This window comes from Comamonas thiooxydans, from assembly GCF_000964545.1.
Taxonomy (GTDB): domain Bacteria; phylum Pseudomonadota; class Gammaproteobacteria; order Burkholderiales; family Burkholderiaceae_C; genus Comamonas; species Comamonas thiooxydans.
Window position 1 is genome coordinate 1 of the sequence record NZ_BBVD01000009.1, and the last position, 111,660, is coordinate 111,660.

Below are 111,660 nucleotides of genomic sequence, written 5' to 3' on the forward strand. Positions count from 1 at the left end.
TGAAGAGTTTGTGCTGCTATTGGCCGACATCACGCTGGAAGAGGCAGAACTCATAGCACAGCGAATCCAGCGTGACCTCGGGTCAAGAAATACCGTTCTTCCAACTGGCCCCAAATTGACCATGAGCTTTGGAATTTCATTGATCACCAGGTCCCACCAGTTTGAACAAGCCATGAAGGAAGCCGATCGGCTCCTTTACCAGGCCAAGAATGCGGGGCGTGATCGGGTTCATGTATCGGGAGTTTCCTATCCAGACATAGCTGTAGAAAATCATCAACAGTGGAACAGGCCTGTCGCTTAGAAAGCCCGGGCATCTGATTCAATTCCCTTTTCAGTAAACGACAGAGCAGGTGACATCCTCGCCTGCCCACGAAAGGTCATCCCACTCGTTCTTGAATCTCGCGTTCAGCGGCTTCTAGAGCGCCGATTCGCGTCGGGCGGGTACCTTCGCTATTGTGAAAACCGGGAGACTCCCACCACCAACCACTCTCAACCCTCCCTGTATCGATCAAAAAAATCTCCCCGTTCAACTCGAAAACGTGAGATTCCACCTCTGTCATTTGTAGTTCCATGACCTCTCCCGATTGCGAAGCTACATAGTACTCAACCCACTCTAGCCAGCCGCCGCGGGCTTTCCGCATTACGAAGAAAGCGTACTAACAAGGAAGAAGCGTAAGCTTTCAGCCAAGTCACGGAGGAGCGAACATGACGAGCAATGCTTCAGTAACCGTACAAACATACCGCTACGAACTGTTGCCAGAAAACCTTCGCGCTGATTGGAAGATCATCGTTGACAGAGTTCGCGCAGCCTATGACAGGAAGCCGGATTCGGCGATACAGCTGGAGAACGCTCGCCAGCATGGGTTCGGCTTTGTGCGCGCACTCGCGGCGGCTGGACTTGTGACCGTGGCCGCCAAGGCAGACCTGATGGAGCTATTGATATACCCCAGATCGTCCTGCTAACTACACAGCCCCAGCCCGATGGCGCGGGCTTTAAGACCAACAGCAGCCTTACTCTGGATTTGGAGACGCAAGACACTGATCTAACCAATCGGCTGGTAGCTCCTTCATCAGCAAGATGTATTCCGCAGCGAGCTGCTCAGCGTGCAACTCCGTCTCGGCTTCCCCGACTTGAAAGTAGTGAGTCTCTCCACCCTGAGAACAGACCCCTACCCTGGCCGCATACATCGAATCGATTCCTGTCAGCGAAGCCGATGAAAACACCTGTAGACCCTGAATTGTCCGCTCCATAACCACTCCTCCCCAAAAAGAGGTACATCCTACTGTGATTGCCCCAGCCACCGAAGTAAGTCCACGCGATCGCTGGCAAACCTTTCCGACCATCAAGCCCGCCGCCGCGGGCTTTTCTCATTCTGGGAGCCATCGAAACAATGACCAACACCAACAACCTGCTGCCCTGCCCCTTCTGCGGTGCCGAGCCGAAATATGAAGTCTGGAGCGACCGCAACTATCACAAAGCCGAGTGTGTGGATTGCGCCTTTGAATTCGACTACTGCCAAACCTATGAAGAACTTGAAGCATCGTGGAACAAGCGCGTTGCGCCCGCGCCCTGCCTGCAGCAGATTGAGGAGCCTGCCCCTGTGCAGGCAGACGCGCGGGATGCGGTTTGGTTGCAGCCCGCAGACATGGCCGCCCTGGAGCGCTTTGCAGAAACCACTGATGACGACCAGAGCTATGACATTGGCAAAGACTCTGTGCAGCGCTTGTCCAGCTTTGGATGCCTAAAAAACTGCGGCTTCGGTCGCTACGAAATCACATCTTTCGGCAGCTACCTTCTGAATGACTGGGAGCGGGCGCGCATATTGCCCTTCACAACTCAAGCCGACCGCGATGCCGCACACCGCGCCGCTATCGCGGCAGTAAAGGGGGAGTGATGTCCAAAGCACACGACGATTTCAGCGCGGCATTCGACCGCTTTCTTGATGAAGTCGGGATTGCCGACGCCATGTCGGTTGCAACCGGCATGTTTGTCTCCTTGGTGGTTGGATACCTCAAGCACAAGGGCGAAGATACCAGCAAGCCCATCACCATCGACGGCGGCGATCAGCGCGATGTGACGATTCACCCGCCGAAATCGACACAGCGCGCCGCCCAGGTAGCGCAAGGGGGCCAGTGATGGGCGAGACGTGCCTATTTATTAGCCTCGGTGTAACTGTCCTGGCCGCGGCTTACTGCATAGGACGAGTTGACGGCTACTGGAAGCGCGCAGAAGAAGAACGGTGCGCCCCGGCGAATCAGTCCGAAGGTTGAGCAAGGGCAATGCCCTCGCCTGACTTATCCACGTTCTCCAGCTTATTCCTGTGCTCACACCCCGGGCACAGGAAGTAGCAGCCGTCTGCATCCACTTCTGGATCAACGGCACTGAACATCACAAGCAAGCCGCATTTTTTGCATTTCCACATACGAACTCCATCCAATGGTCTTCGTGACCAGAATAGCGCCAAGTAGTGCTTGTATGACTTGCACTTATCACAGAAGCTTTGGATCATCTCAGCGCGCCGAGTCTGAGCGGATGAGTTGCGAACACTTCTAATACTTTTGAGGGTACTAAATATGAGAAAGCTAGCGACTTTAGTTATAGGGATAGCTGTTTCCTCCTTTGCCTATGCAGCCAAAGAATGTCCAATTTCATGGACCGGAGAAATTGGCTATGGAGCAGGAGTCCGCCTCGGCGTTGACACAATCATTTTCACGCCTTTGAGAGACAAGATTCTCACGACACAAGAACTAGAGACCTTTTACAAGTACGTCAATCAAGGACTGATTGATGCAAAAAGCACCGGGTACTTTGCATCTGGTCAATACTTCACGAAAACTGACGACGGAAGAATAAAAGGTGAACTCTATGCGAGTGGGCGCCCCGCCGCAGAAGGTAATGCCAATACAAGCCTGAGCGGTTCTCAGCCTCCTCAAGGAATTAGCATTAACTCGACCACCGACCGCGACCAGTGGGTCATTCAGTTGGCACAAGGTCGTCTCGCAGCTTACGAATGCCACCGCAATCAAGGTTGGCCAAGCGCAACCGACTATGTCGCCCCAAGTAAAGCGAGTGCAGCGAAAGACAGCTCTGGTCAATCGGCCGAGCGCAGCCGCAACGAAGCCAAGAGGCTCGATGACAAACAGGAAGCGAACTTCTCAGCCATCCTTGAACAAGGTGAAGAAGTTATGAAGTCCGAAGCCAATCGCAGCAATGGTCCAAGAAATCAGGTGTTCTTGCCTCAGAAATCCCAATGCCTGCGAGTGATAGATGTTGCCCAGGATAAAACGGTTAAGAGCATGTACTGGTATGCAATCCAGAACACCTGCAAGGAGCCCCTGCAGGCGTACTGGTGCGCTGGAGAAAAATCGGACTGCAAACAGCCGAAACAAGCTGCCGTGATCAAGCCAGGTGGAAAAGAGCGCAGTTGGATGGATAGTTCAACCGGAAAACAGGGTGTGCAGTTTTACGGCACAGCCTGTAGTGCGAAGTTCAAAGGCCGTCAGGTTTACTACGACAAGCAGCGCGCTGAATGCTGGGCTTTGGATTCAGACTAAGCACCGGGCTAGATCAACTGAATCAATGTACGCAACCCCGCCACAGAGCGGGGTTCTTCATTTCTGGAGGGCCAGATGGCCGAAAACACCAAGATCGAGTGGACAGACCACACGTTTAACCCCTGGGAAGGCTGCCAGAAGGTAGGCCCGGGTTGCGACCACTGCTACGCCGAAACCCGCAATGCCCGCTTTGCTGGTGGCCAGGCAGTGAACTGGGGGCCTGGTGCGCCGCGCCGCCTGACCAGCGCCGGCAACTGGAAAAAGCCTCTGGCCTGGAATGCCAACCATGAAGCCTTCTTTGCAGAGCACGGCCGCCGTCAGCGCGTGTTCTGCGCGTCTCTGGCCGATGTGTTCGACAACGCGGTAAACACGAGCTGGCGCATTGCCCTGTTCGGCCTGATTCTGAAAACGCCGCACCTTGACTGGCTGCTGCTGACCAAGCGCATAGGCAACGTGAATCCCATGCTTGACGAGATGGCCCACGGCAATGACCCAGACCTGAGCCTGCTGGACATGATGCCGTTGCCCAATGTCTGGATCGGGGCCACGGTGGTGAATCAGGAAGAGGCAGACCGCGACATTCCCAAGCTGCTGGCCGTGCCTGCCAAGGTGCGCTTCCTAAGCATGGAGCCACTGCTGGGGCCGGTGAACTTGGAGCAAGCGTGTGATTTGGCTGAGGCACAAGTCTGCAAAGGGACATGGCGGGACATGGCCGACCCCATCAAATGCGCAGCAGCACTACGCCGTGGAAGTGTGGCCTTGCTGGACTGGGTGATCGTCGGTGGCGAGTCCGGGCCCGGCTCGCGCCCCATGCACCCCGACTGGGCGCGCTCCCTGCGCGATCAGTGCCAGGACGCCGGCACGGACATTCTTTTCAAGCAGTGGGGCGACTGGATGCCCGGCGAAAAGGAAGGCGACACCGTGAAGCTGACTTTCCCAGCAGCAGGACCACACGGCCCAGCGAACCCCGAGTTCTACGACTGGCCAGACGGTACGTGCGCGGCCCGCGTCGGTAAGAAGGCCGCTGGCCGCCTGCTCGATGGCCGCACCTGGGACGAGTTCCCACATACCTGACAACCAGCCCCGCCAATGAGCGGGGTTCTTTTTTGGACAACTCAAATGAAGATCGTTGAATACATCCTCATTGCTTGCATCATTCTGCTTGTCGTCCTCGCAGTCTTGAAATGGACGGAAAACAATGAATTTGATGATTCCTGTACGGCTCGCGGCGGCGTTTCCGTGAGGGGTATTCGGGGATTGCAGTGCATCAGCCGCGATTCCCTCAAGCCATGACTGCCAGCACGGTAGGCCTGCCAGAAGACAAGACCTACATAGCCCACCACTTCAACTGCCCTACCTGCTGCGCTGCCGGTCTATCCGGTGGCAAGCAGGCGCGCTGCGCCGATGGCCAGCACCTATGGGACCTGTACCTGCAGGCATTCCAAGCGCTAACCGCTACTTCGCATCCTCTGAGAAAACACAAAGCCCCGAGAGGGGCTTAACTTTTGATAGCACTATGACCAAAGCCACAAACAATTTCACCTGCTCCGTCACAGAAGCGGCCGAGATTCTTCAGGTGCATAGTTCCACCGTTGAAAAGCTCATTGCCGGCGGTGAGCTGCCGGCCGGCCGCATTGGTCGCGCCTACGTGATGCGAACCAGTGATGTGCACAGATATGCAGAAAAAGTCATCCTTGACCAGACCGCCGAGCGGCTTACCAAAGGTCATCGGCCAAGGTCGATCCGCGCAAGTTTGCGTATCGCATGAGCATTCGGTGGCTCTTGTGGCCGGTAATTTTCATGATCTGCGTCTCGCTGAGTTTGGTGCGCTCAAACAAGCGACTCGTCGCCTCGTGGCGCAGATCATGGAACAGCAACCCCTTCGCGCCAGCGAGCTCAAAAATATCCACGAACAGCCGCGACAAGAAATCAGTCGTGTCATTCAGCACTTTCGGTGACTCTTCCCCCTGCAGGAAGGGGAACACCAAATCAGCAGGGTCGGCATCACTTGGCTGGAACGCGCGCAGTTCCGCCAGTGCCACAGACGACAACGGAACTTGCCGTTTGTCCCCGTTTTTGGTCTTGTCCAGGAAAACTGTCTTTTGGGGCAGATCCACCTGGCTCCAGCGCAGCGTATACATTTCGCGCATCCGCATCGCAGTCTCCACAGCCAGCACTGTGATGCACCTCAACGCCACTTTGTCCCGCCGCCCCTCGAGCACCAGGGGCCGCTGAGTGCGGGGCAGCACACCCGTGGCGATCACTTCCAAGATTTTTTCCCACTCGCCGGGCTCAAGGCGCCGGTCCCGTTCGTTGTCTTTTCGTTGCACTCCCGCCACGGCCGCATCAGCCTTGGTGTATTGAGCGTAGCCGCTTGGCAGCGAACGAAGCGCATGGTCAGGCATCGTGAGGAAGCCTTTGCGCATGCCCCAGTCCGTGGCGCGAGCGAGTGCGCCGACCTTCGCGTGAATCGTAGTGGGCGCTACCTTATCAATGCGCTTCATCTTAGCGATCCATTGATCCACCCAAGCAGCATTGATTTCAGTCAAGCGCACCGTGCCGAGGACCGGCAGGATGGTTTTCAGCGACGCTATATCTTTGGGCGAGGGATGGGCCTCGCGCTCGTAATCGCCAACGAGATCAGCGATGGTCAAAACCTGTTCGGTCTTTTGATGCTCAAGAGGAACGATGCCGCGCGCCAGCAACGCCTCCAACTTGACCGCATATGCATCGCCTTCCGCCTCTGTGGAAAACGTGAGATACAGCGGCTTGTCCAGGACACCCTTCCTTTTGAAGACGTACTGCCACGATCCATTTGCGAACTGTTTCTTGCCTGCCATCTAGCCTCCCAAAAAGGAGCGCCATACTAATCCCTGCAGAGTTGGTAGACAACGATTTTCAGTTGGTAGAGGCGGCTTGTGGCGGCTATTCGGGTTGGTAGAGAGGACAAAGAAAAAGGGCTTAGATCGCTCTAAGCCCTTGATTTCTTTAGTTTTTTAGTGGTGGGTCCTGACGGTCTCGAACCGCCGACCTACTCCGTGTAAAGGAGCCGCTCTACCAACTGAGCTAAGGACCCACTAAAACTGGGTGTCAGTTCAGAGCATCTTTCAATGCTTTGCCCGGACGGAATTTAGGCACCTTGGCCGCTTTGATCTTGATGGAATCGCCGGTGCGAGGATTACGACCGGTGCGAGCTGCACGCTTGCCAACAGCAAATGTGCCAAAACCAACAAGCGATACTGTACCACCTTTTTTCAGTGTTTTCTTCACTGCGTCGATCGTAGAGTCCAGTGCACGCGCAGCTGCGGCCTTGGAAATATCGGCGTTGTTAGCGATGTGCTCAATCAGTTCGGTTTTATTCACAAGATGCCTCTCGAGAAATAAGTGAATGGAATGTCTCTGCAAACGCAGACCTTGCGTAGCAAGAAACCAGTCGCGATAAAGACGGAAGCCAGCCTATCAGTTTCTGCGTATGGGCAAGCCCATTTCTCCCTGAAGCCGCTGACATTTTTGACGCCAACTCGCGCTGCGCATTCCAGCGACAGAACCAGATTCTATGCGGTTTTTGAGCGGGTTCGGCCATCCACAGCGGCTTTTTTCAAGCTTCTTCCGTGTCGGCTTCACCGATTGACAACAATTGACAAAATCTGCAGTCCGATCAAGTCATGCAAGGCACCGCCGCAAAGTCTTTTTGCCGCTCCGAAAACAGCCCGCCAGATAGCAAAAAGCGCTTGATGAACAAGCGCTTTCAGAGAGGTCCATTTCGGATTTCAGAGCCTGGCACGAATTTCGGGCAATGCCTTTTGCAGGTAGTAGACCATGGACCAGACGGTCAGCACCGCTGCAATCCAGATCAGCCACTGCCCCCAGACGCCGGTATCGATCACTCCGAACGCCACTCCGTCATAGAGCAGAAAGGGAATGGCCACCATCTGGGCCATGGTCTTGGCCTTGCCGATCATGTGCACGGCCACGCTCTTGCTGGCACCGATCTGAGCCATCCATTCACGCAGCGCCGAGATTGCGATCTCGCGTCCGATGATGATCAGCGCCACGAACACATCGGCGCGTTGCAGATGAACCAGTACCAGCAGCGATGCACAGACCAGAAATTTGTCGGCAACGGGATCTAGAAAAGCACCGAATGCCGATGTCTGATTGAGCTTGCGCGCAAGATAACCATCGAACCAGTCGGTGGCGGCAAACACGATGAACATCACGGTGGCGATGAGATTGCGGGTCGCCTGATCCAGCGGCGCGTAAAACACCCCCACGATGAGCGGAATCGCCACGATCCGCGTAAGGGTCAGCACAGTAGGGATGGTGAAGAACATGGGTGTCATTGTGTCACGAGCACGCAGCGCCAGCGCGGATTCGCGCTCGCGCAGCCTGCATCAATGCAGTGCCTTGTAGATTTCTTCGGCCAGCGTTGCGGAAATGCCCTCCACGGTCATCAGATCGTCCACGCTGGCATCGGCCACGCCGCGCACGCCGCCAAAACGCTGCAGCAATCGCGCCCGCTTCTTGGGCCCCACGCCGGCAATGTCTTCCAGAGAGCTGCTGCCTGTGCGCACCTTGGCGCGGGCCGCGCGCATGCCGGTGATGGCGAAGCGGTGCGCCTCGTCGCGAATCTGCGCCACCAGCATCAGCGCCGCCGAGTCATGGCCCAGGTAGACCTTGTCGCGCCCATCGGCAAACACCAGCTCTTCCAGGCCGACCTTGCGGCCCTCGCCTTTTTCCACGCCCACGATGCGCGACAGATCAAGGCCCAGTTCCGTGAACACCTCGCGCGCCATGCTGACCTGGCCCTTGCCGCCGTCGACCAGCACCAGATCCGGCAGATGCGGCTGCTTGCCGGTCAGCTCGGCGCCGCCCGCCTCGCGCTGCGCCTCGGCCACGGGCTTGTAGCGACGCGTGAGCACCTGGCGCATGGCCGCATAGTCGTCGCCGCCGGTGATGCCTTCGATATTGAAACGGCGGTAATCGCTGCTCTGCATCTTGTGGTGATGGAACACCACGCAGGACGCCTTGGTGCTTTCACCGCTGGTGTGCGAGATATCGAAGCATTCGATGGTCAGCTCGTCGAGATTCTCGACCGGCAGATCCAGCGCCTCGGCCAGGGCACGCGTGCGCGCCTGTTGCGAGCCTTCCTCAGCCAGCAGACGGGCCAGCTGGATGTCGGCATTTTTCTGTGCCATCTCCAGCCAGATGCGGCGCTGCTCGCGCGGCTGCTGGACCACGGTGATGCGCACGCCGGTCTGCTCGGTCAGCAGTTCCACCAGCCGCTTCTCCACGGGATGGCTGACGATGAGCGTGGGCGGCACGGCCACGCCAACATAGTGCTGGGCGATGAAGGCCTCCAGCACCAGCTCCTCCACGGGCCGCGCCTCGGCCGCGGCGTCCACCTCCTCCTCGCTGGAGTAGACCGATGCGGCATCGCCCAGATTCGCCGGGAAGTAAGGCCTGTCGCCCAGGTGGCGGCCGCCGCGCACCATGGCCAGGTTGACGCAGGCGCGGCCGCCCTGCACGCGCACGGCCAGGATGTCCACATCCTTGTCGTCCGTGGTTTCGATCGCCTGTTGGTGCAGCACGCGCGACAGGGCCGTGAGCTGGTTGCGCACCTCGGCCGCCTGCTCAAACTCCAGCTTGTCGGAGTGCGCCATCATGCGCGCTTCAAGCTGCTGCAGCAGCTCGCTGGTTTCGCCGCGCAGCATGGCCTCGGCATTGCGCACATCCAGCGCATAGGCCTCGGGCGATATCAGATCCACGCAGGGGCCGGTGCAGCGCTTGATCTGATAGAGCAGACAGGGACGGCTGCGGTTGGCAAACACCGTGTCCTCGCAGGTGCGCAGCCTAAAGACTTTCTGCAGCAGCTGAATGCTTTCCTTGACCGCCCAGGCACTGGGATAGGGGCCGAAGTAGCGGTGCTTCTTGTCCACTGCACCCCGGTAGTAGGCGATGCGCGGGAACTCCTGAAACGCCGGTTCGCCCTCCTTGCCATCACGATGCGCCACACCGGTGATCTTGAGATAGGGATAGCTTTTGTCGTCCCTGAACAGGATGTTGTACTTGGGGTACAGCGTCTTGATGAGGTTGTTTTCTAGCAGCAGCGCCTCGGCTTCTGAGCGCACCACCGTGGTCTCCAGACGCGCGATCTTGCTGACCATATGGCCTATGCGTGTGCCGCCATGGTCCTTCTGGAAATAGCTGGAAACGCGGCGCTTGAGGTTGATGGCCTTGCCCACATAGAGCAGGACACCGGCAGCATCGAAATAGCGATAGACGCCCGGCAATGGCGGCAGCGCGGCCACCTGGGCCAGCAGTTCGGCGGAATGCGTGGAAGACATGGGCGCTATTGTCCGCGCATGTGGACGAATCCGGCAGCAAGCGGTGCAAACACCGGGCAGTCTGTAGCACCTCAATAAAAGGAGCTGCTAGCGCCTGATCAGATTGAATTTCAGATAGTTTTCAACCTGAAATCTTTATCAATCGAGCGATAGCAGCTCCTTTTTTTAGAGCCAAGGATGCAAGGAAACCCCTGCGGCTTGCAGCTTACTCGGCTTCGATCTTGGACGACTTCACCACCTGCGCCCAGTTGCCGTATTCGGTCTTGACCATGGCCGCCAGTTGCTGCGGGCTCATATAGTCCGCCGTGGCGCCCTGCTCTTCGGCCTTTTTCCTGAAGGCAGGATCCTCCACCACCTTCTTGATATCGGCAGCCAGCTTGTCGATCACGGGCTGCGGCGTGGCCTTGGGCGCAAACACGGCAAACCAGGAGGTAGCGTTCACGCCCGGATAGCCGGCTTCAGCCGTGGTGGGCACATTGGGCAGACTGGGCAGGCGCAGCTTGCCCGTTACGGCCAGCACGCGCAGCTTGCCGCTTTGCACATGGGGCATGAAGGGAGGCGCGGTGCCGAAGGTCAGGTCCACCTGGCCGCCCAGCAAGTCCTGCAACGCCGGACCCGTGCCCTTGTAGGGGACGTGCACCATCTTCACGCCAGCCTGCTGCTCCAGCATGGCGCCCGTCACATGCTGCAGCGAGCCGTTGCCCGACGAGGCATAGTTGAGCTTGCCGGGATTGGCCTTGGTGTAGTTCACCAGTTCGGCCAGAGTCTTCACCGGCAGCTCGGAGCGCACCACGATGATCTGCGGTGCCGACAGCACATTGGCCACGGGGGCAAAGTCGCCCTGCTCCCAGCTCTTGGCCTTGGTCAGGTGGGGCGAGATGACGTGGTAGCCCGAGTACTGCATCAGCAGCGTGTAGCCGTCGGCATCCGCACGCTTGACCAGATTGGCGGCAATGGCGCCGTTGCCGCCGCCCTTGTTGTCCACCACCACCGATTGCCCCATCACCGGCGCCAGCGCCTGTGCGGCCATGCGGCCGGCCAGATCTGTGGTGCCGCCTGCGGCTGCGGGCACGATCATCAGCACGGTTTTGCTGGGATAGCTGCCCTGGGCCATGGCCGGGGCGCTGGCCAGACCGGCGGCGGCAGTAGCCGCAGCCAGCATGAAATAAAGGCGTTGACGTTGAACAGTCATGTTTGTCTCCTTGTTGGAATGTTGAACTGCGCCAGCTCCTTCCCCCGAAAGAGCCGCTGCAGCGGGGGCAAAAACCGTCTCAGGCCCTGGCCTGGGCGCGTTCCTTAATCTCGGCAAAATCCGCGGGCGGCCGGTGCAGATCCCAGCGCGCACCGGCCTTGACGATCTGACTGGGCGTCTCGTGCCCTATCAGTGCGGGCAGGCTGCGCGCGGCCGCGACGATGCGATCCAGGTCCGTGCCCGTGTCATAGCCCATGAGCTGCAGCGCATGCACGATCTCTTCGGTGCAGGCATTGCCCGAGGCGCCCGGCGCATAGGGACAGCCGCCCAGACCGCCAATCGAGGCGTCAAAGCGATCCGCTCCCGCAGCGATGGAGGCCAGCACATTGGCCAGCGCCATGCCGCGCGTGTTGTGGAAATGCAGGGTCAGGCCCAGCTGCGGCCAGCGCGCCTTGAAGGCCAGGACCATGGAATGCACCTGGCTGGGATAGGCCATGCCCGTGGTGTCGCACAGCGTGATGCCCTGCACGCCCAGATCGGTAAAGCGCTGCACCCAGGCCAGCACTTCGGCCTCGGCCACATCGCCCTCCATGGGGCAGCCAAAGCAGCAGGAAAGCGACACGTTGACGGGCGTTGCCGCCTGCTGCGCCGTGGCGATCACCTGCCTGAGCGCCTCGAAGGACTGGCTGCGCTGCATGCGCAGATTGCAGAGGTTGTGCGTCTCGCTGACCGACATCACCAGATTGAGCTCGTCAGTCTGCGCATCGATGGCGCGCTCCGCGCCGCGCACATTGGGCACCAGCGCCGTGTAGACCGTGCCCGGTCGGCGCGCAATCTCGCGCATCACGATCTCGCCGTCGCGCAGGGCCGGGATGGCCTTGGGCGAGACAAAGGCCGTGACTTCGATCTTGGACAGGCCCGCCTCGGACAGCGCATTGACCAGCGCGATCTTGTCCTCGGTGGGCACGAAGGCCTGCTCCATCTGCAGACCGTCGCGCGTGCCGACTTCGTTCATATGGATGCGGCGACCCGCACCAATCCACACCGTAGCATTCAGGTCGGCGGCCATCATTGGACAATCCCCTTGGCGCGCAGCTGCGCGATCTGCTCGGCGCTCAGGCCGATCTCGGCCAGCACGGCATCGGTGTCGTCGCCCACATGGGGGGCGCTGCTGCGCACTGTTCCCGGCGTCAACGAAAGCTTGGGCACCACGCCGGGCACCTGCAGCTCGAAACCATCGCGGGTGCGCTGGGTCAGAATCATCTCGCGCGCCTGGTAATGCGGATCCTCGGCAATATCCTTGGCCGTGTAGACCTTGCCGGCCGGCACGCGTGCCGCGCCCAGCTCGTCCATCACCGTCTGCACGCTGCGCGCCTGCGTCCAGGCGCCAATCGCGGCATCAATCTCGGCCACGCGCTGGACGCGGCCCGCGTTGTCGGCCAGATCGGGCGCATCGGCCAGATCCTGACGGCCGATGGCCGTCATGAGTCGCTTGAAGATGGAGTCGCCATTGCCCGCCACCAGCACCCAGCCATCCTGGCAGGGGTAGGCATTCGAGGGTGCAATGCCCGGCAGCGCGCTGCCGGCGGCCTCGCGCACGGCGCCAAAGGCACTGTACTCGGGGATCAGGCTCTCCATGATGTTGAACACGGCCTCATGCAGGGCCACATCGATCACCTGGCCGGGACCGCCGTTCACCTTGCGGTGATACAGAGCCATCATCACGCCGATCACGCCGTGCAGGGCCGCCAGCGTATCGCCGATCGACACGCCCACGCGTACCGGCACCCGGCCCGGCTCGGCCGTCAGATGGCGCAGCCCGCCCATGGCTTCGCCGATCACGCCAAAGCCCGGCAGATCGCGATAGGGGCCGGTCTGGCCGTAGCCAGAGATGCGCAGGATCACCAGGCCTGGGTTGATGGCGTGCAGCTCCTCGGGCGACATGCCCCAGCCCTCCAGCGTGCCGGGACGGAAGTTCTCGACCAGCACGTCGGCTTCGGCAATCAGCTGGCGCGCCACGGACTGCGCCTCCTGCTGGCGCAGATCGAGCGCGACCGAGCGCTTGTTGCGCGACTGCACCTGCCACCAGACGGAGGTGCCTTCCTTGATCAGGCGCCAGTTGCGCAGAGGATCGCCAGCACCGGGCGCTTCGATCTTGATGACATCGGCACCAAACTCGCCCAGGGTCTTGCCACAGAAGGGGCCGGCAATCAGCTGGCCCATTTCCACCACTTTCACACCTTCCAGCGCGCGCGGCGTGGCAGTCTGTGTGGCAGGGTCTTGGATATTCATCGTCGTCATCCGTTTGTCTCTCGATGGTTGTCTTGCTGTGCCGCTTTGCGTTGACCAACACCAGGCAAAACGGCTTTTCAATCATCTTGCCCTTGAAGATCAGTCCTGCAAAACGCTGAAATGCGAAGCTGCCATCGCATTTGGGCATAGCCAGGCGGGATAATGCAGTCCTCATGAAACTGGACCCGATCACCCTGCGCCTGTTTGTGGCCGTGATGGAGGAGAACGCCATCGCGCGTGCCGCGGCACGCGAGCACATAGCCCCCTCGGCCGCCAGCCGCCGCCTGGCCGAGCTGGAGGGCCAGTTGCAGCTTGAACTGTTCACACGCAGCAACCGTGGCAGCCAGCCCACGGCCGCCGCCTACGCCCTGCTGAACATGGCGCGCGGCGTGCTCAACGAGCTGGACGGCATCGCCACGCAGATGAAGGGCTATGCCCAGGGCGGCGAGCAAGGCCTGCGCGGCCATGTGAGGGTAATGGCGAATATTTCTAGCATCACCCAGTTTCTGCCGGCCCAGCTGCAAAGCTTTCTGAGCCGGCACCCGCTGGTGGACGTGCGGCTGCAGGAGCGCGTGAGCACCGATATCGCGCGCGCCGTGGCAGACAACGAAGCCGATATCGGCCTGCTCAACAACGGCAGCTACGGCAGCAAGATTAGCCTGCGCCCCTATCGCCGGGACCGGCTGGCCGTGGTCATGCCTCGATCGCATCCGCTGGCCGGCGAGCACAGACTGCGCCTGGAACAAGTCCTCGAGCATGATCTGATCGGCATGCATGCCGACAGCGCACTCAACCATCTCATCACCCGCTCTGCCGCCGATCAGGGCCTGCAGCCGCGCCTGCGCATGAAAGTCACCGGCTATGACGCCCTGTGCCTGATGGTGGCCGCCGGCCTGGGCGTGGGCATTCTTCCCGAGGGCAGCGCCCATATCTACATGGGCGCCCTGCCCTTGCGCTGCATCCGCCTGGACGAAGTCTGGGCGGAGCGCCAGCTCATGCTCTGCGTACGCTCCCAGGACGCACTCTCGCCCGTCGCGCAACTGCTGGTCGAGCACCTGTGCCAGAGCGCCTCAACCGATAAAAACTGAACCCATGCCTGATTTCTCACCAATGCCTCTGCCCGCCCCCGGGACGCCCAATCCGTCGCTGTGCTGGGACATCTTCTGCCAGGTCATAGACAACTTTGGCGACGTGGGCGTGTGCTGGCGCACGGCCGCAGAACTCGCCGCACGCGGCCAACAGGTACGCCTGTGGATGGACGATGCCAGTGCCCTGCAATGGATGGCACCTCAGCCCTGGCCGCCGGGCTTGAGCGTGCATGCCTGGCCTGTGCAAGCTGCTGACATCCCTGCGCCAATCGGCGATGTGGTCATCGAGGCATTCGGCTGCGAGATTCCCGCAGCATTTCTGAGCGCCATTGCAGACAAGGCGTCGAAGAGCAAGCCTCCAGTCTGGATCAACCTCGAATATCTCTCGGCCGAAGACTATGTGGAGCGCTGCCATCGCCTGCCCTCACGCATCATGAGCGGCCCTGCTGCCGGGCTGACACGCTGGTTCTTCTACCCCGGCTTCACGGCTGCCACCGGCTCGCTGGTGCGCGAGCAGAACCTGGCACAGCGCCAGCAGACCTTCATGGCGCAGCGCGAATCATGGCGCCGCGCAGCAGGCATTCAGCATGACGAATGCGCCGTCTCGCTGTTTTGCTACGAGCCTGCCGCCCTGCCCCGGTTGCTCGCGCAGCTCTCGGACAAGCAGGCGCTCAATGCCAGGCTGCTGGTAACCCCGGGACGCGCAACGGCTGCCGTGCAGGCGCTGCCCGAAGCGCAGCAGATGCAGCCGGTCTATCTGCAAGCCCGCCCTCAGGCCCGGTTCGACGAAATGCTCTGGGGCTGCGACCTGAACCTGGTGCGTGGCGAGGATTCCCTGGTACGTGCGCTCTGGGCGGGCCAGCCCATGGTCTGGCAGATCTACCCTCAGCATGACAACGCCCACCACGACAAGCTGAATGCCTTTCTCGACTGGCTCCAGGCCCCGGACAGCCTCAGGCGCTTTCACCACACCTGGAACGGCATGACCGCACCGCAAACATTGCCTTTGCTGACGCGCGAAATGCTCAATGAATGGGCCTGCTGCATCAGGGCTGCGCGCAGCAGATTGACGGAACAAACCGAGCTGATTGCGCAGCTTCAAGCTTTTGTCGCCGAAAAAAGCTAAAATCCACGTTTTGCCTCTCTGAGGGCAGTCGCAGCCGGTATGCCGAGCGATCTTGCTTTCGGGGTCGCGCCCCGCCGCGGTACATGCGGCAGGCCCCGCCGCCGCACCTTTGATGCGTTGCTTTCTCCAGCGACCATTGCGAACAGCTTGCCTGCCGTGTAGAGCGGCTCCAACCTTTCAAACGCAAGCAAGCCATGAAAATCGCTCAAGAAATCCGCGCAGGCAATGTGATCATGTTCGGCAAGGACCCCATGATCGTTCTGAAGACCGAATACGCTCGTGGCGGCCGTGGCGCTGCTACCGTGCGCATGAAGCTCAAGAGCCTGATCGGCAACTTCGGCACGGAAAACGTGTTCAAGGCCGACGACAAGATCGACAACGTGATCCTGGACAAGAAGGATTGCACCTACTCCTACTTCGCCGACCCCATGTACGTGTGGATGGACGAAGAATTCAACCAGTACGAAGTCGAAGCCGAAAACATGGCTGACGCACTGAACTACCTGGAAGACGGCATGACTGCCGAAGTGGTGTTCTACGACGGCAAGGCCATCTCCGTCGAGCTGCCCACCACCATCGTGCGCGAAATCACCTGGACCGAACCCGCCGTCAAGGGCGATACCTCCGGCAAGGTTCTGAAGCCCGCCAAGATCGCTACCGGCTTCGAAGTGGCCGTGCCCCTGTTCGTGTCTCAAGAAGACAAGATCGAAATCGACACCCGCACCGGCGAATACCGCAAGCGCGTGTAATGTGGCGGCAGCTGCCGCAGCTGCTCCCCGGCAAAAGGCTTCCTCAGGAAGCCTTTTTTTATTTCCGCCTCCAACAACGGGATTACGCCAGCCGCCTTCGTCTGCCGCGACACTCAAAACCGCTTCAGTCTGTGCAAGACTAAGGGCAGTCCATCCACTCCCACTGCCAATGACGCACTCCCTGCCCTGGCTGCAGCCCGAACAAGAATTCCCCCCCATTGATCAGACCTGGGGGGAGAGGGATCCCATTCCAGGGCTGCTCGCTGCCGGCAACACCCTGGATGCCGCCCGCCTTCGCACGGCTTACAGCCAGGGAATTTTCCCTTGGTTCAGCGAGGGCCAGCCCGTGCTCTGGTGGTCCCCCAATCCACGCATGGCTCTGCATCCCGACGAGTTTCGTCTGCACCGCAGCCTGCGCAAAAGATTGCAGAAATTTCGCAATGATCCGCGCTGCGAAATTCGCATCGACAGCGCTTTTGCCACGGTGATGCAGCATTGCGCACAGACCCCGCGCGACGGCCAGAACGGCACCTGGATTGTGCAAAGCATTGTCGATGCCTATACCGAGCTGCATCAGCAGGGCGCTGCACACAGCGTGGAAACCTGGATCGACGGCCAGCTGGTTGGAGGCCTCTACTGCGTGGCGCTGGGCAGAGCGGTTTTTGGCGAATCCATGTTCGCACTGCAGACCGATGCCTCCAAGATTGCACTGTCGGCGCTGGTGGCCCTGTGCAGGGCTCATCAGGTGCCGCAGATCGACTGCCAGCAGGCCACCGCACATCTATCTTTCATGGGCGCTCGAGAAGTCACAAGAGCGCAGTTCGCCCGGACCGTTCAAGCCCAGGCCCAGCTGCCCGATATGCAGTGGCAATTCAGGCCCATATACTGGGAACAGTTGCTGAGCCATACTGAGGCTTGACGCACCGCATCTGCAGCTGAGTCCGATCATGACGCACCCGAACGACCTCCCGCTACATGCCCTGCAGTTTTATGCCACGGCAGCCTATCCCTGCAGCTATCTGCCGGGCCGGCTGGCACGTTCTCAGGTCGCCACACCCAGTCACCTGATTCAGAACACCACCTATTCGGAACTGGTCACGCTGGGCTTCAGGCGCAGCGGCATGTTCACCTATCGCCCCTATTGCGATGGCTGCAAGGCCTGCGTTCCTCTGCGAATTCTGGCCCAGGAGTTTCGCCCCAGCCGCAGCCAGCGGCGCGCTGCAAAACAGCATGGGCAACTTGTCGCCTCCATTCAGCGCCTGCACTACTCCGACGAACACTACCAGCTCTACCTACGCTACCAGCAGCACCGCCATAGCGGCGGCGGCATGGACAACGACAGCGTGGACCAGTACACGCAGTTTCTGCTGCAAAGCCGGGTCAACTCCCGATTGGTCGAGTTCCGCGAGCCGGGCGCAGACGGTCAGCCCGGCACACTCAAAATGCTCTCCATTCTGGACGTACTGGAGGACGGGCTGTCGGCGGTCTACACCTTCTACGATCCGGAGGACCACGCCAGCTATGGAACCTTCAATGTGCTGTGGCAAATTCAGCAGGCCAAAGCCATGAACCTGCCTTATGTCTATCTTGGCTACTGGATCTCCGAGAGCCAGAAGATGCGCTACAAGGCCAGCTTTTTGCCACATGAGATCCGCCAGGGCGAGCTATGGCAGCGCGTAGACAGGCAAAGCATTGTGCGCTCGCAAATTGAAGAGTGACGCTGCAAAAAACAGCACATGGATATATGAGCGGATGACATGGCTGCACGGCTGCAGCACCGCTAGAATGCCCTCATCCCGCAAAGTATCTCCAACGCATGAAAAAAGACGACCTATCGGCCTCCGCAAAGCCCAGCGTCCAGGTTCTGGAACGCATGTTCACGTTGATCGACGTGCTGGCATCGCGTGAGGAAGCGGTTTCTTTGAAGGAGATCAGCGAACGCACGGGCCTGCATCCATCGACCACGCACCGCATACTCAATGACCTTGCACTGGGCCGCTTTGTGGATCGCCCCGAATCGGGCAGCTACCGCCTGGGCATGCGCTTTCTGGAACTGGGCAACCTGGTCAAGGCCCGGCTGAACGTACGTGAAGTGGCGCTGACCCCCATGCGTCAGCTTTACAAGCAGATTCAGCAACCCATCAGCCTGTCCGTGCGCCAGGGCGACGAGATTGTCTATGTGGAACGCGCCTACAGCGAGCGCTCTGGCATGCAGGTGGTACGCGCCATTGGCGGCCACGCGCCTTTGCATTTGACCTCCAACGGCAAGCTGTTTCTGGCAGCTGACGATTCCCAGCAGGTGCGCGCCTATGCCATGCGCACCGGCCTGCCCGGCAAGACCCATTTCAGCATCACCCAGCTGGGTGACCTCGAACATGAGCTGGCCAAGGTACGTCAATACGGCATTGCCCGCGACAACGAAGAGCTGGAATTAGGCGTGCGTTGCATGGCAGCCGGCATTTACGACGACCAGAGCAAGCTGATTGCGGGCCTGTCCATCTCTGCCCCAGCAGACCGCCTTGACGAGAGCTGGGCCCCCAGATTGCAGGCCACGGTGCAGGAAATTTCCGTGGCGCTGGGTTTCAGCGGCACACGCCCGGCCTCGGCTCAGGCCGCCCCCAACCCCTATAGCCGCAGCCAGCACAGTTGAATACAGGGGCGCCTCTCGCAATCTGCAAAGGAGCTGGAATTCCATTTCAGGTGTAGACCCAATAAAAAAGCGCTACCTGGGTAGCGCTTTTTGACTGGACCTGTACCTGCTTAGCCCCTGATACGGCTTGCAATCGTATTGCTGGCGGTGGGCCCCTTGCTTTCCATCCAGTGGCGCACGCGCTCGGCATCTGCCAGGCGGCTGAACTTGCCTGCGGAATCCAGGAACACCATGATCAGCTTGCGCCCGGCCACATGGGCCTGCATCACAAGGCAGCGTCCGGCTTCGGAGATATAGCCGGTCTTTTGCAGGCCAATATCCCAGTTGTCGCTCTTGACCAGACGGTTGGTGTTGTTGAACTGCAGCGTGCGGCGACCGACGGCCACTTCATAGCCGGGCGATGTGGAGTACTCGCGCATCAGCGGATCGGCATGCGCCACCGCCACCAGGCGCGCCAGATCGCGTGCGCTGGACTGGTTGCTGCTGGACAGGCCGGTGGGCTCCACATAGCGCGTGTCCTTCATGCCCAGTTGCAGCGCCTTGGAGTTCATCAGTTGCACAAACTGCGCCAGACCGCCGGGATAAGTGCGTCCCAGGGCATGGGCAGCACGGTTCTCGCTGGACATCAGCGCCAGATGCATCATCTCGGCACGCGTCAAGGTGGTACCGACACGCAGGCGGGAGCTGCTGTGCTTTTCGGTGTCCACATCGTCCTGCGTGATGGTGATCATCTCATCCATGGGCAGGCGGGCCTGAGAGATCAGCAGACCGGTCATCAGCTTGGTCAGCGAGGCAATCGGCAGCACTGCCTGATCGTTCTTGCTCAGCAGCACCTCATGTGTGTCCTGGTCGATCACATAAGCCACGCTGCTTTGCAGATCCAGGGGATCCGAGACGGAGTGAAGACCCGCCATCTGCCCATAGGACAGGCGTGCGGGCTCGACTGCCGTTGCAGCAGCTGCTGCCGCAACCGTAGCGCCAGCGGCTCCTGCCCTGGCCAGACGCTTCTTGCCGCCGGTCTTCTCGTCTCTTTCGGCCTTGGCTGCCAGAGAAGTCTTGCCGCCCTTCTTGCTTGCAAGTTTGGCGTCTGCCTTTTCCGGCTTGCCTTTGGCGACCTTTGCGCTTTTGGGCTGCGCTGCGGCACGAACCTTGCCAGCCGGCTCCTTGGCCGCTTTCTTAGCCGAAGCCGCAGCAGCCACGGGCTTTTTGGAGTCTTTTTTGGGCGTCGCCGCATGCGCTGCCGGAGCAGCCAGAGCGCAGCTCAACAGAGCCAAAGACACCACCTGGGTGAGTTTTGCAAGGCGAAATGGACGCAGCAGCTGCATGCGATACTCCAGACAACAAGGTGTAAGGATTTAATTCAATCAAAAAAGTTGTGCAGTGACAAGCACTTGCACAACCTTCTCGATAATCTGAGTGAAATTATAAATCCAGCAGTCAACCTTGTGCTGCAACAACTTCCTGATTGCTATGCAATTTGTTCAAAGCGCTCAGATATGCCTTGGCCGATGCGACCACAATATCGGGGTCAGCACCCACTCCGTTGACGATGCGACCACTGCGCTGCAGGCGCACCGTCACCTCGCCCTGACTCTCGGTTGAGCCGCTGATGGCATTGACGGAATACAGCACCATTTCGGCACCGCTCTTGACTTCGGACTCGATGGCCTTGAACGAGGCATCGACCGGACCATTGCCCTCGGAGCTGGCCTTGATTTCCCGACCTGCATTGCTGAAGACCACGCTGGCATGTGGGCGCTCACCCGTTTCGCTCTGCTGGGCCAGCGAAATGAACTGAAACTGATTGTCCTGGTGCTCCGCGCCTTCGGCATTCACCAGCGCCAGAATGTCCTCGTCAAAGATTTCGCTCTTGCGATCCGCGAGCTCCTTGAAGCGCGTGAAGGCCTGGTTGATGGCAGCTTCGCTGTCCAGCTCCACCCCCAGCTCCTGCAGGCGCTGCTTGAAGGCGTTGCGACCGCTGAGCTTGCCCAGCACGATCTTGTTGGCCGCCCAGCCCACATCCTCAGCACGCATGATTTCGTAGGTATCACGCGCCTTGAGCACGCCATCCTGATGAATGCCGGAGGCATGGGCAAAGGCATTGGCTCCCACCACCGCCTTGTTGGGCTGCACCACAAAGCCCGTGGTCTGGCTGACCAGGCGGCTGGCGGCCACGATATGCTGGGTATCGATATTCACGTCGAGACCAAAGTAGTCCTTGCGCGTCTTGATGGCCATGACTACTTCTTCAAGTGAGCAGTTACCCGCACGCTCACCCAACCCGTTGATGGTGCATTCGATCTGGCGTGCGCCGCCAATCTTCACGCCCGCCAGCGAATTGGCAACCGCCATGCCCAGGTCGTTGTGGCAATGCACGGACCAGACGGCCTTGTCGCTGTTGGGCACGCGCTCGCGCAAGTTGCGAATGAACTCGCCATAAAGCTCGGGAATCGCGTAGCCCACGGTGTCGGGCACGTTGATGGTGGTTGCACCCTCCTTGATGACGGCCTCGATCACGCGCGCCAGAAAATCGGGTTCGCTGCGATAGCCGTCCTCCGCGCTGAACTCGATGTCTTCGATGAGATTGCGCCCGAAGCGCACCGCCTGCTTGGCCTGCTCCAGCACCTGCTCGGGTGTCATGCGCAGCTTTTTCTCCATGTGCAGCGGACTGGTGGCGATGAAGGTGTGAATGCGAGCGCGGTTGGCCCCCTTCAAGGACTCGGCCGCACGCGCGATGTCTCGGTCGTTGGCGCGGGAGAGCGAGCAGACTGTGGAGTCCTTGATGGCACGCGCAATGGTCTGGATGGACTCGAAGTCGCCATTGGATGCCGCGGCAAACCCTGCCTCGATCACATCGACCTTGAGGCGCTCCAGCTGGCGTGCAATGCGCAGCTTTTCATCGCGCGTCATGGATGCGCCGGGCGACTGCTCGCCGTCACGCAAGGTGGTGTCAAAAATAATGAGCTGATCGGACATGGTGGGGACTCTCTATGTAATGGCGCCGGTAGACGCCTGTTTTGACTGGAGGATTGCCGACAAAAAAGCCGGTGCGCTTTTGGCGACACCGGCTTTGAACCTTTTATGCGGCTACCGCCTCTTCGGCGACAGCAGGGACGCGCTGCACTCCCGAGATGATGGCGCGCAACGAGGCAGAAACGATATTGGCATCGACCCCGACGCCATAGCAGACCTGAGCGTCATCCACGCGCAGCTCCACATAGGCAATCGCCTTGGCATTCGCTCCCTCGCCAATCGCATGCTCGGCATAGTTGAGCACGCGCACATTGCGGCCGACGTTAGCCGACAGCGCCTGCACGAAGGCATCAATGGGGCCCGTACCTTCGCCTTCCAAAAAATACTTTTCTCCGGCGATCTCGATGTGGGAAGTCATATTGACAACGCCATCTGCCTCGCTCAGGCGATATTGGGGTGCCTTGACAGTGTTGACCCCATATTCGCGCTGGAACAGCTCCCACAGATCCGCAGCCGACAATTCCTTGCCGCTGGCATCCATCTCGCGCTGCACGACCTGGCTGAACTCGATCTGCAGGCGGCGAGGCAGCTGAAGCCCATATTCGCTCTCGAGCAGATAGGCAATACCACCCTTGCCCGACTGGCTGTTCACGCGAATCACTGCCTCATAGCTGCGCCCCAGGTCCTTGGGATCGATGGGCAGATAAGGCATATCCCAGATATCGCCTTCCTTGTGGGCGGCGAAAGCCTTCTTAATGGCGTCCTGGTGGGAGCCGGAGAAGGAGGTGTAGACCAAGTCACCCACGTAAGGGTGACGAGGATGCACGGGCAACTGGTTGCAATGCTCAACCGTTGCACGGATATCGTCGATGTCGGAGAAATCCAGGCCGGGGTTCACGCCCTGGATATACATATTGAGCGCCACATTCACCACGTCCAGATTGCCGGTGCGCTCGCCGTTGCCGAACAGGCAACCTTCCAGGCGGTCCGCGCCGGCCATCAGGGACAGCTCGGCAGCCGCCGTTCCCGTGCCGCGGTCGTTATGCGGATGGACCGAGATCACCACGCTGTCACGGCGCTTGATGTTGCGATGCGTCCACTCCACCATGTCGGCAAAGATATTAGGCGTTGAGTGCTCCACGGTGGTGGGCAGGTTGATGATGCACTTGTTCTCGGGCGTGGGCTGCCAGACGTCGGTGACGGCGTCTATCACGCGCTTGGAGAACTCCAGCTCGGTGTCCGAATACATTTCGGGCGAGTACTGGAAGGTCCATTTGGTGTTGGGGTGCTGGGCCGCGATGTCCTTGAACATCTGGGCATTGGTCACAGCCAATTCCACAATCTCGTCTTCAGTCATGTTCAGCACCACGCGGCGCATCACGGGAGCCGTGGCGTTGTAGAGATGGACGATGGCGCGGGGCACACCTTCGAGCGCTTCGAAGGTGCGGCGAATCAGGTGCTCACGCGCCTGGGTCAGCACCTGCACGGTCACGTCGTCGGGAATGCGGTTTTCCTCGATGAGCTTGCGCATGAAGTCGAACTCGATCTGCGAGGCCGAAGGAAAGCCGACTTCGATTTCCTTGAAACCGATCTTCACCAGTTGCTCGAACATGCGCACCTTGCGCTCGATGTCCATGGGCTCGATCAGGGCCTGGTTGCCGTCACGCAGATCCACGCTGCACCAGACCGGGGGCTTGGTGATGACCGCGTCGGGCCAGGTGCGATCGGTCAGACGCACGGGGGCGAAAGCGCGGTATTTGGTGGAAGGGTTTTGCAACATGGTGAGTCTCTTTAGTCGAAATTAGAGGAAATTGAACCCAGCTCCAGCGACGCCCAAAAGCAAAAACGGCCCGTCGCTGATGCTACGGGCCGCCAAGTAGGGTGTGTTTGTACGCGCGCGCTACTTTCTCTGCCCGTTGGACATTAGTAGTAGAGCTAGCGACAGGTTTTGCATGCGAGTCACTTTAACACAAGAAAAGTTGGCAGGGCCAGGATTTTTTGAGGCCGCGCTTCAATCGTCGTGCAGACCACGCTCATCGGGCTCGTCCTTGGAGGTCGCCACAATGCTGACCTGCTCACCCTTGGCACGGCGCCAGACATAGATCACATAGCCCGAAACCGAGTAGCCGACAAACACCAGGAAGAGCATGGTTGCAGGCTCGATGCTGACCACGGCCATCAGCAGGGCCACCACCACCAGCGAGACGAACGGCATGCTCTTGGCGCCGCCGATGTCCTTGAAGCTGTAATAGGGAATATTGGTGACCATGGTCAGACCTGCGAACAGCGTGATGGCGAACATGATCCAGGAGAGATCGGCCCTGTCCGTGGGATAGCCGCCAAACCAGGAAATCACATCGCCGAAGATGGGTACATCACGATGGGAAACCATCAGCGCACTGGTCAGCCAGATAAAGCCCGCCACCAGGGCCGCAGCCGCAGGCGAAGGCATGCCCTGGAAATAGCGCTTGTCCACCACGGCCGTATTCACGTTGAAGCGCGCCAGGCGCAATGCGGCGCAGGCGCAATACACAAAGGCGGCAATCCAGCCCCAGCGCCCCAGGGGACGCAAGGCCCATTCATAAGCAATCAGCGCTGGCGCGGCACCGAAGGACACCATGTCGGAGAGCGAGTCCATCTGCTCACCGAACGCGCTTTGCGTGTGCGTCATGCGCGCCACGCGACCGTCAAGACTGTCGAGCACCATGGCGCAGAAAACGCCCACGGCCGCCAGCTCGAACTTGTTGTTCATGGCCATGACGATGGCGTAGAAACCGCCAAACAGCGCTGCCAGCGTGAACAGATTGGGCAGCACATAAATGCCTTTGCGCGGCTTGCGCGGCATTCCACTCAGATCGGCAGAATCATTGCTGTTTTGCATCAAACAGACCTCCAGTGCTTGCATGTCAACTGCATGCAGCTATTAAAACGATAGTATTTCAAGCATGGCCATCATGGCCATGTCCCTGCCACCAGTGTACCCGCCACACAGATCGCATCCGGAATGAAAAAAGGCCACCTCAAAGGTGGCCTCTTGCCCAAGCGCAGTCATCCGGCTCGCGCCGAATGACCTGCCTGCATTAGTTGCGGGTCTGGTCGACCAGCTTGTTCTTGGAGATCCAGGGCATCATGGAGCGCAGCTGGCCGCCCACTTGCTCGATGGCATGGTCGGCGTTCTGGCGACGACGGGCAGTCATCGAAGGATAGTTCAGACGGCCTTCGCTGATGAACATCTTGGCGTATTCACCGCTCTGGATGCGCTTGAGGGCGTTGCGCATGGCCTTGCGGGATTCTTCGTTGATGACTTCGGGGCCGGTCACGTACTCGCCATACTCCGCGTTGTTGGAGATGGAGTAGTTCATGTTGGCGATGCCGCCTTCATACATCAGGTCAACGATCAGCTTCAACTCGTGCAGGCACTCGAAGTAAGCCATTTCGGGAGCGTAGCCAGCTTCGGTCAGCGTCTCGAAGCCCATCTTCACCAGTTCCACGGCACCGCCGCACAGCACGGCCTGCTCGCCGAACAGGTCGGTCTCGGTTTCTTCCTTGAAGTTGGTTTCGATGATGCCGCCCTTGCCGCCGCCGTTGGCGGAAGCATAGGACAGGGCCACGTCACGGGCCTTGCCGGACTTGTCCTGGTAGATGGCGATCAGGGAAGGCACGCCGCCGCCCTTCAGGTATTCGGAGCGCACGGTGTGGCCGGGGCCCTTGGGAGCGACCATGATCACGTCCAGATCGGCGCGGGGCACGACCTGGTTGTAGTGCACGTTGAAGCCGTGAGCGAAAGCCAGGGTAGCGCCGGACTTGATGTTGGGCTCGACGTTGTTCTTGTACACCTCGGGGATGTTCTCGTCGGGCAGCAGGATCATGACCACGTCGGCAGCCTTCACCGCGTCGTTCACTTCCATCACCGTCAGGCCGGCCTTGCCGACCTTGTCCCAGGAAGAGCCGCCCTTGCGCAGACCGACCACAACCTTAACGCCGCTGTCGTTCAGGTTTTGAGCATGTGCGTGGCCTTGGCTGCCGTAGCCGATGATGGCAACAGTCTTGCCCTTGATCAGGCTCAGGTCACAGTCCTTGTCGTAGAAAACTTTCATGATGGCTCCAGGTCTCTTATCTTGAGGGGGTTAAAAAGGTTTGTTCAGATTCAAAAGTGGTGCAACGCAGCCATTAGACACGCAGAATGCGCTCGCCACGACCAATACCCGAGGCGCCTGTGCGAACGGTCTCAAGGATGGCAGTGCGATCAATGGCTTGCAGGAAGGCGTCGTTCTTGGACTGGTCGCCGGTCAGCTCCACGGTGTAGCTCTTCTCGGTCACGTCGATGATGCGGCCGCGGAAGATGTCCGCCATGCGCTTCATTTCCTCGCGTTCCTTGCCCACGGCACGCACCTTGACCATCATCAGCTCGCGCTCGGTGTAGGCACCTTCGGTCAGGTCCACCACTTTAACCACTTCAATCAGTCGGTTCAGGTGCTTTGTGATTTGCTCAATCACATCGTCCGAGCCCGTGGTCAGGATGGTCATGCGCGACAGCGAGGGGTCCTCGGTCGGTGCGACAGTCAGGGATTCGATGTTGTAGCCACGGGCGGAAAACAGGCCCACGACGCGCGACAGTGCTCCAGGCTCGTTCTCGAGCAGCACGGCAATAATGTGTTTCATTGGGAGATTCCTCTTTTCGCCGCCCTCCCCTGACACCGGTAAGTGCCAGGCTCGGCGGACAATAGATTCGTCAAAAAATGCTATTTAAAATATAGCTGCTTGCGCTTGATATGTAAGTGCTTGAGGCCGATTTTTTCAAAACCGGCTACCCGGCATCACAGATCGTCGGCGCCCAGCAGCATTTCCGTGATGCCACGGCCGGCTTGCACCATGGGGAACACGTTCTCAGTCGGATCGGTGCGGAAGTCCAGGAAGACCGTCTTGCTTTCCTCGCGCACGATACGGCGCGCCTCGCGCAGCGCAGCCTCGACATCGGCAGGCTTCTCGATCAGCAGGCCACGGTGGCCGAAGGCTTCCGCCAGCTTCACGAAGTCGGGCAGCGAATCCATATAGCTGCTTGAGTAGCGACCCGAGTATTCAATTTCCTGCCACTGGCGCACCATGCCCAGGAAGCGGTTGTTCAGCGCACAGATGACCACCGGGGTGTTGTACTGCTTGCAGGTGGCCAGCTCCTGGATATTCATCTGGATCGAGCCTTCGCCCGTGATGCAGAAGACTTCGGAGTCGGGCTTGGCCAGCTTGATGCCCATGGCGTAAGGCAGGCCCACGCCCATGGTGCCCAGACCGCCGGAGTTGATCCAGCGACGGGGTTCATCGAAGCGGTAATACTGCGCCGCCCACATCTGGTGCTGGCCCACATCGGAGGTGATGTAGGCATCGGCATCCTTGGTCATGTTCCACAGTGTGTCGACAACGTACTGGGGCTTGATGACTTCGGTGTTGGACTTGTCGTAGCTCAGGCAGTCGCGGCTGCGCCAGCCTTCGATGGTGCTCCACCATTGGCCCAAAGCCGCCTCATCGGGGCGCTGTGCCGACTCGCGCAGCATGCCAATCAGCTCGTTGAGCACGTCCTTGACATCGCCCACGATGGGCACATCCACCTTCACGCGCTTGGAGATGGAGGAAGGATCGATGTCGATATGGATGATCTTGCGCTCCACCGACATGAAATGCTTGGGATTGCCGATCACGCGATCGTCAAAGCGCGCACCCACGGCCAGCAGCACATCGCAGTTCTGCATGGCATTGTTGGCTTCGATGGTGCCGTGCATGCCCAGCATGCCCAGGAACTTCCGGTCGCTGGCCGGGTAGGCGCCCAGGCCCATCAGCGTATTCGTGACCGGGTAGCCCAGCATGTCCACCAGCTGACGCAGCTCGTTGCAGGCATTGCCCAGCAGCACGCCGCCGCCGGTGTAGATATAAGGGCGCTTGGCCGTCAGCAGCAGTTGCAAGGCCTTGCGGATCTGGCCTGCATGTCCCTTTTTGACGGGGTTGTACGAGCGCATTTCCACTTTTTCAGGATAGCCCGTGTACAGCGCCTTCTTGAAGGACACGTCCTTGGGAATATCCACCACCACGGGGCCGGGACGGCCGGTGCGGGCGATGTGGAAAGCCTTTTTCATGGTCTCGGCCAGCTCGCGCACATCCTTGACCAGGAAGTTGTGCTTGACGATGGGGCGCGTGATGCCCACTGTGTCGCACTCTTGAAATGCGTCGGTACCGATGTAATTGGTCGATGTCTGGCCGGCAATCACCACCATGGGGATGGAGTCGGTATAGGCGGTGGCAATGCCCGTCACCGCATTGGTCAGACCGGGGCCGGAAGTCACCAACGCCACGCCCACCTCACCGGTGGCACGCGCAAAACCGTCGGCTGCATGCACGGCCGCCTGCTCGTGGCGCACCAGCACATGCTGAATGCTGTCCTGCTTGTAGAGCGCGTCGTAAATATAGAGAACTGCCCCGCCAGGGTAACCCCACAGGTGCTTGACACCTTCAGCCTGAAGAGACTTGATGAGGATTTCGGAGCCCATCAATTCCTGGGCGCCCTTGGGGGACGATGCGGCGGCTGCAGAGGCCAGCTCGGCTTTGGAGATTTCCATGATCAACCTTTGTGAATTTCTCTAACGAAAAACCTTCGGTGCCCTTAGCCTGAAGCCCTTGTGAGGCCGGTTTAGGACTTAAGACCACATGCCATGGACGTTTGTGTATACGCCGGACCGTGATCCGTTTGCTTCTTTAAGTTGAAGATCATTATCGCACTGCAACAAGACCTTCAAATGCAGTACACAAAAAAACATCATCGGATGCGATAATCTGCCGCTTTCGTCACTACCTAACTCCCGCTTTCTCCAGGGTTACTCTCTCTTGGCCACAGAACAAGAACTGTCTGCATTCCTCAAAGACGTTGAAAAGCGCGCCTTCAAACGCAGCGTTTTCCATGTCCGCGACGAGGAGGCCGCCCTGGATATCGTGCAGGACAGCATGCTCAAACTGGCCCAGCACTATGGGGACAAACCGGTCAATGAACTGCCCATGCTGTTCCAGCGCATTCTGTCGAACAGCACTCTTGACTGGTTTCGCCGCCAGAAGACACAGAAAGCCGTTTTCACTCACTTCAGCGACCTGGAGTCTTCCGTAGACGGGGACAGCGACTTCGATTGGCTGGAAACCTATGCCACCAACGGCGACGCATCCGCCGCCAGCAACGCCGAGAGCCTGACCGAACGCAAGCAGACGCTGCAAAGCATAGAAAAAGAGATACAGGAGCTGCCTGCGCGTCAACGCGAGGCCTTTCTCATGCGTTACTGGGAAGAGATGGATGTCGCAGAGACTGCTGCCGCCATGGGTTGCTCTGAAGGCAGCGTCAAAACCCATTGCTTCCGCGCCATTCAAACATTGAGCAAGGCACTCAAGGCCAAAGGAATCGAGTTATGAAATCCGCGCCCACCCTCCGGCAAGAACAGACCGCCGACCGCATCGCCCGTCAAATCACTGCCCGCCTGAGCGAGGGCGAAGCCTTGCTCCCTTACGAAATTACCGAACGCCTGCGCGCCTCCCGCGAGCAAGCCGTGTCCATACGTCGCCGCGAAGCGTCTGTACTGCGCGTTCAGACCAGTACTGCAGCATCTGCCCAGGGCAGTACCCTGACACTGGGCAACCCCGACGAGGGTAACGGCTGGTGGCGCCCCCTGGTCTCGGCCATCCCCGTTTTTGCACTCATTGCGGGCCTGGTAATCTACAACTCCGACACCGAACAAAGTATGCTAAGCGAAGTCACCGAGGTCGATACAGCCTTGCTGACCGATGATCTGCCCCCTGCTGCCTACTCTGACCCTGGCTTCATCCAGTACATCAAGACCTCGGCAGCCACCCCATCAGAACACTAAACAGCCTGCCACCTCTGCCTTGATGCCCACTGAGAAGCGCTCCCTCCTGAAACCCGACAACACCGCCGCCATCATGGCGGCGCTGTTGTTGGTGGCCTTGAGCTGGACAGGATGGAATGTCGTACAGCAAGTCAGGCTGGCACCCAGCTCCGTCCCCCCCGCCACGGTAGCTGCATCCAGATCCATGCATGCAGACCCGTCCACGCGCCAGAGAGCCTCGGCGCAGGCCTCAGGTCCACGCTGGGGCGAACTCAGCAGCCACCAGCGCGAGATTCTGCAGCCGCTGCAAGAGCGCTGGGCCATGATCGGCTCGGTGCAGAAGCGCCGCTGGATTGCCCTGGCGGATGGTTTTGACAAACTCAGCGAGCGCGAACAGCAAAAGCTTCATGACCGCATGGAAGCCTGGTCCGGCCTGAGTGCTGCCCAGCGCAATCAGGCCCGGCTGAATTTCGCCATTACCAACAAGCTCGCGACTGACAAGCAGGCCCAGTGGGAGGCCTACCAGGCTCTGAGCGATGAAGAAAAGCGACTGCTGGCGGCCCGCGCCACTCCCAAGGTGGTAAGCGCCGCACCGGCCATCAAGCCCGTGCCTTCCAAGAAGCTGGCGCGCATTCCTGCTGCCACGGCCTCCCCCAATACGGTGCCCAATCTGCCCAAGATTCCACCCGCAACCATTCATCACCCACCACCGCCCGTGCCCGCAACACCTGCCATGGTGGAGACGCACCCCATCCGTACGCCCTCGGTGATTGTGGAGACGGCTCCCGTGGACATTCCTCGCGCCACACCCATCACGCTGCCGCCGCTGGATGCGCCAGGTCAAGACGCGCACCAATGACAGTGTCGGTGCGGCAACCGAGCGCCAAGCCGGCTGAGCTGAGCCCTACAATGCCTTCATGCAGCAAGACACCCGGCCGGCAGCCCCATCGACTCCTGACTTCATAGCACCAAGCCTGCGTCGCCGCATGGCTTGCTGGCTTTATGAAGGCATGCTTTTGTTTGGCGTGGTGTTCATCGCCGGCTATTTGTTCGGAACGTTGTCTCAGACGCGCAATGCACTCGACAATCGGCATCTGCTGCAGGCCTTCATGCTGGTGGTGCTGGGGATCTACTTTGTCTGGTTCTGGAGCAAGGGCCAGACGCTGGCCATGAAGACCTGGCATATCCGCGTGGTCGATACCCAAGGTCGCCCCCTGACGCAAACCCGCGCCCTGCTGCGTTACGCAGCCAGCTGGATGTGGTGGCTGCCACCGCTGGCCCTACTCTACCCGCTGGGCCTGCCGCCACTGGAGGTTCTGGTGCTGCTCATGGGCTGGATTCTGATCTGGGCGCTGCTGAGCCGCTTTCACCCCAGAAAGCAGTTCTGGCACGACGCCTGGGCCGGCACCCAGCTGGTGCATCAGGCCCCCACTCCCAAACGCATCCGCTGACCCCCCCTCCATGAGTACCTCCTCACCCGACCCCGTCAACCCGCAAAAAAGCCGTACCGGACTGTCCCGGGTGCTGCATGCCGGCGGCTACTCACTGGCTGGCCTCAAGGCCGGCTGGCATGAAAAAGCATTCCAGCAAGAAGCAATCTGTGCTGCCGTCATGATTCCTCTGGCGCTCTGGCTGGGCCAGAGCTGGGAGCAGACAGCGCTGTTGGCCGGCACCGTCATCCTGGTGCTCATTGTGGAATTGCTCAATACCGGCCTAGAGGCAGCCATAGACCGTATTGGGCCCGAATGGCACGAGCTGTCCAAGAAAGCCAAGGACATGGGCAGCGCTGCTGTATTTCTGGCCCTGTGCCTTTGCGGAGCCGTCTGGGCTGCCGCTCTTTATCACCGTTTCATCGTATGACTCAACCCGCTTTTTCCATTTGCGTGTACTGCGGCTCACGCCCCGGCACCAACCCTCAATTCACCGAAGTCGCCAAGGCCGTGGGCCAATGGATAGGCTCGCGCGGCGGCCAGCTGGTCTATGGCGGTGGACGCAGCGGCCTGATGGGCGTGGTGGCCGAAGCCACGCAACAAGCTGGCGGCCGTGTCGTCGGCATCATCCCTCAGGCACTGGTCGACAAGGAGCTGGCCAACCAGGCCTGCGACGAACTGCACATCGTCAAGAACATGCACGAACGCAAGGCCATGATGGCCGAGCGCAGCGATGCCTTCGTGGCCCTGCCCGGCGGCATCGGTACTTTTGAAGAGCTGTTCGAAGTCTGGACCTGGCGCCAGCTGGGCTACCACGACAAGCCCGTCGGCATTCTCAATGTGGATGGCTATTACGACGCCATGCTGCAGTTTCTTCAGTCCTGTGTGGGCAACGGCTTCATGGGCGAGTGGCAGATGGGCCTGGTCGAAAGCAGCAGCGACACCTCGGCCCTGCTGCAAAATCTCGTCCAGAATGCCGGCAGCCAGCTGGATACACCGCCTCTGCGCTCGGTAATCTGAGCCCTGAAAAACACTGCAGGGCGTCATCCGTCGGCCCGTAGCGCTGCCGACAGTGCGCACACCCGGCCCCAGACCATGAAAAAAGCCAGACTCAAGGTCTGGCTTTTTTCATGGGGCGCATGACTGGGGCGCGACATGGCGACTTAGACAGCAGTGTCGTCCAGCTCACCCGTACGGATGCGCACCACGCGCTCCACGGGGGTGATGAAGATCTTGCCGTCACCAATCTTGCCGGTGCGCGCGACGTTGACGACGGCATCCACGCAGCGGTCCACGTCTTCATCTCGCACCACGACTTCGATCTTCACCTTGGGCAGAAAATCCACCACATACTCCGCGCCACGATAGAGCTCGGTATGGCCTTTCTGGCGGCCAAAACCCTTGACTTCGGTCACGGTCAGACCATTCACCCCACACTCGGCCAGGGCCTCGCGCACTTCCTCGAGCTTGAAGGGCTTGATGACGGCGGTAATCATTTTCATGGGGCTGGTTCCTCAATTGATTGAAATCGGCAAAACACCGGAGGCAGAACCTCAGGCGCGAAATTTATTGGTAATGGGGTAGCGCCAGTCCTTGCCAAAGCTGCGCATTGTCAGACGTGGACCGACTGGCGCCTGGCGACGCTTGTACTCGTTGATTTGTATCAGACGCGTGACCCGCTCCACATCCGCAGGCGCAAAACCCTCGGCGACGATGGAGCTTATGCTCTCGTTGTTTTCCATGTAACGGGCCACGATGGCATCCAGCACCTCGTAGTCCGGCAGGCTGTCCTGATCCTTCTGATCGGGGCGCAGCTCGGCGCTGGGCGGACGCGTGATGATGCGCTCGGGAATGGGATCGAGCCCCGTGCCGAAGGGATCGTTGGCATTGCGCCAGCGTGCCAGCGCAAACACCTCGGTCTTGAACACATCCTTGATGACGGCAAAACCGCCGGCCATGTCGCCGTACAGCGTGCAGTAGCCGGTGGACATCTCGCTCTTGTTGCCCGTGGTCAGCACGATGGAGCCAAACTTGTTACTCATAGCCATCAGCAGGGTGCCGCGAATACGGGCTTGCAGGTTTTCCTCGGTCGTGTCTTCGGCGCGTCCGGCAAAAGTGCCAGCCAGCGCTGCCTTGAAGGCTTCGAACTGCGGCGCGATATCGATCTCTTCGTGCTGCACGCCCACGCGCTCGGACATTTCGCGCGCATCAAGCCAGCTGATATCGGCCGTATAGGGCGAAGGCATCATGACCGTGCGCACCTTGTCCGCACCCAGCGCGTCCACGGCAATGGCCAGCACCAGGGCCGAATCCATGCCGCCCGACAGGCCGATGAGCGCACCCGGAAAACGGTTCTTGCCCACATAGTCGCGCACGGACAGCACCAGCGCCGACCAAAGCGCATGATGGTGGTTCAGCTGGGGCTTGACTTGCCCCATCAGCTTCACGCGCCCATCCACCAGCTGCGCAGCCATCATGGGCAGCTCTTCCTCGAAGGCCGCCGCACGCGCCACCACCTGACCGCTGACGTCCACCGCAAACGAGCAGCCGTCGAACACGACCTCGTCCTGGCCGCCCACCAGATGGGCATACACCAGGGGAGCCGCATTTTCCATGGCGCGCTGCGCAATCACCGCCTCGCGCTCGGAGGGTTTGCCGCTATGGAACGGCGAGGCATTGATGACGGCCAGCAACTGGGCGCCTGCGGCCACGGCCGCCCGCGCAGGGCCGGCATGCCAGGCGTCTTCGCAAATCAGCAGTCCGATCTGGATGCCGTCCAGCTCGAAGACACAGCTCTCTTCACCGGCCGCAAAGTAGCGCTGTTCGTCGAACACGCCAAAGTTGGGCAGCAGTTGCTTGAAATAGCGCGCAATCTGCTGACCATCGCGCAGCACGCTGGCAGCGTTGAACAGTTTCTCACCTTGCTCATCGCGCTGCGGGTGACCGATGACCAGCGCCAGCCCCGGCCATTGGGCACTGGCTTGCTGCAACTGCTGCAGGGCCGCATCGCAGGCTTCCAAAAATGCCGGACGCAGATACAGGTCCTCGGCCGCGTAGCCACACAGGGCAAGCTCGGGCGTGAGCATCAGGCGGGCACCGTTGGCATAAGCTTCAGCAGCAGCGGCGATGATTTTCTGGACATTGCCAGAGAGGTCTCCCACAACAAAATTGCGTTGGGCACAGCAAATGGAAAGCGTCATGAAAAGCAAGCTAGGCGGTGAGGCCACCAGCCCCCGCGACAATCAGGGCATGGCCGAAAACAAGATTATCACTCGCGTGCTTGCCAGCGTGCAGCAGCTGGACGCACAAACCTGGAATGTGCTGCTGGCCTCTCAATCCACGCCCACGCCCTTCATGCGCCACGAATACCTGGCAGCCATGGAGCAAAGCGGCAGCGCCACGCCCGATACCGGCTGGATCGCCCGGGTCATCACCGTCTGGGACGGCGATGAGCTGCTGGCGGCCTGCCCCCTCTATATCAAGACCCACTCCTACGGCGAATATGTGTTTGACTGGGCCTGGGCGCGCGCCTATCAGCAGCATGGCCTGCCTTACTACCCCAAGGGATTGCTGGCCGTCCCCTTCACGCCCGTGCCAGGCTCCCGCCTGCTGGCACGCAGCCAGGCACTGCGCGTGGCGCTGGTGCATGCCGTCCAGGCCTGGGCAGCCGAGCAGCAGCTGTCATCGCTGCACCTGCTGTTCGGCGATGCCGACGATCTTGCCGCCTGCGCCGCAGCGGGCTGGATGCAGCGCAGCACAGTGCAGTTTCACTGGACGAACACACTGCCCGCACTTCCCGCTGCGGGCGCTCCCCTGCCAGCCGGGGCACTACCCGGCAGCATGCAAGCGAGCAATGACACAGCAATGGCACCGTCCCGCTGGAAGGACTTCGACGACTTTCTGGGCTCGCTGAACCAGGAAAAGCGCAAGAAAATCCGCCAGGAGCGGCGCAAGATACGCGAAGCCGGCGTGAGCTTCAAAGCCATGCAGGGTAGCGACATCGGTGCGCAGGACTGGTCCTTCTTCTACCGCTGCTATGAGCGCACCTACCTGGAGCATGGCAACCCGCCGTATCTGACACCGGAGTTCTTTGCCTCCATGGCCTCGGCCATGCCCGAGAACTGGGTGATGTTCATCGCCGAGCGCGACGGACAGCCTGTAGCCTCAAGTTTGATAGCTATTACCGCCTTGCAATCAATGATTTCAGCATCAAAACCATTGTTTTTTGAGGATAAACAAGCGCTAGCAGCTATCAATAACAAGGTCGCCTATGGCCGCTACTGGGGCGCTCTGGAACGGGTCGACAGCCTGCATTTCGAAGCCTGCTACTACCAGCCCATCGAATGGTGCATCGCCAATGGCTTTACCCGCTTCGAAGGCGGTGCCCAGGGCGAGCACAAGATGGCCCGCGCGCTGCTGCCCGTGGAAACACCGAGCGCCCACTGGGTGGCCCATCCCGCTTTTGCCGATGCCATCGAGCGCTTCTTGCAGCGCGAGAGCGAAGGCATGGCCCAATATGTGGAAGAGCTGCAATCCCATAGCCCGCTGCGCAAGGCCTGAAGGTGGAGACAAAAAAAGGCCGCTTTGCAGCGGCCTTGAAGCTCGGACTCCAGGAGACATTCAGAAGGTTTCCCAGTCATCCTCATCCAGCGAGGACTTTTGCACATTACGGGCAGTAGCGGATTCGCCAGCAACCGCGCCCCCCATCAAAGAGCGCGGGGCTGCCGGCATGGGGGCAGGACGGGCAGCCACACGACGGACAGGTGCCTGACGCGCCGGTGCGGCAGCGGCGACCACGGCCGGCGCCGCTGCACGGGCTGCAGCTTTGGGTGCCTGGTCATAAAGCGCACTGGCAGGCAGCTGGAAGACCGCCACAGCCTGAACCAGATCCTGCGCCTGCTTGCGCAGCGCACCAGCGGCTGCAGCACTTTCCTCCACCAGCGCCGCGTTTTGCTGCGTCGTCTGATCCATTTGCGTCACCGCCTCGCCAACCTGGGCCACACCCTGGCTTTGCTCCTGGCTGGCAGCGCTGATCTCGGCCATCAAATCAGTCACCCGGCTGATCGCCGACACGATGTCGGCCATGGTGGCACCGGCCTTGTCCACCAGCTGCGTGCCCTGCTCCACCCGCTGCACGCTGGTGCTGATCAAGGCCTTGATTTCCTTGGCTGCCTCGGCACTGCGCTGGGCCAGGGTACGCACCTCGCCCGCCACCACGGCAAAACCACGGCCCTGCTCACCGGCGCGCGCTGCTTCCACGGCCGCATTCAGCGCCAGAATATTGGTCTGGAAGGCGATGGAGTCGATGACGGTGATGATGTCGGCAATCTGCTGGCTGCTGTTGTTGATGCCCTTCATGGTTTCCACCACTTCGGCCACCACGGCACCGCCATGCGCTGCCACCTGGGAAGCATTCACCGCCATCTGATTGGCGGCACGGGCGTTGTCGGCGTTCTGGCGCACGGTAGAGCCCAGCTGCTCCATGGAGGCGGCGGTTTCCTCCAGCGCACTGGCCTGCTCCTCGGTGCGACCGGAGAGATCAGCATTGCCCGAGGCAATCTGCGAACTGGCCGAGGCCACGCCTTCCGCGTTCTGGCGTACCGAGCGCACGGTCTGCACCAGACTGCTTTGCATACGCTCCAGGGCGCTGAGCAAGCGGCCTGTTTCGTCCTCTCGCTCCACGCGGATGACGCCGCTCAGATCCCCATTGGCCACACGGTCCGCGGCCTGCACCGCCTGCTCCAGCGGCGCACGGATGGAACGCACCAGCCAGATGCCTGCCCCTGCAGCCACCAGCACCGCAATCAAGGCAGCCAAGGCAAGCATGCTCACAGCCCGGTCGTAAACCCTCTCCGAAGCCAGAGTCTCGCCCTTTGCCACATCGCTGTTGAACTTGATCAGCTTTTGCAGGGTCGCCGAAGACTGTTCATAGAGCTTGAGAGATTCGCCTCCCAGCAGTTGCTTGGCCTGCTCTTTATCGCCTCGACGCGAAACTTCGAACAGTTGCTTGTTCAACTCCACATAATGCTCTCTCTCGCGCAGGAACTGCGTGTAGAGCTCGCGCTCCTCGGCAGTGACAATCAAAGGTTCATAGAGCTTTTTTGCCTCCGCCAGGTGTTTCTGCAATTGCTCGAATTGAGCTTCCACCTGAGCCATATAGCCGGTCTCGTCATTATTGACATGTCGCAGCTCGAGCAAGCGGGTGCGCGCCAGGTCGGTATTGAGTGTATTGATCACTTCCACACTGGGCAGGGCATTGCCGGTGATGGTTTCAGCACTGGAGCGCATGGAGCGCAGCTGCAGCAATGCCATGGCAACCACCACGACCAGCAGCAAGACAAGAACCCCGAACGTACCGAGAATCCGCGTGGAGATTTTGATGCTTTTCATTGATTGCACCTCCCTCTATTACCAATTAGTTTTTATAAATACTTCTTTTGAATCCATGCCCACAAAGCGCAAGGATTCAATGTTTCTGCTCGATCGGGAAATATCTCTCTGAATGGCATACCAGAGATGGAATGCTCCTTGATACCGGCTTATATGTTTTCAATTGTTTCCAGTTTCATATTCCTTGCCTATCTTCACGAGCCTACAGTCATGTAGGCAGTCGCTTACGCCGCACTTGAGTTACTGAAAGTTACCAATCAGTGACAGCAGAGATTCTCGATGCCATGGCAACCTACATAGCCTTGAAAAAGCATCAAGCCACCCCTCTTCTTGATCAATATCAAGACAGTTTGAAGAAAGCTTGTAAAAAACCCCGACAGCATTCGCTATCGGGGTTTTGAGACGGAAGCCGTTGAAACCGGCAATACCTCGACCTCAGAACTGCTCCCAATCCTGGTCATTGCTCAAGGCGGGCTGAGCCGTTTTGACCGGCGCAGGCACAGCCTTGCCTGGGCCTTGATCGGCTAACGCCGCAGCCCGCGGGCCAGCGCTCATGCCAGCCTTTGCAACCGGCTCGACCCGATTTTTCAGCGCCGCAGCGGCAAAGCTCTGTGCCTGATTCCCCAACTGAAAAATCGCCACCGAATCGACCAGCGCCTTGGCCTGGCGCTGCAAAGAATCGGCGGCCGCCGCGCTCTGCTCCACAAGGGCCGCATTCTGCTGCGTGGTCTGATCCATCTGGGTGACGGCTTCACCCACCTGGGCCACGCCCTGGCTCTGTTCGCGGCTGGCCGCGCTGATCTCGCCCATGATGTCGGTCACGCGGCCTATGGCCGTCACGATTTCGGCCATGGTGTCACCGGCCTTGTCCACCAGCTGCGAGCCTTGCTCCACGCGCTCCACGCTGGCATGGATGAGCTGCTTGATTTCCTTGGCCGCCTCGGCGCTGCGCTGGGCCAGCGTGCGCACCTCGCCCGCCACCACGGCAAAACCACGGCCTTGCTCGCCGGCACGCGCGGCTTCCACGGCCGCATTCAGGGCCAGGATATTGGTCTGGAAGGCAATCGAGTCGATGACGCCGATGATGTCGGCGATCTGGCGGCTGCTGTCGTTGATGCCCTTCATGGTGTCCACCACCTGGGCAACCACATCCCCGCCTCGACCCGCGACATCGGAGGCATTCTTTGCCATTTGATTGGCTGTCTGGGCGTTGTCGGCGTTCTGGCGCACGGTCGAACCCAGTTGCTCCATGGAGGCCGCCGTTTCCTCCAGGGCGCTGGCCTGGCTTTCGGTGCGCGCCGAAAGATCCGCATTGCCCTGAGCGATTTCGCTGGACGCAAGGGCCACGCCATGGGCATTGCCGCGCACATCCTGGACCACGGAGGACAGTTGCCGACGCATGTCTTCCAGCGCATTGAGCAGCAAGCCCATTTCATCGCGGCGCTGGTTCTTCACCACCATGCCCAGCCTACCGGCAGCCACGGCCTGCGCCAGCTCAACTGCCGTGGCCACGGGAGCCGTGATGGCACGTGTCATCGCAATGCCGACCACGGCGGCAAACAGCACCACCAGCGCCAGCGTACCGAGCAGCCAGTAGCGGGCCAGCTCAAAACTGGACTTTTCGGCCTGCTGGGCCTGAGCCGCGTTCTCGAGCTGCAGCGTCATCAGCTTGCCCGTGCTTTCCGCCAGCTGGCTGAAGGCCTGTTCGGACAGCCCTGCGAAAAACAGCCCCAGCTCGTCGGCCATACCTGCCTGGCTGTCCACGGTGTTGTAGTCGCCATCGCGTGCCCGCCCCAGCAACTGCTCGTGCAGCTTCAGGAAATTCGCCTTGTTGGCCTGATAGCCCTCGTAGGCCTCGCGCAGCGGCTGGCTGGCAATCAGCTCGTTGACCACTTTCTCCTGCTCGGCAATGGTTTTCAGGCGCTGCTGGATCTGCTGCTCGTAGCCTTCGACCTCGACCAGGGTGCGAGCGGTGGCGATACCTGCCTCATGGCGGCGCAGCCGGTTGTACTCGGAACGCATGGAGGCCGCGTTGTAGACACTGGGCAGCGCCACTTCGGAAACCTCGCGGCCCGCTGCATGAATGCTGGACAGCTGCAGCCAGGCCACCAGACCGAGCAATGCAGACAACAACACCAGCGCCGTAAAGCTGATGCCCAACTTGGTCCCCACGCGCCAGTCCGAAATCTTCCAACTCATGCGCACCCCCTCGTATATATCGATACAGGCAATAAAAAACGCACCAAGCGAGGCCCGCCGGGTGCGTTTCAAATTGTATAGATGCAGATAGCGAGGCTTCTCTGCAAGTAAAGGTTAGAGACCCTTTACTAGTTTGGATCAGCCCTTGTAGTTGGCGATACCGTCCACGATTTCCTTGTGTGCCGCGTCCACGCCCTTCCAACCCAGAACCTTGACCCACTTGCCCTTTTCCAGATCCTTGTAGTGCTCGAAGAAGTGGGCAATCTGCTGCAGGGTCAGCTCATGGATGTCGCTGAGGTGGTTGATCTTGTCGTAGGAAGGCAGCAGCTTCTGTGTGGGAACGGCCAGAACCTTGCCGTCGACGCCGGATTCGTCTTCCATCTCCAGAATGCCGATGGCACGGCAGGGCACCACCACGCCGCTGGGCAGGGGGAAGGGAGTCATCACCAGCACGTCCACGGGGTCGCCGTCGCCAGACAGGGTCTGGGGCACATAGCCGTAGTTCACGGGGTAATGCATGGCAGTGCCCAGGAAACGATCCACGAACAGGCAGCCGGATTCCTTGTCCACTTCGTACTTCACGGGAGCCGAGTTGGCCGAGATTTCGATGACGACGTTGAAGACTTCAGGCGTCTTGGAGCCGGGGGTCACATTGTTCAGAGACATGATGGTTGGGAGAAGTAATACAAAAAGCCCGCCAGAGCCAACAAAGCATCGGCACCTGAGGGTCAGCCCGCGATTTTAGGCGCATGACCCTAACGCTGGCATTACATGTTTGAAAGATGCGCGTGCAGTCGTGTATTCCCGCCGGGCAGCCTCGCCCACTTCAATCATGAAAACCCACTCAAACCAATACCCATAAATCGGTGTCAGCTCTCAGAACAAGAGCATGTCAGGCGCTCACCGGATGGCGGCGACGCACGGGCCCGCTGCGCTGCTCCACCGCAGCCTGCACCTCCTTGCGCAGGCCCAAAGCAAAACCCAACTCGGCCGCCACAAACAGCGGGCCTATCAGCAGGCCCATCACATCGTCAAGAAAAGCGGGCTTGCGTCCTTCCCAGTAGTGACCGATGAACTGGATCACCCAGCCCAGCACAAACAGGCCCAGCCCCCAGGCCAGCCAGCTCCCCATGGGCTGCGCGGCGACAGGAGTTGCCAGCGCCAGCATGGCGGCCAGCAACACGCTCATGAACAGGCCGTATCGCCCGTCGAGCCGCCAGTAATACACTGCTGCAGCAACCGCTGCCAGCAGAGCCAGCGAGATCGGCATGCCGCCAAGCGCTCCCCATTGCAGCCTGGCCAGCAGAATCACCACCGCCTGCATGATCATGGGCACACCGATGTAGTGCGTGACGATATTGCGCGGGTCGCGGTGGTAGTCGGCGTAGTTGGACAGTTGATCGATTAGGGTTTTCATCGCTGTATCTCCTTGTCGCTTGTCAGAGCATGGTGGCGCAGCATCAACCTTGCCGTCTGTCATGCCACCGACACAAGCGCTAAACCCTTCACCCAGGCCTGCACTGGCCTCAGTGCCCACTGCACGCAAGCGCGGCAGCTTCGAGCATGTCAACTCCAATGATCTCTGGGCCATCGTGCAGGCCGGCCGCTGGTTCCGCTCGCTGCCGCCGGAATTGACCGCCCAGATGCAGCAACTGGCCCAGCCAAGGCTGCTGGCCGCCGGCGAATGGCTGTTTCGCCGCGGCGATGCCCCCTGCGGCCTGTATGCGGTGGCCAGGGGATCGCTCAGCATCTCCGGCACGGCAGCGCTTCAGGAAAACACCCGCACGGCCTTGCTGACCTTGATCGAGCCGCCGAGCTGGCTGGGCGAGATCGCCCTCTTCGATGGCGAGCCCCGCACCCACGACGCCTGCGCCAACACCGCCTGCGCCCTGCTGCATATCCCTATACCGCCGCTGCGCGAATGGCTGGATGCCAACCCGCATTGCTGGCGCCACATGGCCCTGCTGCTGACCCACAAGCTGCGTGCCAGCCTGATCGCGCTGGAGGAGCAGACCGTGCTGCCTGCACCGCAGCGCGTGATGTGCCGTCTGGTGCAAATGGCCATGGGCCACGAGCAGTGGGCCGACCGCATGCGCACTCACCGCGAGCTGGCCGTCTCCCAGGAGCAGATCGCACGCATGCTCGGCCTGTCACGCCAGACCACCAACCAGATCCTGCAGGAGTTGCAGCAAGCTGGCTGGCTGCAACTGCGGCGCGGCAAGCTGGAGGTTCTCGACCTGGCTGCACTCAAGGCCGCAGCACTCACCGGGCAAATCCCCACGAGCAGCTAGGCGCTGCCGGCCTGGCTCGGGGTCCCCCGTCCCGCCCCGCTGTCCGCTTGGTGCTGGACAAGCCTGCTATCTCTTTGATAATGAAATCGGGTCTGATGCACCAGACCCGGCTCAAGATCATCGCGGGCGACCCAGCCGAGTTCCGACATGCCGTCGTTGTCGCCCGCCATAACAACGGATACCCCATGCCCCTGTCTCCCAGTGCCAGCCGCAAGCCAGTCCCCATCAATATGCGCGACGTCAAATACCGGGGCTATGCCCGTGATGACGGCATGTGGGACGTGGAAGCCGAGCTGATCGACCAGAAAACCTATGACATCGAGCTTCATGGCCGCCGCAAAGTGCCAGCGGGCAAGCCGATTCACCATATGTGGATCCGCCTGACCATCGATGCCGACATGGTGGTCCACGGCATAGAGGCCGCCATGGACGACCACCCCCTGGGCCACTGCCCCCAGGCCACAAAGTCCATGCAGAAGATGGTGGGCTGCTGCATAGCCCGCGGCTGGCGCCGCGCCATTGCCGACAATCTGGGCGGGGTAGTGGGCTGCACGCATCTGCGCGAGCTGCTGTTCAATATGGCAACGCCCGCTTTTCACACCGTGCTCAACCAGTTCGGCCCCAATGGCTCGGGCCTGCCGCCACGTCATCTGGGTCAGTGCCTGGGCTGGGACTTCAACGGCCCCGGCGTGGCCGAGTTCTACCCCGAGTTCAAGGGCTGGAAGCCGCTCTCTCAGCAACCCGTGAAAACCACTACAAAAGACTGATCCACAATACCATCAAGCGCCACCAGCTATCAATTTTGATAGCCCACAACAAGCCCGCAGCCGGCCCGGACTTCACTCTTGCGGCACAATCGAGCTCATGGCAGAACGTGTGATCCCCTTGGTCGATGAGCGTGCGGCATCCCGCAGCGCAATCGTCCCCAGCCCCCTGCAGGCCCCTACCGGGCTGCTGCAGGATCAATGGGGACGGCCTTTGCGCGACCTGCGCATCAGCGTCACCGACCGCTGCAACTTCCGCTGCAACTACTGCATGCCCAAGGAAGTTTTTGACAAGAACTACCAATATCTGCCCCACAGCTCGCTGTTGAGCTTCGAGGAAATTACGCGCCTGGCCAGGCTTTTTGTCGCCCATGGCGTGCGCAAGCTGCGCCTGACCGGCGGCGAGCCGCTGCTGCGCAAGAATATTGAAGCCCTGATTGCCCAGCTGGCCGAGCTGCGCACGCCCGACGGCCAGCCGCTGGACCTGACACTGACCACCAACGCCTCGCTGCTGGCACGCAAGGCCCGCGCCCTGAAGGACGCCGGCCTGAACCGCGTGACCGTCAGCCTCGACGGACTGGACGACGCCGTGTTCCGGCGCATGAACGATGTGGACTTCCCCGTGACCGATGTGCTGGCCGGCATCGAGGCTGCACAGACCGCGGGCCTGTCGCACATCAAGGTGAACATGGTGGTCAAGCGCGGCACCAATGACGACCAGATCCTGCCCATGGCCCGCTACTTCCGCGGCACGGGAATCACGCTGCGATTCATCGAATACATGGACGTGGGAGCCACCAACGGCTGGCGCATGGACGAGGTGCTGCCCTCCGACGAGGTCATAGCCCGTCTGCGCGCCGAACTGCCGCTAATCCCGCTGGCACCCAGCGCCCCGGGCGAGACCGCCGTGCGCTGGGGCTATGCCGATGCCGGCGGCCGACATGATCCGCAGCTGGGCGAGGTGGGCGTCATCAGCAGTGTGACCCACGCTTTCTGCGGCGACTGCAACCGTGCACGCCTGTCCACCGAGGGTCAGCTCTATCTGTGCCTGTTCGCCAGCCAGGGCTGGGACTTGCGTAGCCTGCTGCGCACCGGTGCCAGCGATGCTGAGATTGCAGCCGCCATTGCCCCCATCTGGCAGCAGCGCGACGATCGCTACTCGCAAATGCGCAGCGAAATGCCCCCCGATATGGCGCCAGTGCGGCAAGGTCGGCGCATCGAGATGAGCTATATCGGTGGCTGACTCACGCATCACCCCCGAGCAGATCACCGGTTGCGTGCTGGCCGGAGGACGCGGTGCGCGCATGGGCGGTGTGGACAAGGGCCTGCAGAGCTTTCAAGGCTTGCCACTGGCACTGCATGCATTGCAGCGCCTGGCTCCGCAGGTCGGCCCCTTGCTCATCAATGCCAATCGCAATACAGCAGCTTACGCCGAGCTGGGTCGGCCACTGGCTGCCGAGGTCTGCGCCGACAGCCTGCCCGACTACCCAGGCCCGTTGGCGGGCTTCATGGCCGGCCTCGCGCATTGCCGCACGCCATGGCTGCTGTGCGTGCCCTGCGATACGCCGCTGCTGCCCCTCGATCTGGCTGCGCGAATGCTGGCGTCGCGTGGCGATGCCGATATCGTCATCGCTCACGGCTGGGATACCGAGCATGCCCAGCCGGGGCAGCCGCCGCAACTGCGCCCCCAGCCCGTGTTCTGCCTGCTGCGGGCCGGACTCGCCTGCAGCCTTGAGCGCTTCATCACCAGTGGTGGCCGCAAGATAGACGCCTGGACCGGCCAGCATCACAGCGCCCAGGCCGTATTTGACCGCCCCGGGGACGAACAGGCCTTCAGCAACGCCAACACGCTGGCCCAGTTGCTTGATCTGGAGCAAATCGCCCCCGAACGCCAATCCTGAGTCACCGGCACCACCAGCCAAAGGCGTAAAGTGCCACGCAGCCCCATGGCCGCATCCGTCATGAGGTTTTTTTATTTTTTGCTGTTATGACTGCGACTTTTCAACCTGCCGCTTCCACCAGCGCCCAGACGCTGACCACTGACCAGGTACTGCAACAGCTGCAAGCCTTGCTGCAGCCGCTGGGTGCGGTCGCCGAAGTGGAAGCCGTCGCCCTGCCCGATGCCCTGGATCGAGTGCTGGCAGCCGATGTGATCTGCCCCGTCAACGTACCGCCCCACGACAACAGTGCCATGGACGGCTATGCCTTTGCCGGCAGCGAACTGGAGCAGGCGCGGCCCGGCCAGCCGCTGATGCTGCGTGTGGTGGGGACGGCTCTGGCAGGAGGGCCTTGGCAAGGCCGGCTTGGCGCGGGCGAATGCGTGAAGATCATGACGGGTGCGGTCATGCCGGTGGGTGCGGATACCGTAGTCGCCCATGAGCAAGCCAGCTCTGGTGAGGAGTGCATTCAGTTTGACGGCAGTGCCCTGCGTGCAGGCGCCAATCGTCGCCTGCGCGGCGAAGACCTGGAGCAAGGCTCTGTGGCACTGCAGGCCGGCCAGCGCCTCACACCAGCCGCCCTGGGTCTGCTGGCCAGTCTGGGACTGGGCCAGGTCAGCGTGCGACGCCGCCTCAGCGTGGCTTACTTCTCCACCGGCGACGAGCTGCTGAGCCCAGGTGCCGAGCCGCGCGAGGGAGCCATCTACGACAGCAACCGCTTCAGCCTGCAGGCGCTGCTGCGCCGGCTGGGAGCCCATGTGCTGGATCTGGGGGCCGTGCCCGATGAACCGGCCGCACTGGAAGAGCGCTTGCGCGAGGCAGCCACCCTGGCCGATGTGGTGCTGACCAGTGGCGGCATCAGCGCCGGTGAGGCCGATCACACCCGTGCGATGCTGCAGCGCCTGGGCACTGTGCAGTTCTGGCGGGTGGCCATGCGTCCCGGTCGGCCACTGGCGGTGGGCCTGCTTGCTCCCGCCGGTGGAATCTCATTGACCAGATCAACAGGCATCCCGATCAAGACAAGCGCAAACAGCTCACAAAATCTGAGCAATCCACCGCCCACTCAGCGCCCTGCGGTGCTGCTGGGACTGCCCGGCAACCCGGTGGCCGCCATGGTGAGCTTTCTGATGTTTGTGCGCCCGGCCCTGGCCATGCTGGCAGGCGAACGCAGCCCCTCCGTGCCATTGCTGCAGGCGATCAGCCGCGAGCGCCTGCGCAAACGCCCGGGCCGCACCGAATATCTGCGCGGCGTGCTCGAACTCAATGAGAAGGGTCAGGCCGCCGTGCGCACCACGGGACCGCAAGGCTCGGGCGTGCTCAGCTCCATGGTCGCCGCCGACTGCATCATCGTGCTGGACGATGCACGCGGCGACGTCCAGCCCGGAGAATCCGTCAATGTCCTGCTGCTGCAGGGGCTGATCTGAAGACGGACTTTCTGCCTGGTCTTCTACCCTCGATCCATTCTGGGAAATATTTCATGCCATACCAAGCCACCCACTGGGCCACAGAACCCACAAGGCAGGCCATCGATGCGCTCAAGGGCGCGAATTTGCTGGAATTCGGAACTCCCTGGTGCGGCCACTGCCAGCGCGCCCAGCCGCTGTTGCAGGCTGCGCTGGCAACCCAGCCAGAACTAGCGCACATCAAGGTGGAAGACGGTCCCGGCCGGCCGCTGGGCCGCAGCTATCGCGTCAAGCTCTGGCCCACGCTGATTTTTCTGCGTGACGGCAAGGAAGTAGCGCGCATCGTGCGCCCCGAATCCGAGCAACAGATCCAAGAAGCGCTGGCACAAATCACGAACTGAGCCAGCGCATCTACCCCGGCTCCTGGCTCAGCCCTTCTTAAGTGCCAGCTCCACGCCCTTGTTGGCAAGCGCATCGGCGCGCTCATTGCCGGGGTCTCCGGCATGGCCCTTGACCCAGCGCCAGTCGATGCGGTGGCCGCTGCCCTGCACCAGCGCGTCCAGCTGCTTCCAGAGCTCGACATTCTTGACGGGCTCCTTGGAAGCGGTAACCCAGCCCTTGGCCTTCCAACCCTGGATCCACTCGGTAATGCCTTTGCGCACGTACTGACTATCCAGATACAGCACCACATCGCAGGGACGCTTGAGCGCGGACAGCGCCTCGATCACGGCCTTGAGTTCCATGCGGTTATTGGTGGTTCCCAGTTCACCACCGAAGAGTTCCTTCTGTGCCGATCCGGCCTGCAGCAATGCGCCCCAGCCGCCAGGGCCGGGATTGCCCTTGCAGGCACCATCGGTATAGATCACAACTTGATTCAATTTTCTTCCTTGTTACGCCAGGACATGTCCGGCGGCTGCCTCTGGGTCACGGGCGCCTTCATGCCGGCCGGCACGCTGCTCTTGCGCCAGCTCGGGCTCATCAGCCGCATGCCCTGCACACGCTTGACGGCCACCACGCAATAGACGCCCCCCATCACCGGCCAGCAGCGGTGGCCCAGGCCTTCCATGAACTGCCAGCGGCTCAGCCACTTTTCACTTTGAGTGGCAGGACGATAACAGCCAAATTGCACTGCTTCGATCTCGAAGCTCAGCAATCGCAGCCAATCGCGCAAACGCCAGTAGCCCACACCCAGGCTCAAGTCCGGCAAATAGCCCGCACTGCGCTCCACCCGGCGCTGCAAGCCCAGCAGGCTTGAGGGGTTCAGCCCGCTGATCACCAGCCTGCCTTCCGGCACCAGCACGCGCGCAGCCTCGCGCAGCGCGGCATGCGGATCGTTGCAAGCCTCCAGCGTATGCGGCATCAGCAACAGGTCGAGGCTGGCCTCGGCAAAAGGCAGGGCTTCCGGGGCGGTTCTGAGCGCCGGCATCAACGGGGCAGAATTCTGTGCTTCATCAGCGGGCGGCTGCACCTGTGACACTCCGGCCGCCGCCGCTTGCGCTACAGTGCCTGCTTTTGCATCCGGAACGGGATCGAGACCCTCCAGCGCCAGCCAGCGATGAGGCATGCGATTGCTGCGCAGGCCTTGCAGCTGCGGCAAGCCCAGCTGCAAGGCGTGGTAGCCAAAGATATCGGCCACCGCCTCGTCAAAGCGCTGCTGCTCCCATTTCAGTAGATAGTGCCCGAGGGCTGAATCCGTCCAGTGATGCATCTCTATAATTTTGCAGCTCATGAACCTGTTGCCCATTCCCGCTTTTTCCGACAACTACATCTGGATGCTCCACGATGCAGAACATGCCGTGGTCGTCGATCCGGGTCAGGCCGAGCCTGTGCTGGCCACCTTGGCACAGCGGGGTCTGAAACTGCAGGGCATTTTAGTCACCCACCATCATGCCGACCATGTGGGCGGCGTGGACGCCATTCGCGCGGCCACGGGTGCTCCGGTCTGGGGCCCCGCCTACGAGACCCTGCCCGAGCCCGTGACGCGCGTGCAGGGGGGCAACAGCGTGGAGCTGCTGGGCGGCCCCTGGCAGGTCATCGATGTGCCGGGGCACACCAGCGGCCATATCGCCTTCTTCAGCACCCGGGCGCAAAGCCAGCCCCTGCTGTTCTGCGGCGACACACTGTTCTCGGGCGGCTGCGGTCGCCTTTTCGAAGGCACGGCAGCGCAGATGCAGGCCTCGCTGGACGCACTGGCCGCCCTGCCCGGCAACACGCTGGTGTGCTGCGCACATGAGTACACAATTTCCAACCTGCGATTTGCGCAGGCCGTGGAACCAAACAACCCGGAACTGGCTCAGTATCTGGAACATTGCCTGCAACTGCGCAAGAGCGGGCAGCCGACGCTACCCTCCACATTGCAGACCGAGCTGGCCATCAACCCGTTCATGCGAAGCCGCGCTGCAGATGTGATCGCAGCCGCCGTGCACCATGATCCTCAAACCAGGCCCGAGGAGCCCGCCAGCGTTCTGGCTACCTTGCGCCAATGGAAAAACGTTTTCTGATGAAGCTGCTATCCACCCTGCTGCTGACAAGCGCACTGATATTGACTGGCTGCGCCACCACCAGCAGTGTCGACCCCATGTATCCCAATGGCCCGCTCAAACCCCTGGGCCAGGGCAAAGTCGGCAGCGCTGAAGTCGCTGAGCTTGAAGCCACAGGCGACCTCTGGGTACGTATCCGCAAGGGCTTTGCCATGCCCAACCTTGAGCAGGATCTGGTCCAGAACCAGGAGCAGTGGTATGCCACGCGCCCCGACTACATACAGCGCATGACGGAGCGGTCGAGCAAATACCTGTTCCACATCGTCGAGGAACTGGAGCGCCGCAACATGCCGACAGAGTTGGCGCTGTTGCCTTTCATCGAGAGCGCCTTCAACCCTCAGGCCGTCTCCAGCGCCAAGGCCGCCGGCATGTGGCAGTTCATGCCGGCCACGGGCACCTATTTCGACCTCAAGCAGAATGTCTTCCGCGATGATCGCCGCGATGTGCTGGCCTCGACCCGCGCCGCGCTCGACTATCTGCAAAAGCTCTACAACATGTTCGGCGACTGGCATCTGGCCCTGGCCGCCTATAACTGGGGAGAGGGCAGCGTGGGCCGCGCCATCAAGCGCAATGAAAAGCTGGGCCAGCCCGCAGGCTACCTCGACCTGCAGATGCCGGCCGAAACCCGCAATTACGTGCCCAAGCTGCAAGCCGTCAAGAACATCGTGGCCGAACCCGAGAAGTTCAACACCGAGCTTCCCATCATCGAGAACCACCCCTATTTCCAGGCCGTGGATCTGCCGCACGACATCGACGTTGAGCTGGTAGCCAAGCTGGCCGATGTCAGCGTCAAGGACTTCAAGGCACTCAATCCCAGCTTTCACAAACCGGTGATCTTTGCGCGCGCCACGCCACAGGTGCTGCTGCCCTGGGACAACGCCAAGGTTTTCCGCCGCAATCTGCAGGCCTATAGCGAAGGCCAGTTTGCCAGCTGGACGGTATGGACCGTGCCCACCACCATTACCGTGGCCGAAGCCGCCCAGCGTGCAGGCCTGGGCGAAGCCGACCTGCGCGCCATCAACAACATCCCGCCGCGCATGCTGATCAAGGCCGGCTCGGCTCTGATGGTGCCGCGCGATGCCAACGTCAAGACCGACGTGCCCGGCCATGTGGCCGACAACGGTCAGATCTCCTTCGCCCCCGAAATCGTGACCGTGCGCACCACGGTCAAGGCGCGCAAACGCGATACCCTGGTCAGCGTGGCCAGCCGCTATGGCATCAGCGTCTCCAACCTCGCGGACTGGAACGACCTCAAATCCACGGCATCCTTGCGCCCCGGCCAGTCGCTGATTGCCTACCTGCCCAGCCGTGCAGCCCGCAGCGCACGTGCCGAAGCCAACGACAGCCCACGCGAGTCAGCCCGCAACACCCGTAGCGGCAGCAAGGTGGCAGCCTCCACCAAGAACGCCAGAACCAGTAGCGCGCCCGCTCCCCGTGGCGGCAAGAGCGAACCCAAGGCACGTGGCGGCACACCAGCCAAGAAGCGCAAATAAGCTTCGCCGCCCGCCAAAAAGCCCGCTGTTCGTAAAAACCGGCGGGCTTTTTTATCTCTACTCATTCAAAGAAATCGATAGCAGCACACGCCTGATATAGAAGCGCTGGCTCCCAATTCAAGCGATATTTTCAGCGCCTGTCCACCAGCGCGTGGGCAATCGTGCCCAGATCCACATATTCAAGTTCGCTGCCTATCGGCACGCCACGCGCCAGCCGCGTGACCAGAATGCCGCGCGACTTGAGCGCCTCGCTGACAGCATGGGCCGTGGCCTCGCCCTCTGCCGTGAAGCTGGTGGCCAGAATCACCTCCTGCACCACGCCATCACAGGCACGCTCCAGCAACTGCTTCATGCCGATTTCCTTGGGGCCCACGCCGTCGAGCGGGGACAGCCGCCCCATCAGCACATAGTAATAGCCCTGATAGGCCCCCGTGCGCTCCATCGCAGCCAGATCGGCCGGAGCCTCGACCACGCACAACCGAGCCCCGTCGCGCCCGGCGTCATCACAGATGCTGCAGATAGCACCTTCGGTAAACGTATGGCAGCGCTCGCAGTGATGAACAGAGTTCACCGCCGAGTCCAGCGCCCGCGCCAGCTGCAGCGCACCAGCCTGATCACGCTGCAGCAAATGAAACGCCATACGCTGCGCCGACTTGATGCCCACACCCGGCAGTCGGCGCAAGGCCTCGATCAAGGCGTCCAGAGATTGCACATCAGACACAGGCTTGTCCTTTCAGTCACCAGAAAAAAGGCGATCTGCCACTACGCAGATCGCCATTCATTCCCCTGCCCACAACACTTGCATGCCCTAAGTCGGGGAAGCGGCACTGCCGCTCAGGGGGAAATCCGTCAGAACGGGAACTTCATCCCGCCGGGCAGGCCGGGCATACCGGCAGTGATCTTGCCCATCTTCTCGTTGGAAGTCTCTTCGGCTTTGCGCACAGCCGCGTTGAAGGCGGCAGCCACCAGGTCTTCCAGCATGTCCTTGTCTTCGGCCAGCAGGCTGGGGTCGATGGTGATGCGCTTGACGTCATGCTTGCAGGTCATCACGACCTTGACCAGACCGGCACCGGATTCGCCTTCGACTTCGATATTGCCCAGCTCTTCCTGAGCCTTCTTCAGGTTGTCCTGCATGGCCTGAGCTTGCTTCATCAAACCGGCGAGTTGTCCTTTGTTGAACATGAGAATTCCTTCTTTTGTTGAAACGCCTTATTCAGGCTGAATAGATATGGGCTTGATGCTACCGGGCACGATTTTCGCGCCAAAGTCTCGCATCAAGGTTTGAACCTGCGGATTGCTTTTGACAATGTCCTCGGCCAGCAACTGGCTGGCTTTTCTTTCCAGGGCCAGTCGGCGGGCGGGACTATCCGTCACGGGCCCCTGCTCGACCTGCAATTGTCGCGCATGACCGGCCGCTTCCAGCGCAGCACGCAGACGATCACGTGTGCCAGCCTGATTGAGCGAGTTGGACTCCACGCGCAGCCGCCACAGATCGCCGTCACGGCCCAGAAGTTGAGACTGCAGCGCCAGCTGCCGCGCCACGGCCACCACGGCTTCGCTCTGCAGCAACTGCTGCACCACGCCAAACCACAGATCGCCCTCGGCTGTGCGTTCCACAGGGGCTGCGTCCTGGGCCGTACTGACATAGCCGCCGCTTGCGCTCTGGGCCGCCGGCTCGTCAGACTCCATGGGCGGCATGGCATGCGGGGGCTGCCCGACATCCAGGTCGGCATCATCGCCCCAGCGCCCATCGTCAGCCCAGCCCTCATCGGGCATGCCTGCCCAGGCCGCCTCGCTGGCATCCTGCTCTTCGGGAGCATCAGCCATATCGCTGCCCTCTGCACTCTCGGACGCATCGTCGACAGGCGTCTGGTCTGCCTCGGCGACGGCCTCCTGATCCTCAGCAGGCATGTTTTGCCGAACCGCAGCAGGCTCAGGCGTCACTGCAGGAGCAGGCAAGCGGGTCGACTCCGGCACTGCCTGCATCACCGGCCTTGCGACGGAATACGCTGCTGAATCCGAGCGATCGGCAACAACTTGAATATGTTCTGGCTCGGCCATGCCGGCCACTGACGCAGGCTCCTGCGCCGGTGCGGACTCCAGTGCGGATTCCACCACCGGCTGCACGGAATGAACCTTGGCCGGTGGCGCCTCCATCGCCGCTGGCGGTGAAGCCGGAGGCTGCTGAATCGGATTCGGAGCCTGGACAACAGGCCGGCTAGGCCTCAGCGCCGGAGTTTTTTTTTCAGCCGTGCCGGCTTCGGCGTTTTCAGGCTTGAAAGCCAGCAACCGCAGCAGTGCCATGGTCAGCGCAGCGTACTCATCCGGGGCCAGCCCCAGTTCGGCACGGCCGTGCAGGCAGATGCTGTAGAGCAGCTGAGTCTCGTCGCGCGGCATCAGACTGGCCAGTCGGTCTACTTCGGCAGCCTCCGGGTCGCTGGCATCCAGCGGCATATCGGGTACGGCCTGCAACACGGCCATGCGTTGCAGCACGGCGCACATTTCTTCCAGAGTCGATGCAGCAGACAGACCGTTGTGGCGCAGCTCTTCGGAGACTTCAACCACCGTACGCCCATGACCCTGCGCCAAGGCATCGATCAGGCGAAAGACATGGCTGCGATCCACGCTGCCCAGCATCTGGCGCACCGTCGCCTCCTGCAACTGCCCGCTGCCAAAGGCAATCGCCTGGTCGGTCAGGCTCAGCGCATCGCGCATGGAGCCACGCGCAGCACGCGACAGCAATCGCAGCGCCTGAGGCTCTGCCGGCACGCTTTCCTTGTCCAGCACATGGGTCAGGTGCTCCAGAACCGTCTCGGGCGCCATCGGGCGCAGATTGAACTGAAGGCAGCGCGAGAGCACAGTGACCGGCACTTTCTGCGGATCGGTCGTGGCCAGCACGAACTTCAGATACTCCGGAGGCTCTTCCAGCGTCTTGAGCATGGCGTTGAACGCGGTGTTTGTCAGCATGTGCACCTCGTCGATCATGAAGACCTTGAAGCGCCCCTGCACCGGCTTGTACACCGCCTGCTCCAGCAAGCTCTGCACCTCATCCACACCCCGGTTGGACGCAGCATCCAGCTCGGTGTAGTCGGGGAAACGCCCGCTATCGATTTCCGTGCATGCTGCGCAAACCCCGCAAGGGGTTGCGGTGATTCCACCGTTACCGTCCAGGCCCTGGCAATTCAGGGACTTGGCCAGAATGCGCGACACCGTGGTCTTGCCCACGCCACGTGTGCCCGTGAACAGATAGGCATGGTGCAGACGCTGCTGGGTCAACGCATTGGTCAGAGCCTGAACCACGTGCTCCTGCCCCACCATTTCGGTGAAGGTACGAGGCCGGTATTTGCGAGCAAGCACTAAATAAGACATAGCCTCTGATTCTACGGGGCCGGGGCATGCCAACAAGCCTGCTCCTGGAATCTCATTTCACAGCTCGCGGAGCTGTGTCGGTTTTGCATCTATAATCGAATGTGACGGGCCTCCTCGCATGGGGAAGCAGCCAACCGGGTCAGGTGGGGAACCAAGCAGCCCTAACTGTGGATACAGTGCCGAGATCAGGCTCGTCACCTTTCGATGGAACCCTCTTTACAGACAAGAGGCTGTCTTCCGAGAAAGGCAATTCCTCACATGAACAACAAATGCTGCAGTGCTTCTCCCGGGAAAAGTACAGGAAAAGTGTTTCGTGCTGACGTCATGCCCTGGGTCTCAAATCGACCCCGGGGGCGGTGCCGTCCCGATCAGAACCGAATCTGAACCCTTCATTGCATCAGGATCTCCCGCAGGCCGTTGGCAGACAAGAGCGGCAACCAAGAGGCCAAGAGATCAGATGCAAAAAAGGCCGCAGTCGCGGCCTTTTTGTCCCTACTGGATTGAAATGACGCCGCACGGTGACGCCATGAAAATTCAAACCGGAACGCCCACCAGATCATGCCCCTGCGTGCCCACGATGCGCACGCTGATCAGCTCGCCCACCTTGTAGGTCTTGCTGGCCTTCTCGGGCGGCTGGATGTGAACCACACCATCGATCTCGGGAGCATCGGCATAAGTCCGGCCCACACCGCCCTTTTTACCCAGGCTGACAGCCTTGTCCACCAACACCTTCATGACCTGGCCTACGCGGCGCTGCAGACGCTTGGTGGAGACCTCCTCGGCCACCTCCATGAAGCGCGCACGACGTGCTTCGCGTACTTCTTCAGGCAGCATGCCGGGAAGTTCGTTGGCGGTGGCGCCTTCGACGGGGCTGTAGGCAAAGCAGCCGGCACGGTCGATCTCGGCTTCGCGAATGAAGTCCAGCAGATGCTCGAACTCCTCCTCGGTCTCGCCGGGAAAGCCGGCAATGAAGGTGGAACGAATCACCAGCTCGGGGCAGATCTTGCGCCACTCGCGGATACGGTCCAGGTTCTTTTCGCCCGATGCGGGTCGCTTCATGCGCTTGAGCACATCGGGGTGGCTGTGCTGCAAGGGCACATCCAGGTAAGGCAGGATCTTGCCCTCGGCCATCAAGGGCAGGACCGCATCCACGGTGGGATAGGGGTAGACATAGTGCAGACGCACCCAGGCACCGTGCTGCTGCGCCAGCTTGCCCAGCTCGTCGGCCAGCTCCAGCATGCGGGTCTTGACGGGCTTGCCGTCCCAGAAACCGGTGCGGTACTTCACATCCACACCATAGGCCGAGGTATCCTGGCTGATCACCAACAGCTCTTTCACGCCCCCTTCGAACAACGCCTTGGCTTCCTTGAGCACATCGCCGATCGGACGCGAAACCAGATCGCCGCGCATGCTGGGAATGATGCAAAAGGTGCAGCGATGGTTGCAGCCCTCGGAAATCTTCAGATAGGCATAGTGCTTGGGCGTGAGCTTGATGCCAGCATCGCCAAAGCTGCCAGGCACCAGGTCCACGAACGGGTCATGCGGCTTGGGCAGGTGGGTGTGCACGGCGTCCATCACCTCTTGGGTAGCATGGGGGCCGGTGACGGCCAGCACACTGGGGTGCACTTCGGCCACCATGGTGGAGCCGCCCTCTTTGCCAGCCTTGGCACCCAGGCAACCGGTCACGATCACCTTGCCGTTAGCTGCCAGAGCTTCGCCAATGGTGTCCAGGCTTTCCTTGACGGCATCGTCAATGAAGCCACAGGTGTTGACGATGACCAAATCCGCGCCTTCAAAGGTCTTGGAAGTCTGGTAACCCTCGGCGCTGAGCTGCGTGAGAATCAGCTCGCTATCAGTCAAGGCCTTGGGGCACCCGAGTGATACCATACCTATACGGGGAATTTGATCTTTCTGGGAGATGGCTTCAGTCATGGGGGATTCTGCAAAAAATGGTTTGGTGTATAGCTATCTGCGGTTCTCTGATCCAAAGCAATCGGCAGGAGGCAGCACAGACCGACAGCTTGCATATGCTGCCAAGTGGGCTGCCGAGCACGACCTAAAACTTGATACCCATCTATCGTTAAGGGACGAGGGTCTTTCTGCCTACCATCAACAGCACATCAAATCAGGCGCTCTGGGCGTTTTCCTGCGTGCTGTCGAAGAAGGGCGTGTTCCCTTTGGCTCAGTACTCATTGTTGAGGGCTTGGACCGCCTATCTCGCGCTGAACCCATCCAGGCACAGGCGCAACTAGCCCAGATTGTAAATGCGGGCATCACAGTGGTCACCGCTAGCGACGGGAAGACCTACAGCCGGCAGCGGCTCAAAGACAACCCGATGGACCTTGTCTATAGCCTGCTGGTGATGATTCGCGCTCACGAAGAGTCGGACACCAAGAGCAAGCGGGTCAAGGCCAGCGTCCGCCGTCTCTGCGAAAAATGGATTGATGGTTCCTACCGCGGCCGCGTCGAACAGGGCCACGACCCTGCCTGGCTGACCCGCAATGACGCCGACGGCTGGGACTTCAAGCCCGAGACGGTCAAGGCCATCCTGCGCACGATCGAGATGTATAAGCAAGGCCTGGGCGGCAAGCGCATTATTGAAAAGCTCAATGCCGAGGGCCTGCGCATCTACCCAACGAGCAAGGAAAACCAGACGCTGCAGGTCTACCGCGTCACCAAAATGCCCCAACTGGCCGGGCACAAGCCCATCAGCGTGGATGGCGACGAGTACCTGCTCAAAGGCTATTACCCACCACTGCTGTCGGAGCTCGAATGGGAAGACCTGCAACGGGTTGTCAAGAGTTCTGGACGCCGCAGGGTGAAGGGGGATCTGCCCCACGTAATCACCGGCATAGGCATCACGTTCTGCGGGTACTGCGGGCACCCCATGGCCGGGCAGCACCTGGCCAGCAAGAAGCGGCTGTCTGACGGCCGCATTCGGGATGGCTACAGGCGCCTGCTGTGCTCGGCCGCTGCCACCTTCAGTGCGGTGTGCCCGGTTCGCGGCTCAACCTCGGTTGCCCCCATCGAGCGCGCAATCATGTCTTACTGCTCCGACATGATGAATCTGCAAGGCTTGTTTGAAGCGGACACCAGCTCTGAAAGCCGCAAGGAGCTTCTGAAGGCACAAAAGAATGTCGAGGCGATAAAGGCCCAGCTCGACAAGCTGACGGACGCAATGCTTGCCTCGGCTGATGAAGGAATACCACTCACATTTGCCCGCCGCGCCCGCCAGCTCGAAGAGGATCTGGCAGTCGCAGAGAAATCTCTGACAGCCCAAGAGCGCGATATCGCCATGCTCGCCCGCCGCGATATATCTGGTGCTGATGAGAAATGGCGGGCACTCGCTGCCGGCGTGGAAGCCCAGGACATAGAGACACGACTGCAAGCGCGCCAGCTTGTAGCGGACACCTTCAGCCGCATATCGGTCTACCACCACGGCCTTCGCCCCAATCACACACCAAAGTCCCGCGACTACTACATTGACCTGATGCTGGTCGCCAAAGGCGGCAGCTCCAGATGGCTTCGCATTGACCGGGATGGCAACTGGGTACATGGCGAAAACTACGAAGCTGCTGACTAATCCATCAGCGCCGACACCACAAAGGCCCCGTGCGCTGGCAGCAGGGGCTTTCAATATTCGCCAAGAAAAGGCGGCTATATACTGTATGCATGTACAGTCATCGTCTACTGAGCGGCATGCCCGTCCAACTCACTGCCACCCCAGTTGTCTTGCCGCTGGCTGATTGCAGCGTGCGCGCAGGCTTTCCCTCACCAGCAGAGGACTTCTCGGGCAAGCGATTGGACATTACCGAGCTGCTTGTCGAGCATCCACAGGCCACATTCCTACTGCGCGTGGCAGGGCCATCCATGCGCGAGTACGGCATTGATGATGGCGACATTATCGTGGTCGACCGGGCACTGCGCGCACGCCATGGCAGCATCGTCGTGGCCGTCCTTGACAATGACTTCACCGTCAAGGTCCTGCACAACGCTGGTGGCTGCTTCAAGCTCAGGGCCGGCAATCCCACCTATCCCGACATCGTCCCCAAAGAGAACCAAGAGCTGGAAATCTGGGGCGTGGTCAAGTCCTGCATCAAACGCTTTGCATGAGCATGTATGTTCGCGCTCATCGACGGCAACAACTTCTATGTCAGCTGCGAGCGGGCTTTCAGGCCTGCGCTGCAGGGCATCCCCGTTGTCGTCCTGAGCAATAACGACGGCTGCGCCATCTCACGCTCCGACGAGGCCAAGGCCCTGGGCGTGAAGATGGGGCAGCCGTTTTTTCAATTGCGCGATCTGGTCGAGCACAAGGGCCTGGTTTGCCTCTCTCCGAATTTTGAGCTGTACGGCGACATGAGCGACCGCATGATGTCGCTCGCTGCCGGCCTGGGCCCCACTCAGGAAATTTATAGCATCGATGAATCATTCATCGGGGATCTGGACGGCGTGCGGGATCTGACGCGCCGCGCCTTTGCCATTCGCACACGCATCCTCAGATGGACAGGCATCCCCACATGCGTGGGCCTGGCCCCCACCAAGACCCTGGCCAAGCTCTGCAACCATGTCGCCAAGGACTCGGAGCGCAAGCCGGGCAGCTATCCTGCCGAGCTGCAGCGGGTCTGCAACTGGGCCGAGCTGTCCGAACAGCAACGCACCGACATTCTCGGCCGCACCGCCGCCGGCGAGGTCTGGGGCGTGGGCCGGCGCATCTCTGCCCAGCTGGCCGAGCAAGGCGTGCTGACTGCGCTTGACCTGGCCAGGCTGCCCGCCCATGCCGCGCGCGATGGCTGGAGCGTGGTGCTCGAGCGCACCGTGCGCGAGCTGCAAGGCGTGAGCTGCATGAGCTTGGAGACGGCCCCTGCCGCCAAAAAGCAGATTGCATGCACCCGCAGCTTCGGCCACCCCATCACCACCCTGCCCCCATTGATTGAAGCAGTGAGCGAATTTGCAACCAGGGCCGCAGAAAAGCTGCGCGCTGGCGGTTTGCGCGCTGGCGCCCTGCATGTTTTCGCACACACATCGCCATTCAGACCAGGCCGCAGGTTCTACGAAACGGCAGTGATTCAACTCCAGCCGCCCTCATCCGACACCAAGGCGCTTGTGAATGCGGCCGTGCGCGGCTTGCGATCGATCTACCAGCCCGGCTATCAGCTCTCCAAGGCCGGCGTCATGCTGCAAGACCTGTGCCCTGCAGAAGTGCAGCAAGGCGACCTGCTTTTCGAGGAACCCAGCCGCGATCAAAGCAAGCTGATGGAAGCCATGGACAAGGTCAACAAGCGCTTCGGCAAGGGCACAGTGCATGTCGCCAGCACCGGCGTGCCCGAGCAGGATGAAAGCGGCTGGCGCATGCGCCAAGAGCGTCGCACACCGCGCTACACCACCAAGATTGACGACATACCGATTGCGAGGGCCTGATGAGACGAACCGATGCAAAACAGGCCATTCTGGGCCACTGGGTCAACTGGCAAGAAAGGCTGGCCGAGGCCGACATACACCCGCACCCCGGAACCGCCATGCACCTTTTCTATGAGTTCCTGCAGGCCAAGCACCCCACCTGCCTGGACTTCGCCAGCCACTCCCCCTATCTGCAAATGCGGCAGTGGCTGGCAGAGGATTGCGAGCCATAAAGCAAGCGGGTTCATTTACTTTATTCTTCCTTCATTGACGGTCAGAGCATCGGCTAAGGTGCCGCGACTAAATGAGATAGCGCGACTGAACGTGCGCTCAATCGCCCTTGCTGCGCACTTGAACACCAACAAGCAAAAGATAAACTGGTTGACAAATCTCAAGCATGCGCATCAAGGCCTTAGCAACTATGAACTGCGATCTTGACCCATTCATAAAGCAGAAGGAGTAAAAAGTTGACAACAACACCTGCCACGACATGCATCTATTGCAATGAATACAAAAAATTCACTGACGAGCATATATTCCCAGCAGGTATGGGAGGGGATGACAAAGATTACTTGTTGAAAAATTTAGTTTGCTGTGACTGTAATACACAAGTTTTTTCTCCGTTAGAAGCGCAATTAATGCGAAACTCCCCATTCGCAATGGGGAGGCTACAGTTTCAGCCAACTGGACGCACAAGAGGAAACAAAGCAAAACCACCTGAATTTAATCCATCAAGATGCGTGGTTGTTGACGATAACGGAGTGATATCAGAGGCACATATAACTGCAGGTTTTAAGACTTTGATACTACCTCAGCTTCAAATATTCAATAACAATATTGAAATTGGAGGTAGCAATAACCATGAAATTAATTCATTTATAAATGAATTAAAAATTTCCCTTGGAAGCTCAGTATCTGTTATTGTTAAGAGATCAAATGAAATCGATATCTATTATGAAGTGTCAAAGTACGAATGGAACGGTCACGATTATATTAAGACGAACGATGATGTATATCCAAAACCACCAAAGGGAATCTGGTTTGAAAACTTAGGCAACAACCAAGATTTGAATGATGGCCATCCTAGATTATTTAAACGGCTAAAGGGACAGATTGTAATAAAGCTATCAAGAACAGCAGAAATTTCTGATTTCCTTTCTAAAGTAAGGCGCACTCTACCGCAAATCTCAGAAGACTCACAGCGCAAAGAGAAGGAGCTTAAAAATCCATTAGTTAATGTCGGAATGAAAGTGGAGATAACTAAGGTCTTCCGAGCAATAGCAAAAATAGGCGTCAATTTTGCATGCCACGAATATGGTGACAATACAGTTCGCCAAGCTTCATTCAGAACAATTAAAGAATATATATTAAGAGGTGTTGGAGATTCACCAGTTATTGATATACCTGAGATAAAAGAACTACTATCACAAGAAAAACGAAAAATACATTTAGCAATTTTGTATCCGCAAATCATTGGGTCACAAAATTTTCTTTTATTTATACTTCAGATATATGGCGGTGGTGTCTTATTAATAAACCTTACCAATGATTTTCAACAATCATTAATTTTTGAGCCTGTAGTTTATGAGATTGATTATTCAAACAACAAAGTTAATCGTAGCCTATTACATGAGTATCTGCATACTCTGATAAATCAAAGTCATTAGATTTTTTCTTACGCTTATTATTAAATTTGAATCACTGAATTATTCCCAGAAGCGCTCTATCAGCGACAACCTGCCCATGTAACAGCTTTACTTGGGCGTCTCGGCGCTCGACCAGTCCGACAAGCTGGCCAACCACGCCCGCGCTTTCTGCAGCAATGGCTGCGAGTCGCTGGTGCTGATCTGCGAGATCTCGGCAGGCAGCGGCATCACCGGCAAGTTGGGCGTTGCGGGTGGCAGCGGCACTGATGTCGTGCTGCAGGCCTGCAATGCGGGCAGCATCAGCAGTGCGGCCAGCCTCCAGGCGGGCCATTTCTTGCGTGTAGTCATGGGTGTTTTCCTGTTGGGCGGTGCCGTGCTCCACTAAGGCCTCCGCTTTATTTTCTGTATCTGCTTGCGCCTGCTGAGCCTGCGCCACAGCCGCTTTTGCATGTGAAGTCTCGACCTTGGCCAGCCGCTGAGTCTGTGCAGCCAGCAGTAAGGCAAGAGCCAAGGCCAGCCACGGCCAGATGCGGGACGCGCCTGTCATGCCAGCCCCCGCTCGCACAGTTGCCGCTCGGCCGCGCGGCGCTTGACCAGGCCGGGCAGCTGCTTGCCGCCGGCGTAGGTCCAGCGGCTCAGCTCGGCACAGGCGCCATCCATATCGCCGGCATTGGCCTTGCGTACCAAGGTACTGCGGCAGAAGGCGTCATCCCCCACATTGAAGGCGAAGCTCAGGAAGGCCGCACGCTGGGCATCCGTCAGCGGCGCACGAACGCAGCTCAGGGCGTCGGCATGCTTGGCCAAGTCCTTGTAAAGCATCTCCTCGCACTGCTCACGGGTGAACGTCTGGCCATCGCGCAGCTCGGGACCGGTATGCCCCGTGCAACTGGTCAACACGTTGACCGGGTCGCGGTAGCTGCGCAGCACAGTGCCCTCGTACTTCTGCACCAGGGGCACGGCCAGGGCCACGGCTGCGCCGCCAATGGCCGCAATAAGTCTTTCTTTCCAGCTCATCGGCTTGTCACTCCTTTGATTGCAGTCCAGAAGCCCACACAGGCACCGCCCAGCATGACGATGGCTGCCAGAGGCTTGGCTACCTTGCCCACCCAATTCAGCACCTTGAAAGCGCCCTTCATGGCGGTGAAAAACTCCAGCATTTCCGCCAGTTGCTGCTTGAGCTCCTGCAGCTCCTGACGCTCCTCATGAAGGCCCTGCGCTAAGGCTTTCAGATCGCGCTCGATGGTTGCCATACGCTCACTCCCTTCATCCAACCGTTCTTTAATCTGCTCATGCTCCAGCACGGGCAGTTCATCGATTAGCTCCTCCATCAGCCCCTCCTATGGCTTGGTTGTAATGAACAGCAGCAGGCAAAACAGAGCCGGTGCCAGTGCATCCAGGCCACTGGCCCAGTTCCAGACCCTGGGGTCAAACCCACCCCACCAGGGCATGCCCTCACGATGGCCGGCCGCAAACGTCTGAATCCAGCGGTATTCCGCCTGGGTGTGCTCGCGGGCCAGCCACCAGCTGCAGGCCAGCGCGCCACCCAACCACCAGTTACCCAGCACCAGGCCGACCAGGGCCTGGGCCAGCATGGCGATCAGCGCGTGAATCAAAGGTGTCCAGTCCATGGCTACAGCTCCAGCGCGTGCGCGTAGATAAAGAGCTCGTCCACCTGCTGGGCGCTGAGCTCGAGTTGCTCGGCCGCCCACAGCACCGTAGGGCTGGCGCGCTTCCAGTTCAGCACCTCGTTCATCGCGGCATCGAGCATGGTCTGCTGCTCAGCATCCGTGAGCGACTCGCGCAGCTGCTGCAGGCGATCCCAGAGAGACACGCCCTGCCCATCCACCTGCTGCATCAGGGCCAGCTTGGCTTGCCAGCGCGCGACTTCGGCTGGCACTCGCGGTGGCGATACATCGCCACTACCCGCAAACACCCTGTCAGGCGTTGAAGGCGCCGGGATCTCATAGGCAGCCAAGGCGGATACGGGTGCGCTCAAGTTGACATGCCACCCAGGTATGAGCGCCATCTCCGGGATGGACCCCTCCGGAGTCTCAATCACTGTGCCTGTGGGCCGCTGAATCCTCCCAACGACATCGACTGCCACATCCTCTATATAGGAAGGCCATGCGTTTTCAACGATCCAGGGTGCGAGAGCGAGGCGAGCAGCCGCCTCGCTGGCAAATTGCAGGTACATCATGCTGTGAGCCTTTTGAGCTGAGAATTGCTAAGTGCCTGGTTGTAAAAAGCAAGACTTCTAATGCGAGAGCTCACGGATGCGATGGGATTTGTCTTTCTATATGTACCAAGAGAAAGCTCTGGATAAGCCCCAACAGAAACAGAAGCATCTGCTTTTAAAGGCTCTGCCCCACTTGAAGTCACGCTAAGGCTATTTGGAGTCACGGCAAGCGCACAGCGTAAAAAGCTTCCGACGGCTAGGTTTTGAAGGGCAATATTTTTTGTGTTTTCTTCATTAAACTTATAACTGAAATAGATATTCCGCGCTCCAGAGCACATAAATCTAAATCGCTTATTTTCTTCCGCATAAACAGATATTCCGAATGTGCCGTCCGACGCTGGCCCCCCAACGAGTGCCGCCTCTTGGACAACACTAAAGTTGGTGGCAAGCGGTGCCGCACCCGTGAAACTAACAATATCTGCTGCGCGAGTAGCTGCCGCTGTCGTCGTTGGTATGAATGAAGTGGGGAAGGCTCCCTTTTCTAGCTGAGGGAGACTGACTTCAACATCCCCCACTGTTGAGACAACAACACCGACTCCGAAGCGTACTGAAAGAGTGCCAGCCGTTGTCACGTCCAACAGCATTGACACCTTCTTTTTGCCGGTGCCAACAGAAGTGCCAGAAGCGATCTCAACACCGTCAACAAAGTAGCGAGCCGTGAACACCGCAGTTCCAGCCGATGCACCCAGGAAGTTTCCAACGGATGAGGCCACATAGAAATTGCATGGCAGATGGAAAACGTACTGACCGACATCCATCGGAGTATTCAACTGCGTGAGGAAATGTCTTGCTGGAGTCGCTGTTGTCAGCCGCAGTGACGTGTAGATACCTGCAGAAATGACCTCTGTGCTGCCATTGCCAACCGAGAATGGGAAGTTTGTGGGAGCAGTCCCTGGAGCCCCCGAAGTCGCTCCCGCAAACACCGAGTTGAGCAATATGTTGGTGCGAGCTTCCTCCACCAACAAACCCAGGCACTTGCCTGTTTCTGGATCGTAGTCGACACGCGGCACATTGTTCGCAACTGTGCGCAGTACTCCATCAGGGCCGTAGCACGTTGCGGTGCTAGCCCGCGTGCAGCTGATGCGCGGATCCACTCGGCCACTGTTGGCAAAGTCCAGCAGCAGGCTGGGCCGGATGCCTGGAAAATCAGTGATTGTTGTCATGCATAGGTCTCCGAAATGCTGCGCACCACGCCATCCAGGCCGTGGTAACGCTTGATGAGCTGGGTGTCGCTGACGCGCTCATGCCACACATCACCAGGCTGGCTATTGCGCGCGTTGCGGTACACCTGCAGCACCCCGACAACATCCTGAAAGGCCAGGGCACCCAGGTTCTGATTGACGGGCACCTGGTCAGGACCAGATCCCAAGGATGTCAACGCAAGGCATGCGGCCGCCAAGTTATTGATGGCCGTCTGGGTAGCGGTACCGATCGGCAGCTTGTCCACAAACACACCACTCGGTGTGCCATCAGCTGCAATCTGCAACCGCACCACCCCATTGGTGATGAGTTGCAGGATGTCTGCGCCGGGGAAGTTGAGACCGGTGTTTTCGTCGGCTGCGCCGCGCAGACTGGGCGCCGCCGCCGTGCCTGCAGCGAACTTGCCGGCCCCGGCTCCATCGCGCACCGCCTGATAGCTATTGACCAGTGCAGCCGCCTGCGCGGCTAGGTCGCGCAAATAGCCTTGGGTGGGCATGATTGCGTAGGCTTGGACCGTGGCCGTGCTGCCTTTGTAGTTCGGGCTGATGCGCAAGCTGGTGCCGCTGACGATGGACGTGATCTCATAGACCTGCGCGTCCGGCCCCAGGAAGGTTTCGCCAACCGCTGCACCATCCACCCATGAGGTGCCTGTGCCGGTGATGACGTTGCTGTTGTTGGTCACCGCGACGGTGCCAGTTCTGTACCAGGCCATTTCTGCTCCTTATGGATTGGTGCTTGTCGGAATGGGTACGGCGTTACCGTCCACGATGAGGTGAGTGGCATCCGACACGTCGATGCCAACCGGGACACAGATCACACCAGGGGGCGTAATCTCCGCCACGACGGATTCGGGACACTCAAGGATCTGAAAAATGGCGGTCTCGCCAGCTCGGTGCATTGCGTAGCGCATTGGTGTTACCTCTTGTGGAGCGTTGCTTGCAAGAACACATTGGCTGATGGGGTCTGACTTCCTGCGCTCAGCCGAAGCTCAATGGAGCGGCCGGCCCCGTTTCCAGAAAACGCGAAAGCGAAAGCACCATTGCCTGGATAGTTGAGGCTGCCAATAACGATGCTTTGAACGGCTCCGCCATCCACATAGAGCGTCAAATACACGGCCTCATCACGAAAATTGATGAAGTTGAAGGACCCGCCGTAATGAACGACGCATGTCATCGCGCCGTCGAACGCAGGCACCCACAAAGCCGTGTATGTGGACGCGGACTGGGCGAACAACGGCACTGCAGCCGCGTTGTCCTCCAGGTTCCCGGTAGTGATGACCTTTTGCGCAGTGAGCGTGCCGCTAAAGGTGCCCGATGCGCCGGAAAGGTTGCCGGAGAAGGTCGCGTTTCCGTTCTCGATGCGCAGTCCTGGCGCATAGATGTTGCCGCTGCTCTGGATCTCGATGTATCTGCCGTTATTGGCATTGCCCAACAAGATGCCATTCGGACCAATGTGAAAGCCACTCTGCCCCGCCGGCGGCCACACATAGCCCCAGAAGCCACCCGCGTTCAGACCATTGCCATTGATGGTGATGCCCCCAATCGTTCCCGCAGTGCTGTAGATCGTGCCGCGCACGGTGACGCCCGAGAATTCGGCCATCCCATCCGGGCGCAATATCCAGCCGCTGGAGCCGGCCACGTAGTTGCTTGACTTCAAGCTGCCGCCGATCACGCCATTGCCGGCGGTGAGCTGGCTGGCACTGATGGCCGTGGCCTGTATCTTGTCGGCCAGCAAGGTGCCGAAGCGCCCGAAGAGCACCGTCACGTTGTTGATGTAGGCGGCATCCATATAGACGCCCGCAGGCACCACCACCCCGTTGATGGTTTGCGCCGTGGTCTGCACCGAGAACGGCTTGACGTTGGACACGCCGGCCGGCGAGCCGCTAGGCGCCGCAATCCAGAACGAATTGGCCATAACACCAAAGTCGATAGTTGGGCCGGCAGTGCCATTAGAGGTACCCGATAGCGCAAATCCGCCGACCACCTGCTGACCGCCTTGCGACAGCTGCATACGCACGGAGTACAGCGCACCGAGGTGGCCGGTCTCGTTGGCCCGCACCGACTGCTCAGCCTGGATGGCTGCCACTGCGTTATTGGCCGTGGATTGTGCCGTGGCTGCTGCAGCCGCAGCATCCGTGGCCACCTTGTCCGTCGCAACGATCCAGGCCGTGCCGCTCCATCGCTTGGGCGTGTTGGCGCCACCAGCGGTGTCGATCCAGAGGTTTTGCGCCAACCTATCTGCTGCAGCCGGCTGCGAGCTGCCAAATATCACCTTGCCCTTGCCCCCGGCGGCATCGCTGGCGGCCTGAGCCGCCTGCATGGCCGCTGTGTGGTTGCTACCAACGGTTGCCTGCAATTGCTGACGCTGTTCCGCTTCTGCCAAGACAGCACTCGCTCGAGTCACTGCCTCCTGCTCGATGTCTGCAGCCAGACTCTGCTGCCCACGCTGCGTCTCGGCTGCCAGCTGTTGACGGGAGAGCGCTTCAGCAGAAATGGCGTCCGCGCGGGTCTTGGACTCTTGGGTCAGTGCCGCACCCTGCGCGCCGACAACGGCCGCCAGTTCAAGGCGCTGCTGGGCTTCAGCCGCCAAGCCGTCTGCAATGGCCGCGCTAAGCTGGTTGCGAGCGAACGCTAACGCATCGGCAGCCTGTTCGCGGTTGCGCTCACCCGAAAGAATGTCTCGAAGCAGCGCCTCGGCAGTCTTTTCTGCATCGCGCTCAGCACGGCTGGCCGCTGTGACCGTAGCCGTGATCGCAGGCACATCCAGGGCGCTGAGTGTCAGCTCGGCGCTGCCCATGCGCTGTTGCAAGGCATCCTGATCGGCTTGGTATTCGGCCCGCGTGACCCGCAGGGCGATCTGACCGCCGAGTGCATCCAGATTGCTCTCGGCCGTGGTCAACCGCACCAATGCCCCCTGCAGCTCCAGTGCATCAGCCTTTTGCGTCAGCCGACCGTTGATGCTGTCGAGCTCCTGCGTCACAGTGATCAGGCGCGCATCGATCCCCTCATAGAGAAGCAGATCCGCAGGCGACAGCACAGCCTCTGCGATCTTGCCGTCCACGTAAGCCGTGCTGGCTTTAAGCAGCATCTGGCCCTGCACCGCATCGAGCAGAATCTGCAGCGTGGTCACATGCTCATTCGTCTGCTCCAGGCCGTAGATCTTGACCTGGCCAGTGGCCGGATCGACATACACACCGGCGTCGGTGATGCGCTCGAGTGCCTTGTCCGCTGCCAGCGCCGCCTCGAGAAGACCCTCGGCCATCTGGTTGATGTTGCCGCGCACGGACTGATTGAGAGCATCCTGCTGCTGGGCGGCCGTGACCAGGCTACGCCCGAGCGGGCCGTTGTCCTTGTCCAGCAGATCGATGCGCTGGCCCAGGCTATTGGCCAACCACGATTCAGAAATGTGACCGCCCAGCGCCTCTTGCACCTTCTGCAGGTCCTGGCCAGTCTCCACCACCACGGGACCGGTCGGCAGGTCGGACAGCACGCCATCAACGGACTGGTGCTTGGCCCAGATGCTCCAGGTGGTAGCCGGGTCGCTGGCAAAGGAGGCAGGCCCGCCAAAAGCCTCGGCCACCTGGCGCGCTGCAGAGAACTGCGCCCCGGCACCCTCGGCCGCATAGATGATGGTGCGGGCATGGCCGTGGCCCTGGGTGTAGCTCGCTACATCCCAGGTGACCTGCACGCTGGTGAACATGCCCATCGCAGCAAGGCCCGTCACCTGTGGTGGTGGCGTCAGATCCGGCTGCTGGATCTGGTCAAAGCTCTGGTCCAGGGTGATAGCAAAGCGCACGATGCCGTTGGCCAGTTGCCCAGCGGTATCGATGGCTCGCAGACCAAAGGTCCATAGGCCGGCCTGCGGCTTGGTCGTCTCGAACTGGGCCGTGTAGATGTCGCCTGCCTCGCCCAGGGGCTGCATGTCATCCCACATGTCCACACTGAGCGAAATATCGCCGGGCAGGTAGCGGATCTGCACTCCTGCGAATGCCGCAGGCTTGTCGCTGGCGTACAACCAGGCGAAGCGGCGCAGACCACCGGCAACCTGCTGGACCACAAACGTGCCGGGGTTGCGCGGGGGCAGCTGCGTCATCGTCGTGATGTAGAGCAGCGTGGCCGACTGCCCTGCCTGGCCGCTCGCATTGAATGGGCGCACGACAATCAACCACTCCCCGGCTCCATCGATGCGGAAGGTGCTGCGCGCGCCCTGGGCGTTGCCGTCCACTAGGCGCAGCTCGGACCCGTCACGGCCTGCCCATACCTGGGCGTGGTCGCAATCGCCCTCCACATCCCAGACGCAGGACAGCTCATACCACTCGGTATCTCCCTGCAGGTTGACTTTTTCGGACACGCGCAGGTTTTTAACGGCGGGGCGGCCCAGTTGGGGAATGCTGCTCTGGTTGGGCGCCGGCACATAGGTGCCGTTGAGCACGTAGTCCCAGAACTCAGGCCCTTCGGGCACGGCCGTGATGCGCGCCCCCTTCAGATCCGACTCGGGATCGATGCCAGTCACGCGCACGCGATAGCCGGGCGTGGCCTTGAAGTCGTAGCACCACAGGGTGTCGTGTGCTGGGTTGCCGATACCTTCGCCGGGGAAGTCCAGATCTGCGGGCCACTCGCCCACGAGGGTGACAACATCCGACTCGGCCGCCAGCGGCTGCACGGGCCACACGCGGTAGTCGCGTGCACCAGGCACACGCAGGCCGATGTAGGCAGAGGCCAGGGCCGGCACCGGTTCATCGAGGGTTAGCTGCACCTGGGCGCCGATGCGCTTGGCTTCCATCACCCGGCCGCCAAAGCCCCATTGCGTCAGGTCGTGGGAGACCGACAGCACCGACAGCCGGCGATAGTCCAGATGCTCGATGTCTGCCGTGTAATGCACGGTCTTGTACTGGTACAGGCTTTGGGCCAGGTGGTAACGCGCCATGACAGCGGCATGGGCCTCGCTGGTGATGCCCTCGCCCGTCACGCGGGCCGGGCTCAGCATGGTGGTCACGCCGGGCGCCATCACGCGCAGGGTCGTCATCTCCCAGGTGTCGCGGTTCAGCCATTGGTACTCAATGCCATCTGCAGCATTGCTCAGCGCGTAATCCACGCTGAAACCACCCTTGAGCATGTTGGCCATGTTGACCACGGCGCTGTTGGGCTGGCCATTGGACACAAAAACGGCGGTGGGCCGGCTGCCATCGGTCCAGGCGAATTCGCCCATGCCGGCCAGAGCAACCTCTTCGCAGAATGCGCCCAGCGACATGGAGGGAGTGATCCACTTGTCGTAGGTATAGCCGCGCGCCGCGCAGTGCAGCATGAAAGCCTTCAGGCCTTCGATGTCGATCTGCTCGTCGGACAGGCCAAAGCCGAACTGCAAAACGCGCTGCCCCTGCGGGTTGACGGTCCAGATGCCCCGCAGCGTTTGAAGCAGGATGGCGCCAGGGTTGGACAGGCCATCAGCACGCGTGGTGGCCGTGGCCCAGCCAGTGCCTGTCCAGATCGGCATGGGCTTGGCGCGGTAGGTGGCGCGCACCTGGTCCAGGCTGCCGCTGAGCTGACCGGAGGCACGGATCTTGATGCCGATACGGCCCCACTGGCTGTAATCCGTTGCGTCGGCCTGCACGCTCTTGAGCGACACCCAGGAGAACTTGCAGGCATCGCCAGAGCCGCCATCGTTCCAGCGCGGAACGCCCAGCTTGGCACGCACCTCATACTGGCCGGGCGCCACATCAAATGAGAAGGTGCGGCGCAGGACATCCGTGCTGGCATTGGTCAGCGTGCTGCTGCTCAGCGTGGTCCAGACAGGCGTACCGACTAAACGAGCTTGAATCGTCAGGTCAACCCAGTTGGAATTGATATTGCCTTTGCCGCCTACGTCATACAACTGGCCCTCGATGTCCAGTTGCAGCACGCCGGCCCCCGCCGAGCCCGTGCGCGTGATCCAGTCACCGCCGTTGACGAACTCCGCCCCGGCCACGGCATCCACATTGCTATACAGGGGGACATTCTGGCTGGTCATGCCGGGAAATCCGTTGTAGTAGATGCTCACATCGGAATAGTTGCCGATGGGCGTATCTCCGATAGCGAGATCTGCAACGCTGTGAACGTTGATGCCGCCGAGTAGGATGGTGCTCAGGTACTGGTCATCGCCCTCGTACCAGGCATAGGACTTACTGGCCAGATCCGGCGTCACGCGCATCTCTCCCCAGAGGACGGGAATAGGCTCATACGGCCGCGCGGTGTTTCGCTGGTCGCTCAGGCTGTAGATCTGCTTCTGGGCCAGAGACTGTGCCGATGGGATCTTGGGAGCCAGTACTTTGTTGATCAACACCGAGCCGGCCATGAACATGCCAAGCCCAATGGCGCCGGCCACCCCGGCGCTGACTCCGAATGACCCCGCAATCCACCCCGCTCCAGCCCCCATCGTGAAATACGACAGCGCAGCGATGGCCACCAGTTGCAGGGCACTCTTGCGCAGCACGGCACGGCAGGCGATCAACTGCCCATGCTTGGGGAAGGTGTGCACCCACATGGCCTGGGGCACCACGGCCCCGCCGATCATCACGGTCCAGGCCCCGGAGTCGATACCGGGCACATGGCGATCGAGGAAAGACGCCAGGCTCTCTCCGGGCTGCAGATCGGCCGGCACGTTGCGCTGACCGTCCAGCGTCAGCGCATTAGGCGTGACAACCAGGCGACCCGCCGTGTCCAGCACATCGGCAGGCACCCCGCCAACGGCAGCCACAGCAGCAGACTCAGCGCGATTCACTTCCATCGGTAGTAGCCCTCAACAATCAGGCCGTAGCCTTGTAAGTCCTGCACTCGGTGAAGCACAGACGAACCCAGCTTGTGGGAGGTGTGCAGCACATGCGGTGCGTAATTGGTAAACACATAAATGCCGATATGACCGGCCTGCTCGACGTCAAAGTCACGCATCAGCACGGCATCGCCGTCCTGGGGCAGCTCCACCGCCATGCCCAGCTCAGAGCAGTAGCTGGCAATCGCGGCAGCCTGCCCATCCAGCTCGAGCGGTCGTGCCCGTTTGCCGGCTAGCACCACCTGACGCCCGAAAAGCTCGCGCTGCACCAGCAGGGCCAGGTCGGCGCAGTCCATGTGGCGCGGGCAATAGGGAATGCCGGTGAAGCGATCCAGTTGCGTGGCATCCAGCATCAGAAGACCCCCGGCAAGGTGTGAGGGTTGGCGATCTGCAGGCAGGCCGAACGGCGCATGAGCTCATCCACACTGCAGGTCGCCTGGGCAGATGCCCCGCTGATGCTCACGCTGGTCATGGGCAGCCAGTAAACGTGCTGGTGCACATCTGGCGTGTCGCGCGGCACGATGGTCAGCTTGGCCATCGTTGTGGTGCCTGGCTGACGGCGCTCCAGTTCGTCACTGACGCCGCGGCCCACGTTGTCCATGGTCAGGCGCATGCGCGGCGCCTGGCCGGAAACGTCATCAGGCAGCGTGAAGCCGAAAGGCAGACCGATATAGTCTTCGCCACGACTCACAAAGTCCTGCACGTCATTGCAGATGTACATGGACTCCGAAAAGCTGGGGTTGGACACCTCGAGGAGCTCGATATGCCCGACGTCGTCGGTGACGCGCTGGTTACGTGTGCGAAAGTCGTTCATCGCAGGTACTCCAGCACGCAAGAGCGCTTGCTCTGTGCGTATTCCGCAATAGTGGGTACCAGCTTGCCAATGGCACCATCCTTGAAGCGGCCAGTGCGAACGGTTTGGGAACGCGGATCGGTCCAGGTGAAGAAGCCGATGCGCCTGATGGTGTTGAAGTACCAGTCGTAGAAGGACTCCGCATCTGCAGCGCTGTCGAACAGCAGCGTGACGGGAACCTCTACCACCACACGGCTTTGGCCCACGCGCATCTTGGCAAGGCCTCGCTCCATATCGCTTTTGATGACGCCTGGATCGAACTCTTCGCCGGTGTCGTCCAGCAGGATGGTGAGATAGTCTGGTAGTTGCGCCATGGTCAGGCCTCCTGCAAGTTAAAGCGCTGCCGGGTAGCGCGCGCCGTAACACCGCCACCGGCCATGTCTTCAGCAACGGCATTCAGAAACAACTTGATGGCAACGCTGCCGTCTGCACGGTTTTGAGACTGGACCTGAGCCTGCACAGGGGCGCCTTGATTGATCACCTGCAAGTCAATGCGTACAGGGGAAGACTGCCCGCTGCCAGCGGGTGCAGAACCTGCCGACTGCAGTGGGGTCACATAGCCGTCGGCGCCGGCCATCATCAGGAACTGCTGATCACCGATGTTGAGCAGCTCAGGAATCTTTCTTTCATTGACCTCATAGAGGTTGCCTGCCGTCACAGGACCGCCATTGGCGCGACCGCCAGCCACCGGCCCCAGATCAACACCGCTTACCGAGCCCCATCCCGAGACCGCCATGGTCTCCGCACCAGAAGCCTGTACGCCGGCAGCCTGCATGCCTCCGCCGAAAAGACTGGTCACACCAGAGATCAGCGTGCCCAACAGACCGCTACCTTTCGTTCCGCCCAGAATGGACACCATCTGTGCCCTGAGCTGGATCCGAATCAGATCGGAGATCACCGACTGGGAATAGTCCTTGAAAGAGGTCTTGCCAGTCATGGCAAATGAAACGGCGTTGTCTTCAAAGCCGCTGTACAAGCGGTTGAAGACACCAGCAGTTTGCTCGGCCACATTGGCCGCGCTGGCGGCGTAGTCGTCGAATGCTCGAGTGGCGCCATTGACCCAGTTGCTCTGGGCCTGACCGATGGCCTCAAACGTGCTGCTATAGCTGGCCTTGGCCTTGCGCTCGAATTCGTCAATCAGCGCGGCCTTTTCCTTGTAGTAGTTCTCCAGTTCGGCAGTAAGCTCGCCGCCTGCACGCACACGGGCCTGATCGCGGTCTCGGCTAAGGTCGTAACGTCGGCCGGCGTAGGCGTCCTCAATCTGGTTGATGCCGTTGAAGTACTCACGCTGACGCCCGCCCATACCAACCAGTTGAACCTCACGACCCTGAGCGCGCTGCATGGTGGTCAGGTACTGCTCGGCCTCTGCACGAGCCTGGGCAATAGCCGTAGCCTGCTGAGCAAAAGGTTGCTTGGCCAACAGCACTGCCTGGGCCTGAATCAGGCGCTGTAGGCTAGCCTCAGTGCCGTCGTAGGCAGCGCCGATCTGCTTCCACTGCTGGGCGAAGTCGGGAGCCAGCGGAGAGTTTTCCGACAGCAGCTGATCGGTCAGCTTTCGCCCCTTACGGGCGTCTGCGAGCTTTTCCTGGGCCTGCAGGTCGGCCAAGGCCGCTTCGACATTCTTGCGGTGAGCGTCAGATAGCTTGAGACGGCCTGCTGCGACGTCGTTATCCAGCTTCGCACGGATCTTCTGGCTGTCAGTGAGCTCGCGCTCGACTTCAAGTTCCTTCTTGACCTCGTCCACCTTGGTGCGGATGCTAGCGATCAGGGACTCATACGCCGTCTGCTCTCTCTTGGCGCTTGCGGCTGCACCCTTGTCCTTGTACTGCTCCTCGGTGGCTTTCTGGAGCTGAAGGTATTCTTGCTCAACCCGATTCTTGGCTTTTGGGTCGTCGCCAACTGCTTTGAGCTTGTTTTGATACTCGGTCTCGAGCTTGAGCAGTGCCTTTTTCTTCTTTGCCTGGTTGTCGGCATGCTGATCGAGAAGGGCCTCCCATTTTTCCGTCGCCTTCAGGTTGACGGCACGGGCACTCTCTGCGGCTGCCGTTTCCTTCTCAGTGGCTTGCTGCTTGCGGAGCACTTCGAGATGCGCCTCTGCAGCAGCAAGCTTCGGCTTGATACTGGCATTCCACGGGGACTTATCCGCCAGCATTCGGAGGTTGTCGACCGTCTCCTGCTGCTTTTTAAGCAAGTCATCGGTAGCAGACTCCCGGCCAACGCTCTTGATGAGATCCCAGACGTCCTTGATGGCGTCCTTGATGGCGATCCAGCTTCGCTCGACCAGGCCCAGATGCTTCACCATCTCGTCGGACCGAGAAACCAGCGAATCCGCAAACGCCTTCTGCGCTACCTGGGCTGCTTCCGTAGTGCGACCTTGATCTTCCAGCGCCTTGATCTGCAGATAGACCGACGAGGTGAGATAGTTGGTGCCCTCGTTCAGCTTGAGAGTTGCCTTCAGAGGCTCGTTTTGGAGGCTGCCAAATTTTTCGGCGGTTTTGTCAACAGCCGTGCCTGTAGCCCGCTCCCAGCGAATCGCAGCTTCCGAGTAGTCACGCAGCTGGTCGCCACCGCGCACGCCTGCCGCCACCATGGCAGTAATTGCTTCAACGGCCTTGCCATGGGTGCCGATCACCCCATCAATGCTTGTGGCATAGGAGCGCATTTGCCCCATGGTGACGCCAGAAGCATTGCCCGACTCAATCACCGCCGCACGCATGCGGTCTGCTTCACGGCTGCCATGGTAATAAGCAAGAGCCAAGACGCCGACTGCACCAGCAGCAACCGTATAGGGATTGACCAAGCCGAGTATGTAGCCGGCCAATGCCTTTGCGGCTGCCCCAGTGCCGCCGAACATATCCTTGAGCTGGCCGCCCTGCTGCAGCAGCACTGTCAGCGGCTGTTGCCCACCCTGCAGGGAAACGACGATATCGGTGAACTGCGCGGGCACCATGCGCATCGCCGCTGCCGTCTGGGCTGCGCTGACCCCGGTGGCCCCGAAAGACTTCTCGGCCTGCCGCAGCTGGGCGATCATGGGCGCGGCCTGGGAGGACAGCCCACGCTCGGCAGCCTGCATTTCCAGAATGTCAGCAGTAGTCTTGCCAATCTGGCTCGAGCGGTCCTGCAATGACTTCAAAAAGGCATTGTCAGAGGCGACCTTTTTTTCAGCCGCCTCCTGCTGATGCAGCGCATTGACCCAGAAGTCCACATAACCAGCATCCGTGGCCAGCTTCTTCGCGGACTGATGCTGGGCCTCAAACAGCGCCGTGGCGCTCATGCGCTGCTCGGCGCCGCTGGCCTCGACCAAGGACTCGCGCCAGCCATTGACATAGACCGAGGAATCAACCAGGCGCTTGGCACCAGCAGTCTGAACGTCAAACAGCCCTGTGACCGTTTTGCGCGAACGCGCAACGACCTCTGCCAGCTCGGCATCATCACCCGAGATGACGAATTTAAGGAACTGCACGCTCTCGCTCATGCTTGCACCTCAACGGCGACGCTTTGCGCGTCTACGGAGCATGCTTGACAAAGCACCACTGACGCGGTCACGGCGCTCAGCAGCCTGCTCTGGGGTTTCATTTGCACTGCCAGGTGCTGCAGCCATGGGGTCCGTGGCCGTGGCCAGCTCTGCGCAGTACGAGCACGAGAGCTGCCGCAGGGTTGCACTCTCCCAGGGCGATAGCCGCAGACCTGTAACCTGCTGCCAGGCACTGATCTGCGAATAGCCAATCGGCACCAGGCCCATGCCGTTGTGCTCTGCCGGGCCAAAATCCCAGAGGTACTCGAGCAGATACGCAGCAGGGCCGGCGTCAGGCACATCGTGCGTGCGGCCTTCCTCTGCCAGTTTCTGGCGGCGTGTGAGCGGTGGTTCTTCACTGCGGCTGGATTTCTTGGATGGAGTCGACGGCTTGAGCGTGGCGCTGAGCCACGCCAGGGTGCGAACATGCAGCGTCAGGCGTTGGCTGCACCCTTGCAAAAATTTGCCCAGTCACCTGCAAAGGCGTTGACCTGGTCGGTGATGTAGCCACACGATGGGTCGGCAAACAGGCCGCGCAGAAACTCGCGCTGCGTCTGCCCTTCAAAGTCGAAGCCCGTGATGCCTTCAACCAAATCGGCCAGTAGATCGGCACCATTTGCATGGCGCTCTTCCTCCGACAGGTCGCGTGGTCGCCCATCACCTCCAGCCTGGCGCAGCAATTCGAGGATGCGTTGCTTGGCGGCCAGTTGCGCCTTGCGATGCTGCTCGGAGCCGGGACCGTAGATCGTGACGAGGACAGGCTGAGGCATTACTTCCCCGCCAGCCTCGACCGCTTCTGGGGTGTACATCATCGGAATACCACGCACATCCTTGAGGTGCAGGGTTCCGGTTTGGACAGTCTGGAGGGAGGCACGCTTGATGAGACCCATGTCTATTTCCTTGAATCTTTATGAAAGTGAGTGCGACAAATCGATCAGGGCACGGCAACGAAGCTGGCTGTCACGGTGACGGCGGCGGTGACCTGTGTGTCCACGCGCGGGTTGTCCGTGCTGTCGTCGCTCCACTTATCGAAGGCATAGCCGGCAGCAGCCTTGGCAGTGACAGGCGTACCGCTGCCACCTTCGGCCACTGTCTGAGTGGCCACACCCAGAATGGAGCCGTTGATGCCGGCCTCATACTTGAGCTGGAAGGTTTGAGGCTCGACCTCGAAGATGTCGCTGTCGATTTCCAGCACTGCGGTCTTGCCAGTAATGCTGTCCACGCCGCCGACATTGGTCTTGAAAGACATGCACTGCGCAGTGAAGTAGTGGCAGGTGCCATCTTGCAGACGGATGCAGTAGCTGAAGCTGTCATCGGATTCAGAGGCCGCAGCCATCAGCTTCTGGCCGGCATCGTTCTTGGAACGGGCCATGGGCAGAGTGATGGCACCTTCATCGAACGATCCCTTGCGCTTGTTGGTGCGTCGCGTGGAAACAGGGTTGTGAGTGACCTTGCTGTATTCGCGACCGAATTCACCCAGGTCGGTGATTTCAGCAACTTCGGTCCATTGCAGGGCTTTGTAGCCGGCAGGGGTGTATTCGGCAGGGCGATTGGGGCAGACACGCAGGGTGCTGCCGGCAGAGGTTTGGACGTCTTCGGAGCTCATGGCGAATTCCTTTCAAATGGGGTGATCAGTTGCCCAGGGCGCGCGGGCGCCCCTCGGCGGTGAAATAGCGGAAGATCCAGCCGATACGGATGCGATAGACGGGATCGGCGCCGCGGTCGTCGTGCTGCGGCCGTGTACCCCTCAAGCGAGGCCTGCCGTCCAGCAAGCAATCAAGCTCGGTAGGCCCATCAGGGAACAGCGCCTCTTCGACCTGAGCCATCAACTCGCTGGCGCGCTTGAGGTAGTCGCCGCCGCCCTTGACCAGGCAGCCGACCTCCACAATCAAGTCCCGCTGAAGCGTGGCGCGACCACCAGATCCCATGGTCTTGCGATCGATCTCTTCATCGCTGACCTCGATCTCGATCGCTGGCAGAGACGATGTCGGCAGGTTGTTGAGCCCTTCGACACGGACACGTGAGCCGGCATCGGTGTTGGCAGCCAAAAGCACGGCCTGCAGTGACTCGAGGATCTGAAGCTGCAGGTGATTGGGTTTAGCCATTGCCGCCCCTTCGCAGAAGCACCGTGGCCCAGCCCGAGCTGTCAGCGACCACGGGCTCGATCACCTCCCATTCCTGGCCGTTGATCACCAGCACGTCACCTTCTTCAAGGCCAGGCGCGGAGGCCAGTGGCAGGCTGCAGCTCGGCTCAAACTGCCCAACCCCCAAGCCGTCATGGGGCTTGCTGTCGAAGATGACAGCGAACGGCGCTCCGCCGAGCCAAGTTGCAGTGGCATTGGCCAGCACCCCGAGCACGGAGGTGTTGATGAGCTGCTCGACGCCCGCAAAGGGCGCGAGGCTGGTATGGGCCTGGGGGTTGAAGGGCTGCATGGCCTACCCGTCAGGCTCGCTTAGCGCGCTGCAGCATTGCAGGACGGGTGCACATCATCAGCGGGTAGCTGTACACCTCGGGCTTTACCCATGCTTGGCGCTCGTTGTCGGGCACCACCATGGCATACACATCCTGACCAGGCGTGTTCACAAAAGGAAGGAACTCCGCAGGAGAGAAGCCGGAAATGAAGGCGTCAGGTGCACCCACTGGGAAGAAGCGGCACTTGTCCGTACCCACTGCAACGGTACTGCCGTCATCCGTGCCACGGTAGTTCACAAACAAAATGTTGCCGTAGGTGAACGAGCCATAAGCCTGACCTACGCTGTTACGCAGATCGCCGGCTTCCTGCTGGTTCAGGTAGGTGCCGCGCGTTTCCTTGTTCTGGGTCAGATCATCGAAGAAGTTGTCGCCGCACAGGCCCACAACATAGGTCTGTCCGTTGATCCAGGCTCCAGCCGACGCCTTGACCATGTTGCGAATGATCTGGTTGCACTTCTTGCGGATCTCACCGCCTTCAGCCGTGGCGTTGGCGAAGTCGAAGTTGATCTCGGCAGGCTGCGCAATACCAAAGGCATCAAACCAGTTGAACAACTCGCTGCCATCGGCATCCAGCACCCGGCCTTGAACAGCGCCCAGGCGCATGTTTTCATGGGTCAGCTCGACAGCAGCACGCAGGCCGGTCTTGCCGTTCATGATGTCACCCACTTCCTTTTGCACCGCCAGGAGCTCGCTGTCGGTACCGAAGGCGCGGATGCCATCAATTTCAGCGGCATTCAAAGTCTTGCCGCGGGCGATTCGCACAGAGCGGAAATCACGCATGGTGCGCTTTTCGCCCTTCGCTTGCTCGATGGGAGCGCCACGCTCGCTGGTTTGAATCAGCGAGAGCACACCACCCTTGTCTTCCACCGAAATGGTGGCCGTGCGAACGCGCTTAGGCGTGAAGATACCCAGGCCGCCCAGATATTGGGGCACATAGGGTGCGTTCTGAATTGCCACCGAGAGCTCCACCATCTGGAAAGCGTTGTGGCGGAAGATGTCCATGTGAGCCATGAGTGCTCCTTTTCCTTTCCGCGCGCCGATCAGCGCGCAACAATGCCCAACACGGCCAGGTCAGCCAGGGCAGTGGTTGTCTGTTCAGGGGTGATGCCAGCGGGATAGATCAGCTCACTGGCTTGCACTTCGCTGTCGCGTGCGGTAACCACGCCGGGCTTGTCGGCATCAGTGGCGTCCACGCCCGCGTACAGCACGGCAGCAGCCTTTTCGCTGCCGTCATTGCCGGCCGGGTTGAGCGGGCCATACTTATCGGTAGCGGTCACTTTGCCCAGAACTGCACCAGGCAAGTAAATGTGGCCAGCCTCCAAGGTCACCACTTCGCGCGAGCGAGTGCCGTTAGCCTCGCTGACCAGGTAGCCCGCATTGCGGGGGCCTTCTGTAAGAATCGTCATGCTTTGGGTCCTCTACTTTTCAGACTTCAGCGTTACTTAGTGCCGAAGACACCAGCCCAGCTGCTCTGGATAGCACCGCTATCCATGCCCTGATCGCCGTTCTTGGCCTCGACACCCGACACAGCAGGGTTGCCCATGGCTGCCATGTGCTTGGAGAATTCGGACGCACCACCAGCTGCGGCCGGAGCTGCAGGAGCAACGGTCTGTGGCGCGGCATCCAGAAAGCCCTTTGCCTGTTCGGCAGTCAGGCCGGTGTCGATGCACTGGCGTGTGATGGCTGGATTGGCGGATGCGTTGGGATGACCCAGGATGGCGCTTACACGCGCACGCTCCGCGGCAGCACCTTCAGCGCGAACGGCATCCACGGATGCTTGCGCAGGTACAGCAGCTGAAGCGGCAGGAGCCGCCGAAGTGGTGGCAGAGAGGTTTGCGGGCTGGTTGCCCGCCTCGGGTGCGGTGCTGCTCATGATTGCTCCTTTCGAGACAGCGGTGCCGTGGGCGGGCTGCCCACCAGCGGGATACGTCCGCGCACGACGCGCAGACAATTCGGTAATCAGGGAGTCGGTCGTGCTGATGCGGCTGGCCAGGCCCGCTGCAATGGCTGCCTGGCCACGGAAGACGGCCGCGCCGGTGTCACGAATGGCTTGCTCACTCAGGCCGCGATGTTTCGAGACCGCCTGCACAAACATCGTGTAGAGGCCCTCGATATCGGCCTGTAGGTGCTCACGTACTGCAACCGGCAAAGGCTCATAAGGGTTGCCGTCGACCTTGTGTGAACCGGCGAAGATGTGAGTGACCTGAATGCCCTCGTTCGCAAGGGCACGGGAAAAGTCCACATGCCGCATCACCACACCGATGGATCCGGCATAGCCCGTAGAGGTGATGACCACCTCGTCCGCAGCGCTTGCGCCCAGGTATCCGGCGCTGGCTGCCATACCGTCGGCAATAGCAACGATGGGCTTGCGGCCTCGCATGTCGAAGATGCGCTGGCCGTATTCAAAAGCACCTGCCACTTCGCCGCCTGGCGTGTCATAGACCTGCAAGATGGCATGCACATCAGGATGTGCCATGGCGTCTTCCATGTCGGCAGCCATATCGTTGTAGCCAATGAGCAGCGTGCTGTCGGCCTCCAGGCGTGTGCGATGTACCAATGCGCCCATGGCATTGACCACAGCGACACCATCCACCAGACGCCAGCCGCGATCTGTGCGCTGACCGCGCTTCGTGGTGAACATCTCCGGCGCAAGTTCGGCTTTCGCGGCTTCGCCCACCTGAATCAAGGGGGCAGATGTGCCAAGCACTCTCTGGCCAACCCCGGCGATGATGGCGTCCAGCTTCTGGGGATGCATCAGCAGCGGGGTGTTGAAGACGCGCTGAGCGATGTGAGGATGAAAATTGAATGCGTTCATGGTTTTCATTCCTCTTGCTCGGCAGGCTTCTCGGCCTTGGTAGTTGGAGAACGGCCCCTGCTCAATTCATACAGAGAAGGAAGTCCACGCTCGGCACGCATCTGGTCCTCAATGCGCTGCTGGTCAAGAACCTCTTCGTAGTCCTTACCCTGCTCTGCGCATTCGTCTTCCATGGTGGAAAGGCCCGTCTCCATGCGCTTCTGGGCGGCTTCGGCCTCTTTCACCGGGTCGACGTATCCACGGCCACCAAAGATGAAGCGGCAGCGTGTGTAGGCATAGCGCTTTTCATAGAAGCCGGGTGCATCGATCACGCCGGCATTGACGGCTTCTTCCAGCCACAGCTCATAGATAGGGCGCAGCCAGTAGTCGGTCAGCCAACGGCGACGGCCGTGGAAATAGCGCCAGGCTTCGAGCAAAGCAGCCCGAGCCGAGGAATAGTTGGTCTTGCTGAAGTCCTTGACCAGCAGCTCATAGGGAATGTTCAGACCGGCAGCGATGTTGCGCAGCACGGCCAGCATGAATGCCTCGAAGGCCACGTTGGGGCGGCCTGGCGTGAATGGGCTGACTTTGGCTCCGGCTGGCAGAGGAATGATGGCCGCGCCTTCCAGCTTGCGGATGGCCTGGGCCTCTTCCATCGACGTTTCCCAAGCATCGCGGGGCGCATCTCCGAACAACTCCTCGGATGAGCGCTGGTCCATGTTGGACTCGAGGAACGCCGCCACCAGGGAGTTGGCCATGCTGGCTTGCAACTCGTTTTGCGAGTACTTGCCGGCCATGTGAAATTCACGCATGACCGCGGCCAGGATGGGCTTACCACGGGACTGCCCCGTCTGTTCCTTGTCGTGGAGATGCACAACCCGACGGCGGCCCCACTCTGTAAACGCCGGAACCCGCTCCCAGCGGGTCAAATCCATGGCCTCAGAACCTGACAGGTAGGGCGCATCGCCCGGATGCGCCTTTTGAAAGTGATAAGCGACGGGAGCACCGTCGTTGTCGAACTCGATGCCTTCCCGCATACGCGGCATGCCGGCGAGCCCAGGCGGCGTCCCCAGTCGTGCGGATGCGATCAGGCTCAGCCTGGTGTTCCAGATCATCCCAGGGCGAGGTCGCCAGAGCGGCAGTGCCACCGCATCTCCAGTCGTCATGCCGCTGGTCAACGCTTGAGTGGTCAGCCCCAGCAGATTCAAAGTGAGCGCTGCATCACACTCAGTCGTATCGGCCCAGCTGCGAAAGTGAGCCTCAGTGTTGTTGCCCCACTCTCTGGCCTGCTCAGGTGTCCAGCCCAGCAGACGGTAATCGGGGCGCGACGACAGACGCAGCACCGCGCCGATGATGTTGTCGCGCATGGTCTGCATGCCACCGGAGACCAGACCATTGTTGCGGGTCAGGTCCAGCGAGCGGCTGCTCAGGGTGCCCAGCTCTGGCAGCAATGCTGCATCAGCGCTGCTCTGCGAGGGATGCCAGCCAGAAAATGCGAGATCGGAGTGCGACGCCCCTTGATACGCAGTCATGCCAGCACGCGAACCATGAGAGGCGCTGGCGGCGGCACGAAGGTGGCGACTGTTGCGATTCTTGCGCGCCATGTTCAGCCCACCAGATAGATGGGTCGACGTGCGCGCTTGCCGCTGCGACGGGTCAACTCATCGTTGATGTCGCTGATCTGCTTTTGCAGATCACGGACGCTTGTGTCGCGGAACTGGACCGAGCGGCCGTGACCGCTGGCGGAACTGGGACCAGTGAGCTGCTGCTCATGGGCAACGCTCAGGCGATCCCGAAGATCGGTGAGCTGCTGCGTGCTGTAGTGGCTATAAAGTCCCATGCGCCGATGGTCGGCGCGATGCTGTGACAGTTACTTGTGACAGTGTCACTATTTTTGGCACAGATTCCGTGATAGAGATTTTGAGAAGTGGTGGCTATCCCAGGGCATCATGGGCCCCGCATGCATGTAACAGAACATATCATGAACCTATTCCAACATTTAGTTCGAACCTCATAATGCCTGCCACGACATTTGAAATGACCGTTGAAGTCATCCGCGCCACAGCACCAATTGCGACCTTACTTGCTGCGTTTTTTGGGGGCAGATGGGCATACAAGATCCATCAGGACAAAGTCAAACATGAGAACGAAAAGGAGAAAATCTCCAACGAGCGAGAGCTAAAGCTCGCATCAGTTCTCATAAGCAACCGGCTAGCAGTATTTATTAAGGGGTGTCTGTTGGTTGCAGCAGATGAAGGACTCGATGAGTATGGCCAACCCGCAGGCCGCGGCCGGGAAGGATCTGAGCCCTACTGTTCCCCCACCACTGACCTGCCTAATTGGGAGCCTAGCTCCACCGACGCACAGTGGAAGTATCTCGAGCCCAACCTGGTAGATCAGTTGTTCAAACTCTCACTATTGGTTGACGAAGCGAACTGGAGCATCGCCGGAGCCAATTTTGAACCAGACCCACCCGATTACTACGATTACTTCTATCAACGACGAATGCAATATGCAGATCTCGGTATGAAGGCCATCCGTCTGCGCACACACGTTGTTGCCAATGCAGGACTTGCTGACGAAGGGATGCCACAACTTTATAGGGACGCTCTGAAATCTCTGCAAGACACCAAGTCTGAACTTCTTGAGAATCAACGATTGAGAGAAGAGCGTCAGATCATCTTCACGCGAGAGCTATTTGGAGGGATACAAGAAACAGCCACTCCCGCTCTTATCAACGACGACGATGCCAACACTAAGGAGCAATCTAGTTCGGATGGGATAAAAATCCTCCCCGACAACGATATAAAGCCGCTGCCTCAATGAAAAAAAACGGTGCACTACTGAATATTGTTTTGAGAGCAATCGCGACTACCCGCAACCCATCGATAGACCGTCCGAGTTGACACTCCATGCTTGCGCGCCACTTCCCGGCTATTGTTTCCATCAAACTCGCGTAGAACGGCGGCCCGGACTTCCTTGCGGCTTCGGACAGTGTTGCGGGCATAGGCATTCATCCCACCAATGCGGGTGACGACACGGCGCAGCACGCTTTCAGTCAGGTCCGTAGCGCGATCGACACCGAAGCACAGACCTGCAGCATTCAGCTCCTCACGCAGGATATCGATCAGTTCAAGGCGTTTATTACTCATATTTTTATAGCTTAAAGTGGCGTGAATGTCTTATGAAAGGCTGATGGGGGTGAAAACACTTCGCTTCTTTGGCAGGGGCTTTGGCTCCGGCAAGACCAAGGGACTGCCGGAGTCGGCCGGCAGCAGTACGCCATCGCTTCTCCCGGCCAGCTGGCTCTCGAGAAACTGCTCACGCAGCTGATAGTCAATCTCGCGTTTGCGGTGCAGGCGTAGCTCGGGGTGATGCGCAGCGGCATAGCTGTAAATGGCCGTATCGAGCGGCTCATTGCGGGCTCCGCGCTTTTTCTCGTAGCGGTTCTTGGCTGGGTCGAAGGTTTCACTGACCAGGCCCTTGAAGTAGAACTGGTCCAGCTCCTGCGAAAAGTGGGTGCAGCGCTCCTCCGGCTTGCGATCAGCGTCCACACTGAGACGGCCGAACAGCCAGTTCTTGGCCGCGACAGTGCCAACGTAATAGCCGCGCACGCCCTTTCGGTCAGTCTGACCATTGCGGGTGACGTCCAGCAAGCGAGGCTTTCCCAGCACCGGCGCGTTATTGGGCACGGCGCCCTGAATCACCATGGGACGACGCACCAGGCCCAGGCGCACCCAGTGCTTGACGGCCTCGGACCTGTGCCCGCCCATGTCAACAGCTGTCGCATCGACGCCTAGCAGGTAACCGGCCTCCGATTGAATCGGTCGATTCAGGTATTCGGTCAGCGCCACCCATACGGCATCGTCTGCAGGATCGCCGGGGAACTCGTGATAGTCGAGCGCCCAAAGTCCCATGCTGCGCCCCCAGCCGCTGAGGTGCAAGGCAAGGCGGTCATCCTGGGTATCTACCCCTGCGGTCACCCAGAGCACGCCCTTCGGTGCAACACGGATCGGATACTGCTCCGCGCGCTCCTGAATGGCGTTGTAACGCACCGAGCGCATGGTGGCGTCTTCCCAAGTCTCGGCCAGGCGGTCATTTAGGAACACCTTGAGCTTGGCCGGGTCGGCCTGAGCATCCAGCCACATGGCAGCCAGCTCCGCCCAGGTCGGGCCCAGGCCGAACTGGTAATAGAGGCAGTTGATGGTGTAGCTGCGTACCCCCTTCGCGCCATTGGGATTGGTGGCAATCCAGCGGCCCGCGGCGATCATGGCCGTTTTGTGGTGCTCTTCGATGATGCAGCCGTGCTCCTGGCACACGTACCAGGCCTTGGAACAATCGGGGGCCCACTTGAGGCCCGACCACTGCAAATGCTGCATATGGCCGCAGTGAGGGCATGGCACGTGGTACCGGCGCTGATCACCCGCGAGAAACTTCTCTTCGATACGGCTCTGCCCCTTGATCTGAGGGCTGCTGATGTAGATGCGCAGGCTGGTGGCCGGGAAGGCAGAGGTGCGCCCCTCCAGCATGAGCAGCGGGTCGTCGCCGGTGCGCAATGCCGCGGCGAACTCATCCAATTCGTCAACCAGCAAGAAGCGCACTGTGGTGGACTTGAGGCGGGACGGGCTGCCGGCGTGCTCCAGATAGAGCTGGCCACCGATGAAATCCTTGAAGGTCTTGGTGTTGCTCGAGTTGCGGCTGGAGATGCTTCGCAGGGCTTCCTTGACGGCCTTGGTCTCCTCGATCATGGGGTCTAGCTTCTGGTTGACCCACTTCTCCATGCTGACTTCGCCGGGCAGGCAGACCATTACCGGGCCCGGATTCTCGGCCATGATGTAGCCGAGCGCGTTCACCTCCACCTCTGTCTTGCCGAACTGAATAGGGAACATGAGCACCACCTCACGCACGCCGCTCTTGTTGCTGCAGGCGTCCATGGGCTCCTGCAGAGGCGGATTGCGAGCCGTGCGCCACTGGCCCGGCAGGCTGGAGCCCTTGGTGCTGAGCACCCGATTCTTGTCGGCCCATTCACTGACCGTCCTGCGCTTGCGCGGCGCCACGCTGCGCGCCATGGAGCGCAATGCCCTCGACGGGCACGACAGAGCACCTGAATTCAAAGCTCTCACTCGCCTGCCCCTCCGTTTCGACGGCTCTCGATCTCATCGGCCAGCTTATTGATGGCGGCCGAGAGTTCAGTTCTGGCGATGTCCATCTGCTCGCCCAGAATGCGGATCACCTCGTCGGACTCCAGGCCTGCCAGCATGGGTCCGACGGTCGACGGCACTGCATCCAGAACGCTGGCGATCTTGGCTGCCGCGTCTGAAAATGCGCCAATGGCCTCATCAGCGTCCATGAGCTCGCCCACTTCCTTGCGGTAGGCGTTCTCCTCCCGCAGGGCGGCATAGTGCTCGCGCTTGGCTTTGCTGTCCTGAAAGTGAAAGCCACTCTTGCCGGTGCCCCCTTCATCACCCTCCCCAGCGTCTGCTCCATCGTCCGGAGGCTCGGCGGGGTCCGGGCTGGTCAGCTCATGACCGCGACTGGCTGCATGCCTGGCCGCGACACCTGCACGGCTTGGGTCTCTCGTCTCCGCGATGCGCCGGATGGATTCGGCCACGCGCACCAGCTTCCCGTCATCAGTCATTACCAGCCGCCCCTCGTTGCGCAGCTGATAGACAAAGCGGCCCTTGTAGCCCATGTGCCTGTTGAACTCGCTCAATGTGAGCGTCTCGGGGTGTCTGCTTTGCATATTGCTCATACGCCTGCCGTCTGCCGCATCCGGTAACGGATTCTGCGGCTCAAGTAGTTTTCGACATCAGCACGCTGACCCACCTTCTCCATGTCCAGGCGCTCTTGATAATTGCCGGCCCGCACGAACATCAGCACGGGCCGGATGTCGGCTCCGGAGTTACCAACCACCGCCCAGATCCCCGGCGCCAGGTTGGAGGCACGGCGGTCGTTCTCGCCTTTGGCCGTCCACCGGGCACCTCCGCGCAGCTTTCCGTAGGCCAGGATGTAGCGGCGCCCAATGTTCGGGCCCACCTTGCGCACGCCGGCACCGCCGCGCAACTGCAGAGCTTTGCGCCGGGCGTCAGTCATGTTGGCGCGGTAGCCCTGCTCTCCGAACGCACGGAAATAGCTGAGCAGCTGGACGATAAAGCCGCCCTTGAGATTCCCATAGCGGTCCTCGCTCCCAGGAAAGGGCTCAGCAGGAATTGCGGTCTGGTAGCCCTTGGGCAGGATGCCGGCACGCCGCAGCGCGACCTCGCTGCGTTTGTCCCGACGCTTGCCGCCCAGGTTCTGGGCCTTCAGGATCTTCTTGGGGTCGACCCCTTTGCCGCCCATGTATTCCGGCTCGATCGTGGCCATGGGCTTGTCTACCGTCGCCCTCTTCAGCATGGGGCTGCGCAGGATGTAATCGGTCGGGCGATCGAAAACGCTGCGCATTTCCTCTTGCATGGCACGGCGCACCTCAAAGCCGGCGTCATTGACCGCCTTCACAGAGGCCTCCCGAACCTTGGAGCGCGAGAGGCGGTCCATCAAGGTCTGAACAGGCTTGAGCCCTTTGATGCTGCTCGTGATCTGCATTACGCCTCCTCGCCGGTTTGTGGGGCCGTGGGGCGGCTTTCTGGGTGCAGCGCCCCCATCCCCTTGCCCACGTACTCCGCGCTGCCTGTGAGCGTGAACGTCATGGCACGCAGGCCAGGGAAGTGCCCACCGTCCTGCAAAGACTTCACCAGCGACTGCAGTTGAGGCCAGGCTTTGACCGCGGCGCGAACCTCTGCAGCGTTTTCAGGCGTGCAGGGAATCACCCTCTTCTTCTCTTCTTCCATCTCTATTTCTTTCAAAAAGGGGGGTGTAGAGAGATGTGCGCTATGAAGTGCGGCATTTTGTGCGGCATGACAAGCACGTAAGTGATTGATGTGTATGAGGTGTGCGCTGTGTGCGCTATGTGCGCTATGAACATGCACACACATACGCACGCCTGCATGCATGTGTGTGCACGCGCCCGCCTGCACCCCCGTAAAGGGTGATAGCGCACATGGCGCACACACCTTAAAAATCAATGACTTAACAGCGCACACCATGCCGCACACGCTGCCGCACATAGCGCACAGTTCTGGGCGAATCACTGCTGCGATGCTCATGCGACACCGCCCTTCAGGTCGCGCACGGCCCTTTTGAAGATGTCGATGCGCTCGCCCAGCCAATCAACTTCGCTATAACCTGCCGGCAATTCATTGCCACCCGGCAAATAGCAAACGCTGACCGGCCCTCTGACCTGATGAACATCCAGGCGATAGCGCTTGCGCAACACCTCGCCCTTGTGCTTACGCGTCATCGAGTTTGAGAATCGCGGCAAAGTCAGCGCCCGCTCATTGGTGGACGTGCACCACCACTTGTAGAGCTCATACATATCCGACATCAGGCAAGGCGTGAGAAGCGCTGGCGCACCCTTTGCCGGGAAGCCGGGCAGGTCGCCCGCCTCAAACACCTTCACGAACTTGCTGGGGCTATCCAGGCTCAGGTCGATCAGCTCGCGCTTAGCATCCGTCATGGGCGGATTGGTGGCGTTCGTGAAGTCTCCCAGTTCGAGCTGCAGCAGGAAGTCGTAAAGAGCAGCGGCACCACCTGCATCAATCTCAGCCTTTACTGCTTTGTAGAAGTCGGCCGAGAGCTTCTCCGGCGTCCAGATCACTGCATGACGGCGGTCATCCTCCTCAAGCACCACGGGCATGGCCTCGTTCGAGAGGAAGACCATGTTGACGTGGTTGGACTCGTAGTAGGCAGCGAAATTCTTCGGATTGATACGAATCTTGTCGCCCGTGATGAAGGCCTTCAGCTTGTTCTTGACGTGGTACAGGTCAGAACGCGCCACCACCTCATCAGCGATCAGGAACAGCTTGCGGCTGGCCCAGTCGTTGAACTTGTCCTCGATAGCGCTCTGGTCGATCGTCCAGCCGTACTCGCCGAAGATGTCCATGTAAGCCTCGAAGAACATGTTCTTGCCCGTACCCTGCGGCCCGTGCATGACGATGGTCGACTTCATCTTGGCGCCAGGATGCTGCAGTGGGTAAGCCAGCCACTTGAGCACCCACATGAAGAGGTCATCCTTCTGCGACTCGGCAGAGCACATGTGCCAAAGCAGATCAAGCAACTTCTCACAGTTGCCGGCCTTCGGTTTGGTAGGCCAGCCTGCCCACATATTGCATGTGATCTTTGGATCGGTTTCCGCGGGATCGAACCCAACCTCTTGGCGACGAACGATATGGCGCTCAGGATGCTCCGCCCAAGTTCGATAGATGTCACGACTTAGACAGATATCTTGCATATCTGTCAACGAAACCAAGCAATGCTCAACGTGGTCAAACGCCGCCCTGCCTTGCCCGTAGACAAGCGAGTAGCGCTCCAGCAGTTCATCAAGGCTATCAATAGGCTTGAGCGGCGCGAGAACACCCGCCTCCCCGCCCCCCTGTGTATTGAGCAAGGCCTTGGCTGCATTGCGCGAGCGCCAGCCAAGCTCCAGCAGGCGGACCTCGATCTGGTCGCGCACTACGTGCAAGCCTTCTGCCAGGTGCAGGTCGTTGAAGTCGTTGAACTTCTCGCCCTTGCTCAGCCAGGCCTCACGCACGGCCGCTGGATCTGCGAACGCAGGGGCCAGCCACGAGCCGCCCACCTGCATCGCGCAAGTGCTGGCCATGCTCACGCCGGCATTACCGGCCTTGTGATCTTCGCCGCAGTGAGGGCATTTCGGGCCGTCGGCCACCCAGACTCGGGTTTTGCACTCAACGTGCTTTCCCTGGCGCACCGACTCGGCCTCATTCCTGGCGTGGCACTTCTGCGTGTTGTCGTCATCGGCGCAGGCCAGGATTCGCAGGCCCTTGTACCGCGCGCGCAGTGCCTCGCCCACGGGCACGAGATTGTTCGCGTCGAAGGCCACGGCCACCGGCAGGCCAGTCGCGGCATGAAGGCTGGCACCTGTCGCATAGCCTTCAACCAGCAGCAGCAGACCGCCAGCCGTGGGCATGCCGATCAGATGGAACCGGCCCTTCTTGATCAAGCCAACCGGCCAGTATTCCTTCTCTTGCGTGCCCGGCTTGCGGTTTTTGCCGCGGATGATCTGCAGACCGTGAATGTTGTTGCTGGTGTCGAGCAGCGGAATGACCATCGCCCCGCTGGGCGAGTAGCGCACTCCGTACCCGGCCACACCTTTGCGCTGCAGGTAAGTACTCTCGCCAGTGGCATCGCACTTTTTCCATGCGGCCGAAGCGCGAGCAGCAGCCCGATCGGCCTCGGCCTTGCGTTCCAGCTCCGAGCGGCGCTTGTCCTCGGCCAGTCGCTTGCGCAGTGCCTCTGCCTGCTCGCGGCTGAGCTCGTTCTTGCTGATCTCAACCTTGCGAGCATTGTTTTCGTTGCCTTGCCAGACCCCGAAGCTGCCAACGATCAGGTCGTTGCCGTTGTCCAGGCGAATTTCATGCAGCAGAAACCACCCGCGCTTTTCTCGCCCGCCATCGGCTGTGCGGCAGCGGCGCAACCGACCAATCTCAAGCGAGTCAACCAGCAGGCCTGCCGCCTGCAGCTGGCTCAGTACGTTGTCATAGTTGGAGGACATGTCAGTAACTTCCTGCCTCGCTAACTACAGACTTGACGAGGATCGAATTACCCGCATGCAAGAAGGCCAGGAAGGACCCGTGATCGGTGTTGCATGCGAACCACATGCCCGACGCAGCGCGCAGAGCCGCTCCAACTGACAACGAAACGTGTGTGCGCCTTCTTCTAAACCGAAGGGGGGCGGGGAACGGCGAAGCCCCACGCGGCGCGGCGCGGCGACTGATTGAGGGATTGAACATGCTTGTGTTTCTTGTGCTTGCACCAGGGCTGTCACCCCCCGGCGTGCTGTCTGTCGATGCCGATGCCGTGGCAATAAAAGAGCGCGCGCAACCATTCACACGAATCGAATGGGAGTAACCACCACAGGCCACGCAGTCCGACAGAGACTGGCCGAGTGAATGCTTTGCCGTTGCGCGCGCTGAAATCAAACTGCGTCCCTATCCTTGGGGAGCAAGGCTGCTGATGCGGCCACCATATGGTTGAGGGCTGCAGCCAGTTCATTGGCGTGGTACTCCAGCCGGCGATGTGCATTGCGCGATGGCGTTGCACCAGGCCTGAAGCAATTGGTCGCCTGCTGGGTGAAGTCGACCATCTCCTGCTGGAAGCGCCAGAACGCCTCCATCGGATCGCCACCCGACTGATCAGCCACAGCACGAGTGCAGGTGAAGCCAAGGGCAGCAGCCATGGCATGCAACACCGCGTTATTGCCCGTCACCTGCTGGATGAGCAGCGATTCCTTCAGGCCCAGGATGTAGCGATCGTTGTTGGTATTGAGCTTGTGCTGCAGCGTGTTGGGCGACACCCCCATGGCTTTGGCCAGTGCAGGCACACCACCAGGGAAATGCTGGGCCGTCATCTGCGCGGCGTCCACCAGATCCATGCCAGCGGCACTGTCGGCCTCGCCCTGCTCATCGCCGTATCCCGGCAGGCCTTGAATTGAGATAGTTAGAGACATCAGCGACCAACCCCCTTAACTGGTATGTCCAACACCACCACCTCGCCAACACCCTGGGAATCAGCCGTCGAGCTGCTGCTCAGCCAACTGATATTCGTGCTGGAGGCCGAAGGATCTGCAGGCTTCTCTGCCGAGAAGCTCGAGCGCTGGGTGCAGGCGTGCTCATCTCGCATGGAGCAGACCAACTCCGCACCACCCGCCACCATTGCCGCGTTGCGCGGCTTGTGCGGGAGGGTCACAGCGTGAGTAAAGCCAGCCACAGCCAAGGCCACCGTTGCCTGCAAAGCCTTGAGCTGCTCCACAGACAAACGCATGCGAACCACGCTGCCGCACTGGTCGAAGGACAGGCAAACCCAGCCTTCATGAACGGGCAGAACGCCGCGAACGGTGGCTGGTGCGTATTGATCGAGAAAGGTGCGGACCTTAGCCATGGGCGGCGCTCACCTGTTCATGGGTGCCGCCTTGGGTTGCCAGCTCGGGCCAGATCAAAGACCAGGTCTTCTGGCAGAGCATGAGTCTCGTAAGCACGCCCCCTGTCGCAGTCTCAATACGACGCGCTTCAGGCGCACTCATATCGCGCCGGCCGGTCAAGCATTGATAGAGGTACTGCTCGCTGACTCCGACTCGGGCAGCTAAAGCGCGCCTCTCATCAGGGGTGAAGGATGGTGTAGCCATATAGCGATTCTAACGATTCGCTAGATGGTCAGCAAGCGATTAGCTAGATTCGCTAATAGCGGTTTGCTAGAAAGTAACTATGGAAACAGCAGCTGAGCGCAGAAAGCGCAAACTTCAACTCCTCTGTGACGCAGTCCCAGGGGGGGTTAGAGCAGTCGCAGATGCGGCTGGCTTGAACTATCAAACACTGACACAAATACTGAATGGCACCCTCCTGCCACCCAAAAAAGATGGCACCCAGAATCCAAGGTCGCTAGGGGATCAGGCCGCAGAAAAAATCGAGGATGAGTGGGGCCTAGGCAGGGGCTGGTTTGACAGCCATAGAAATCTTCCAAAGGCACTGGGTGGAGAGGAAAACGGGTCGAATGCTGAATTGCTCGATTTAGCACTTCAATCCAAAGAGGATGATGGTGGAGAGACGCTATTTATTGACTATTGGGATGCCCAGGGATCTTGTGGCGGTGGGAGCATCAACACGGAGACCAAATTGAAGGGCCGGCTTACCAAAGAATCAAGCTGGTTCCAACGCTACAAGATCAAGCCCACCGATGCGCTCGCAATAAGAGCGAATGGCGACAGCATGTCGGACTTCATCGTGGACGGCGATATCGTCATCTTTGACACCACAAAAACCACCCCTAGAAGCGGGACCATTTTTCTGATCGAGCACCCAGACGGCTTGAAGATCAAGCAGCTCCGGAGGGACATCGATGGAGCTTGGGTCCTTGAAAGCAGAAATCTCAACAAAGGCAGATTCCCTGATGAACGCATCCCTCCGGAGAGCACTGACATGCTTGTCATCAAAGGCGAGTTCATCTACCGGCAAGGCGGCTAATCGCTACAAAAATAGCGAATAACCTTTTTCGCTAGTCAACATTTCTAGCGATTCGCTTGCCCCATTTCTAGCGAATAGCTACAGTCAACCCATCACAAAAAACGTGATGGGCAGCGCGGCATCGACCGGGCATCAGCCCGGTCCTTTAAAAAGAGAGTGGTGAAGGCGGCTACCTGCGCAGACTGACAATCTGACGCAAGGCGATGGCTGCAACAGGGGGGCGTTATGGAGCAGCGCGCAGATGTGGAACACCCCGAGGTCGGCTGGACCGTCAACCAGCTGGCCGCCTTCACCATTCTCGAAACTGCCGGATAAATGTGTCCAGCACGCCCCGCTGCGAAGCGCCGCGATGCCATCGGAAATCTGCTCCCACCAGCTGCAGGCCTTGCGCGAAGACTGGTAAATCACTGCTCCCCGAGCTGAGCACGCCAGGCATGACCTGTGTGGCGTGTGCCGAGGCTCATAGCAGTGTTCTGCACTTCGGTGCAGCGCCTGACACCAGCCGTGGCGCGGTAACGGTTGTAGTGCCTGGCATCATCGGGCTGATGGTGCCAGGTGCACTTATCACAGTGAAATCAAAAAAGATTCTTTGCAGCAGGCTGCTTAGCCTGCTGTAGCTCTTCAATCGAGAGCATTTCCAGAGTCATCTTCGTGATACCGTCGTAACGCAGATTTGATGGACACATGTCCATCAGCGCACGCCGGAAAGTGGTCTGAATGGTTGTTCCACCACTTCCTTGCTGCGACCACATACGAGCTGCATCACCGTTCTTGATAGTGAAGTTGGCTCCATTCCTATACAGGCACTGCTCGTCTCGCGTGTTGTCAGAGAAGCTACCTTCGCCGTACTTTTCCTGCACTTGACTCGACAACTTTGTGATGACGGAGTTCTGCTCCGTTGCCGACATTGACAAGAACGACAGAGCGCCATTTACGAACGTCAGGCTGATTTTGACTGGCGTTGTAGATACTGGTGTCATCAGAGTGCTGGAGTAACGCTCCTTTGTCGGATCTGGCTCCGCGTTCTTCACCGGCGCCAATTCCAAGGGCGAAGCTAGATAGACATCGCCCGACGTCAGCGCTTCAACAGCGGATTTCGTCATCCCGATTTTCAATGGACCAAATCCAACAGGTCCCGTTTCCTTTTCAACAACAGTCGCCTTGGGCTTCGACTGTTTACCAGCCGCTGAGACAGGCATGCTGAAACTCAAAACAAGCATGGATGCAGCAAGTGCTGACAGTACAGTTTTCATAGCGCCTCATCAGTAGTTACGAACGTATCCACCCTCAAATGTATCGGGTAACGGGTCGTTAAGTTTTGCAACCTGAAGTGCATTCATTTGAAGCCCGCATGTGATTTGAACGTATACCCGATCCCGCAGCGAAATAGCGGGGCCATCCTGAGTGCAGCCAGTAAGCACCAGATTGCCGGCTGCACTCAAGATGGTCTGACTGGTAGTTGCCCGCCAGCATCAAGGTGAAAGTCCTTTGGAACCTCCCAAGCCGCAAGGCGAATCTGCAAGTAGGAACAAGCCGGGGCGAACACGGCAACCATCACCCATTTCCAGCCGGGCCAGGGGAGCAACTTATCCGCCCTCCACCTTTTCTTTCCCATGGCTGCCAGCGATGGCACCGGCTCTCTATCCCAAGGCCCGCAACACGCGGGCCTTTTAGTTCCCGATCGCCCGCCAGCATCGTGATTGCTGAGCGGGCTTTTTTGCACCCACAGGAGACCGCCATGCAGACAGCCCGCGTCACCATGCCCAGCGTGCCCATCACCAGCCCTGAATTCGTGTATCGAAACAGTGGCCGGACCGATGTAGCCCAGACCTGGGAGCGCCACCGCCAGGCCATGGCGGCTCAACAGCAAGCCAACAGCACAGTGCGCAAACCCCGAAAGCGCCCGCCAGTAATGACCATTCGCCGCGTGCGTGCTGGCACTACCGGCCACCTCAACCTGTCGCTTTTCAATGAGGCCGCTCCATGCTGACCTTCATCCTCTCCAGCGGCGGCGTGTCCATCAGCCACCAGGCCGACTCTGTCTGGGACGCACTTGACTATGCATTCCAGCACCTCGGCCACCTCAACAAAGGAATTTCCTGCCGATGCCTTCGCTGAGCAAGTCACAGAGCACCCTGATCAAAGCAACAGCCGTCGCCTGGGTCGTCATCCTCGGCGCTTGCATCGCCCTGGTGCTGGCCCACGGGCTCGCCAGTCCGCCGCTTTTCCCTTGAGCACGTCCCATGCACACCTTTACGGCAAACATAGGTACCAAGGGGACCGTGGTGGTGGTTGGGAGAAACGGCCTCATTTGGGAGCAGTTTCCAGCCACGGTCACTTACTACTGGCCGGGCACGGCCAACCGAAGACCAGCACTGAAGGTGCAGCTCGATGGCGTGGCACCTGATCACAAGACCTTCACGCGCAATATTCTGGGCCGCGAGTTGTATTTCCACCTGAACAAGAAACGCCGCTGGATCTCCAATGGATCTCGTTTCAACGACGTCGACAAGCGTGGCGAAATGCACTTCGCCCCTGGCCCCCAGATCTACGAAGAACCACCTTTCTGATTTACCACCCCGGCGCAAGCCACCACCACCGGAGAAATCCATGCATCCAGTTCCCAACACCAGCGCTGCTCAAACCAATGTGAGCGAGTTCATCACCGATCTGGACGGCGGCCAGTTTGACCGCATGCTGTCCATGGCCCTGGGCGAAGTCGCCGCAGGCGTGGTCGACAACGACAAAGTGGGCGAGGTCAACGTCAAGCTGCACCTTTCGCGCATTCCCGGCACCCATCAGGTGACCGTGGCACACACGTTGAAGTTCCAGCGCCCCACCGCAGACGGTAAGCGTAGCGAGGAAGTCACGCGCAAGACGGTTATGCATGTCGGCACGAATGGCGTGATGTCGCTCATCCCGGCCAACCAGCTGAAGATTCCCGGCATTGCTGTCAAGGCCTGAAACAGCCATCACCGCAACAACCAGCCCGCCCGCCTGGAGTCATTTCCAGCGGGCTTTTTCTTTTCCGCAATACGACACATCAAGCATGAACAACCCCGAACAGACCACACAGGCCAACGATCAAGCCCAACTGCTGGGCGCACTGAGCGCTGCGGCACTGCCGCCCCAGTACATCAACGATCAACGCGACACGCGGATCGAACAAATCAACTTTGCGCTGCAGATGACGCGGCCTGAGGATGGCGCTTACCTCACCGCTGCAGCCCTGCCGCATGACTTCAAGCTCGAGGATCTGGAGCAGTTCATGCCTACGCGCCGACGCGCCGCTGGCACGATGCGCACGCCCTACATCAACGACTTCGTGGCATACACCCAAGAGCACAAACAAGACGGCTGCTGCATCTTCGTGAACGCTGACGCTATGAACGCGACCGCGGTGCTGGATCTGGGCTCCCCTACCCAGCCAGGTCATTGCGCCAGCCGGGCCACGCTGGAGCTCAAGGCCACTGCAGCCTATGCCGCGCTCAAAAAGGTCATGAATGTAGGCCTGACTCAGCGCGGCATGGCTGAGTGGCTGGAGGACTGGGCACCGATCCTGACCGCCAAGTCTGGAGATACGCCCATCGATATGCCCAAGGCAATTACGGCCGTGCGCAACATCTCTGTCGAGGCCATCGCGCGGTCGAATCACGAAGAACAAGCACTGAGCACCCAGCGCTCAGCCTTCGAGAGCGTGGCGATCAAAGGCGACACGGAAACGCTGCCCACGCACATCATCGTGAAGTGCAAGCCATACCCCGAACTGATCGAGCGCGAATTCGTGATGCGCCTGAGCGTGACCACCGACGGCAAGCCCACCATGACACTGCGCCCCATGGGCTGGGAAGAGCTGATCGAGCAGATGGCCACCGAGTTTGCCGATGACATTCGCAAGTCGGTCGAAAACACACTGACCGTGCTGATCGGCACCTACGAGAAGAGCCGCTAAGCACCATGGCAGACAAGAAATCCATCATCGTCTACGGCCCGCAGGGCTCGGGCAAGACCCGTCACGCCGAGGCCCTGCGCAAACACTTCGCTCTGGGCACAGTGTTCGACGGCGAGGAAGTTCATGGGGTGCAAGAGCTGCCGGCCACCGGCGCTCTCATCTTGATGACCAACGCCCCCGAGCGAAGCCGCCGCGCTCTGCACATTGATGAAGCGCTGCGCCGCCTGCAGCACGAGCCCGCAGGCTATCCCTTCGCCTGATCTACCACCTCCCCTCACCCGAGGGGAATCTGCCAAGCGCCCTCTCCGGACGCTTGCCAGATTGATTCACCCAGCCCGCCCGGCAGATGCCGCGTGGGCTTTTTTCATTGCCAGCGACAGGAGGCACCATGAACCACACCGGCACCGTCTATCTCAGCCGCACCCCACCACAAGCCACCAAGGCGGCATGCGGCGTCTTCCAGCTGGAGCTGCTGGTTTATGACCGGCTTGGCAACCACCACGTTGAGCCCTGGCGAGTGACATGGTCAGGCACGAGCGCGCAGCGCTTCTGGGACGAATACAAGAGCGAGCTGACGCCAGGCCGCGCTCTGGTCGTAAACCTGGAGCGTGCACGCATCCACTCCCTTGTCTGCCGCCCACCACGCACCGAAATGCTCGCCAACGTGCTGAGCTGTGCGCTGGTACCGGCCCGCAGCAAGGAGGCGGCCTGTGCCTGACAAGCTGCACTGCTTCGCCGTCACCGGCCTGATCAGCATCCCCAAAGCCACGGTCGAACGTGAGGCGCAGGCAGCCTATGCAGCCGGCCTGAAGCCCAACGATGCCTGCCCCTACCCCTTCCACAGTCAGTGCGGCCTGCACTGGCTGGCGATCTACAACCTCTGCATTCCTCTACCAAACCGCCATGCAACGTCGACCCATCAAACCCAGTGAGGACAGCGCGGTCAGCATCACTCACGCCACGCCCGTGCTGCGCAGCAGCGAACTCAAGAAGCGCCGCGCAAGCCGCTCGATCGCACCGCTGCAGACATACCCCTGGCAGGGCCGAAACAGCGAGCCCTACAAATGCCCCGAGCTCAAGGACACGCCCGGCATCCCGGCCTCACGTATGCGTGCATTTGCACTGCCAAGCCGCGTAGGCAACCGCCTGCATTACCCGGACGGCACGGTCAAGGAGCTGCCACAGTGAACCGCGCCGATCGCAGAGCGGCCCGATTCAAGCGGGCACGACCGCCGAAAGAACAGTCCCTGTACCCGATCCACCTGTTGAACCACTGCCGCCCCTACGACGAGGGTGAAACGCTCAAGGACGGATTCGACACGCTGGACGCCTTCACGCGCCTGCACGAAGGCACCGGCACAGAAGACGACTTTCTTAGGGTGTCCGCTGCCCTGAATGTCGCCATGGCCAGGGCTGCAGACATTGATCAGAAGCTCGTGGATCTGATCGCGCCATCGCATGACGTCATGAACGGCCTTCGCGAGCGCTACGAGCAAACAAAGGTCATGCGCCTCACCCCCGAGGAAATCGCTCCGGTGGCAGAGGCTCTTAGCTATGCCCAGACCATCATGGACGCAAGCAGTCCACAGCAGATGCTCGAAGCACACAACACCGTCACGCGCGTGCAGGCTGAGCAGGCACGCATCAAGGCAAAGGAGAACCGCCATGCTGGGTGAACAAGCCACAGGCGCCATCGAAGGCGTCTACATCCACACCGTCAGCCACGAGCCACCGAAGGCAACCTTCCACGGCAAGCCCGCGCAGCTGGCCATCATCACCGAGGACGGCCAGATCATCGCCGCTGGCGTCAATGTGGCGCAAGAGCTCGAGGCCGCAATCGTCAGCTGCTACCGCAACACCCTCAAAGGCCTGGGCCATCTGCGCGTGCAAAGCTGCCCCATTCCTCCACTGCGGAAAGCAGCCTAAACCCCCACCCCATTCATTCATAGATGTGCAGTCATCTATGACAAGCCACCGGCCCGCCTTGAGCGGGCTTTTTGGTATCTGGAGTATCTATGAGCACCACCTACACGCCTCACAAGGCCATCGCCTGGGTTGACGAAAATGGCATCAGCACGGCCGACTGGCATTGGAGTCCAACCTATGCGGACGGCACGGGCAGCCTGGACGGCTGGAGTGCCTTTCTCATGACAAGCCATGACCATCCCGCAGAACTATCGAAGCACATCGAGCTCGAAAATGGTCATCAGCTGACGCTGAGCATCTCCCCTGCAGGAGAGCACGCCAAAGTGGATGGCAACTTCATACGTTGGTCATCGCTCTTGACGCTTGGTGGTAGGCGATATGTGAGAGTAACCGACTACGCGCCTGACATCCCCACGGCATTGCAGCGCGCCACAGGCCACCAGCATGAAAGCCGCCAAGTCGGGGCACTGACTTGGTGGCGCGAGTCCGATGGCCACTGGAAGAGCTGGCTCGGCGGCATGGACCTGAGTGCCGTATTCATCTCTGGGGGCGGTAACGATCCCGACTATTGGCACTTTCAATCTTCTGGCACTGCCCCATCGTTTGAAGAGGCTGCGCTACTGGGAGCTATGCGCACACCTTCGATTCATTCATAGATCTTCAAGAGTCGACCTTCTAGCACACATTAATGAATCACAGCCCGCCCCTGAGCGGGCTTTCTGTTTTCTGGAACCCTATGCTTACCCCTCAATTTGTACTGGCACTGTCTGCCAAGCTGGTGATTGACCTGTTTGCCGGTGGCGGTGGAGCCAGCACAGGCATTGAACAGGCCATCGGCCGCCCAGTTGACATTGCGATCAACCATGACGCCGACGCCATCGGCATGCATGAAGCCAACCACCCTCAGACGCGCCACTACCGCGCCGACATCTGGGAGGTCTGCCCCCGTCAAGCCACGGGCGGGCAGCCGGTAGGCCTGCTGCATGCATCCCCGGACTGCACCCACCACAGCCAGGCGCTGGGCGGCCAGCCGCGCAGCAAAGAGATCCGCTCTCTGGCCTGGGTGGTGCCGCGCTGGGGCGGCATTGCCAAGCCGGATGTCATCACCCTGGAGAACGTGGAGCAGATGCTGCTCTGGTGCAGGCTTATTGCCAAGCGCTGCCCTGAAACCGGCCGCGTTGTCACGCTGGACAAGCTGAAGACTGCCAAGGGCAAGACCACCTACCGCGTAGCAGACCCAGGCGAGCGCGTGCCGCGCCATAACCAGTATCTGGTGCCAGACAAGAAGCAGCTTGGCAAGACCTGGAATCGCTTTGTGCAGATGCTGCGCAATCAGGGCTATGTCGTGCAGTGGCGCGTGCTCTGCAATGCTGATGTCGGCTGCAAGAGCACCCGGACCCGGCTCTATATGATCGCCCGCCGCGACGGTCTGCCCATCGTTTGGCCCGAGAAGACACATGCCAAGAAGCCAGTAGGCAAACTCAAGCCGCACAAATGGTCTGCAGAGTGCATCGACTGGAGCATTCCCGGTACCAGCATATTCGGCCGTAAGAAAGATCTGGCCGAGGCCACGATGCGCCGCATAGCCCACGGCATGCAGAAATACGTGCTGGGCAGCAAGGATCCTTTCATCGTTGAGGGCGCGGCTCGCACCTTGGTTCAGATGGGTTATGGAGAGCGAGAAGGTCAGGAGCCGCGCGCTCTGGATCTGCAGCAGGCCTTCGGCACCGTGGTTGCTGGTGGCAACAAGTTCGCAACAGCTTCTGCCTACCTTGTGCAAGCGGGCCATGGCGAGGGCACTGGCGCGACAAAGCGCCGCAGCCACGGCACCAACGACATCAGGGGCCCCATCGGCACGATCACCGCCAGCGGTGGCGGCCAGAGCCTGGCAACTGCATTCATGGTCCAAGCCAATGGCGGATTCAACACCACCCCAGCACGTGACCTGCGCGGCGGCATGTCCACAGTCACAACAAGCGGAAGCCAGCAGCAGTTGGCCGTAGCTCACCTGACCACCCTACGCCGCAACAGCACTGGCAAGGCCATGACCGAACCGGTGCCAGTGGTGGCAGCAGGCGGCGAGCATCACGCCTTGCTGCGCTATGAGCTGGGCAAAGAGGACGAAGCCGGTGCTCTGCGCTGCGCTGCATTCCTCATGCGGTACCACGGAAGCGGCGGCCAATGGTCTGATCTGCGCGAGCCGGCAACGACCATCACCACACGCGACCGCCTGGCACTGGTGACCGTCTGGCTCAAGGGCGAGCCATGGGTGATCGTAGACATCACGCTGCGCATGCTGGTGCCGCGCGAGCTCTACAACGCTCAGGACTTCCCGTCGGACTACATCATTGATCGCACGGCCGCAGGCAAGCCCCTGACGAAAACGGCACAGGTACGGATGGCCGGCAACAGTGTCAGCCCTCTACCCATGCGGCTGATCGTGGCCGCGAACTACAGCGAATCGGGCCAGCTGCGAAAAGTCGCCTAACCACCAACACCCCAGCCCGCCACTGAGCGGGCTTTTATTTCTGGAGACACGAATGCCCCGAGAAATTGCATGCACCGAGGATCGTTTCCTCAAGGATGCGCAAGCACACCAGATGGAAGTCGTGCGCGACGACGGTGTGAACCGTCATTTGCGGTTCAAAGATCCGAACAGCCGCGCCTACTGGTTCGACATCATCACTTGGCCAGGCACGCTGTGCATCGATGGTGATATGGGAACTTTCGTATTCCGACGCTTGCAGGACATGTTCGAGTTCTTTCGCACTGATCAAGAGCATTTCAACAAAACAGGACGCGCCGATCGACTGGCAATCAACCCTGGCTACTGGGACGAGAAGCTGCTCGCGCCGGCGCCAAGGGATGTCATGGAATTTAGTGCCGATAGTTTTCGGCAGCATGTCAAAGAGGCATTTGATAGCTGGGCGGAGTGCAGCGAACCCGATGCTGAATACAGCACCCAGGCGGAGCGCGACAAATTCAGCGACGACAAGGCCGCGCTTTGGAGTGCTCTGAACGATGAAGTTCTATCGACTGCCGATGATGGCGAAGTGCGAGCCTACGACGCTGCCCGCGACTTTCGATGCGATGACGTGCCTGGCTTTCAGATGGATGACTGCTGGGAGTGGAACTGCAAGGAATTCAAATTCCATTTCCTCTGGAACTGCTATGCCATCGCCTGGGGGATCAAGGCCTACGACAACGCGAAGCAACAAGCATCTGCCACCTAACCAACACCCCAGCCCGCCGCCGCGGGCTTTTCTCATTCTGGGAGCCACCTATATGCAAGACAAGACACCTGAAATCACAGACAGCCAAGTCATTGCCATCACCACCGCTTACGTGCAAGGTATGGGCAAAGGGCTGACTGCTGGCTGGAGCAATTCTGAGATCGCAAACCCATACAGCAGTGAATGGGGCTGTGATGCGGCATGGAGAATTGGCTACAACGAAGGGAAAAAGCGAGCCAGGCAAGAACCTCTGGAAGAACCCGAAGCCGTGGCAGTGCCTGATGCTCAAGAAGCATTTGAGCTGGCTTATGCGACCGAATGGCACAAGTCGCGCCATGGCGATGAGACTGTGGAGCAGCTGGCTGCAGAGGTTAAAAGTTGGCGCGAAGGCGCAACCTACGGCGACGACTTGCCTCGCCTGCGATTCGGCTGGGAAGGCTATCAATGGGCGCTTGCCGCCACCACAGAAGCCGGCGCTGCAGATGGCGAGAAAATGTTGGGGCCACGCCAGAACCATCTTCCTAACTGCAACGATGAGGCTTGCCTTGAATGCAGCAGCCTGATTCCTGATGAGTGGGTTAGCAAGACACCTGCAGCCGCGCCAGTGGTGCTGCCTGAGACCGATGCGGCAGTCACGGAAGTGATGGGGCTGGTGCAGGACTACTTTGTGACCGGGATGGATAAGGCGCGCAGCACCATCGAAACGAAGCTGCGCGCCCTTCTGGCTACTGCTACCGGACTTCCCGCGCAGGTGGTTGTTGAATTTGAACAAATTGGCACTGCGGGTCCATTCCCAATCTCGAATGGCCGAGTGCAATTGCCAGAAGTGACGATGGTTGATTTGGCGCGAATGCTCAAACCCACCATTGATTCTTTGGCGCAGGCAGACACGCGGGATGCGGAGTTGCTGCGCGGGCTGCATTGGGCAACCACTCTGTTAGACACACCCGCAGGCGATGCCTACCACGAGGCTATGCAAGCCGAAGCCATGAATGTTTCCGATGCTCTGAATGGCGAAGTTGCGAAAGCGTCAATTGAGCAGTACCGAGGCATCTTGAATGCGGGCCTCACCGCAGCCCGCGCCGCTATCGCGGCAGCAAAGGGGGAGTGATGGCTGAAGCAATTTATATCGCAGGGTTCTACATCTGCTTCGTATGGTCCGTCAAACAACACCTGGCCATTCGCGTACTTCGCAGGGACATGAATGCGGCCGATGAACGAATCAGCCGTTATCGAGTGGCCGTGGTTGCGATCGACAAATGGTGCGGCCATGAGTCGCCAGAGGCGCGGCTTATTGCTGCGTTCATCGGCGCATCAGGAGAAGGGCGAAGCATGAACGGCGGAACTCCCATCAAGGACGAGGTCTGCGATGTATCAGGTACTCGCGATCAACTGCGCAGGCTGCAGCTGGCTGCTCAGGCACACGCGCGGGATGCGGGTAACGAATGGCAGGACATCAGCACGCTACCCACTTGCGACGATCTGATCTGGCTGTACTGCCAGGACACAAACACCGTCGATGGACCTGTCGCCCCGAGTCCGATCTACGAGGACTCTTGGACTCATTGGGCATACGCCGAAGCACCAAGCACCGCAAGCATCAACCGCGCCGCTATCGCTACAGCAAAGGAAGGTGGTACAGCATGAGCATCCTGTGCAAATTGTTCGGCCACAAATCGCGCGAGCACGATTACAGCGGTGGCGAGTACATGCGAATGGGTCGCGGAGCCATCGACGGAATCGGCCGCGAGCACGCCACCCTCTATGCACACTGCCCTCGGTGCGAGAAGAAATACCGTGCCGGCCAGATTCACTTAATCCAACGGGAATGTGATCGGGTCGCTATCAGCGCCCAGTCCGATGACAGCGCTCTGCTGGATGCCATGGAGAGGCAGCGCATCGCTGTGGTGCCCGAGTACGAAGGCCCATGGGACGCCGAGATCTACAACGACGAGGGACAGCCGAATCACCATGGCACCGGATCGACGCCGCGCGAGGCAATCCGCGCCGCCATCGCCGCCCAGACAGCGCATGGGAGTGAGTGAATGCAATACACACGCACTTTCAAGAAGCACTCCATCACAGTTCAGCGCGAGAGCCGAAAGGACAACTGGTACATCCGGGTGACGGCCCCTTGTGGATCGTATGCCTATGACGGCTGGTGGACTGACTCTGCATCGAAGACCGCAAAGGAGGCTTTCGAGGAAGCCAAGCGCGGCGCACAACTTGACCCCGATAAGGAAGCGCGCAGGGTAGCCCATGCAGCAGCCAAGGAAAGAACGCAGAAGGAGCAGAGCAAGTGAGCGCCCTTCCCCGACTTTCCCGAACGGGAATGAAACAGCAAAACCGACCGCCTGAACGCACAAATTTCCCGCTCGGGAATATCGATAACCGGAGCCCCGCCACAGAGCGGGGTTCTGCATTTAAGGACCCTGAATGAACAGACTCACTCAATGGCCACGCATCGAAGTGGATGTGAACATCAAGCTGACCATGGCCGAAGTGCAGGCGCTTGAAGCGCTTGCGGGCTATGGCACGGATAGCTTTCTTGAAGTTTTCTACAAGCAGATGGGCAAGCACTACCTGAAACCGCATGAGGCAGGCTTGCGCAGCCTATTCGCCACCATCAGCAGCGAGCTGCCCCCAATCATCAAGCGTTACCAGTCTGCGAAGCAGGCCTTCGCCCTGGCGAACCCGGTAATCCGCAGCCGGGAAGACCATGATGCGCTCATTGCTCACGTGGAGGCGAATGCAGTTAATGCCACACAGCGCGCCCAAGCGCAGAAAGTGCAGAGCAATGGCTAAGCAAGATCTGGCACCCAACGAACTGGAGCTGAAGATAGCCATGTGCAGCGGGGTCATACCCCTGTGCCCGTTCTGCGCCCACACGGCTCTCATGCGCTCCAGCGTCAACAACGAAGCTTTTGGCAGCGTGTCGCTGTTTCAGGCACGCATCTTTTGCACAAACATCGGATGCAACGCCAGCGTGTTGCTCAACGAACGCACCCTCGAAAAGGCCCAAGCTGGCGTAATGGCCAACTGGGCACGAGCACAGCGCGCCGCCCAGGCAGCGCAAGGAGGCGAGTGATGAGTAGGGCCCACGACCTTGAACGTGATCAACGCTCCAAGCTCAGAAAATTGAGCAAGCGCGATAAGCGTGCGTACTACTTGATGGGAGCCTATGGGTATGGTCCAGACGACTTTGCCTACAAATTCGCCTGGGTATGGCGCACGCTACTCCCGCCCATTGGCTACCGCTGGCGAGGCAAGCACGTTGTTCCCGTGGACAAACGCGGCGCCATGGTCCGTGCGAAGGACACACGATGAGCAAACTCGGTCAACTGAAAAAGCGCGTCGGCTTTGAGGGCGACGTGCCGCGCTGCATGAACTGCAAGCACTACCGGCAGGCCCAGATACGCCTGAGCACCAACAGCAACACGTTCCGCAAGAACCAGCACTGCGGGCTCCACTACTTCGGCATTACGCCGAATTCGATCTGCAACAACTGGAGCGGGAAAGATGGCTCGGTGCTTGATGAGCCTCGAACGGCAACGCAAAAGGACAAGCATGAGCTATCACCGTGATGACTACTGCCCCACCACTGGGGAGCCATGCCAATCACTGTGCGAAACGCCCTGCGGATCGCATCAAAGGACAGTGGGCGAACTGGCGATGCTGGTGCGTCAACTAGTCCACACACTGCGCAAATCCTCACCAGACAGCGAAATTGGCACCCGCGCGCTGGACTACCTAAAGCGCAAAGGACTTGCTGGAACATTCTTACGCGGGAATTCCAGCTTTGTTTCAGAAAATGTTCCAAGTGAATTGAAGCCCATCAAGGCTTCCGGAGCTGTTGGAACATCAATAAGCATCAAAGCGCCAAAAAATGTTCCAGAGCAGAAGCAGCACCCTCAATCAAGAGACTGTCAGCGGCCAGAGTGCATGTCACTCGGTTGCTTTGGTCACTGCATGAAGGACTGCAAATGAGCAAGCGAGCTAGCGACCGTGGCGACAAGCGCGACAGATGGCGCTAACCAATCAACCACCCCGAGCCACGCGCTTGTTCGTTCTGCGCACGGCCGCTGCGATCGGGTGCGAAAAAAAACCCGCCGACCTGAGTACAGCGGGTTTCTCGAAATCAAAAAAGACGGGCGACTTGCAAAGGTGCTGTAACACCCGAGCAAGACCCCAACAGCAGAACGGGCCTGCATGCCAGGCGAAGACCCGCCACTGTCGCGACAGCGTGACGAGTCTAGCCAATTTTTCCCCTCGGAAAGAGCATATGCAGGAAATTCGCTGCGGCAACTGCCGCCGCAAACTGGGCGAAGGTGAATACACTCGTCTATCTATCAAATGCCCCAGATGCGGAGCATTCAATCAGCTGAGCGCCCAGCGCGCCCCTCAAGAGCACCAAAGCGTGCCAGTAGCTGAGATAAATGACCAACCCAATCATTCCGTGGATAGGCGGCAAACGCCGCCTGGTGGACATGCTGCTCAAGCGCTTTCCAGCGCATGACTGCTATGTTGAAGTATTCGCAGGCGGCGCTGCCGTCTACTTCGCCCGGCACCCCGCCGATGTCGAAGTACTCAACGACGTCAACGGGGATCTGGTAAATCTTTACCGGGTAGTGACCCACCATCTCGAGGAGTTTGTCCGCCAGTTCAAATGGGCGCTCACCAGCCGCCAGGTCTTCAAGTGGATGCAGGACACGAAGCCCGAGACCCTGACGGACATTCAGCGTGCCGCACGGTTCTTCTACCTGCAACACCAATCCTTCGGCGGCAAGGTAGCTGGCCAGTCATTCGGCACTGCCACAACGGCCCCGGCGATCAACTTGCTGCGCATCGAGGAAAACCTGTCTGCCGCCCACCTGCGCCTTGCTGCTGGTACTTACATCGAGCAACTCGATTGGGCAGCCTGCATCGACCGCTACGACCGCGCGCACACCCTCTTCTACATGGATCCGCCGTACTGGGAGACCGAAGGCTATGGCGTGCCGTTCCCCTGGGAGCAGTACGAGCTCATGGCCAAGAAGCTGAAGGCGATCAAGGGCAAGGCCGTCATCAGCATCAACGACCACCCTGCGATCAGGGAGTGCTTCAAGGACTTCGAGATGGAGGATCTGAAACTGGACTACACCGTGGGCGGCGCAGCCAATCGTGTAGAGCGCGGCGAGCTAGTGATCTACAGCTGGAACCGCGAGGCCGAACCCGCAGGGCTTTTCTAAGAGCCCAGTCAAGCACTTGAGCAGTGTCCGACGAACGCGTCGGACACGCCAGATACTGCTTGGACATCTGGCCAGTCAGAGCGTCAATGGTGTCCATGACGACGAACCAAGCAAATCAGACCAACATGACCAGCATTGAACAAAGCCTCACCGACTATCTGAACGGATACACACGCAACAATCCCGCCGGCCGCGAGCACGTTATCAACTACCCAGATTGGAGCCACATGGCAAAGCTGGAGCTCGACCGCAGAGCCAGCAGTCTTCTTTCGGTACTTCCCGAGGCGGAGCTGGCAGCGATCGCTGCTGGCGAGGTCAACCTTCCCGACTTGGTCAAAAAGCTCTAAACAGATTGAAAGCAACAAAGCCGGCAAACGCCGGCTTTTTTCTCGTCTGAATTTTCTGCGCTACCCTAGAAGGCGCACGACGATGCAACTTGATAGAGGTTTCCCGAATGGAAAATATGAACAGCACCGAGATATCGCAACTCATCAAAGACCTGCGCCAGGGAGATGCCACTGCACAAAAAGCTGCCGATCTGATCGAGCGGTTGACCAAAGAAACTACTCCAGGGCTGCGCAGAATTCCAGTTCTCGGCACTATTGAAGACGAGGTCGTCTACATCAAGCCCTTGGAGCTCCCACCAGGCACCAAATGGGGTGAGTAAACCTTGCCAAGTACGAAGGGCCTGTCTAGCAATGGACAGGCCCTTTTTCATGGCGAAGAAACTCGATTAATCATCGAACTGGAATTCTTTGCCTTCCAGCATCCCATGATTCGAGATGCAAATGTTGAAGCGCTTGAACAAGCCGAAGAACTCATTCAGGTGCATCTCCAAGCGAACCTTGCGAACCTTGAGCGGCTCACCGGAATCGATGGCTGCCTGAATATTGTCGTGCCCTTCACCTGTCGCCAGCAAAACAGTGACGAACACATTTTCGTCCTGTGTTCGCGCGTGCACTTCTCCAGAGTACAACTCAATGGCAAGAGCTAGTTCACCTTCTTGAATCAGACCCCTTGCTTTAAGGTAGCTAGAAATATCCGCTGTGTCATGGCGATCGGCCGATGCGGAGCCTTTAAAGTCGCCGTATTGCGTACCAGCGCGGAACGTATCCTGAGACATAGTTACTCCCTTCTGTTAAAAGGGTCATAGTACGCATAGAGAGTTATCGCACTATTACAGCAGCCCAAAGTGAAAGGGCCTGTCCATTGATGGACAGGCCCTTTTTCGTTGCAGCAGTTGAAGGCTATGATGATATACATTGAGCATCACTCGGGCAGCCCAGCGAAACAAAGCCCACTTTGGGGATTGCGGTTTGCGTGGGGCTAACGGAGTCGATTGATTTCATTTGATTTTTCCAGCAGCGCAGCGTCTACGCGCCAAGCAGAAATTTTATTTCAACGGCCAAATCAGCAGACTCGACTCTGTTGTTCGAGCCAGCCACACGCACGATGAAAAACTGGTAAACGAAAAAGGCGCTACCGCTTCTATAGCTGTAGCGCCTGTATTCTGGCTGGTTCCACGAGATTCAAGCTCGCGACCAACGGATTAAAAGCCCGAGTCACCAACAAGCATTGACACGGCCCAAAACAGGTTAATCGATTGATTTTACCAGTTGCGCACCCAGGCTGCTCGCGCCCTCCAGGTCTTCCCAGGGCTAAGGTATGCGATGGATGCTTGAAACCTCCCTGCCCTACCTAGCAAGAGGCATCCAATAGTCGCCCTCAATGCTTGCTGCAGCGAGCGCAGTCAATATGAGCAGATAAAGGAGCGGCAGCAAGGCATTGCTTACCAGAGAAAAGCCGTTAGCAGAGGATTTTCGACACGCACTGGACAACCCTGACGATTGTCGAGTGCCAGGGCCGCGCCGAAATTTGCTGCAATCGCGCCATGGGATTGCCGTAAATTCGCACGATGGCTCCTGACAAGGCCTATGGCCGTGAACCCTTTGTCACGACCACTCGAAATTCATGGGTCAACAACTCCCACAACACATTCAAACGACCCCAGGCATTCATGCACCCTGAGCCAACAGCACTTTCAGCAAGAAAGATACATACTGCCAAGCGCACGGGAGTCACCTATGCGTATCGGTGAACTCGCCGCACTCACAGGCTGCACGCCCAAAGCGCTACGCCTGTATGAGGCGCACGGCTTGCTCGGCACCGTGGCACGCCAGGGCAGCTACCGCCACTACGAACCGGAAGATGTGCAGCGCGTGCAGTGGATCCGCCAGGCGCTGTCGCTGGGTTTTCGCCTGGCTGCGCTACAGCCGCTACGCAGCATCGACACTCCCTCCGGCGCTGCCGCCGTCCAGACCCTGCTCCAGACCCGGCGACGCGCCATTGCCGACGAACTGGCGCGGCTGCAAGCTGCCGACATCGCCCTGGCGGCATTGTCCATGGAGCTGAGCACATGCAACGGTGCAAAGACATGCGGTTCACCAGAGCCACTCTCCATTTGACGTTGTAGGGCTTGACTCTGTCCCCAAGGACAAGGTGATGCTGGCGGCTTACGAACTCAGCCCGCCTCTATCGCCATGTCCCGTCGCATCCTCATCATCCTCGGCCAGCCCTCCACCAACAGTCTATGTGCCGCCTTGGCGAGCACCTATGCCGATGCCGCGCGCCACGCTGGAGCCGAGGTCCGACTTCTGGAGCTGGGTGAAATGCAATTCGACCCCATCCTGCGCCACGGATACGAGCATAGCCAGCCGCTGGAGGCCGACCTCCAAGGCGCTCAGCTCGACATTACCTGGGCGCAACACCTGGTGTGGGTCTATCCGATATGGTGGGGCGGGCTACCGGCGCTGCTCAAGGGCTTTCTCGATCGCATCTTCCTGCCAGGTTTCGCCTTCAAATACCGAGCCGACTCTGCATTGTGGGACCGCCTGCTGGGCGGCCGCACTGCTGAACTGCTTGTGACAATGGATTCCCCCCCTTGGTACTACCGCTGGGTACAGCGCCAACCAGGTCATCGGCAAATGAAACAGAGCATTCTGGAGTTCAGCGGGATCCGGCCCGTGCATGTGCATAGTTTTGGCCCTGTGCTCAAGTCCAGTGCCGCCAAGCGCGCCGTCTGGATAAAGCGCGTGCACACGCTGGGCACTCGTGCAGGCTTACGCTGACAGCGTCCTTCCTTAGTTCTCATCCACCGCTCTTTGCTGCGACAGCAGGGGTCGGCAAGCCCCCCACTTTCGTTCCGTGAAACTCCGCACGGCCAAGGAATACGGCCACAGCCTGCTGCGGGGCGGATGCATCGACCGGTTGAATCACCGCCCATTGCAGTCATTCATTGAGGCTAAAAACCTGCCTCCCTCCAAAAAACACTCGTCGCAGTTTTCACAAACTGCGCCGCAGCCGCTTCCCATTGGCCGCGAATGCTGACTTTGCCACGCCAGCGGTGTTGCAAAACAGCGTCTGTTTCGAGCGGTGTCACCACATCCAGCACCACTCTGTAGACCGGACGCTCCGGGTATAGGGTGCCTTGCATGCTTCGGACCTGAATCATGCGTCCAGCTGCCGCAGACAGCGCAGCCTCCGAGAGGGTACGACTCGCATCCTGATCAACGCTGCGCACCGTCAAATCCAATACCGGACCCACACCAGCGTCAGCGATAAAAATTGCGCTGTCGCCGATGCTGATGCGTTGAATATCTTCTTCCTGCACATAGGCAAGAACCTCCAGCCGATCGCCGCCCACGACTCTACCCAGCAATTCATTCCGGGCCAGCCAGTCTCCCGGTCGAAGATCCGGATCCACGTCGCGCAGAACTCCAGTGCCCGAGGCATTCAGACGGTAGCGACTGGCTTCGGTTTCCACCGCCTGCTGTTGAGTAGCCGCCTGCAGCTGACGCTCTTGCAGAACCTGCCAGTCCCTGCGCAGCTCAGAGTCGAAACCTGCTGCCGCTATTTGCTGCGAATACTGGGTCCTCTGCGCATCGTTTTGAGCCTGAGCGGCCTTGAGAGCCGGGGAGTCCAGCAAAAAGACAGGGGCATCAACCTTGACCATTCGTGCGTCGCCAAACATTTGCTGCTGCAGCTGCGATGCATCAAGCGCATGCAAAGGCCATATTTCGCTGGATTGCAACATACCCTCGGTGCGGATTGGGGCAGGCAGGGGCAGCCAGCAAAGCGCAATAAGAGCAAAGGCTCCGATGGCACTCCAACGTGCTCTTCGACTACGGACGATCTGAGGCCAGCGCAAATACCATGCTGCAATCTCGGACCAGAGAGGCTTGGCAATGAACCACACAATCTCCACCAGAAACAGCAAGATGCCCAGCGCCTTGATGAAGAAGTGATAGACCAAGGCGGCAATACCCAAAAAAAGAACCAATCGATAAATCCAGGTAGCCCAGGCAAACAAGATGAGTCCGCGACGTTTGGCATCGGCAAAAGACTCCGGGGGAGGTTCACCGAGCTTGAATAATTTCTCTCTGAGATCCCAGCGTGCCAGTGCAAAGGCACGTGAGTGCAGATTAGGCATCTGCAGAAAGTCGGACAACAGAAAATATCCATCAAAACGCATGAACGGACTTGCATTGATGGCCAGCGTGCTGACCCATGTCGTAGTGGCCAGCAAAAAGGCCATGGACTTGGGGGCTCCTTCAGGTAACCAGACCCACGCCAGCAAGGCCCATGCGGCAATCATCAGCTCCGTTGCGATGCCAG

Annotated in this window: 124 protein-coding genes, 1 tRNA gene and 1 other RNA gene (1 of these 126 only partly in view); 65 read left to right on the forward strand and 61 right to left on the reverse strand. The window is 59.9% G+C overall.

The annotated features are described in order from the left end of the window. The 8 genes from Cth01_RS15145 to Cth01_RS15185 form a co-directional block, all read left to right on the forward strand. The coding region (locus tag Cth01_RS15145) for a diguanylate cyclase domain-containing protein (RefSeq protein WP_045839628.1) at window positions 1–301 on the forward strand (301 nt) is incomplete at its 5' end. 404 nt (window positions 302–705) lie between these two features. Next, entirely contained in the window at window positions 706–963 is a 258-nt protein-coding gene (locus Cth01_RS15150) for a hypothetical protein (protein WP_045839630.1), read from the forward strand. A gap of 428 nt (window positions 964–1,391) precedes the next feature. After that, complete coding sequence (locus tag Cth01_RS15160) at window positions 1,392–1,895, forward strand: Lar family restriction alleviation protein (RefSeq protein ID WP_045839632.1); 504 nt, start codon at window positions 1,392–1,394, stop codon at window positions 1,893–1,895. Continuing rightward, window positions 1,895–2,137 carry a hypothetical protein gene (locus Cth01_RS15165; protein WP_045839633.1) on the forward strand — a complete coding sequence of 81 codons (243 nt, stop codon included), beginning with the start codon at window positions 1,895–1,897 and terminating at the stop codon, window positions 2,135–2,137. Before Cth01_RS15160 ends, Cth01_RS15165 begins: the two co-directional genes overlap by 1 nt. Window positions 2,138–2,574: 437 nt before the next feature. After that, complete coding sequence (locus Cth01_RS15170) at window positions 2,575–3,555, forward strand: hypothetical protein (protein ID WP_139032091.1); 981 nt, start codon at window positions 2,575–2,577, stop codon at window positions 3,553–3,555. 75 nt (window positions 3,556–3,630) lie between these two features. Then, window positions 3,631–4,629 carry a phage Gp37/Gp68 family protein gene (locus Cth01_RS15175; protein WP_045839635.1) on the forward strand — a complete coding sequence of 333 codons (999 nt, stop codon included), beginning with the start codon at window positions 3,631–3,633 and terminating at the stop codon, window positions 4,627–4,629. Window positions 4,630–4,674: 45 nt separating this feature from the next. Then, window positions 4,675–4,848: a hypothetical protein gene (locus Cth01_RS15180; protein ID WP_156160279.1), complete on the forward strand. Its 174-nt coding sequence runs from the start codon at window positions 4,675–4,677 to the stop codon at window positions 4,846–4,848. Between the two features lie 223 nt (window positions 4,849–5,071). Continuing rightward, window positions 5,072–5,323, forward strand: coding sequence for a helix-turn-helix domain-containing protein (locus tag Cth01_RS15185; protein ID WP_045839636.1), 252 nt, complete (start codon window positions 5,072–5,074; stop codon window positions 5,321–5,323). Here the strand turns inward: Cth01_RS15185 and Cth01_RS15190 are convergent. From Cth01_RS15190 to Cth01_RS15225, 8 genes are all read right to left on the reverse strand, one after another. Beyond that, complete coding sequence (locus Cth01_RS15190; RefSeq protein ID WP_045839637.1) at window positions 5,271–6,395, reverse strand: site-specific integrase; 1,125 nt, start codon at window positions 6,393–6,395, stop codon at window positions 5,271–5,273. The genes Cth01_RS15185 and Cth01_RS15190 overlap by 53 nt on opposite strands. A gap of 160 nt (window positions 6,396–6,555) precedes the next feature. Further along, window positions 6,556–6,631: transfer RNA gene (locus tag Cth01_RS15195), tRNA-Val, on the reverse strand. A 14-nt stretch (window positions 6,632–6,645) separates the two neighbouring features. Continuing rightward, window positions 6,646–6,918 carry an HU family DNA-binding protein gene (locus tag Cth01_RS15200; RefSeq protein ID WP_003056615.1) on the reverse strand — a complete coding sequence of 91 codons (273 nt, stop codon included), beginning with the start codon at window positions 6,916–6,918 and terminating at the stop codon, window positions 6,646–6,648. Between the two features lie 407 nt (window positions 6,919–7,325). After that, window positions 7,326–7,889 (reverse strand): CDP-diacylglycerol--glycerol-3-phosphate 3-phosphatidyltransferase, encoded by a 564-nt coding sequence (pgsA, locus tag Cth01_RS15205; protein WP_003066269.1) that lies wholly within the window; start codon window positions 7,887–7,889, stop codon window positions 7,326–7,328. Window positions 7,890–7,949: 60 nt separating this feature from the next. Beyond that, window positions 7,950–9,902 carry an excinuclease ABC subunit UvrC gene (uvrC, locus tag Cth01_RS15210; RefSeq protein ID WP_034407677.1) on the reverse strand — a complete coding sequence of 651 codons (1,953 nt, stop codon included), beginning with the start codon at window positions 9,900–9,902 and terminating at the stop codon, window positions 7,950–7,952. A 205-nt stretch (window positions 9,903–10,107) separates the two neighbouring features. Then, complete coding sequence (locus tag Cth01_RS15215) at window positions 10,108–11,094, reverse strand: Bug family tripartite tricarboxylate transporter substrate binding protein (protein ID WP_045839638.1); 987 nt, start codon at window positions 11,092–11,094, stop codon at window positions 10,108–10,110. 79 nt (window positions 11,095–11,173) lie between these two features. Further along, the gene (locus tag Cth01_RS15220; RefSeq protein WP_139032092.1) at window positions 11,174–12,166 is read right to left on the reverse strand and encodes a hydroxymethylglutaryl-CoA lyase; all 993 of its coding nucleotides are present in this window, start codon (window positions 12,164–12,166) and stop codon (window positions 11,174–11,176) included. Next, complete coding sequence (locus tag Cth01_RS15225; protein WP_045839639.1) at window positions 12,163–13,395, reverse strand: CaiB/BaiF CoA transferase family protein; 1,233 nt, start codon at window positions 13,393–13,395, stop codon at window positions 12,163–12,165. Before Cth01_RS15225 ends, Cth01_RS15220 begins: the two co-directional genes overlap by 4 nt. Before the next feature lie 164 nt (window positions 13,396–13,559). On the opposite strand from Cth01_RS15225, the gene Cth01_RS15230 reads away from it, so the two are divergent. The 6 genes from Cth01_RS15230 (at window position 13,560) to Cth01_RS15255 (ending at window position 18,999) form a co-directional block, all read left to right on the forward strand. After that, on the forward strand, window positions 13,560–14,474 hold the full coding sequence (locus Cth01_RS15230) for a LysR family transcriptional regulator (RefSeq protein WP_034357023.1): 915 nt from the start codon (window positions 13,560–13,562) through the stop codon (window positions 14,472–14,474). Window positions 14,475–14,478: 4 nt separating this feature from the next. Next, complete coding sequence (earP, locus tag Cth01_RS15235; protein ID WP_045839640.1) at window positions 14,479–15,600, forward strand: elongation factor P maturation arginine rhamnosyltransferase EarP; 1,122 nt, start codon at window positions 14,479–14,481, stop codon at window positions 15,598–15,600. Window positions 15,601–15,794: 194 nt separating this feature from the next. Continuing rightward, window positions 15,795–16,349: an elongation factor P gene (gene efp, locus Cth01_RS15240; protein WP_003056627.1), complete on the forward strand. Its 555-nt coding sequence runs from the start codon at window positions 15,795–15,797 to the stop codon at window positions 16,347–16,349. A 169-nt stretch (window positions 16,350–16,518) separates the two neighbouring features. Further along, on the forward strand, window positions 16,519–17,268 hold the full coding sequence (gene aat, locus Cth01_RS15245) for a leucyl/phenylalanyl-tRNA--protein transferase (RefSeq protein ID WP_034357018.1): 750 nt from the start codon (window positions 16,519–16,521) through the stop codon (window positions 17,266–17,268). Between the two features lie 28 nt (window positions 17,269–17,296). Next, window positions 17,297–18,067, forward strand: coding sequence for an arginyltransferase (locus tag Cth01_RS15250; protein WP_003066251.1), 771 nt, complete (start codon window positions 17,297–17,299; stop codon window positions 18,065–18,067). Window positions 18,068–18,165: 98 nt separating this feature from the next. Continuing rightward, window positions 18,166–18,999 carry an IclR family transcriptional regulator gene (locus Cth01_RS15255; RefSeq protein ID WP_034393183.1) on the forward strand — a complete coding sequence of 278 codons (834 nt, stop codon included), beginning with the start codon at window positions 18,166–18,168 and terminating at the stop codon, window positions 18,997–18,999. A gap of 110 nt (window positions 19,000–19,109) precedes the next feature. On the opposite strand, the gene pbpG is transcribed toward Cth01_RS15255, so the two are convergent. The 7 genes from pbpG to Cth01_RS15290 form a co-directional block, all read right to left on the reverse strand. Next, window positions 19,110–20,324, reverse strand: coding sequence for a D-alanyl-D-alanine endopeptidase (gene pbpG, locus Cth01_RS15260; protein ID WP_045839641.1), 1,215 nt, complete (start codon window positions 20,322–20,324; stop codon window positions 19,110–19,112). 112 nt (window positions 20,325–20,436) lie between these two features. Continuing rightward, window positions 20,437–21,975: a 2-isopropylmalate synthase gene (locus Cth01_RS15265; RefSeq protein ID WP_012837810.1), complete on the reverse strand. Its 1,539-nt coding sequence runs from the start codon at window positions 21,973–21,975 to the stop codon at window positions 20,437–20,439. 103 nt (window positions 21,976–22,078) lie between these two features. Beyond that, a complete protein-coding gene (gene leuA, locus Cth01_RS15270) occupies window positions 22,079–23,752 on the reverse strand; it encodes a 2-isopropylmalate synthase (RefSeq protein WP_034393178.1) in 1,674 nt (557 codons plus the stop codon). 231 nt (window positions 23,753–23,983) lie between these two features. Beyond that, entirely contained in the window at window positions 23,984–24,853 is an 870-nt protein-coding gene (gene pssA, locus Cth01_RS15275; RefSeq protein ID WP_003056635.1) for a CDP-diacylglycerol--serine O-phosphatidyltransferase, read from the reverse strand. 199 nt (window positions 24,854–25,052) lie between these two features. Continuing rightward, window positions 25,053–26,069, reverse strand: a complete 1,017-nt coding sequence (gene ilvC, locus Cth01_RS15280; protein WP_003056637.1) for a ketol-acid reductoisomerase — start codon at window positions 26,067–26,069, stop codon at window positions 25,053–25,055. 73 nt (window positions 26,070–26,142) lie between these two features. Next, window positions 26,143–26,634, reverse strand: a complete 492-nt coding sequence (gene ilvN / locus Cth01_RS15285) for an acetolactate synthase small subunit (RefSeq protein WP_003056638.1) — start codon at window positions 26,632–26,634, stop codon at window positions 26,143–26,145. 155 nt (window positions 26,635–26,789) lie between these two features. Next, the gene (locus tag Cth01_RS15290) at window positions 26,790–28,577 is read right to left on the reverse strand and encodes an acetolactate synthase 3 catalytic subunit (RefSeq protein WP_045839798.1); all 1,788 of its coding nucleotides are present in this window, start codon (window positions 28,575–28,577) and stop codon (window positions 26,790–26,792) included. 265 nt (window positions 28,578–28,842) lie between these two features. Between Cth01_RS15290 and Cth01_RS15295 the strand changes: the two genes are divergently transcribed. Both Cth01_RS15295 and Cth01_RS15300 read left to right on the forward strand, forming a co-directional pair. Then, entirely contained in the window at window positions 28,843–29,412 is a 570-nt protein-coding gene (locus Cth01_RS15295) for an RNA polymerase sigma factor (protein WP_034356999.1), read from the forward strand. Next, a complete protein-coding gene (locus tag Cth01_RS15300) occupies window positions 29,409–29,864 on the forward strand; it encodes a DUF3619 family protein (protein ID WP_045839642.1) in 456 nt (151 codons plus the stop codon). Before Cth01_RS15295 ends, Cth01_RS15300 begins: the two co-directional genes overlap by 4 nt. Here the strand turns inward: Cth01_RS15300 and Cth01_RS24310 are convergent. Then, complete coding sequence (locus Cth01_RS24310) at window positions 29,853–30,050, reverse strand: hypothetical protein (RefSeq protein WP_012837807.1); 198 nt, start codon at window positions 30,048–30,050, stop codon at window positions 29,853–29,855. The two genes, Cth01_RS15300 and Cth01_RS24310, sit on opposite strands and share 12 nt — an antisense overlap. Here Cth01_RS24310 and Cth01_RS15305 point away from each other — a divergent pair. From Cth01_RS15305 to Cth01_RS15320, 4 genes are all read left to right on the forward strand, one after another. Next, the gene (locus tag Cth01_RS15305) at window positions 30,049–30,702 is read left to right on the forward strand and encodes a DUF3106 domain-containing protein (RefSeq protein WP_231905701.1); all 654 of its coding nucleotides are present in this window, start codon (window positions 30,049–30,051) and stop codon (window positions 30,700–30,702) included. The genes Cth01_RS24310 and Cth01_RS15305 overlap by 2 nt on opposite strands. A 127-nt stretch (window positions 30,703–30,829) precedes the next feature. Further along, the gene (locus Cth01_RS15310; RefSeq protein ID WP_003066228.1) at window positions 30,830–31,294 is read left to right on the forward strand and encodes an RDD family protein; all 465 of its coding nucleotides are present in this window, start codon (window positions 30,830–30,832) and stop codon (window positions 31,292–31,294) included. A gap of 10 nt (window positions 31,295–31,304) precedes the next feature. Continuing rightward, on the forward strand, window positions 31,305–31,703 hold the full coding sequence (locus Cth01_RS15315) for a diacylglycerol kinase (protein WP_045839643.1): 399 nt from the start codon (window positions 31,305–31,307) through the stop codon (window positions 31,701–31,703). Beyond that, window positions 31,700–32,293 (forward strand): LOG family protein, encoded by a 594-nt coding sequence (locus Cth01_RS15320; protein ID WP_034356985.1) that lies wholly within the window; start codon window positions 31,700–31,702, stop codon window positions 32,291–32,293. The genes Cth01_RS15315 and Cth01_RS15320 overlap by 4 nt, the downstream gene beginning before the upstream one ends. Before the next feature lie 143 nt (window positions 32,294–32,436). Here Cth01_RS15320 and Cth01_RS15325 read toward each other — a convergent pair whose 3' ends face one another. Both Cth01_RS15325 and Cth01_RS15330 read right to left on the reverse strand, forming a co-directional pair. Continuing rightward, the gene (locus Cth01_RS15325) at window positions 32,437–32,775 is read right to left on the reverse strand and encodes a P-II family nitrogen regulator (RefSeq protein WP_003056652.1); all 339 of its coding nucleotides are present in this window, start codon (window positions 32,773–32,775) and stop codon (window positions 32,437–32,439) included. A gap of 51 nt (window positions 32,776–32,826) precedes the next feature. Further along, window positions 32,827–34,473, reverse strand: a complete 1,647-nt coding sequence (locus tag Cth01_RS15330) for an NAD+ synthase (protein WP_045839644.1) — start codon at window positions 34,471–34,473, stop codon at window positions 32,827–32,829. Here Cth01_RS15330 and Cth01_RS15335 point away from each other — a divergent pair. Next, on the forward strand, window positions 34,472–35,833 hold the full coding sequence (locus Cth01_RS15335) for a GNAT family N-acetyltransferase (protein ID WP_174447092.1): 1,362 nt from the start codon (window positions 34,472–34,474) through the stop codon (window positions 35,831–35,833). The two genes, Cth01_RS15330 and Cth01_RS15335, sit on opposite strands and share 2 nt — an antisense overlap. A 60-nt stretch (window positions 35,834–35,893) precedes the next feature. Here Cth01_RS15335 and Cth01_RS15340 read toward each other — a convergent pair whose 3' ends face one another. The 4 genes from Cth01_RS15340 to Cth01_RS15355 all read right to left on the reverse strand — a co-directional run bounded on the left by Cth01_RS15340 (window position 35,894) and on the right by Cth01_RS15355 (window position 41,279). Next, on the reverse strand, window positions 35,894–37,663 hold the full coding sequence (locus Cth01_RS15340; RefSeq protein WP_045839645.1) for a methyl-accepting chemotaxis protein: 1,770 nt from the start codon (window positions 37,661–37,663) through the stop codon (window positions 35,894–35,896). Between the two features lie 435 nt (window positions 37,664–38,098). After that, window positions 38,099–39,862: a methyl-accepting chemotaxis protein gene (locus Cth01_RS15345; RefSeq protein ID WP_045839646.1), complete on the reverse strand. Its 1,764-nt coding sequence runs from the start codon at window positions 39,860–39,862 to the stop codon at window positions 38,099–38,101. A 138-nt stretch (window positions 39,863–40,000) separates the two neighbouring features. Further along, a complete protein-coding gene (ppa, locus tag Cth01_RS15350; RefSeq protein WP_003056663.1) occupies window positions 40,001–40,528 on the reverse strand; it encodes an inorganic diphosphatase in 528 nt (175 codons plus the stop codon). Window positions 40,529–40,754: 226 nt separating this feature from the next. Further along, window positions 40,755–41,279, reverse strand: coding sequence for an Mpo1 family 2-hydroxy fatty acid dioxygenase (locus Cth01_RS15355; protein WP_045839647.1), 525 nt, complete (start codon window positions 41,277–41,279; stop codon window positions 40,755–40,757). Window positions 41,280–41,340: 61 nt separating this feature from the next. Between Cth01_RS15355 and Cth01_RS15360 the strand changes: the two genes are divergently transcribed. The 6 genes from Cth01_RS15360 (at window position 41,341) to Cth01_RS15385 (ending at window position 46,658) form a co-directional block, all read left to right on the forward strand. Beyond that, entirely contained in the window at window positions 41,341–42,153 is an 813-nt protein-coding gene (locus Cth01_RS15360) for a Crp/Fnr family transcriptional regulator (RefSeq protein WP_045839648.1), read from the forward strand. 185 nt (window positions 42,154–42,338) lie between these two features. After that, complete coding sequence (locus Cth01_RS15365; protein ID WP_034357051.1) at window positions 42,339–42,920, forward strand: DUF2889 domain-containing protein; 582 nt, start codon at window positions 42,339–42,341, stop codon at window positions 42,918–42,920. A gap of 97 nt (window positions 42,921–43,017) precedes the next feature. Then, window positions 43,018–44,160: a GTP 3',8-cyclase MoaA gene (gene moaA / locus Cth01_RS15370; protein ID WP_034393162.1), complete on the forward strand. Its 1,143-nt coding sequence runs from the start codon at window positions 43,018–43,020 to the stop codon at window positions 44,158–44,160. Next, the gene (gene mobA, locus Cth01_RS15375; protein ID WP_034393159.1) at window positions 44,153–44,818 is read left to right on the forward strand and encodes a molybdenum cofactor guanylyltransferase MobA; all 666 of its coding nucleotides are present in this window, start codon (window positions 44,153–44,155) and stop codon (window positions 44,816–44,818) included. Before moaA ends, mobA begins: the two co-directional genes overlap by 8 nt. An 86-nt stretch (window positions 44,819–44,904) precedes the next feature. After that, window positions 44,905–46,278: a molybdopterin molybdotransferase MoeA gene (gene moeA, locus Cth01_RS15380; protein ID WP_045839649.1), complete on the forward strand. Its 1,374-nt coding sequence runs from the start codon at window positions 44,905–44,907 to the stop codon at window positions 46,276–46,278. Window positions 46,279–46,331: 53 nt separating this feature from the next. Next, the gene (locus Cth01_RS15385) at window positions 46,332–46,658 is read left to right on the forward strand and encodes a thioredoxin family protein (RefSeq protein WP_034356966.1); all 327 of its coding nucleotides are present in this window, start codon (window positions 46,332–46,334) and stop codon (window positions 46,656–46,658) included. 27 nt (window positions 46,659–46,685) lie between these two features. On the opposite strand, the gene rnhA is transcribed toward Cth01_RS15385, so the two are convergent. Together rnhA and Cth01_RS15395 are read right to left on the reverse strand one after the other, a co-directional pair. Then, window positions 46,686–47,135, reverse strand: a complete 450-nt coding sequence (gene rnhA, locus Cth01_RS15390) for a ribonuclease HI (protein ID WP_003066200.1) — start codon at window positions 47,133–47,135, stop codon at window positions 46,686–46,688. Beyond that, window positions 47,132–47,965 carry a class I SAM-dependent methyltransferase gene (locus Cth01_RS15395; RefSeq protein WP_045839650.1) on the reverse strand — a complete coding sequence of 278 codons (834 nt, stop codon included), beginning with the start codon at window positions 47,963–47,965 and terminating at the stop codon, window positions 47,132–47,134. Before Cth01_RS15395 ends, rnhA begins: the two co-directional genes overlap by 4 nt. Before the next feature lie 19 nt (window positions 47,966–47,984). On the opposite strand from Cth01_RS15395, the gene gloB reads away from it, so the two are divergent. Further along, window positions 47,985–48,758, forward strand: coding sequence for a hydroxyacylglutathione hydrolase (gene gloB / locus Cth01_RS15400; RefSeq protein WP_045839651.1), 774 nt, complete (start codon window positions 47,985–47,987; stop codon window positions 48,756–48,758). Then, window positions 48,758–50,290: a transglycosylase SLT domain-containing protein gene (locus tag Cth01_RS15405; RefSeq protein WP_034383603.1), complete on the forward strand. Its 1,533-nt coding sequence runs from the start codon at window positions 48,758–48,760 to the stop codon at window positions 50,288–50,290. The genes gloB and Cth01_RS15405 overlap by 1 nt, the downstream gene beginning before the upstream one ends. Window positions 50,291–50,420: 130 nt before the next feature. Here Cth01_RS15405 and recR read toward each other — a convergent pair whose 3' ends face one another. From recR to dnaX, 3 genes are all read right to left on the reverse strand, one after another. Beyond that, window positions 50,421–51,011 carry a recombination mediator RecR gene (gene recR, locus Cth01_RS15410; RefSeq protein WP_003066191.1) on the reverse strand — a complete coding sequence of 197 codons (591 nt, stop codon included), beginning with the start codon at window positions 51,009–51,011 and terminating at the stop codon, window positions 50,421–50,423. A 128-nt stretch (window positions 51,012–51,139) separates the two neighbouring features. After that, window positions 51,140–51,472 (reverse strand): YbaB/EbfC family nucleoid-associated protein, encoded by a 333-nt coding sequence (locus Cth01_RS15415; RefSeq protein ID WP_003066189.1) that lies wholly within the window; start codon window positions 51,470–51,472, stop codon window positions 51,140–51,142. A gap of 27 nt (window positions 51,473–51,499) precedes the next feature. Next, complete coding sequence (gene dnaX, locus Cth01_RS15420) at window positions 51,500–53,659, reverse strand: DNA polymerase III subunit gamma/tau (protein WP_045839652.1); 2,160 nt, start codon at window positions 53,657–53,659, stop codon at window positions 51,500–51,502. 103 nt (window positions 53,660–53,762) lie between these two features. Between dnaX and ffs the strand changes: the two genes are divergently transcribed. Next, window positions 53,763–53,858: signal recognition particle sRNA small type (ffs, locus tag Cth01_RS15425), an RNA gene on the forward strand. 335 nt (window positions 53,859–54,193) lie between these two features. Here ffs and rimO read toward each other — a convergent pair. Further along, entirely contained in the window at window positions 54,194–55,591 is a 1,398-nt protein-coding gene (gene rimO, locus Cth01_RS15430; RefSeq protein ID WP_045839653.1) for a 30S ribosomal protein S12 methylthiotransferase RimO, read from the reverse strand. Between rimO and Cth01_RS15435 the strand changes: the two genes are divergently transcribed. The 5 genes from Cth01_RS15435 to Cth01_RS15455 all read left to right on the forward strand — a co-directional run bounded on the left by Cth01_RS15435 (window position 55,590) and on the right by Cth01_RS15455 (window position 60,723). After that, window positions 55,590–57,242, forward strand: coding sequence for a recombinase family protein (locus Cth01_RS15435; RefSeq protein WP_045839654.1), 1,653 nt, complete (start codon window positions 55,590–55,592; stop codon window positions 57,240–57,242). The genes rimO and Cth01_RS15435 overlap by 2 nt on opposite strands. A 116-nt stretch (window positions 57,243–57,358) precedes the next feature. Then, window positions 57,359–57,772: a LexA family protein gene (locus Cth01_RS15440; RefSeq protein ID WP_174447094.1), complete on the forward strand. Its 414-nt coding sequence runs from the start codon at window positions 57,359–57,361 to the stop codon at window positions 57,770–57,772. Window positions 57,773–57,778: 6 nt separating this feature from the next. Then, window positions 57,779–59,077, forward strand: coding sequence for a Y-family DNA polymerase (locus tag Cth01_RS15445; protein ID WP_045839655.1), 1,299 nt, complete (start codon window positions 57,779–57,781; stop codon window positions 59,075–59,077). Then, window positions 59,077–59,289 carry a hypothetical protein gene (locus tag Cth01_RS15450; protein ID WP_045839656.1) on the forward strand — a complete coding sequence of 71 codons (213 nt, stop codon included), beginning with the start codon at window positions 59,077–59,079 and terminating at the stop codon, window positions 59,287–59,289. Before Cth01_RS15445 ends, Cth01_RS15450 begins: the two co-directional genes overlap by 1 nt. 234 nt (window positions 59,290–59,523) lie before the next feature. Continuing rightward, on the forward strand, window positions 59,524–60,723 hold the full coding sequence (locus Cth01_RS15455; protein ID WP_072248264.1) for an HNH endonuclease: 1,200 nt from the start codon (window positions 59,524–59,526) through the stop codon (window positions 60,721–60,723). Window positions 60,724–60,754: 31 nt separating this feature from the next. On the opposite strand, the gene Cth01_RS15460 is transcribed toward Cth01_RS15455, so the two are convergent. The 22 genes from Cth01_RS15460 to Cth01_RS15565 form a co-directional block, all read right to left on the reverse strand. Continuing rightward, the gene (locus Cth01_RS15460) at window positions 60,755–61,249 is read right to left on the reverse strand and encodes a hypothetical protein (RefSeq protein ID WP_072248265.1); all 495 of its coding nucleotides are present in this window, start codon (window positions 61,247–61,249) and stop codon (window positions 60,755–60,757) included. Next, on the reverse strand, window positions 61,246–61,716 hold the full coding sequence (locus Cth01_RS15465) for a lysozyme (protein WP_045839658.1): 471 nt from the start codon (window positions 61,714–61,716) through the stop codon (window positions 61,246–61,248). Before Cth01_RS15465 ends, Cth01_RS15460 begins: the two co-directional genes overlap by 4 nt. After that, the gene (locus Cth01_RS15470) at window positions 61,713–62,003 is read right to left on the reverse strand and encodes a hypothetical protein (protein WP_346190152.1); all 291 of its coding nucleotides are present in this window, start codon (window positions 62,001–62,003) and stop codon (window positions 61,713–61,715) included. The genes Cth01_RS15465 and Cth01_RS15470 overlap by 4 nt, the downstream gene beginning before the upstream one ends. 36 nt (window positions 62,004–62,039) lie before the next feature. After that, entirely contained in the window at window positions 62,040–62,330 is a 291-nt protein-coding gene (locus Cth01_RS15475) for a hypothetical protein (RefSeq protein WP_045839660.1), read from the reverse strand. Window positions 62,331–62,332: 2 nt separating this feature from the next. Then, entirely contained in the window at window positions 62,333–62,698 is a 366-nt protein-coding gene (locus tag Cth01_RS15480; protein ID WP_233425183.1) for a hypothetical protein, read from the reverse strand. Window positions 62,699–62,895: 197 nt separating this feature from the next. Continuing rightward, window positions 62,896–64,101 (reverse strand): phage head spike fiber domain-containing protein, encoded by a 1,206-nt coding sequence (locus Cth01_RS15485; protein ID WP_139032093.1) that lies wholly within the window; start codon window positions 64,099–64,101, stop codon window positions 62,896–62,898. Further along, window positions 64,098–64,850, reverse strand: a complete 753-nt coding sequence (locus tag Cth01_RS15490; RefSeq protein ID WP_052703335.1) for a hypothetical protein — start codon at window positions 64,848–64,850, stop codon at window positions 64,098–64,100. The genes Cth01_RS15485 and Cth01_RS15490 overlap by 4 nt, the downstream gene beginning before the upstream one ends. A 203-nt stretch (window positions 64,851–65,053) precedes the next feature. Then, entirely contained in the window at window positions 65,054–70,900 is a 5,847-nt protein-coding gene (locus Cth01_RS15495) for a host specificity factor TipJ family phage tail protein (RefSeq protein WP_052703337.1), read from the reverse strand. Next, a complete protein-coding gene (locus Cth01_RS15500) occupies window positions 70,891–71,295 on the reverse strand; it encodes a hypothetical protein (protein WP_045839662.1) in 405 nt (134 codons plus the stop codon). The genes Cth01_RS15495 and Cth01_RS15500 overlap by 10 nt, the downstream gene beginning before the upstream one ends. Next, on the reverse strand, window positions 71,295–71,756 hold the full coding sequence (locus Cth01_RS15505) for a DUF1833 family protein (protein ID WP_045839663.1): 462 nt from the start codon (window positions 71,754–71,756) through the stop codon (window positions 71,295–71,297). The genes Cth01_RS15500 and Cth01_RS15505 overlap by 1 nt, the downstream gene beginning before the upstream one ends. After that, window positions 71,753–72,109: a hypothetical protein gene (locus tag Cth01_RS15510; protein ID WP_045839664.1), complete on the reverse strand. Its 357-nt coding sequence runs from the start codon at window positions 72,107–72,109 to the stop codon at window positions 71,753–71,755. The genes Cth01_RS15505 and Cth01_RS15510 overlap by 4 nt, the downstream gene beginning before the upstream one ends. Window positions 72,110–72,111: 2 nt before the next feature. After that, entirely contained in the window at window positions 72,112–75,270 is a 3,159-nt protein-coding gene (locus Cth01_RS15515) for a phage tail tape measure protein (RefSeq protein WP_052703340.1), read from the reverse strand. A gap of 9 nt (window positions 75,271–75,279) precedes the next feature. After that, window positions 75,280–75,768, reverse strand: a complete 489-nt coding sequence (locus Cth01_RS15520; RefSeq protein WP_233425184.1) for a hypothetical protein — start codon at window positions 75,766–75,768, stop codon at window positions 75,280–75,282. Then, window positions 75,744–76,199: a hypothetical protein gene (locus Cth01_RS15525; protein WP_045839665.1), complete on the reverse strand. Its 456-nt coding sequence runs from the start codon at window positions 76,197–76,199 to the stop codon at window positions 75,744–75,746. Before Cth01_RS15525 ends, Cth01_RS15520 begins: the two co-directional genes overlap by 25 nt. Window positions 76,200–76,243: 44 nt before the next feature. Then, window positions 76,244–76,915, reverse strand: coding sequence for an InlB B-repeat-containing protein (locus tag Cth01_RS15530; protein WP_045839666.1), 672 nt, complete (start codon window positions 76,913–76,915; stop codon window positions 76,244–76,246). A 25-nt stretch (window positions 76,916–76,940) separates the two neighbouring features. Continuing rightward, a complete protein-coding gene (locus Cth01_RS15535) occupies window positions 76,941–77,414 on the reverse strand; it encodes a hypothetical protein (RefSeq protein WP_045839667.1) in 474 nt (157 codons plus the stop codon). Then, window positions 77,407–77,742 (reverse strand): head-tail joining protein, encoded by a 336-nt coding sequence (locus Cth01_RS15540; protein ID WP_045839668.1) that lies wholly within the window; start codon window positions 77,740–77,742, stop codon window positions 77,407–77,409. The genes Cth01_RS15535 and Cth01_RS15540 overlap by 8 nt, the downstream gene beginning before the upstream one ends. Window positions 77,743–77,752: 10 nt before the next feature. Then, window positions 77,753–78,793, reverse strand: a complete 1,041-nt coding sequence (locus Cth01_RS15545; protein ID WP_045839669.1) for a major capsid protein — start codon at window positions 78,791–78,793, stop codon at window positions 77,753–77,755. A gap of 29 nt (window positions 78,794–78,822) precedes the next feature. After that, window positions 78,823–79,188 (reverse strand): head decoration protein, encoded by a 366-nt coding sequence (locus Cth01_RS15550; RefSeq protein ID WP_045839670.1) that lies wholly within the window; start codon window positions 79,186–79,188, stop codon window positions 78,823–78,825. Window positions 79,189–79,220: 32 nt separating this feature from the next. Continuing rightward, entirely contained in the window at window positions 79,221–80,597 is a 1,377-nt protein-coding gene (locus Cth01_RS15555) for a S49 family peptidase (RefSeq protein WP_052703366.1), read from the reverse strand. Window positions 80,598–80,602: 5 nt separating this feature from the next. After that, window positions 80,603–82,108, reverse strand: a complete 1,506-nt coding sequence (locus Cth01_RS15560; protein ID WP_233425185.1) for a phage portal protein — start codon at window positions 82,106–82,108, stop codon at window positions 80,603–80,605. Between the two features lie 74 nt (window positions 82,109–82,182). Then, window positions 82,183–82,416 carry a hypothetical protein gene (locus Cth01_RS15565; protein WP_045839672.1) on the reverse strand — a complete coding sequence of 78 codons (234 nt, stop codon included), beginning with the start codon at window positions 82,414–82,416 and terminating at the stop codon, window positions 82,183–82,185. A 197-nt stretch (window positions 82,417–82,613) separates the two neighbouring features. Between Cth01_RS15565 and Cth01_RS15570 the strand changes: the two genes are divergently transcribed. After that, entirely contained in the window at window positions 82,614–83,402 is a 789-nt protein-coding gene (locus Cth01_RS15570) for a hypothetical protein (protein ID WP_045839673.1), read from the forward strand. A 14-nt stretch (window positions 83,403–83,416) separates the two neighbouring features. Here the strand turns inward: Cth01_RS15570 and Cth01_RS15575 are convergent, their stop codons facing one another. The 8 genes from Cth01_RS15575 to Cth01_RS15610 form a co-directional block, all read right to left on the reverse strand. After that, a complete protein-coding gene (locus tag Cth01_RS15575; protein ID WP_045839674.1) occupies window positions 83,417–83,728 on the reverse strand; it encodes a Mor transcription activator family protein in 312 nt (103 codons plus the stop codon). Window positions 83,729–83,758: 30 nt separating this feature from the next. Further along, window positions 83,759–85,645, reverse strand: coding sequence for a phage terminase large subunit family protein (locus tag Cth01_RS15580; RefSeq protein ID WP_045839808.1), 1,887 nt, complete (start codon window positions 85,643–85,645; stop codon window positions 83,759–83,761). Between the two features lie 50 nt (window positions 85,646–85,695). Beyond that, complete coding sequence (locus Cth01_RS15585) at window positions 85,696–86,319, reverse strand: hypothetical protein (protein ID WP_139032094.1); 624 nt, start codon at window positions 86,317–86,319, stop codon at window positions 85,696–85,698. Window positions 86,320–86,324: 5 nt separating this feature from the next. Then, on the reverse strand, window positions 86,325–87,158 hold the full coding sequence (locus tag Cth01_RS15590; RefSeq protein ID WP_052703342.1) for a hypothetical protein: 834 nt from the start codon (window positions 87,156–87,158) through the stop codon (window positions 86,325–86,327). Then, window positions 87,158–87,403: a hypothetical protein gene (locus Cth01_RS15595; RefSeq protein WP_045839676.1), complete on the reverse strand. Its 246-nt coding sequence runs from the start codon at window positions 87,401–87,403 to the stop codon at window positions 87,158–87,160. The genes Cth01_RS15590 and Cth01_RS15595 overlap by 1 nt, the downstream gene beginning before the upstream one ends. A 311-nt stretch (window positions 87,404–87,714) precedes the next feature. Continuing rightward, on the reverse strand, window positions 87,715–90,183 hold the full coding sequence (locus tag Cth01_RS15600; protein ID WP_045839677.1) for a DUF5906 domain-containing protein: 2,469 nt from the start codon (window positions 90,181–90,183) through the stop codon (window positions 87,715–87,717). 423 nt (window positions 90,184–90,606) lie between these two features. Beyond that, on the reverse strand, window positions 90,607–91,137 hold the full coding sequence (locus Cth01_RS15605) for a phage regulatory CII family protein (RefSeq protein ID WP_045839678.1): 531 nt from the start codon (window positions 91,135–91,137) through the stop codon (window positions 90,607–90,609). Further along, window positions 91,137–91,568, reverse strand: a complete 432-nt coding sequence (locus Cth01_RS15610) for a hypothetical protein (RefSeq protein WP_045839679.1) — start codon at window positions 91,566–91,568, stop codon at window positions 91,137–91,139. The genes Cth01_RS15605 and Cth01_RS15610 overlap by 1 nt, the downstream gene beginning before the upstream one ends. 416 nt (window positions 91,569–91,984) lie before the next feature. Here Cth01_RS15610 and Cth01_RS15615 point away from each other — a divergent pair, with 416 nt between their 5' ends. After that, window positions 91,985–92,647 carry a S24 family peptidase gene (locus Cth01_RS15615; RefSeq protein WP_169749768.1) on the forward strand — a complete coding sequence of 221 codons (663 nt, stop codon included), beginning with the start codon at window positions 91,985–91,987 and terminating at the stop codon, window positions 92,645–92,647. A 575-nt stretch (window positions 92,648–93,222) separates the two neighbouring features. On the opposite strand, the gene Cth01_RS15620 is transcribed toward Cth01_RS15615, so the two are convergent. After that, window positions 93,223–93,900 (reverse strand): hypothetical protein, encoded by a 678-nt coding sequence (locus Cth01_RS15620; protein WP_139032095.1) that lies wholly within the window; start codon window positions 93,898–93,900, stop codon window positions 93,223–93,225. A 485-nt stretch (window positions 93,901–94,385) separates the two neighbouring features. Here Cth01_RS15620 and Cth01_RS15625 point away from each other — a divergent pair, with 485 nt between their 5' ends. From Cth01_RS15625 to Cth01_RS15745, 26 genes are all read left to right on the forward strand, one after another. Next, complete coding sequence (locus Cth01_RS15625; protein WP_045839682.1) at window positions 94,386–94,637, forward strand: hypothetical protein; 252 nt, start codon at window positions 94,386–94,388, stop codon at window positions 94,635–94,637. Next, a complete protein-coding gene (locus Cth01_RS24450) occupies window positions 94,631–94,765 on the forward strand; it encodes a hypothetical protein (protein ID WP_267884613.1) in 135 nt (44 codons plus the stop codon). Before Cth01_RS15625 ends, Cth01_RS24450 begins: the two co-directional genes overlap by 7 nt. Before the next feature lie 125 nt (window positions 94,766–94,890). Then, entirely contained in the window at window positions 94,891–95,217 is a 327-nt protein-coding gene (locus Cth01_RS15630; RefSeq protein ID WP_045839683.1) for a hypothetical protein, read from the forward strand. A gap of 40 nt (window positions 95,218–95,257) precedes the next feature. Next, complete coding sequence (locus Cth01_RS15635) at window positions 95,258–95,611, forward strand: YfdP family phage-associated protein (protein ID WP_045839684.1); 354 nt, start codon at window positions 95,258–95,260, stop codon at window positions 95,609–95,611. Window positions 95,612–95,696: 85 nt separating this feature from the next. Beyond that, entirely contained in the window at window positions 95,697–96,599 is a 903-nt protein-coding gene (locus Cth01_RS15640; protein ID WP_052703344.1) for a DUF2303 family protein, read from the forward strand. A 5-nt stretch (window positions 96,600–96,604) separates the two neighbouring features. Further along, window positions 96,605–96,859, forward strand: coding sequence for a hypothetical protein (locus tag Cth01_RS15645; RefSeq protein ID WP_045839685.1), 255 nt, complete (start codon window positions 96,605–96,607; stop codon window positions 96,857–96,859). Window positions 96,860–96,987: 128 nt separating this feature from the next. Next, window positions 96,988–97,317, forward strand: a complete 330-nt coding sequence (locus Cth01_RS15650; protein WP_045839686.1) for a hypothetical protein — start codon at window positions 96,988–96,990, stop codon at window positions 97,315–97,317. Further along, on the forward strand, window positions 97,310–97,531 hold the full coding sequence (locus tag Cth01_RS15655; protein ID WP_052703346.1) for a hypothetical protein: 222 nt from the start codon (window positions 97,310–97,312) through the stop codon (window positions 97,529–97,531). Before Cth01_RS15650 ends, Cth01_RS15655 begins: the two co-directional genes overlap by 8 nt. Next, on the forward strand, window positions 97,503–97,787 hold the full coding sequence (locus tag Cth01_RS15660) for a hypothetical protein (protein ID WP_045839687.1): 285 nt from the start codon (window positions 97,503–97,505) through the stop codon (window positions 97,785–97,787). The genes Cth01_RS15655 and Cth01_RS15660 overlap by 29 nt, the downstream gene beginning before the upstream one ends. Further along, entirely contained in the window at window positions 97,784–98,275 is a 492-nt protein-coding gene (locus Cth01_RS15665) for a hypothetical protein (protein WP_139032096.1), read from the forward strand. Before Cth01_RS15660 ends, Cth01_RS15665 begins: the two co-directional genes overlap by 4 nt. After that, the gene (locus tag Cth01_RS15670; RefSeq protein WP_045839689.1) at window positions 98,265–98,525 is read left to right on the forward strand and encodes a hypothetical protein; all 261 of its coding nucleotides are present in this window, start codon (window positions 98,265–98,267) and stop codon (window positions 98,523–98,525) included. The genes Cth01_RS15665 and Cth01_RS15670 overlap by 11 nt, the downstream gene beginning before the upstream one ends. 89 nt (window positions 98,526–98,614) lie before the next feature. After that, the gene (locus tag Cth01_RS15675; RefSeq protein ID WP_045839690.1) at window positions 98,615–99,181 is read left to right on the forward strand and encodes a hypothetical protein; all 567 of its coding nucleotides are present in this window, start codon (window positions 98,615–98,617) and stop codon (window positions 99,179–99,181) included. An 80-nt stretch (window positions 99,182–99,261) separates the two neighbouring features. After that, the gene (locus Cth01_RS15680; protein WP_045839691.1) at window positions 99,262–101,013 is read left to right on the forward strand and encodes a DNA cytosine methyltransferase; all 1,752 of its coding nucleotides are present in this window, start codon (window positions 99,262–99,264) and stop codon (window positions 101,011–101,013) included. A 52-nt stretch (window positions 101,014–101,065) separates the two neighbouring features. Next, the gene (locus Cth01_RS15685) at window positions 101,066–101,758 is read left to right on the forward strand and encodes a hypothetical protein (RefSeq protein WP_045839692.1); all 693 of its coding nucleotides are present in this window, start codon (window positions 101,066–101,068) and stop codon (window positions 101,756–101,758) included. 52 nt (window positions 101,759–101,810) lie between these two features. Then, on the forward strand, window positions 101,811–102,869 hold the full coding sequence (locus Cth01_RS15690; protein ID WP_045839693.1) for a hypothetical protein: 1,059 nt from the start codon (window positions 101,811–101,813) through the stop codon (window positions 102,867–102,869). Continuing rightward, window positions 102,869–103,405, forward strand: coding sequence for a hypothetical protein (locus tag Cth01_RS15695; RefSeq protein ID WP_045839694.1), 537 nt, complete (start codon window positions 102,869–102,871; stop codon window positions 103,403–103,405). The genes Cth01_RS15690 and Cth01_RS15695 overlap by 1 nt, the downstream gene beginning before the upstream one ends. Beyond that, window positions 103,402–103,803, forward strand: a complete 402-nt coding sequence (locus tag Cth01_RS15700; RefSeq protein WP_045839695.1) for a hypothetical protein — start codon at window positions 103,402–103,404, stop codon at window positions 103,801–103,803. The genes Cth01_RS15695 and Cth01_RS15700 overlap by 4 nt, the downstream gene beginning before the upstream one ends. Continuing rightward, on the forward strand, window positions 103,804–104,061 hold the full coding sequence (locus Cth01_RS15705; protein ID WP_045839696.1) for a hypothetical protein: 258 nt from the start codon (window positions 103,804–103,806) through the stop codon (window positions 104,059–104,061). A 172-nt stretch (window positions 104,062–104,233) separates the two neighbouring features. Beyond that, window positions 104,234–104,563: a hypothetical protein gene (locus tag Cth01_RS24135; RefSeq protein WP_174447095.1), complete on the forward strand. Its 330-nt coding sequence runs from the start codon at window positions 104,234–104,236 to the stop codon at window positions 104,561–104,563. Continuing rightward, window positions 104,556–104,846, forward strand: coding sequence for a hypothetical protein (locus tag Cth01_RS15715; protein ID WP_045839697.1), 291 nt, complete (start codon window positions 104,556–104,558; stop codon window positions 104,844–104,846). Before Cth01_RS24135 ends, Cth01_RS15715 begins: the two co-directional genes overlap by 8 nt. Window positions 104,847–105,081: 235 nt before the next feature. Then, entirely contained in the window at window positions 105,082–105,342 is a 261-nt protein-coding gene (locus Cth01_RS15720; RefSeq protein WP_045839699.1) for a hypothetical protein, read from the forward strand. Further along, window positions 105,326–105,745, forward strand: a complete 420-nt coding sequence (locus Cth01_RS15725) for a hypothetical protein (RefSeq protein WP_139032097.1) — start codon at window positions 105,326–105,328, stop codon at window positions 105,743–105,745. Before Cth01_RS15720 ends, Cth01_RS15725 begins: the two co-directional genes overlap by 17 nt. A gap of 295 nt (window positions 105,746–106,040) precedes the next feature. Further along, the gene (locus Cth01_RS15730) at window positions 106,041–106,274 is read left to right on the forward strand and encodes a Com family DNA-binding transcriptional regulator (RefSeq protein ID WP_072248269.1); all 234 of its coding nucleotides are present in this window, start codon (window positions 106,041–106,043) and stop codon (window positions 106,272–106,274) included. After that, window positions 106,195–106,986 (forward strand): DNA adenine methylase, encoded by a 792-nt coding sequence (locus Cth01_RS15735; RefSeq protein WP_045839700.1) that lies wholly within the window; start codon window positions 106,195–106,197, stop codon window positions 106,984–106,986. Before Cth01_RS15730 ends, Cth01_RS15735 begins: the two co-directional genes overlap by 80 nt. 125 nt (window positions 106,987–107,111) lie before the next feature. Further along, window positions 107,112–107,333, forward strand: coding sequence for a hypothetical protein (locus Cth01_RS15740; RefSeq protein ID WP_139032098.1), 222 nt, complete (start codon window positions 107,112–107,114; stop codon window positions 107,331–107,333). A 107-nt stretch (window positions 107,334–107,440) separates the two neighbouring features. Continuing rightward, window positions 107,441–107,653, forward strand: coding sequence for a hypothetical protein (locus tag Cth01_RS15745; protein ID WP_045839702.1), 213 nt, complete (start codon window positions 107,441–107,443; stop codon window positions 107,651–107,653). A gap of 66 nt (window positions 107,654–107,719) precedes the next feature. Here Cth01_RS15745 and Cth01_RS15750 read toward each other — a convergent pair whose 3' ends face one another. Further along, on the reverse strand, window positions 107,720–108,109 hold the full coding sequence (locus Cth01_RS15750) for a hypothetical protein (RefSeq protein WP_045839703.1): 390 nt from the start codon (window positions 108,107–108,109) through the stop codon (window positions 107,720–107,722). A gap of 961 nt (window positions 108,110–109,070) precedes the next feature. Between Cth01_RS15750 and Cth01_RS15755 the strand changes: the two genes are divergently transcribed. Both Cth01_RS15755 and Cth01_RS15760 read left to right on the forward strand, forming a co-directional pair. Continuing rightward, on the forward strand, window positions 109,071–109,451 hold the full coding sequence (locus tag Cth01_RS15755) for a MerR family transcriptional regulator (protein WP_034356949.1): 381 nt from the start codon (window positions 109,071–109,073) through the stop codon (window positions 109,449–109,451). Between the two features lie 75 nt (window positions 109,452–109,526). Then, window positions 109,527–110,114, forward strand: a complete 588-nt coding sequence (locus Cth01_RS15760; RefSeq protein ID WP_034356946.1) for an NAD(P)H-dependent oxidoreductase — start codon at window positions 109,527–109,529, stop codon at window positions 110,112–110,114. Window positions 110,115–110,287: 173 nt separating this feature from the next. Here the strand turns inward: Cth01_RS15760 and Cth01_RS15765 are convergent, their stop codons facing one another. Then, a protein-coding gene (locus Cth01_RS15765) for a site-2 protease family protein (RefSeq protein WP_174447097.1) crosses the window boundary here: on the reverse strand, window positions 110,288–111,660 show its 3' portion. It continues 739 nt past the right edge of the window; the window shows 1,373 of its 2,112 coding nt (coding positions 740–2,112); its start codon lies off the right edge, out of view — the gene reads right to left on this strand; its stop codon occupies window positions 110,288–110,290.

Coding starts and splice junctions, on each gene's coding strand:
- Cth01_RS15150 (WP_045839630.1), top strand. CDS start 706: ATGACGAGCAATGCTTCAGTAACCGTACAAACATACCGCTACGAACTG.
- Cth01_RS15160 (WP_045839632.1), top strand. CDS start 1,392: ATGACCAACACCAACAACCTGCTGCCCTGCCCCTTCTGCGGTGCCGAG.
- Cth01_RS15165 (WP_045839633.1), top strand. CDS start 1,895: ATGTCCAAAGCACACGACGATTTCAGCGCGGCATTCGACCGCTTTCTT.
- Cth01_RS15170 (WP_139032091.1), top strand. CDS start 2,575: ATGAGAAAGCTAGCGACTTTAGTTATAGGGATAGCTGTTTCCTCCTTT.
- Cth01_RS15175 (WP_045839635.1), top strand. CDS start 3,631: ATGGCCGAAAACACCAAGATCGAGTGGACAGACCACACGTTTAACCCC.
- Cth01_RS15180 (WP_156160279.1), top strand. CDS start 4,675: ATGAAGATCGTTGAATACATCCTCATTGCTTGCATCATTCTGCTTGTC.
- Cth01_RS15185 (WP_045839636.1), top strand. CDS start 5,072: ATGACCAAAGCCACAAACAATTTCACCTGCTCCGTCACAGAAGCGGCC.
- Cth01_RS15190 (WP_045839637.1), bottom strand. CDS start 6,395: ATGGCAGGCAAGAAACAGTTCGCAAATGGATCGTGGCAGTACGTCTTC.
- pgsA (WP_003066269.1), bottom strand. CDS start 7,889: ATGTTCTTCACCATCCCTACTGTGCTGACCCTTACGCGGATCGTGGCG.
- uvrC (WP_034407677.1), bottom strand. CDS start 9,902: ATGTCTTCCACGCATTCCGCCGAACTGCTGGCCCAGGTGGCCGCGCTG.
- Cth01_RS15215 (WP_045839638.1), bottom strand. CDS start 11,094: ATGACTGTTCAACGTCAACGCCTTTATTTCATGCTGGCTGCGGCTACT.
- Cth01_RS15220 (WP_139032092.1), bottom strand. CDS start 12,166: ATGATGGCCGCCGACCTGAATGCTACGGTGTGGATTGGTGCGGGTCGC.
- Cth01_RS15225 (WP_045839639.1), bottom strand. CDS start 13,395: ATGACGACGATGAATATCCAAGACCCTGCCACACAGACTGCCACGCCG.
- Cth01_RS15230 (WP_034357023.1), top strand. CDS start 13,560: ATGAAACTGGACCCGATCACCCTGCGCCTGTTTGTGGCCGTGATGGAG.
- earP (WP_045839640.1), top strand. CDS start 14,479: ATGCCTGATTTCTCACCAATGCCTCTGCCCGCCCCCGGGACGCCCAAT.
- efp (WP_003056627.1), top strand. CDS start 15,795: ATGAAAATCGCTCAAGAAATCCGCGCAGGCAATGTGATCATGTTCGGC.
- aat (WP_034357018.1), top strand. CDS start 16,519: ATGACGCACTCCCTGCCCTGGCTGCAGCCCGAACAAGAATTCCCCCCC.
- Cth01_RS15250 (WP_003066251.1), top strand. CDS start 17,297: ATGACGCACCCGAACGACCTCCCGCTACATGCCCTGCAGTTTTATGCC.
- Cth01_RS15255 (WP_034393183.1), top strand. CDS start 18,166: ATGAAAAAAGACGACCTATCGGCCTCCGCAAAGCCCAGCGTCCAGGTT.
- pbpG (WP_045839641.1), bottom strand. CDS start 20,324: ATGCAGCTGCTGCGTCCATTTCGCCTTGCAAAACTCACCCAGGTGGTG.
- Cth01_RS15265 (WP_012837810.1), bottom strand. CDS start 21,975: ATGTCCGATCAGCTCATTATTTTTGACACCACCTTGCGTGACGGCGAG.
- leuA (WP_034393178.1), bottom strand. CDS start 23,752: ATGTTGCAAAACCCTTCCACCAAATACCGCGCTTTCGCCCCCGTGCGT.
- pssA (WP_003056635.1), bottom strand. CDS start 24,853: ATGCAAAACAGCAATGATTCTGCCGATCTGAGTGGAATGCCGCGCAAG.
- ilvC (WP_003056637.1), bottom strand. CDS start 26,069: ATGAAAGTTTTCTACGACAAGGACTGTGACCTGAGCCTGATCAAGGGC.
- ilvN (WP_003056638.1), bottom strand. CDS start 26,634: ATGAAACACATTATTGCCGTGCTGCTCGAGAACGAGCCTGGAGCACTG.
- Cth01_RS15290 (WP_045839798.1), bottom strand. CDS start 28,577: ATGGAAATCTCCAAAGCCGAGCTGGCCTCTGCAGCCGCCGCATCGTCC.
- Cth01_RS15300 (WP_045839642.1), top strand. CDS start 29,409: ATGAAATCCGCGCCCACCCTCCGGCAAGAACAGACCGCCGACCGCATC.
- Cth01_RS15305 (WP_231905701.1), top strand. CDS start 30,049: ATGCATGCAGACCCGTCCACGCGCCAGAGAGCCTCGGCGCAGGCCTCA.
- Cth01_RS24310 (WP_012837807.1), bottom strand. CDS start 30,050: ATGGATCTGGATGCAGCTACCGTGGCGGGGGGGACGGAGCTGGGTGCC.
- Cth01_RS15310 (WP_003066228.1), top strand. CDS start 30,830: ATGGCTTGCTGGCTTTATGAAGGCATGCTTTTGTTTGGCGTGGTGTTC.
- Cth01_RS15315 (WP_045839643.1), top strand. CDS start 31,305: ATGAGTACCTCCTCACCCGACCCCGTCAACCCGCAAAAAAGCCGTACC.
- Cth01_RS15320 (WP_034356985.1), top strand. CDS start 31,700: ATGACTCAACCCGCTTTTTCCATTTGCGTGTACTGCGGCTCACGCCCC.
- Cth01_RS15325 (WP_003056652.1), bottom strand. CDS start 32,775: ATGAAAATGATTACCGCCGTCATCAAGCCCTTCAAGCTCGAGGAAGTG.
- Cth01_RS15335 (WP_174447092.1), top strand. CDS start 34,472: ATGAAAAGCAAGCTAGGCGGTGAGGCCACCAGCCCCCGCGACAATCAG.
- Cth01_RS15330 (WP_045839644.1), bottom strand. CDS start 34,473: ATGACGCTTTCCATTTGCTGTGCCCAACGCAATTTTGTTGTGGGAGAC.
- Cth01_RS15340 (WP_045839645.1), bottom strand. CDS start 37,663: ATGAAAAGCATCAAAATCTCCACGCGGATTCTCGGTACGTTCGGGGTT.
- Cth01_RS15345 (WP_045839646.1), bottom strand. CDS start 39,862: ATGAGTTGGAAGATTTCGGACTGGCGCGTGGGGACCAAGTTGGGCATC.
- ppa (WP_003056663.1), bottom strand. CDS start 40,528: ATGTCTCTGAACAATGTGACCCCCGGCTCCAAGACGCCTGAAGTCTTC.
- Cth01_RS15355 (WP_045839647.1), bottom strand. CDS start 41,279: ATGAAAACCCTAATCGATCAACTGTCCAACTACGCCGACTACCACCGC.
- Cth01_RS15360 (WP_045839648.1), top strand. CDS start 41,341: ATGCCACCGACACAAGCGCTAAACCCTTCACCCAGGCCTGCACTGGCC.
- Cth01_RS15365 (WP_034357051.1), top strand. CDS start 42,339: ATGCCCCTGTCTCCCAGTGCCAGCCGCAAGCCAGTCCCCATCAATATG.
- moaA (WP_034393162.1), top strand. CDS start 43,018: ATGGCAGAACGTGTGATCCCCTTGGTCGATGAGCGTGCGGCATCCCGC.
- moeA (WP_045839649.1), top strand. CDS start 44,905: ATGACTGCGACTTTTCAACCTGCCGCTTCCACCAGCGCCCAGACGCTG.
- Cth01_RS15385 (WP_034356966.1), top strand. CDS start 46,332: ATGCCATACCAAGCCACCCACTGGGCCACAGAACCCACAAGGCAGGCC.
- Cth01_RS15395 (WP_045839650.1), bottom strand. CDS start 47,965: ATGCATCACTGGACGGATTCAGCCCTCGGGCACTATCTACTGAAATGG.
- gloB (WP_045839651.1), top strand. CDS start 47,985: ATGAACCTGTTGCCCATTCCCGCTTTTTCCGACAACTACATCTGGATG.
- Cth01_RS15405 (WP_034383603.1), top strand. CDS start 48,758: ATGAAGCTGCTATCCACCCTGCTGCTGACAAGCGCACTGATATTGACT.
- Cth01_RS15415 (WP_003066189.1), bottom strand. CDS start 51,472: ATGTTCAACAAAGGACAACTCGCCGGTTTGATGAAGCAAGCTCAGGCC.
- dnaX (WP_045839652.1), bottom strand. CDS start 53,659: ATGTCTTATTTAGTGCTTGCTCGCAAATACCGGCCTCGTACCTTCACC.
- Cth01_RS15435 (WP_045839654.1), top strand. CDS start 55,590: ATGGGGGATTCTGCAAAAAATGGTTTGGTGTATAGCTATCTGCGGTTC.
- rimO (WP_045839653.1), bottom strand. CDS start 55,591: ATGACTGAAGCCATCTCCCAGAAAGATCAAATTCCCCGTATAGGTATG.
- Cth01_RS15440 (WP_174447094.1), top strand. CDS start 57,359: ATGCCCGTCCAACTCACTGCCACCCCAGTTGTCTTGCCGCTGGCTGAT.
- Cth01_RS15445 (WP_045839655.1), top strand. CDS start 57,779: ATGTTCGCGCTCATCGACGGCAACAACTTCTATGTCAGCTGCGAGCGG.
- Cth01_RS15450 (WP_045839656.1), top strand. CDS start 59,077: ATGAGACGAACCGATGCAAAACAGGCCATTCTGGGCCACTGGGTCAAC.
- Cth01_RS15460 (WP_072248265.1), bottom strand. CDS start 61,249: ATGACAGGCGCGTCCCGCATCTGGCCGTGGCTGGCCTTGGCTCTTGCC.
- Cth01_RS15465 (WP_045839658.1), bottom strand. CDS start 61,716: ATGAGCTGGAAAGAAAGACTTATTGCGGCCATTGGCGGCGCAGCCGTG.
- Cth01_RS15475 (WP_045839660.1), bottom strand. CDS start 62,330: ATGGACTGGACACCTTTGATTCACGCGCTGATCGCCATGCTGGCCCAG.
- Cth01_RS15485 (WP_139032093.1), bottom strand. CDS start 64,101: ATGACAACAATCACTGATTTTCCAGGCATCCGGCCCAGCCTGCTGCTG.
- Cth01_RS15490 (WP_052703335.1), bottom strand. CDS start 64,850: ATGGCCTGGTACAGAACTGGCACCGTCGCGGTGACCAACAACAGCAAC.
- Cth01_RS15495 (WP_052703337.1), bottom strand. CDS start 70,900: ATGGAAGTGAATCGCGCTGAGTCTGCTGCTGTGGCTGCCGTTGGCGGG.
- Cth01_RS15500 (WP_045839662.1), bottom strand. CDS start 71,295: ATGCTGGATGCCACGCAACTGGATCGCTTCACCGGCATTCCCTATTGC.
- Cth01_RS15505 (WP_045839663.1), bottom strand. CDS start 71,756: ATGAACGACTTTCGCACACGTAACCAGCGCGTCACCGACGACGTCGGG.
- Cth01_RS15510 (WP_045839664.1), bottom strand. CDS start 72,109: ATGGCGCAACTACCAGACTATCTCACCATCCTGCTGGACGACACCGGC.
- Cth01_RS15515 (WP_052703340.1), bottom strand. CDS start 75,270: ATGAGCGAGAGCGTGCAGTTCCTTAAATTCGTCATCTCGGGTGATGAT.
- Cth01_RS15525 (WP_045839665.1), bottom strand. CDS start 76,199: ATGGGTCTCATCAAGCGTGCCTCCCTCCAGACTGTCCAAACCGGAACC.
- Cth01_RS15530 (WP_045839666.1), bottom strand. CDS start 76,915: ATGAGCTCCGAAGACGTCCAAACCTCTGCCGGCAGCACCCTGCGTGTC.
- Cth01_RS15535 (WP_045839667.1), bottom strand. CDS start 77,414: ATGGCTAAACCCAATCACCTGCAGCTTCAGATCCTCGAGTCACTGCAG.
- Cth01_RS15540 (WP_045839668.1), bottom strand. CDS start 77,742: ATGCAGCCCTTCAACCCCCAGGCCCATACCAGCCTCGCGCCCTTTGCG.
- Cth01_RS15545 (WP_045839669.1), bottom strand. CDS start 78,793: ATGGCTCACATGGACATCTTCCGCCACAACGCTTTCCAGATGGTGGAG.
- Cth01_RS15550 (WP_045839670.1), bottom strand. CDS start 79,188: ATGACGATTCTTACAGAAGGCCCCCGCAATGCGGGCTACCTGGTCAGC.
- Cth01_RS15555 (WP_052703366.1), bottom strand. CDS start 80,597: ATGAACGCATTCAATTTTCATCCTCACATCGCTCAGCGCGTCTTCAAC.
- Cth01_RS15560 (WP_233425185.1), bottom strand. CDS start 82,108: ATGACTGCGTATCAAGGGGCGTCGCACTCCGATCTCGCATTTTCTGGC.
- Cth01_RS15565 (WP_045839672.1), bottom strand. CDS start 82,416: ATGGGACTTTATAGCCACTACAGCACGCAGCAGCTCACCGATCTTCGG.
- Cth01_RS15570 (WP_045839673.1), top strand. CDS start 82,614: ATGACCGTTGAAGTCATCCGCGCCACAGCACCAATTGCGACCTTACTT.
- Cth01_RS15575 (WP_045839674.1), bottom strand. CDS start 83,728: ATGAGTAATAAACGCCTTGAACTGATCGATATCCTGCGTGAGGAGCTG.
- Cth01_RS15580 (WP_045839808.1), bottom strand. CDS start 85,645: ATGGCGCGCAGCGTGGCGCCGCGCAAGCGCAGGACGGTCAGTGAATGG.
- Cth01_RS15585 (WP_139032094.1), bottom strand. CDS start 86,319: ATGCAAAGCAGACACCCCGAGACGCTCACATTGAGCGAGTTCAACAGG.
- Cth01_RS15590 (WP_052703342.1), bottom strand. CDS start 87,158: ATGCAGATCACGAGCAGCATCAAAGGGCTCAAGCCTGTTCAGACCTTG.
- Cth01_RS15595 (WP_045839676.1), bottom strand. CDS start 87,403: ATGGAAGAAGAGAAGAAGAGGGTGATTCCCTGCACGCCTGAAAACGCT.
- Cth01_RS15600 (WP_045839677.1), bottom strand. CDS start 90,183: ATGTCCTCCAACTATGACAACGTACTGAGCCAGCTGCAGGCGGCAGGC.
- Cth01_RS15605 (WP_045839678.1), bottom strand. CDS start 91,137: ATGTCTCTAACTATCTCAATTCAAGGCCTGCCGGGATACGGCGATGAG.
- Cth01_RS15610 (WP_045839679.1), bottom strand. CDS start 91,568: ATGGCTAAGGTCCGCACCTTTCTCGATCAATACGCACCAGCCACCGTT.
- Cth01_RS15620 (WP_139032095.1), bottom strand. CDS start 93,900: ATGAAAACTGTACTGTCAGCACTTGCTGCATCCATGCTTGTTTTGAGT.
- Cth01_RS15625 (WP_045839682.1), top strand. CDS start 94,386: ATGCAGACAGCCCGCGTCACCATGCCCAGCGTGCCCATCACCAGCCCT.
- Cth01_RS24450 (WP_267884613.1), top strand. CDS start 94,631: ATGCTGACCTTCATCCTCTCCAGCGGCGGCGTGTCCATCAGCCACCAG.
- Cth01_RS15630 (WP_045839683.1), top strand. CDS start 94,891: ATGCACACCTTTACGGCAAACATAGGTACCAAGGGGACCGTGGTGGTG.
- Cth01_RS15635 (WP_045839684.1), top strand. CDS start 95,258: ATGCATCCAGTTCCCAACACCAGCGCTGCTCAAACCAATGTGAGCGAG.
- Cth01_RS15640 (WP_052703344.1), top strand. CDS start 95,697: ATGAACAACCCCGAACAGACCACACAGGCCAACGATCAAGCCCAACTG.
- Cth01_RS15645 (WP_045839685.1), top strand. CDS start 96,605: ATGGCAGACAAGAAATCCATCATCGTCTACGGCCCGCAGGGCTCGGGC.
- Cth01_RS15650 (WP_045839686.1), top strand. CDS start 96,988: ATGAACCACACCGGCACCGTCTATCTCAGCCGCACCCCACCACAAGCC.
- Cth01_RS15660 (WP_045839687.1), top strand. CDS start 97,503: ATGCAACGTCGACCCATCAAACCCAGTGAGGACAGCGCGGTCAGCATC.
- Cth01_RS15670 (WP_045839689.1), top strand. CDS start 98,265: ATGCTGGGTGAACAAGCCACAGGCGCCATCGAAGGCGTCTACATCCAC.
- Cth01_RS15675 (WP_045839690.1), top strand. CDS start 98,615: ATGAGCACCACCTACACGCCTCACAAGGCCATCGCCTGGGTTGACGAA.
- Cth01_RS15680 (WP_045839691.1), top strand. CDS start 99,262: ATGCTTACCCCTCAATTTGTACTGGCACTGTCTGCCAAGCTGGTGATT.
- Cth01_RS15685 (WP_045839692.1), top strand. CDS start 101,066: ATGCCCCGAGAAATTGCATGCACCGAGGATCGTTTCCTCAAGGATGCG.
- Cth01_RS15690 (WP_045839693.1), top strand. CDS start 101,811: ATGCAAGACAAGACACCTGAAATCACAGACAGCCAAGTCATTGCCATC.
- Cth01_RS15695 (WP_045839694.1), top strand. CDS start 102,869: ATGGCTGAAGCAATTTATATCGCAGGGTTCTACATCTGCTTCGTATGG.
- Cth01_RS15700 (WP_045839695.1), top strand. CDS start 103,402: ATGAGCATCCTGTGCAAATTGTTCGGCCACAAATCGCGCGAGCACGAT.
- Cth01_RS15705 (WP_045839696.1), top strand. CDS start 103,804: ATGCAATACACACGCACTTTCAAGAAGCACTCCATCACAGTTCAGCGC.
- Cth01_RS15715 (WP_045839697.1), top strand. CDS start 104,556: ATGGCTAAGCAAGATCTGGCACCCAACGAACTGGAGCTGAAGATAGCC.
- Cth01_RS15720 (WP_045839699.1), top strand. CDS start 105,082: ATGAGCAAACTCGGTCAACTGAAAAAGCGCGTCGGCTTTGAGGGCGAC.
- Cth01_RS15725 (WP_139032097.1), top strand. CDS start 105,326: ATGAGCTATCACCGTGATGACTACTGCCCCACCACTGGGGAGCCATGC.
- Cth01_RS15730 (WP_072248269.1), top strand. CDS start 106,041: ATGCAGGAAATTCGCTGCGGCAACTGCCGCCGCAAACTGGGCGAAGGT.
- Cth01_RS15735 (WP_045839700.1), top strand. CDS start 106,195: ATGACCAACCCAATCATTCCGTGGATAGGCGGCAAACGCCGCCTGGTG.
- Cth01_RS15740 (WP_139032098.1), top strand. CDS start 107,112: ATGACCAGCATTGAACAAAGCCTCACCGACTATCTGAACGGATACACA.
- Cth01_RS15745 (WP_045839702.1), top strand. CDS start 107,441: ATGGAAAATATGAACAGCACCGAGATATCGCAACTCATCAAAGACCTG.
- Cth01_RS15750 (WP_045839703.1), bottom strand. CDS start 108,109: ATGTCTCAGGATACGTTCCGCGCTGGTACGCAATACGGCGACTTTAAA.
- Cth01_RS15755 (WP_034356949.1), top strand. CDS start 109,071: ATGCGTATCGGTGAACTCGCCGCACTCACAGGCTGCACGCCCAAAGCG.
- Cth01_RS15760 (WP_034356946.1), top strand. CDS start 109,527: ATGTCCCGTCGCATCCTCATCATCCTCGGCCAGCCCTCCACCAACAGT.